Below are 83,245 nucleotides of genomic sequence, written 5' to 3' on the forward strand. Positions count from 1 at the left end.
GCCGTGCTCCGTGTTCACCGCCGACCTCTTCGCCACCGGCAACGACGCCGACAACCGGGCGGCCGTCCGCGCCGTCGCCGGGGACGAGTTGGACGTGGTGGGGCTCGCCGTCCACGGGCCGCGGGGCGCGGTCGACAAGGTGCTGAAGGGAGCGCGGATGCACCCGTGACCTGGGCGCTGCCTGAGCCCTTGGTTAGCGCTTCCTTAAACGCGCCATAAGGATCTCCGCTCCCCGTCCTCAGCAGGGATTTCACGGATTTCAGGGGCTAGCTTTCTGATCACCGGGGCGGTGCCGGACCGTCGGTGCCGCTGGTGATCGGGGGGCGGTGCCGCCCGTTCGCCACCGCCCCGCGCCCCCCTGAACCGCCGTTCGAGGAGAACCCGCATGCCCGCACGCCACAAGCTCGCCGCGATCGCCGCCGTCGGGGCCGCCCCGCTCGCCCTGACCGCCCTGTCGGCGGCTCCCGCGGCCGCGCACGGCTCGATGACGGACCCGGTCAGCCGGGTCTCCGCCTGCTTCCAGGAGGGCCCGGAGTCCCCCAGGTCGGCCGCCTGCAAGGCCGCCGTCGCCGCGAGCGGCACGCAGGCCTTCTACGACTGGAACGGCGTCAACATCGCCAACGCCGCCGGGAAGTCGAAGCGGATCATCCCCGACGGCAAGCTGTGCAGCGCCGGGAACGACAAGTACAAGGGCCTCGACCTGCCGCGCGCCGACTGGCCGTCCAGCAAGCTGTCCTCCGGGAAGCACACCTTCCACTACAAGGGCACGGCCCCGCACCGGGGTTCCTTCGAGCTGTACGTCACGAAGGCCTCGTACGACCCGACGAAGCCCCTGAAGTGGTCGGACCTGGAGAAGAAGCCCTTCGTCAAGGTCACCGACCCGAAGATGGTGAACGGCGACTACGTCTTCGACGGGAAGATCCCCGCCCGGTCGGGCCGTCACCTCATCTACTCGATCTGGCAGCGCTCGGACTCCCCCGAGGCGTTCTACACCTGCTCCGACGTCGTCTTCGGCAAGGACACCGGCGGCTCCGGCGCGGCTCCCGCCCCGGCGGCGTCGGCCCCCTCGGACGAGGAGATCGCGGCGGGCGCCGAGAAGTCCACGGTCGAGCACCACGGCCACGGCGACTCCGACGCGAGGACGGGCGCCAAGGCCACGGAGGCCGCCCCGGCCGCCGGTGCCGGTACCGATGCCGGGCCCGGGGAGGCTTCGGAGGCTACCGCGGCTTCCGCGGGTTCCGGCAACGCGCCCGAGGTGAACGGCGGTGCCGAGAAGCCCGCCACCGCCGCCGACGCCGGCCTCGCCGAGACCGGCGGTGACAGCACCACGCCGTACATCGCGATCGGCGGCGCCGCCGCTCTCGCCGTCGGTGCCGCGGCGATGTTCGCCACGACGCGCCGCCGCGCGGCGGGACGCCACGGCCGCTGAGCCGTCTCGTCAGCCCTCCCCCGCCGTCACGACAGGCAGGAGCTCGGGGTGGCGTGCGCCGGATCGAGGGCGTTCGCCACCTCGTGGTGGGCGACGCGGTCCACGATGCCGACGGCCACGTGCTCGGAGACGTCGGCGCGGCACAGATCCTGGACGGTCACGTTGCGCACGCCGGGGCCGTCGAGGAACTGGCTGCGGTACGGGGTGACCACCTCGTCGTACTTGGTGGCGATGACGGTGTAGCGCACGCCCGGCACGGTGTCGCCGCCCGCGTTGAGCCTGGTCAGGAAGGGCGATCCGGCCACCTGGTCGGCCAGCGCGGGCGTCTTCGTGGTCAGCAGGTCCTCGATGCCCGGGAAGTGCGGCAGCAGCTTGGTGAGGCCGAGCAGCGTCGTGCCGTGGTTGTCGGGCGCGAGGCCGATGAGGGCGTTCACCTCGGCGGCGCCGCCCAGGAACTTGAGGTAGTGACGGGGCATCATGCCGCCCTGCGAGTGGCCGACGAGGTCCGCCTCCTTGGCGCTCGTCGAGGCGAGCACCTTGTCGACGAAGGCGTCGAGCTGCTCGGCCGACTTCTCGATGGGGCCGAGGCCGTGGAAGAACGGCACGTCCTTCAACTGACCGTAGTCCAGGGAGTAGACGCAGTAGCCGCGCGCGACGAGGTAGGGCGCGAGGACGAGCCAGTTGTCGACGGAGTTCCCGAAGGTGCCGTGCACGAGGACGACCGGGCGGGGGTGCGCGGCGGACGGCTTGCAGTCGTAGTCGTTCCAGCCCCTCGACACGGAGGCGGTGGCGGCCGGCGCGGCGGTGTCGGCCGCGGCCGCCGGGGCGAGGGTGGTGGCCGCGCCCGTGACGAGCAGGGCGGCGGCGAACGCGCGCAGGGCGCGTCTCCAGGGCAGCATCGTGGGGTCTCCTTGCGGCTCAAGGGAGGTGCGGGAGTGGCGATGGTGCGGTGGCGGGGGCGCCCTGGGGTCCGGATCACCAGGTCGACGCGGGAACTCGCCCAGTTGTTGCGTGCACGACAAGCTACGCGTGAGTACGCGAAGAGTGAAGCCGCGCGGCGGCAGAACTTCCAGCGTTCACTGGCAGGGTTCAGGGGCCAGTGCGGGTCGGCTCACCGCGGCGGCGCCACCAGGCCCGCCTCGTACGCGATGATGACCAGCTGGACCCGGTCGCGGGCCCCGAGCTTGGTGAACAGCCGCGCCACGTGCGCCTTCACCGTGGCCACGGTGATGTACAGCTGGGCGGCCACCTCGGCGTTGGACAGACCACGCCCCACGAGGGTCAGGACCTCGCGCTCCCGGTCGGTGATGCCCTCCACGCCCCCCGCGCCGCGCGTGGCTCTGACAGCGGGCCGGGCGCACCAGGCCACCGGCGTCAGCCACGTACGCGCCCCTGACCTGGGCATCGGCCCTCGGGCTTACGTCCACGGGCTACCCCGGGAAGCATCGGGCGGCGTTGTCAGTGCCTCCTCCTAGAGTGCAATCACTTCGGCAAGCTGCCTCGGCAAGCCGCCTCGTAGAAGGAGCAGAGCCATGTCCGCACACAGAATCCAGCACAAGGTCAATCACGTCGCGCTGGTCGTGGACTGTTCGGGTTCCATGCGTCCGCACCAGGACCAACTGGTGCGTGTCGTGGACGAGTTCGTGGCCGGCCTCAAGGCCGAGTCGGACAGCCTCGGCCACGAGACCCGGATCAGCCTCTACTCCTTCGACCACCGGGTGGAGAACCTGGTGTGGGACATGGACGTGAAGCATCTGCCGTCCATGCGCGGCCTGTACCGGGTCAACAACGGCGCCACGGCCCTCATCGAGGCCTCCCTGAAGTCCCTCGACGACCTGGGGCACATATGGGAGGAGTACGGCGAGCACAGCTTCCTCCAGATCGTGGTGACGGACGGCGAGGAGAACGCCTCGGGCGGGGACCGGCGCCACGACGGCGACATGACCATCCTCGGCCCGTGGCTCGACAGGATCGCGGCGAAGATGGGCGGGCTTCCCGAGCACTGGACGTCCGCGATCCTCGTGCCGAACTCCCTGGCCAAGCGGACCGCGCAGAACTACGGCTTCCCGGCCGGGAACATCGCCATCTGGGACGCGGATTCCCAGGAGGGCGTCGAGGAGGCCATCGGCACGGTGCGCGCCGCCGCCACCAGCTTCCTGCGGGCCCGCGAGAAGGGTGTGCGCGGCACGAAGAACCTCTTCGCCGTCGGCCAGGACATATCGATCGACGAGGTGCGGGCGAACCTCGAACCGATTCCGGCGAACAAGTACCGGCTCCTGAAGGTGGACAAGGAGGTCGAGATCCGTCCCTTCGTCGACTCGCACCCGGGCGTGACGTACGAACGCGGCGCGTGCTACTACCAGTTGGGTGCCCGCGCGCAGGTCCAGCCGGACAAGGAGGTCATCGTGGTCGAGAAGGACACCGACCGCGCCTACACCGGCGACGCGGCGCGCAGCCTCCTGTTCGGCACGGGCATCCAGGGCACCGTCTCGGTGAAGGCGGGGAACAACCCCAAGCTGGAGGTCTATGTGCAGAGCCGTTCGGTGAACAGGAAGCTCAAGCCGAACACACGGCTGCTCATCATGCTCTGAAGGCGCCGCGAAGGCGTTCCGCGGTCCCGCGCCGCGCGGCGCGGCTCACGCCGCCAGCGTTCCCGGCACGATCGCGCCGGGCCCGAACTTCTCCCGGGCCCGGTCGGCCACCTCCTCGATGCGGCGGGCCTTCTCGTCCGCGGGGTCGAACGTCAGCTGGTGGGCGGTGCGTTCGGCCGGGCCGAGCCCCTCGGCGCGCAGCCCGATGGCGCGCACCCGGGCCCGTTGCAGGCCGAGCGCCTCGTACATGCGGTACGCGGCCGTGGTCAGCGCGGTGGAGTGCGCGGTCGGCTCGGGCAGGGCCCGGGTCCGGACGGTCGTGCTCCGGTCCGCGTACCGCACGGTGAGGGTCAGCGCGCGGCACACCTGGTCCTCGCCGCGCATCCTGATGCCCAGCTCCTCGGCGCCGGAGAGCAGGGCGCGGCGGTGCCGGAAGGGGTCCACCTCATCGCGGGGGAAGGGGCGTTCGGCGGCGATCGAGCGGGCCGCGGAGTTCGGTACGACCCCGGTGCGGTCGATGCCCCGCGCCTTCTCGCGCAGCTCGCGGCCCGCGCGGGCGCCGACCAGCCGCTGCAGGGTGGACAGCGGTGCGGCGGCGACCTTCCCGAGGGAGTCGAGGCCGTACTCGCACAGGGTGCGGGCGGTGGCGCGGCCGATGCCGGGCAGTTCGCCGACCGGCCTGCCGGCGAGGAACTCGCGTACCCCGTCCGGCCCTTCGGGCACGGCGCGGGTCACGCCGGGGGCGGCGCCACGGGCGGCCATCCGCGCCAGCATCGGGCCGGGCCCGGCGCCGATCGCGCACTCGACCCCGTACAGCGCGAGTGCCCGCACCCGGATCAGCGCGGCCATCTCGACGGCGCTCCGGCCGAAGTAGCGCCGGGCGCCGCGGACGTCCAGGAGGGCGGCGTCGGGCGGGAGCGCCTCGACCTGCGGGGTGAACTCGCCGAGCAGGTCGACCAGTTGGGGCAGCAGCGCTTCATACATGGGCTCCAGCAGGAACCGCACGTAGAGGGTGCTCACGGTGCCGCCGGGGGCAGTGGGGTCGGTGCGGTCGGTGTCGAAGGTGTTCATCCCGCGCTCCCCGGACTCTGGTGCCACAGCTTCCTGCTCGTGCCCGCCGACCCTTCGCCCGCCGGGCGCAGGTCCGCCCAGGGGTGCATCTCGTACCCCGTGGCCATGCGGATGCGACGGCCGCCCGCGACCGGGTCCGGGTCGGGGCCCTGCCCGGGGTTCGGCTCGGGCTCGGGCTTCGGCTCGGACGCGGGGTCGAGTCCGGGCTCCGCCAGGCGCAGCGCCACCGCGTCGAGGCCGCCCTCCTCGCGCACCTCCACCAGCTCCGCCAGGTTCCACGCCGCCGAGCCGACGATGCTGAGGCTGCGCGGCCCGCGGCGCTGCACCACGCCGCGCACCAGCAGCAGCCAGGAGTGGAAGACGGTGTGCGCGCACCGCTCGTGCGCGTCGTCGAAGAAGGCCAGGTCGACCAGGCCCGTGCCGTCGTCAAGGGTGGTGAAGATGACCCGCCTGCCGGAGCGGATCGGCGGGGTCTGCGTGGCGGCCTTGGCGCCCGCGACCAGGACGGTCGCGCCGTGCTCGGCCTCGCGCAGCCGCCGGGCGCTGAGGACGCCCAGCTCGGCCAGGAAGGCGCCGTGGTCCGCCATGAGGTGGCGCGAGGAGTCCATGCCGAGGACGCCCAGCTCGGCGCTGAGCCGCTCCGCGTCGTCGAGGTCGGGCAGCCCGGCGGAGGCCGTCCGCCGCCCGCCGGCCAGGGGGAGCTGGGCCCCGGCCGCCGCCCGGCTGCCGCGCCGCAGTTCGGTCAGGTGCAGTTGCAGGTCGCGGCGGTTGGCGCCGAACGCGTCGAGCGCGCCGACCTGGGCGAGCCGTTGCGCGACCGGCTTCGAGGGCCTGGCCCGCTCCCAGAAGTCGACGAGGGAGGCGTACGGCTGCCCGTCCGCGATGCGCGCGGCCTCGGCCTCGCTGATGCCGTGGACATCGGAGAGGGCGAGCCGCAGGCCCCACACGTCCCGAGGCCCCGAGTTATCAGACACCAGTTCGATACGGTGTGCGACCGCCGACCGGTTCACGTCCAGCGGCAGGATCGGCACCCCGCGCCGCCGCGCGTCCGCGAGCAGCAGCCGCTTCGGGTACATGCCGGGGTCGTGCGTGAGCAGCCCGGCGTAGAACGCGGCCGGGTGATGGGCCTTCAGCCACGCCGACTGGTACGTCGGCACCGCGAAGGCCACGGCGTGCGCCTTGCAGAAGCCGTACGACCCGAAGGTCTCGACGATCTCCCAGGCGCGGGCGATGGTCTCGGCGCCGTACCCCTTGGCCGCCGCGTGCTGCGCGAACCAGAACCGGATGCGCCCCTGCGACTCGGGGTCGGAGAGCCCGCGCCGCACCCGGTCCGCCTCGTCGCGCCCGCAGCCGGTCATGATGTCCACGATGTGGATGATCTGCTCGTGGAAGACGACGACGCCGTACGTCTCCTTCAGCGGCTCCGCGAGGTCCGGGTGCGGGTAGCGGACGGGAGCGCGGCCGTGCCGGGCCTCGATGAAGGGCCGCACCATGTCGGCCGCGACCGGGCCCGGCCGGAACAGCGAGATGTCGACCACGAGGTCGTGGAAGGTCGAGGGCTGAAGCCGTCCGACCAGGTCCCGCTGGCCCGGCGACTCGATCTGGAAGCAGCCGAGCGTCTCGGTGGACCGGATGAGCCGGTACGTCGCCGGGTCGCCCGGCTCCACCGCGTCCAGGTCGACCCGCTCCCCCGTGGCCCGCTCGACCTCCGTCACCGCGTGCGCCATCGCCGACTGCATCCGCACGCCGAGCACGTCCAGCTTGAGCAGGCCGAGGTCCTCCACGTCCTCCTTGTCGAACTGCGACATGGGCAGGCCCTCGCCGCTGGTGGGCACGACGGGTGTGCGCGCGAGCAGCGAGGCGTCGGAGAGCAGCACCCCGCACGGGTGCATGGCGACGCCGCGCGGCAGCCCGTCCAGCGCCTCGACCAGCTCCCACAGCCGGTCGCGGTCGCCGAACTCCTTTGCCACCGCCCGCAGTTCGGGCAGTTCCGCCAGGGCGGCGCGGGCGTCGCGGGCGCGGATGTGCGGGAAGGCCTTGGCGACGCGGTCGATGTCGGCCGGGTCCATGGACAGGGCGGCGCCCACGTCGCGCAGGGCATGGCGCACCCGGTAGGTCTCGGGCATGGAGACGGTCGCGACCCGCTCGGTGCCGAAGCGGCCGATGATCGCGCGGTAGACCTCCAGGCGGCGGGCGGACTCCACGTCGATGTCGATGTCCGGCAGGACGTGCCGCCGCTTGGACAGGAAGCGTTCCATGAGCAGCCCGTGTTCGACGGGGTCGGCGTGCGCGATGCCGATGAGGTGGTTGACGAGGGACCCGGCGCCGGAGCCGCGCGCCGCGACCCGGATGCCCATGCCGCGTACGTCGTCGACCACTTGGGCCACGGTGAGGAAGTAGGAGGCGTAGCCGTGGTGGGCGATGATGTCCAGCTCGTGGTGCATGCGCTCCCAGTAGTCGCGCCGGGAGTCGTAGCCCCGCAGCACCATGCCCGCCGCCGCCCGGGAGGCGAGGACGCGCTGGGCGGTGCGCCGCCCGGCGCCGACCAGGCGCGGCTCGGGGAAGTGCACGGTGCCGATGCCGATGTCGTCCTCGGGGTCGACCAGGCACGCGGCGGCCACCGCCTGGGTCTGTTCGATCAGGCGGTGCGCGGTGTCGCGGCGGAAGCCCGCGGCCTCGACGACGCGTTCGGCGACGCGCAGCATGGCGTCGGCGCCCTTCAGCCAGCGTTCGCCGCTGTCCAGTTCCTTGGTCGGGTCGACGGGGACGAGGCGGCGCGCGGCGTCCAGGACGTCGGCGACGGGGCCCTGCCCGGCGTCGGCGTAGCGCACGGCGTTGCTCAGGACGGGCCGCATCCCTTGCTCGGCGGCGAAGCCGACGGTGCGGGCGGCCAGGCGCAGCGAACCGGGTCCGGTGCCCTCGCGGCCGTGCCAGACGGACTCCAGGCGCAGGTCGTCGCCGTACCGCTCACGCCAGGGCGCGAGGAGGCGGGCGGCCCGGTCGGGGCGCCCGGCGGCGAGCGCGCGCCCCACGTCGGAGGCGGGGCCGAGCAGCACGGTCAGGCCCTCGCCGTGGTTCTCCCGCCAGGGCAGGACGGGCTGCCCACCCGTGGTGCCGTCGCCGGTGTCGGCACGGTGCGCGGCGGTGACCAGGCGGCAGAGCGCGGCCCAGCCGGTGGCGCCGTCGCGGGCGAGGAAGGTCACGCGGGGGGTCGACTCGTCGATGAAGGCGCCGCCGCGCACGGGGGCGCGCCGCCGCTCGCCCTTGGCGGGGGCGGGTTCCGCCACCGCCAGCTCGGTGCCGAAGAGCGGCCGTACCCCCGCCTTCGCGCAGGCCTTGGCGAACCGGACCGTGCCCGCGAGGGTGTCCCGGTCGGTGAGCGCGAGGGCGTCCATGCCCCGGTCGGCGGCGCGCTCGGCGAGCCGCTCCGGGTGCGAGGCGCCGTACCGCAGGGAGAACCCGGAGACGGTGTGCAGATGCGTGAAGCCGGGCACACGCACCTCCTGTAACCCTGAACCGATCCGATCTCGTATCCCCCGCCTCCACCATAGACCAAGTTTCGAACGCGTGTACGACACGTGTGCGAGGCCCCTCCCCGGCCACCCCGGGCGTCGCCCGTTCGGCCCATCCCACCTGCGGGAACGACCGGCGCCCCGGAGCGTGGGGGCATGAAGTTCGTCGATGAGTTCAAGAGCGCCGTCACCCCGCGAGCAGCCCTGCTCGTCATCGGCGTACTCGCCCTCCAGCTGCTGTTCATCGCCTCCTACGTGGGGGCGCTGCACGACCCGAGACCAAAGGACGTGGCCTTCGGAGTGGTCGCCCCGGGCCCCGCGGCGAAGGAGACCGCCGACCGGCTGAAGAAGCTCCCCGGCGACCCCCTGGACCCCCGCGTCCTCAAGGACGAGGCCACGGCCCGGCGCCAGATCATGCACCGCGACATCGACGGCGCCCTGGTCGTCGACCCACGCGGCACCACCGACACCCTCCTGGTCGCCTCCGGCGGCGGCACCGCGCTCTCCCGGACCCTGACCACGCTCCTCACCGAGGCGGACGCGGCCGAGAAACGCACGGTGAAGACCGTGGACGTGGCCGCCGCGTCGGACAAGGACTTCAACGGGCTCTCGTCCTTCTACCTGGTCGTCGGCTGGTGCGTCGGCGGTTATCTGTGCGCGTCGATCCTGGCGATCAGCGCGGGCTCCCGGGCCGCGAACCTGCCGCGCGCGATCATCCGGCTCGGCACCATGGCGCTCTACTCGATCGTCGGCGGACTCGGCGGCGCGGTCATCATCGGGCCGATCCTCGGCGCCCTGCCCGGCAGCGTCATGGGCCTGTGGGGCCTCGGCGCGCTCGTCGTCTTCGGGGTCGGCGCGATCACGCTCGCCCTCCAGGCGCTCACCGGCATCGTGGGCATCGGCCTGGCCGTCCTGATCATCGTCATCGGGGGCAACCCGAGCGCGGGCGGCGCCTTCCCGCTGCCCATGCTGCCGGCGTTCTGGAAGGCGATCGGGCCCTGGCTGCCGCCCGGCGCGGGCACCTGGTCGGCGCGCTCCATCGCGTACTTCGAGGGGAACGCGCTCACCGGGCCGCTGCTGGTCCTGGCCGCCTGGGCGCTGGTCGGCGTGGTCGTCACCCTCGCGCTGTCCGCCCGGCGCGGCCGGCCGGCCAACGGTTCGATCGACCTCAGCGGCACGCAGTACGGCAGGCCCCTCGCCCCCTGAGCGGCGGGGAACCGTGTGCGCCCCGCCCCCGCGGGTCGCGGGGGCGGGGCGCACACGGTTCCGGCAGACCCGGCCTCAGTCTCTGCCTCAGCCGATTTGCGCGCCGTACGCGGTCAGCGCCTCCGTCACCGGCTGGAAGAAGGTCTCGCCCCCGGAGGAGCAGTCGCCGCTGCCGCCCGAGGTGAGGCCCAGCGCGGTGTCACCGGCGAAGAGCGCGCCGCCGCTGTCGCCGGGCTCGGCGCAGACCGTGGTCTGGATCAGCCCGTCGACCTGGCCCTCCTGGTAGTTCACCGTGGCGTTCAGCGCGGTGACCTCGCCGTCGTGGAGCTGCGTGGTGCTGCCGCTGCGCTGCACCTTCTGCCCGACCGTGGCCTCCCCCGCCTTGGTGATCGGCTGGCTGCTGCCGTTGTAGAGGTTCACCTCGCTGGGGTGCGGGGTGTCGGCCGTGTACTTCGCGAGGGCGTGGTCGTCGCCCGGGAAGCTCGACTCCACCGTGGTGCCGATCTCCTGGCCGCCCTGCGCGTCGGACCAGCTCTTGACCGCGTTGCCGCAGTGGCCCGCCGTCAGGAAGTGGGGCTGGCCGTCCTTGACGACGTTGAAACCGAGGGAGCAGCGCGAGCCGCCGCCGAAGATCGCGTCGCCACCGGCGAGGAAGGCCTTGAACTCGCCCTTGCTGTGCTTGAGTTCGGCCTTGCCGCCGAGGCTCTTCACGATCGAGCCGACCTTGTCGAGCGCGGCGCCCTTGACGGTGCGGTCCGCCGTGACGACGACCTTGTTGGTGGCCGGGTCCATCGCCCACGAGGTGCCGGGCACGGCCGCCTTCTCGTCGAGCGTGGTACGGGCGCGCTTCAGCTCGGCCAGGGAGTTCTCGACGATTCTGGCCTTGCCGCCCGCCGACTCCACGGCTTCCGCCGCGCTCTCGTTCAGCACGTTGACGACGAGGGCCTTGGCCTTGGCGTCGTAGTACGTGCCCGCGGCGTCCGCGCCGAGGTCCTGGGTCAGGGTCGATGCGAGCTTTCCGGCCTTCGCCACGGAGAGGACATCCGGGGTCGGGTCCGGCGCGCTCTCGCTCGCGTTCGCACTCTGGAAGGTGACTCCCGCGGCGACCAGCGCGGCGATGCCCGCGCCTGCCACGGCGGCACGCCGCTTGGATATGCGTCGGTGCTTCAAAACTCACGACCTCCTGTGGGGGGAACGACCCGCCCGGCGTGGGGGCCTGACGGGTCGTAGGCGGTACGCGGCACGAGATGGCCACGCCGGACGGCGGCGTTCGCCGCGCCGACGTGGCCGCGTCCATGCCAAGTTGCTCGCCCACTATCCCGACGCCTCGCGGTCGCACACAAGGTCCACTTCTGGACGCGCACGCGAAAACGGGCCGTGCGCCCTTCAGCTCTCGTACGACCCCATCGCGCCACGTCGTTCCCGTTGCAAACACCCTGTGCGAGGGAAGGGTCATCAGTGTGTGAGGACTAGTCCTGTCCGGTTCTCGCCGGTGGTCTCACGGAGCCGGTCCACGGCAGAGCCCCCGCCCGGGGACCGGACGGGGGCTCGTCGTGCTGCCGTTGGTCAGTACACGCTGACGTTGTACGCGCGCAGCGCCTCGGTGACCGGCTGGAAGAACGTCGTGCCGCCGGACGAGCAGTTGCCGCTGCCGCCGGAGGTCAGGCCGAGCGCGGTGGTACCCGCGTACAGCGGGCCGCCGCTGTCGCCGGGCTCGGCGCAGACCGTGGTCTTGATCATGCCGTAGACGACGTCGCCGCCGCCGTAGTTGACGGTCTGGTTGAGCGCGGTGACCCGGCCGCTGTGCGTGCCGGTGGTGGAGCCGCGGCGCGTCACGTTCTGTCCGACCGTCGGGTCGGCGGCGCTCGTGATGTCCTGGTTGCCCACCGTGCCCGACTTGGTGATCGAGGTGTTCGTGTAGCGCACGATCCCGTAGTCGTTCGTCGGGAAGCTGGAGCCGTGCGTGGTGCCGAGCACGGTCGTCTTCGCCGAGTTGGCCCACCAGGTGCCCGCGCCGTCGGTGCAGTGCCCCGCGGTCAGGAAGTAGTAGGTGCTGCCGTTGCGGACGTTGAAGCCGAGGGAACAGCGCCAGCTGTCCGCGTAGATGGCGTCGCCGCCCGAGATGTACTTCTGGAACTTGCCCGGGGTGCGCTCGATCTTCAGGGCGCCCGCGTTGGACCCGGCGGCCGCCTTGAGTTCGGCGATCTCCGCCTTGGAGACCGTGCTGTCGGCGGTGACGACGACCTGCTTGGTCTTCGGGTCGATGCCCCAGGCGGTGCCCGCGACATCGGCCTTGAGGACGGCGTCGCTGGCCTGCTTCAGCTGCGGGGCGCTGAAGGTGTCCCTGCCGTCCTGCGCGTTCGCCGCGGGGACGGCGAGCGCTCCGGCGGCGACGAGCCCGGTGGCTATCGCGAGCAGACGGGTGCGTCTGGCCATGCCGGTGTGGGGGATGGTGCGCTTGATCCTCACGTTGTTCCCTCCCGAGGGAAGTCAGTGGGTCCTTGTGGGTTGAGGACCCGTGAGGCGCAGCCAAGAGCAAGCCCGGATTCCGGATATGCCGTGCTCCTGACAAGCGCTGCTCGGGAGTATTGGGGGGCGAGGACCGGCCGCACAAGGGCGCCTTTCGGCCGTGCGCCGGTCCCTGTCCCGCCCGTTGTCGATCCCGCTCAGCGGTCGAGGAGATCCCGCTCCCCCGCCGCGATCTCCGTGGTCAGCGTGTTGCCCGGCGGCGGGAAGGGGCAGATGAAGTGATCGGCGAAGGCGCACGGCGGCAGCAGCGCCCGGTTGAAGTCGACCGCCGTACGCCCCTCGGCGTCGGGCGCGGCGGGCCGCAGGAAACGGAAGCGGTAGCTGGACACCCCGCTGGTGGCGTCAGCGAAGACCGCCCACAGGGAACCGTCGGCCTCGACGCTGACCTGGAGGGTGTGTTCGGTGCCGCCGAGCCGGAAGGACAGCTCACCGCCGAGCCCGAGGCCACGCTCCTTGCCGTCCGCGTTGCCGACCGTGACGGTGCGGTCCTCGTCGTACGGGGTGAAGTGCCCGGGCACGGCCCAGCGGGCGTCGTACGGGGTGGCGTCGATGCCCTTGAAGGCGCGGCGCGTGGCGGCGTCCGGGTCGAAGTCGCGTACCGCCCACAGCCCTTCGCGCCGGATGACGACGAGCCGGCGCTGTCCGTGCGCGACGCGGGCCTCGGCGACTGGGCCGCTGTCGGCGGTCAGCCGGACCTCGCCGTCCAGGGGCCGCCCGTCGACGGTCAGGCCGTCTTCCGCGCGGGCGGTCAGGACGACCGCGTCGGGCGTCCCGGTCCACCGCCCGGGGATGTCCAGAATTGAACCGTCCGGATGGTCGGTGAGCCAGTGGGTGCCGGTGAGGGAGAGCGGCCCGTAGGGGGCCGCGACCGTCTCGGCGCGCTCGGCGTGCCAGCGCTCCCAGTCCCGTACGGGTTCCGCGTCCGAAGCGGGCCCGGTGTGTCCGGCGTGCTCGGTGCGCTCGGTGCCTTTGGCGCCCTCGGTACCGTCGGCGCGCTCGGCGTCTTCGGTGTGCTCGGCGCGCTCAGTGCCGTCACCGCGCTCGGCGCGCTCGGCGCCCTCGGTACCGTCGGCGCGCTCGGCGTCTTCGGTGTGCTCGGCGCCTTTGGCGTGTTCGGTGCTCATGGTGATCAACCCTTCCATACGGGCTCGCGCAGCCCGAGGTGCGAGCGCAGCGTCGCGCCCGCGTATTCCGTGCGGTACGCGCCGCGCTCCTGGAGCAGGGGCACCACCTTCTCGACGAAGTCGTCGAGGCCGCCGGGGGTGAGGTGCGGGATGAGGATGAAGCCGTCGGCCGCGTCGGTGCGGACGGCCTCCACCAGTTCCTCGGCGACCGATCGCGGGGTGCCGATGAAGGTCTGGCGGGCGGTGGTCTCGATGACGGTCTGGCGGATGGAGAGCCCCTTGGCCTCGGACAGCGCCCGCCACTTCGCCGCGACGGCGAGCGGGTCGCCGATCCTCACGCGGCCCTGGGCCAGCTCCGACCCGGGGTCCGGGTCGATGTCGGGCAGCGGCCCGTCCGGGTCGTACGAGGAGAGGTCCACGCCCCAGACCTGCTCCAGGGCGAGGATCGCGTTCTGCGGGGAGACCTGGAGACGGCGGATCTCGGCGGCCTTCTCCTGGGCCTCGGCGGCGGTGTCGCCGAGGACGTAGGTGACGCCGGGCATGATCTTCAGGTCGTCGGGGGCCCGCCCGTACGTCGCCAGGCGGCCCTTCACATCGGCGTAGAAGGCGCGGCCGGCCTCCGGTGTGCCGTGCCGGGTGAAGATCACGTCGGCGGCCGAGGCGGCGAACTCCCGCCCCTCGGGCGAGTCGCCCGCCTGGATCACCACGGGGTGCCCCTGCGGGGAGCGCGGCACGGTGAACTCGCCCTCGATCGCGAAGTGTTCCCCGTGGTGCGCGAAGGGCCGCGGCCGGCCGTCCGGCGTCCAGGAGTCCCACAGCTGCCGCGCCGTCGCCAGGAACTCGGCGGCCCGCGTGTACCGGTCGGCCCGGTCGAGGTAGCCGCCGCGGCGGAAGTTCTCCCCGGTGAAGGCGTCCGAGGTGGTGACGACGTTCCAGGCGGCGCGGCCCGCGCTGAGGTGGTCGAGGGTGGCGAACCTGCGGGCCAGCTCGAAGGGTTCGTTGAAGGTCGCGCTGACGGTGGCCGCGAGGCCGAGCCGCTCGGTGACGGCGGCGAGCGCGGCCAGGACGGTGAGCGACTCGGGTCTGCCGACGACGTCCAGGTCGTGGATGCGCCCCTTGTGCTCGCGCAGCCGCAGCCCCTCGGCGAGGAAGAAGAAGTCGAACAGGCCGCGCTCGGCGGTGCGGGCCAGGTACTCGAAGGACGAGAAGTCGATGTGGGAGCGGGACCTCGGGTCGGACCAGACGGTGGTGCTGTTGACGCCCGGGAAGTGGGCGGCCAGATGGATCTGCTTGCCGGTGGCCTGCCCTGCGTGCCCGGTGGTCTTCTCGCTCATGACGGCTCCCCTGCGAGCGCGGTGTGACGGTTGGCGGGCCGGGCGAGCCCCAGGTGCTCCCGGAGCGTGCTGCCCGGATAGAAGGTGCGGAACTGTCCGCGGTGCTGGAGCAGCGCGACGGTTCCGTTGACGAGCCGCTCCAGGTCGCGGTGCGGCTCGACGGGCGTCAGGTGGAAGCCGTCGACGGCGCCCGCGCGGTGCCAGTCGGCCATCAGCTCGGCCAGGTCGACGGGGCCGCCCCGGTAGGCGGGGCCCTCGGCGGTGGGCAGCGGCCCTCCCCCGTGGCCCGGCTCGGCGGCGCACTCACCGCCGCCGAGGTCCACGTCCAGGGCGGCGAACACCCGCAGCGTGTCCGGGTCGCGGCCGGACCCCGCGGCGAGGCCCCGCAGTTCGGCCCGCGCGGCATCCGCCTGGCGGACGGAGGCGACGCGCACCAGGGCGACGTCCGCGTGCCGGGCGGCGGCCTCGCGGGCGGGCGGGGCGGTGGCGTCGACGACCCGTACGGGATGGCCCTGCGGGGGCCGCGGCACGATGGAGGGGCCCCGCACCGAGAAGGTGCGCCCCTCGAAGTCGACGTGGTGCAGCTTGTCCCGGTCGATGAAGCGGCCGCTCGCGACGTCCCGTATCTCCGCGTCGTCCTCCCAGCTGTCCCACAACAGCGCGGCCGCGTCGGCGACGTCACCGGCCTCGCGCCACAGCTCTTCGGGCGGCGCGGCCCCGCGCCGCCCGAAGAGCCGGGCCTCGGCCTCGGTCGCCGACACGTCCAGGGCCCAGCCGGCCCGGCCCCGGCTGACCCAGTCGAGGGTGGCCACGGCGGCCTGCACGTGGAACGGCTCGGTGTGCGTGGTCGTGACGGTCGGCACGAGTCCGACGCGGCCGGTGGCGGGCGCGATCCTGGCGGCCACGGCGAGCGCGTCCGGGCCGGGCCGCGCGAAGGAGTCCCCCAGCGTGACGAAGTCCAGGGCTCCGCGCTCGGCCAGGAGCGCCAGCTCCGCGTAGGGGCCGGACTCGTACGTTCCGAGGAGGTCGATGGCGGCGGCGATGTGCAGGGGGCCACGGCCGCTTCCATGATCGGTCATCGGCTGAACCTTTCTCGGCGGGTCCGGCTGCGTCCGCAGGACCCGCGTCTAGAGGACTTTGGAGAGGAACGCCTTGGTGCGGGCGTGCCGCGGGGCGTTCAGTACGTCGTCCGGGGCGCCCTGTTCGACGACGCGCCCGTCGTCCATGAAGACGACGGTGTCGGCGACCTCGCGGGCGAAGCCGATCTCGTGCGTGACGACGATCATCGTGGTGCCCTGCCGCGCCAGGTCCTTGATGACGTCGAGGACCTCGCCCACCAGTTCCGGGTCGAGCGCGGAGGTCGGCTCGTCGAAGAGCAGGAGCCTCGGCTCCAGGGCGAGCGCCCGGGCGATGGCGACCCTCTGCTGCTGCCCGCCGGAGAGCTGCCGGGGGTAGGCGCCCGCCTTGTCGGCGAGTCCGACCCGGGCGAGCAGGGCCTTCGCGCTCGCGGTGGCCGCCGCTCGGGGCCGTTTCAGGGCCCAGACGGGGGCCTCGACGACGTTCTCCAGGACGGTCAGGTGCGGGAAGAGGTGGAAGTCCTGGAAGACGAAGCCGATCCGGGTGCGCTGCCTGAGCACCTCGCGTTCGGGCAGCTCGTACAGCTTGTCGCCGGAGCGCCGGTAGCCGATCGGCGTGCCGCCGACGCTCACCCACCCCGCGTCGGCCCTCTCCAGGTGGTTGATGGTGCGCAGGAGCGTCGACTTGCCGGACCCGGAGGGGCCGAGGATCACGGTCACCTCCCCGGCCGCCACCGTCAGGTCGACACCCTTGAGGACCTCCAGGGGGCCGAAGGACTTGCGTACGGAACGGAGTTCGACCATGGCGGTCGTGGCGGTCATCGTGCGGCTCCCAGGATGTCGAGCAGGGCGCGTGCGGTGGCGTCGTTCTGCCGGAAGGACGGGCTGTTGGTGCGCGGCCGGGTGAAGGCGCCCGCGCCCCGCGCGTTGGTGTGCGGGCCGAGTGCGAAGCGCCGCGGGTGGGGCACGCCCGCGCGGTCGAGGACGCGTCCGTCGGCGGGGTCGACGGCGAGCAGGCCGGCTTCGGTCGCCGCCGCGCCCTCGGCGTGCAGCGCGCGCAGCAGCGGGTCACGGGTACGGGCCACGGTGGGCTGCGGCAGCCGTGCCTCGACGAGCGCGCGGGCCTCGGTGACATGGCCCGGCAGGGTGGCGCTGCGGGCCCTGAACACCCCGCCCTCGGCGGCGACTTCGACGTCGGCGCCGAGGAACCGCACGACACCGGCGCGCGACAGGGCGAGCAGCTGCCGCAGCCGCGGCCCCGGCGGCCCGGACGCGAGGAGGCTGAAGAAGCCGTGCCACCACGTCCCGACGTCCGGGAGGCGCGTCAGCTGCCCGTAGACGGAGAGGAGCCCGAGGAAGACGGCGAGGTCGGGGCTGTGCGCCGGGTCGTGGCGGCGCGCGAGGTCCCGGGCGATGTGGCCGCGCAGACCCTCCTGGAGCGCTTGGTACGAGGTGTGGCGCACTCCGGAGAGCGGCCGGTCGAGCGCGGCGAGGTCGAGCCGGTCGGCGGGGTCGGGCACGGCGGAGGCGATGAGGGCGTCCCGTTCGGGGCTGCCGGGGGCGCAGGCCTCGTACTTCTCGTCGAAGTCCCGCCAGGCCATGCGGGTGCGCTCGGGGTGGGCGGTGAAGAGGCGGTGGTAGTGGGCGAAGCCGAGTTCCCGCTCGATGAGCGGCCACACGTCGCGCCGGAAGTCGTGGCCGCCGGGCCGGGCGAGCAGCGTGTCGATCTGGGCGGGCCCCAAGTGGCGTGGCAGCGGCGGCGGTTCACCCGTCCAGTCGTAGCCGATCTTGGAGTGGTAGGGGACGCCTCGCCGTGAGCCGACGTACAGGACGGGCTCGCGTCCGGACGGGATGTACGTGTCCTGGGCCCTCCCCTCGTACCGGCCGCCGCGCCCCTCGGTGAGCAGCACCATCAGGTCGACGAAGGCGAGCCCGAAGCCGCGTACGAGCACGGGTTCGCCGGGCGCGAGACTTGTGAGGTCGGCGTCGGCGGTGAAGTCGGGCGGCAGGTGCACGAGTCCGTGCCGCTCGGCGTACGAGGTCAACTCACGCTGCGTGTCGTCCGGTTCGGCGTCCAGGTGGCCCTGGGCGAGGAGGACGGCGTCGGCTGCGAGCGGCGCCGTGACACCCTCCAGCCACACCGCCTGGCGGCCCCCGCGCGGCCCGGTCACGCGTACCGCCCTGCGCCGGTGGTGGTGGACGACGGTGCCGGGCGGCAGGGCGGCCACGGCCTTCTCGTACACCCAGCGCAGATACCGGCTCTGCTCGCGGCGGCCGGCGAAGGCGCGGCCGTCGAGCCCGGCCCAGGCGTCGAGGGAGGGACCCGGCAGGACGGGCCCCGCGACCTCCACCGTCGCGTCGGTGAACATCGTCACGTCCTTGGCCTGCGAGTTCATCCAGAGCAGGGGGGACTGGTCGTGCCGCCAGACGCGGCCGCCGCCTGGCGGGTAGGGGTCCACGAGGTGGATGTCGAGGCCCGGACCGGCGTATAGCTCGGGGGCGTTGGCCGCGAGGCGCTCCATGACCCCGGTGCCGCGCGGACCGGCACCCACGATCACCAGCGAGTGCCTCACCGGGCACGCTCCGAACCGCGTGCGTAGTACCGCTCGACGTAGTACTGCCCGACGCCGAGCACCGAGGTGACCACGACGTACCAGAGGGTGGCGACCAGGAGCAGCGGGATGACCTGGTAGGTGCGGTGGTAGACGAGCTGCACGGAGTAGAGCAGGTCCTGCACCGCGATGACGCTGACGATGGAAGTGCCCTTGAGGGTGCCGATCAGCATGTTCCCGGCCGGCGGCACGATGGAGCGCATCGCCTGCGGCAGCACGACGCGCCACCCGCGGCGCCACCTGCCGAGGCCGAGCGACCGCGCGGCCTCGGTCTGCCCCCGGTCGACGGAGAGGATGCCGCCGCGCACCACCTCGGCGGCGTACGCGGCCTCGTGCAGGGTGAGCCCGATGACGGCGATGGTCACGGGCCCGAGGAGGTCGACCGTCTTGACGCCGAACACCCGCGGGTACAGCGCCCCGATGTTGAACCAGAACAGCAGCTGCACCAGGATCGGCATCGACCTGAAGAACCAGACGTACCCCCAACTGACCGCGCGCAGCACGGGGTTGGCGGAGAGTCTGCCGACGGCGAGCAGCGTGCCGAGCGCGAAGCCGAGCACCATGACGGCCGCGGTCAGCCAGAGCGTGAGCCCGAGGCCGCGCAGCACGGCCGCCGTGGTGAAGTACTCGCCGACGACGTCCCACTGGAACGCCTCGTTGCGGGCGACGGAGTGGGCGGCGAGCGCGAGCAGCGCGAGGACGAGGGCGGCGGCCGTCCACTGGCCCGCGCGGGGCCGGGGCACGATGCGGGGCGTGGCGGAGGCCGCTTCAGGACCATCGGGGCCTACGGATTCTTCGGAATCTGCGGGATTCGCGGGATCTTCGGGAGGAGGGGTGGTCGCGGCTTTGGCGAAGGTGCCGGAAGGCATGCGGAAGGCTCCGTGGATACGGGAGTGCGAGCACGGGTGACGCCTTCACGGGACCGAGCCCCTCAGCACGATCCGCCTTGAGAGTACGGGCCGTTTCGCGCCCGCTGTCAAGGCCGTCCAGCATATGAGCCGTACGTCTCACGGCAGTTGACACCTCGCCGAATGCCTGTTCCACTTGGCCCATGCATCCACAGCAGTGGCTGGTCACGCGCTCCCACATCGACTTCGGTCGCGTGTGGTCGGCGTCCTGTTGATGCCCTCCTGAGCCGACCCCCTGCGCCGCACGCGGCACCCGAGCCCGCTCGCATCCGCTGAGCCCGCTCCGCCGCGCCCGGGCGGGTCCCCGCGCTCACCCTCTCCCTCTCCTCGTCCCGACGGCCGCGCGCCCGCGCGCCGTCGTCCTCGCCTTCACACGCGCACGTCACCGCTCCGCCCGCCGCGAGCGGTGACACCCCTCCCCTCGCACGGCCGTTCCGCCCCGCCCCGCTTCGTCCAGCCCAGCCGGAGAACCACGCCATGAGAGCACAGCCATGAGCACAGCCCTGCCCGCACCCGAGCGTTCCCGCCGCATCCCGGTGGCCTTCGCCCTGATCACCGCCGCCACCCTCGCGCTCACGGCCTGCGGCTCCGGGGGCGCCGCCGACACCACGGGCGCCGCTCCCGCGGGACGGAGCGGCACGATCCCCACCGCGGACGTCGTCTCCCCGGTCGAGAAGGACGCGGCGGCGGCCCGGCTGCTGCCGCCGGAGGTACGCGCCCGGGGCACCCTCCGCGTCGCCGCCTCCGTCGGCGGCACCCCGCCCGGGGCCTTCTACCGGGAGGACGGCAGGACGGTCGTCGGACAGGACATCGACTTGGCGGACGCCGTCGCCAAGGTCCTCGGGCTGCGGCTGAAGCGCGAGGCCGCGAGCTTCGAGGCGATCCTCCCCGCCCTCGGCAGCGGCAAGTACGACCTCGGCACGGGCAACTTCGGCGTGACCGACGAGCGCCGCAGGACCATCGACTTCGTCACGTACATCAACGACGGCCAGGGCTTCGCCGTCCGTGAGGACAGCGGACTGAAGAAGATCACCCACCTCGAACAGCTCTGCGGTCTGAACGTGGCGACCGGCGCCGGCACCACCTTCGAGGTGACGCTGGAGGACAACAAGCATGTGTGCGAGGAGGCCGGCAAGGAGCCGTACGGCGTCAAGACGTACGCCGAGCCGGGCGCCGTCTGGCCGGCCCTGCGGCAGGGCCGCGCCGACGTGGTGATGTCCACCATCAACGGCCTGCGCTACGCGGTCCACCAGCAGGAGGGCCTGCGGTTCCTCGGCGAGTACCGCCGCCTCGACGTCGGCTTCGCCTTCAAGAAGGGCACGAAGCTGGCCCCGGCGTTCCGGGCGGCGGTGAACCGGCTGATCGAGGACGGCACGTACGACCGCATTCTGAAGAAGTGGGGCACCCGGGGCTCGGCGATCGAGGCCTCCCGGATCTCCCCGCCGGAGATCACGGACTGACGTCCCGTCACCCCACGGCGGCTTAGAGCCCGCAGTCGCAGCAGGAGCAGCACTCGCAGATGCCGCAGCAGCCGCAGTCGCAGTCGCAGTTGTTGCAGCAGCCCTCGCGCTTCTTGCGGGACCACGGCCCTTCGTACTCGTCGGCGCAGCACATCTTGCACGTGCAGCACAGGCCGATGGCGACCGCGCATCCCGCCCAGAAGCCGCGCTTGCCCGGCTTCGGCGGCTGCGGCTCGAAGGCGGGACCGCCACCGAAGCCACCGGGCCCGCCCGGACCACCCGGCCCGCCGCCCCCGTACGGGTTGCCGCCCCCGCCATAGGGATGCTGCGAGCCGTACGGGCCCCCAGCGGAATCCCCGTAGGGACCGCCCTGCTGCGGCCCGTGTGGCGACCCCGGCTGGGGCCCCTGCTGCGGACCCTGCTGTGGAGGCCCGAACGAGCCCGCCTGATGCCCTGTCACCTGGTGGCCGTGGCCGTGACCGCACGCGTCCGTCCCGAAGGCCCGGTCGACCGAGCGGCGCAGTTCGTGCGCCAGCAGCATGTGCGCGAGCTTGCCGTCGGTGAACTCCACGTCGCGCAGCGCGAGGCGTATGCCGTGCAGCGCGTCGTCGGCGAGGCGGCGGGCCTCGGCGAGGGAGGTGCCGGTCGCGGTGAGGGGGTTCCACGCACCCGACGCGGCGTCAGCTTCCTTGTCCTCCACCGCGTCGAGCAGGTGCGCGAGGCGACCGAAGAGGCGGCCCGCCTCGGCGAGCGGCGTCGCGTTGCCCGGCCGTCCGGCGAGGACCGCGGTGTGCGCGAAGGCCGCCGCGGTCGCGGTCTCGGTCGGCTCGGTGACCGTGAGCAGCGAGGTGCCGCGCCCCGCCAGGGCCTCGATCCCGGCCTGCCGTTCGACGGCGTCCACCAGGACGGCCGTGTCGAACCCCACGGCGGAGCCGGTCCGGGCGCCCGCCCTGTCCCAGCTCCTGGCCACGCGCCGCGCGGCGGCGGCCACCGGGCGTCGCGCCAGGAGCCCATCGCCGTCGACGACATGGTCCCGGACCTTCGCCGAGGCGAGCACCAGCGAGACGGCGGCGGCGAGCCGCGCCCCCTCGCCTTGCGCGACCGAGGCCGTGCGCATCCCACGCAGCGGACAGGGCCCCGCGGTGCGCCGCCAGCCGGTGGACCGCTCGGCCTGAGCCTCCGTCAGGACGGAGATGATGAGCCCGTCGTAGTTGGTGACGACGCGGGCGAACTGCCCGTGGTCCCCGCGCAGCGCGAGGCAGAGCCCGCACAGGTGCGCTGTCCACTGCGTCTTGAGCCCCTCACCGAGGCGGTGGCTACAAGGCCTGACGATTCCGAACACGACGACGACTCCCCCGAGCGGCCCGTAGCTGATCAGCTCCCGCATCGTAGCGAGAACCGTTCACCCGTCCGCACCCACCGTCACCCATACGCCGTCGACCATCATATTTCACTCTCAGTCAGCAACCGCGCACAGTACGGCCCTTGAAGTACGGCGTGCGTCGGCGTGTTGACTGTGCACCAGTACCGTCACGAAAACCCCGCGCGGCGACTATCCACTTGGCGCACCATCCGCATCATGGACGAGCATAGGAATGCGGAACGCAGGGAAACCGCAGTGAGAGGAGGCGTCCATGGGATCGGTGCGCAAGGCAAGTGCTTGGCTTGGCCTCGTCGACGACAACAACGACGAGCGCTACTACGACGACGGCTACGAAGACGACCGGGACGAGGGGCCCGGCCGGCCGGAGGCCTGGGTCACCGACCCGCGGGGGCGGGTGGCCGACGAGAAGGCCGTGGACGACGGGCGCCGGATCGGGACCGTGACCCCGGACAGCTTCCGGGACGCGCGCGCCATCGGCGAGCTGTTCCGGGACGGCGTCCCGGTCATCATGAACCTCACGGCGATGGAGCCCACGGACGCCAAGCGCGTGGTCGACTTCGCCGCCGGTCTCACCTTCGGCCTGCGCGGTTCGATCGAGCGCGTGGCGACGCGGGTCTTCCTGCTGACCCCCGCCGACACGCACATCGTCAACGGCGAGGCCACGAGCCGCCCCTCGGACGGCTTTTTCAACCAGAGCTAGGGGCAAGGCCGCTCACCGGGAGCCGACCGGGGTCACCGGAAGGCGTCGAGGCCGGTGAGCGCCTTGCCCAGCACCAGCTGATGCATCTCGACGGTGCCCTCGTAGGTGAGCACCGATTCGAGGTTCGTCGCGTGCCGCATGACGGGGTACTCCAGTGAGATCCCGTTGGCGCCCAGGATGGTCCTGGCCGTGCGGCAGATCTCGATCGCTTCGCGCACGTTGTTGAGCTTGCCGAAGCTGACCTGTTCGGGACGGAGCCGGCCGGCGTCCAGGCGCCGTCCGAGATGATGGGCGAGCAGGACGCCCTTGTGCAGCTCGACCGCCATGTCGGCGAGCTTGGCCTGGGTGAGCTGGAAGCCGCCGATGGGCCGGCCGAACTGCTCGCGGGTCTTCGCGTACTCCACCGCCGCGTCGAAGGACGACCGGGCGGCGCCCATCGCACCCCAGACGATGCCGTAGCGCGCGTGGGACAGACAGCTGAGCGGGCCCTTCAGGCCGACGACCCCGGGCAGGACCGCGTCGGCGGGCAGCCGCACCTCGTCCAGCACCAGTTCACTGGTGACGCTCGCGCGCAGCGACCACTTGTGCTTGATCTCCGGTGCCGAGAAGCCGGGACTGTCGGTCGGTACGACGAAGCCCCTGATCCCCTCCTCGGTCTGCGCCCAGACGACGGCGACCCCCGCCACTGACCCGTTCGTGATCCACATCTTGCGTCCGCTGAGCACCCAGTCGCCGCCGGCCGCGCCGTCCTTCTTCGCGTACGTCCGCATGGACGCCGGGTCCGAGCCGTGGTCGGGTTCGGTCAGGCCGAAGCAGCCGATGATCTCGCCGGCGGCCATGCCGGGCAGCCACCGCTGCTTCTGCTCCTCGGAGCCGAAGCGGTGGACGGCGTACATGGCGAGGGAGCCCTGCACGGAGACCAGGGAGCGGATGCCGGAGTCGGCGGCCTCCAGCTCCAGGCAGGCCAGCCCGTACTGGACGGCGCTCGCGCCCGCGCAGCCGTGGCCTTCCAGTGACATGCCGAGCGCCCCGAGGGAGCCGAGTTCGCGGGCCAGCTCACGGATGCCGGGCAGTTCGCCCTTCTCGTACCACTCGGCGATGTGCGGCAGGACCCGGTCGGCGGCCCAGGCCCGCACGGTGTCGCGGATCGCGAGGTCCTCGGGGGCGAGGAGGTCGTCGATGCCGAGGGGATCGGCGGGATCGAAGGGCGGCAGAGGGGTGCGGGCACTTGCGGACATGCGGGCCTCCGGCGACACAAAACTAGCAGTGGTAGTTCACTACGGCTCGCGCTGACGTTACGACGCGGGGTGCCGCGCGTCCAGGGTGACCCGGTGCGGGGCCCCATCCCGGGCAACGCCGTGCGGCATCCCCCGCCCAGCGCTCCCCTGCCCGGTTCAGCGCAAGGAGTCCGCGCCCACGCCCGCCGGATCCCGGGGCGCCGGAATGCCCTGCTCGGCCCGGGGCGCGGGCGGTGCCCCGCACTCCATGGCACGCGGCAGCCGCAGCGCCGCGAGCGCGCCGAGCAGCAGGAGACCGGCGCTGACCAGCAGCGTCACGTGCAGGCCGTGCACGAAGGAGTCGCGGGCCGCGGCGCGCAGGGCCTCGCCCGCACCGCCGCCGAGCCGTGCGGCCACTTCGTACGCCTCGCCGAGCGAGTGGGCGGCCGCCGCGCTGTCGGCCGGCGGGACGCCCGGCACCGAGGAGAGGCCCGGCGCGTACGCGGCGTTCATGACGGTGCCGAGCAGTGCGATGCCGATGCCCGCGCCCAGCTGGTAGGAGGTCTCGCCGATCGCGGCGGCGCCGCCCGCCTGCGCGGGCGGGGCCTCGCTGAGCATCGATTCGTAGGCGCCGAAGAGCGTGGTCTCCAGGCCGAAGCCGAGCAGGACGAAGCCGGTGAGCAGCAGGGTGTCGTTGGCGTGGCCGCCCATGCCGGTCAGCACCACCACGGCGGCCGCGGTGAGGCAGAACCCCGTGCAGACCATGGTGCGCGGACCGAAGCGGTGCAGCAGCTTCGACCCGGCGAGGCCCGCGGCCATCGCGGCGATGGTGAGCGGCAGCAGCCGCAGGCCGGTCTCCAGCGGGGAGAGGCCGAGGACCAGCTGGAGGTACTGGGCGGCGATCAGTTCCAGGCCCACGAGCGCGAGCATGGCGAGCACGATGCAGCCGACCGACGTGCTGAACGCGGGCCGCCGGAACATCGACAGGTCGACCAGCGGGTGCTTGCGCCGCCGCTGCCTGCGGACGAACCCGGTGAGCAGGGCGGCGCCCACGGCCAGGGAGAGCAGCGTCGTCGCGCCGAGCGGCGACTCGCCGCCGCCGAGCCGCTTCACGCCGAGCACGACGCCGAAGAGACCGCCCGCGGCCATCAGCGCGCCGGCCACGTCCCACGGCCCGTCGCGCTCCCCGGTCGACTCGGGCAGCAGCCAGCGTCCGACGGGCAGGCTGACCAGCATCAGCGGGATGTTGATGAAGAAGACGGAGCCCCACCAGAAGTGCTCCAGGAGGAACCCGCCGAGCAGCGGCCCGACGGCCGCGCCCACGGCGGCCACCGCGCTCCAGATGCCGATGGCGACGGCCCGCTCGCGCCGGTCGGGGAAGACCTGGCGCAGGATCGACAGCGTCGCGGGCATGATCATCGCGCCGCCGACGCCGAGCAGCGCCCGCGCGGCGATCAGCACCTGCGCGTTGTCGGCGACGGCCGCGACCGCCGAGGCGACGCCGAAGAGGGCGTACCCGAGCAGCAGCACACGTCTGCGGCCGACGCGGTCGCCGAGTGTGCCGAAGAGGATGAGGAGCGAGGCGCAGACCAGTGGGTAAATGTCCACGATCCACAGCAGTTCGATCGCTCCGGGCTTCAGGTCCTCGGTGACGGCGGGCACGGCGACGTGCAGGACGGTGGCGTCGACCGCGACCAGCAGCAGGCTGACGCAGAGGACGACGAGCACGAGCCAGCGGTTGGCACCGGCACCGGCCCCGGAACCCCGACGGCCCTGCGGTGCTGCGGCCGTGGTCGTCCCGGACATGTGCGTACCTCCCAGTGATCCCTCGCTTCGGCGGCCTGCGGGATGGGGACTGGCTGCTCCGGCGGCGCAGACAAAGGCGAGTGAGCGGCCAGAGTACGCGAGTTCATCCCTGAGGCGCGTGGTGGACCTCTCATGGTTGTACGGAGGTGATGTGGCGTGCGCCACGCCCTCCACGCCCAGGCCACGCCCCGGACGAGCACCCGGTTCCCGCGACGGCCGATAATCGAGCCCGTGACCGATCTTGATCAACGCCTCTCGCCGTCCCCGCCGCTCTCGGCGGTGCGCGCGGCGCTGCGCCGCGCGGCGCCCGCCCTCCTGGTGTACGCCGGGGTGCGCGCGCTGGGCCTCGCGGTGCTCGCGGTGTGGGGCGCGGCGGCGGGCAAGAGCCCGCACACGCTGCTGGCCGCCCGCTGGGACTCGCTCTGGTACACCCGCGTCGCCGAGCACGGCTACGGCTGGGAGGTGACGCTCCCCGACGGCAGCGTCCACTCCAACCTGGCGTTCTTCCCCCTCCTGCCCTGGCTGGAGCGGTTCGGCGCGGCGGTCAGCCCCTTGTCGTACGCCGACGCGGGGCTGGCGGTGAGCTGGCTCGCGTCGCTCTTCGCCGCCGCGGGGATCTTCGCGGTCGCCGACCATCTGTACGGGCGCCGGGCCGGGGTCTGCGCCGCCGCGCTGTGGGCGGTGCTCCCGGTCGGCATCGTGCAGTCGATGGCGTACAGCGAGTCACTGTTCACGGCGCTGGCCGCCTGGTCGCTGTACGCCCTGTTGCGGGAGCGCTGGGTCCTGGCCGGCGTGCTCGCCTCCCTGGCGGGGCTGACCCGGCCGGTGGGTGCCGCGGTGGTCGCCGCGATCTGGGTGACGGCCGCCGTGCGGATGTACCGGGAGCGGCGGGCGGACCGGCGCATGCTCCTCGGGGTGCTCCTGGCGCCGCTCGGCGCCGCGGGGTACGTGCTGTGGGTCGGCCACCGCACGGGCGACGGCCTCTTCGGCTATCTCGGCGTCCAGGCGGGCTGGGGCAACGGCTTCGACTTCGGTTACGCCTTCGCGCGCTTCATCGGCGCCAAGTTCACCTCCGTCCCCGGTGCCCTCGCGGGTCTCGGTCTCCTCCTCGGGGTGGCGCTGGTGGTCTGGCTGTACGTCGTCGGGGTGCGGCAGCGCCAGCCGCTGCCGCTGCTCGTCCACACCGGAATCGTCGTCGCGCTCGCGCTGTGCGCGGCGGGCTACTTCGGCTCGAAGCCACGCCTCCTGCTGCCCGCCTTCCCCTTGCTGCTGCCCCTCGCGGTGGCGCTGGCCCGGCTGCGTACGTCCAGGTCGGTGCTGATCCTCGGGGGTGTGGCCGTGCTCGGCGCGGTGTACGGGGCGTTCTGGCTGCACGGCTCGGGACCACCGTGATCCCGTCATGATCATTTCCGGCCCCGCGGTGACCGCCAAGGAAAATCCGCACCGGCTCCCGGTGAACGAATTCATAAGGCCCATAAAACGGCATCGAAAACGATCAACGAATTCAGGCAATGCGATGGCGGTCGAATAGGGAATCCGCAGAATAAACACGGACCTGAGATGAATCCCACATCACATCGTCATCACAAAGCCACTGATTCGGCCTAGTGCCAGACTCACCCGCTGTAACGTCGATTGGGTGCGTACCGAACGAAACCTCACCCGTCTTGACCGGGTCTTCGCCCGGCTCGACCGTGAGCCGGAACGACCGACCCACCTCGATGTACCGAGGATGAGCCGGCACCGGATCGTGCTCTTCAGCGCGACCCTGGCCTTCTACCTCGCCATCGTCGTCGCCGTGCTCACCACCTCGTGGCTGGTGCGGTTCGACTGGCAGGTCATGTTCTTCCGGCCCTACCAGCAGTGGCCGGAGATCCACGCCTTCCTCGACTACTGGGTCGTCCTCGGCCAGCGCGGCCCCACGGCCGTCATGGTCGCGGCCTGGCTCGGCTGGCGCTCCTGGCGTCAGCACACCCTGCGCCCGCTGCTGATGTTCGGCGCCTCGCTGCTCCTGCTCAACGTGACGGTCGGCGCCGCCAAGCTCGGCATGGGCCGCCTCGGTCCGCACTACGCGACCACGATCGGCTCCAACGAGATGTGGCTGGGCGGCGATATATTCCCCAGCGGCCACACCGCCAACGCCGTCGTAACCTGGGGAATCCTGGCCTACCTCGCCTCGACCCCGCGCACCCGCCGCTATCTGTCGGCCGTGTCGGCCGTGGTCTCGCTGAGCGTCGGCCTCACCACCGTCTACCTCGGTACGCACTGGCTGAGCGACGTCTTCCTCGGCTGGGCCGCGGGCCTGCTCATCCTGCTCGCGCTGCCCTGGTTCGAGCCGCTGATCACCCGGATCGAGAACGCGATCTTCGGTGTCCGCGAGTCCTGGCGGGCCCGCCGCGCGGGCATCGCGCCCCTGCCCGAGCCCGCGGCGCTCCCCGGAGCCCCGGCCGGCGCCCCCGCGATGGTGCCGCAGCGGCCCCGCGCACAGGAGCAGGCGCCCGCCCGTGAGCCGGTCGGCGCGGCCCGCTCGACACGGGCCCCGGCCTACCTCGCGCCCGGCCCGCACACGGCCCGCTCGGAGCGCACGCCGGTCACGCCGGCCGGCAGCCGCAGGCCGCCGCACTCCGACCGCACGACGCGCGGCACCCCGTCGGCCCGCCCGGTGGCGGGCGGCTGACCCGACAGGCGGCGGGGGCCGGTACGCACAGCCATCCCCCCGCATCGCGAAGGCCCCGGTTCCTCCACGGAACCGGGGCCTTCGGCGTACGGGCGGGGCAGCGGCCGTCAGCCCTTCCAGGAGCGCGTCACGACGCCCTCCGTGACTTCGAGGTTGAGCCGCCCCGCGAGGTACTCCATGGTGATCATCGCGCCTGGCGGCAGCGACCTGACGGTGGACCAGCCGTGCTCGCGCGCCTGACGCTCGGCGGCTTCGGCGGCGAGGCCCACGTAGCGTTCCGGGCTGTCCTGGGGCTCTGCGGGAGGGGTCGGGATAGGTGCCATGGACGCCACGGTAGGCGGCGCGGCACCGCCGGGGAAGGCCGGGGGGGGCGTTCACCATGCGTCACTGATACCTCTCCGGTCACGCTTTTGTCACAGGATCACGACGCGCGTTTCGGTCGAACTCCGTCACACGTATGGGCGGTTCCGTCCATCTGACGGAGTAATTCACGGAAGTCTTCGATACGCCGGGAAGCCACCGTCACGCCTCCGCCGAGAGGGCGTCCCGAATAACCCGGAACCCCCCTTTACGAACCCTCCGCATTTCGGAATCCGCGTCCGCGGACCGGCCTTGGCGGCGCACAAGGAATTCATGGTCCCGGGCCGAGCGCCCCCCCTGGGGCCGGCCTACGCCCGCTCGCACGGCGCGCCCGGCTCGGACCGCTCCCCCCGCTCCAGGGCCCGGCTCAGGAGGTCCCGGGAGGCCCTGATCCGGTCGGTGAGCTCCGCGGGCTCCACGACCTCGAACTCGAAGCCCATGAACATCACGTGGAAGACCATCACGTCCAGGCTCGCCGCCCCGGTGCGCAGCAGGCAGCTCCGCTCGGTCTCGGCCTCCAGGGTGCCGTCGGCCGGGGAGATCCGCTCGGCGGCCTCTTCCAGCGGCACCAGGAGGCGGACCACGGCCTGGGCGGCGTACGCGCGGGTGGAGACGCCCTTGGCGACGTACGCGGCCAGGTCGTCGGCGGGCGGGGTGCGCGGCGCGAAGCGCGGTCCGTGCGGCGGCCTCGGCGTGAGCCGGTCCACGCGGAACGTACGCCAGTCCTCGCGCTCCAGGTCCCACGCCACGAGGTACCAGCGGCGCTCGGTGCACACCAGCCGGTGCGGCTCGACGGCGCGGCGGGTCGAACTGCCTCCGTGGTCGCGGTAGTCGAAGCGCAGCCGCTCCGAGTCCCGGCAGACGCCCGCGAGTTCGGTCAGCAGGGCGGGGTCCAGGCCCTGCTGCCGCGGGGCGCGCAGCAGCGGCACGGTGAAGGCGTTCAGGGCGCTCACCCTGCGGCGCAGCCGTCCCGGCAGCACCTGTTCCAGCTTGGTGAGCGCCCGTACCGAGGTCTCGCCGATGCCCTCGATGCCCTGCCCGGCGGCGGTGCGCAGACCGACGGCGACCGCGACCGCCTCGTCGTCGTCCAGGAGCAGCGGCGGCAGCTCGGCCCCCGCGCCGAGCTGGTAGCCGCCGCCGGTGCCGGGGCTGGCGTTGACGGGGTAGCCGAGTTCGCGCAGCCGGTCCACGTCACGGCGGACGGTGCGCGGGGTGACGCCGAGGCGGTCGGCGAGGTCGGCGCCGGACCAGTCGCGGTGGGCCTGCAACAGGGAGAGCAGGCGGAGCAGTCGTGCCGAGGTCTCCAACATGGACGCGATTGTGCCCGGCCTTCAGGACAGCGACGGCCCTCATCGGCAGGGGGGGGTGCGGACAGCCCCCGTACGCCCCTTCGGGGCCTTACCCCCCGGGGGCTATTCGCTCCGGGCCTCACGCACACGGACGGACAGGTCGTTGTCGAGGGTGTAGTACGGGCCCGCCTCCAGCACCCCGTGCTCCGTCTCGCAGCGCACCACCGGGTACGTGAAGATCGCCTTCTTGTCCGGTACGTCGTCCAGCAGCCGGGCCAGCCGCACGCGCGGTCCGCTCTCCCCGGCCGGAAGCAGCCACAGGTCCCACGGGCCCGGCCCGCTGTCCGCGAGCAGCGTGTGGCGCATCGCGAACGTGAACTCCGGTCCCTCGGAGGTGACGTCGGCGCGGTGGACGTGGCCGGGCTCGGCCCGCCGGACGGCCTCGGCGTACGCGGCGCCGGTCAGCGGCGTGCCGTAGACGCGGCCGTGGACGGTCATGGCGCCGTCCGCCAGCTCGATCTCGCCGGCCTCGGCGTGCGGCGCCCGCAGCCAGCTGCGCACGGAGAGGTTGCCCTGCTTCGTCGCGTAGGGGATGCGCACCGCGATGTGGCCGCGGCTGCCGCTGGGAGCGCGGTCGACCAGCGAGCGCAGGTCGTTCACGCCCGGCATCAGGCGGCGCGGCTCACCGCCCGCGATCTGCGCGTACGCGTTCCAGCGGCCCTCGGCCAGCTCGACGGTGCTGGGCAGCGCGGCACGCAGGCGCCCGTCGGCCGAGGGGGAGAGCGGCAGCCGGACGCAGTCCTCGGCGGAGTCGGCGTCCCGGCGGCGCAGCAGGAGGTGGGCGGCGCCCTGCGGGCCGGTCTCCCCGGGGTCCGTCACGTCGAAGGTGAGACCCCCGGCGGAGTCGGCGACGCAGTCGGCGCGCGGCGCCGTGGACGCCTGGTGGTCGTCCCCGGTGTGCGACGCCTCGTGCGAGGCGGCCAAGGCCGTCATGCGGTCGATCCCTTCGTCTGGACACGCCCGAGATCCCGCACCGCGTACGCGCCCCCGAGCAGTGCGCCGCGCGTGCGGTGCAGGGTGCCGCGCATCCGGCCCCCGAGCGAGCTGCCCCGGGTGAGCATGCCGGAGAACATGGCGTCGTAGCGCTCGGCTATGCGGGCCGGGTCGAAGCGCTCGGAGTCCTGGAGCGCGGCGCCCGCCATCCGGTGCCGGAGCGAGTCATCGTTGATCAGTTCGAGCAGACCGCCGGCGATGGCGTCGGGGTTGCCGACCTCGACGAGGCGCCCGTCGACACCGTTGTCGATGATCTCTCCGGGGCCGTGCGGGCAGTCGGTGGCGACGACGGGGAGGCCGCAGCGCATCGCCTCGACGATCGTCATGCCGAAGGACTCCAGGCTGGAGGTGACGGCGGCGATGGAGCCCTTGGCCCACTCGGGCTCGATGGGGTGGGCGGGGCCCATGAGGAAGACGTGGTTGTAGAGGCCGAGTTCGTCGATCAGGGCGCGCAGCTTCTCCTTCTGCTTGCCGCTGCCGTAGATCCGCAGCCGCCAGTCGGGGCGCTCGCGCCGCACCTTGTCGAAGGCCCTGATCAGCAGGTCGTACCGCTTGACGGGGGCGAGCCGCCCGGCGGCGACGACCCACTTGTGGGTGCCGTCGGCGGGCTCTATGCCGGGCGCGGGCACGGGGTTGGGCAGCGCCTGCACATGGACGCCGGGCAGCCGCATCTTGCGCCTGTAGGCGCGCGCGTCGGCCTCGGTCGTCGTGGTGAGGACGTCGAGGCGGGGGTAGACGCTGCGCAGCTGGCGGCGCAGTTCCTTGGAGTGGCTGTCGAGCGTGAGGTGTTCCTGGCCGACGCGCAGGGGGCCGCGTGCGGTCTGGCGGGCGATGTGCACATTGAGTCCGGGCCGGGTGCCGACGACGACGTCCGCGTCCAGGGCCGCGAGGTGCGCGGCGATGCGCCGGTCGGTGAGCGCGTTGTACTGGTCGTAGCGGCCCTCGGCGCTGGGGAACGTACGGGCGGGCCGCAGGTACTCGGGGTGCTCCCCCTCGTAGCCCGGGCTGTCCTTGCGCGTGTCCACGAGGTGGCTCAGGCGTACGCGCGGGTCAGGCGCGAAGACCGGCTCGTCGCGGTGCCGGAAGACGGAGACGATCTCGACGTCGTGCTGCTGGGCCAGCGTGTTCGCCAAGTTGTACGTCGTCCGGATCGTCCCTCCGATCCCGTACGCGTTGTGTATCAGGAAAGAGATGTGCATACGTCCCCGTATCCCGCGTTTCCATGCGGACAGTCCCCCTCGCCCGCCTACCGCAGGGTTAGACGCTAATTCTTGGCCAAGGGTTGGGTGTCAGTACCACCCTTTTTTGGACAGATGGGTGATCGAGAGCCGAGAACGGGAACTCGCCCGTGCTCCGCCGCATCAAGGCCGGTAGGCGAGCTGGGGAACGTCGAAGCAGTTCCCGGTCATCTCTCCTCCTTGGGTCACCCAGCCTTTCCCGTCCCGCCAGCGGGCCACCGACACGCACGTCCTGCGGCGTTCCGGTGGCTCGGACCGCCGCTCGAAGGTCACGGGCAGGAGCAGTCCGCGCGCCGTATACGGCTCGTTCCGGTTCATGTACCTGTCCACGCACGCACGCGTGACCTCTCCCTCTCCCCTCAGGCAGGCCTTCGCCGCGTCGGTGAACCACATGGCCGCGGCCCAGCCCTCCACCTGCCACTGGGAGAGCGCCTTCCCCTTCATCGCCGTTCGGAACTCCCGTACGGCCGGATGTTCGATGTCCGCGTAGTTCCGGCTCGATCCGGTGGCCCACAGGGCGTTGCGGCAGCGCGGCGCGTCCTTGTACTCCTCGCCGACGGTCGAGGTCCAGTTCTGCACGTTGGTGACCTTGGCGGTGACCTCCGCCCCGACCTCGTCCATCGCCGCGCAGAGCCGGGCGTTGCCGTGGGTGTCCATCGCGTCGAAGACCAGGTCGGCGCCCTGCTCCTTGAGATCGGCGGCGGCCGCGCGGAAGTTGGGCAGCGCGAAGTCGACCTGCTCGGTGACCACCTTGTAGCCCTCGGCCTTCAGCCCTCGGGTGACGAGACGGGCGTACGCGGCGGAGGCGGCCTGGTTGTAGGAGACGACGGCGGCGGTCCGCGCGCCCTGCTCCCGCTTGAAGTAGCGGTAGACCTCGGTGCCGCCGTACAGCTCGCCGTCCCAGCCCGGCTTCCCCTTCCTGGGGGCGAGACTGCCGTAGATCCCGTACAGGTGCGGATACGTCTCGTACGCCGAGCCGATCGGCTGTCCGCCGATGTCGGGCACCCGCGCGCGGGAGACCCGGGAGGCGCCCGCGTAGTCCAGGGAGGCGGTGGCCACGAGCGCGACGACCTCGTGCTCCTCGACGAGTTCGCGCACGCAGTCGTTGTTGCCGACGCCGCTGCCGCCGTCGTCGCAGGTGCGCACCTCCACCGGGCGGCCCTGGATGCCGCCGCGCGCGTTCAGCCGGTCGAAGTACGCCCGCGCCCCGTCGCGCGGCCCGGTGAAGGCGGCGCCCCCCACCGGGCTGGTCGCGCTGGCGATGATGCCGACCCTGACCGGAGCCTTCCGCTCGGGCGCCGGGGCCGTGCCGCGCCGCTCGAAGTCGCTCTCGGGCAGCCGGGACCCGCAGGCCGCGCCGCCCACGAGGAGAGCCGCGACGAGCAGCGCCTCAACAGCCCGGACCGGGCGACGCATTGCCGCTCATCTTCACCAGCGCGCAGAGCGTCTTGACGGACACCTTCCAGGTGTCGTCCTGATGGACGGCCGTACCCGAGGCGTCGGGCAGCGCGGTGGCTCCCTTCAGCGTCAGCGCGTACGTGACGTCGGCCTCCTTCGCCGAGGTGAACTCGACCTCGCCGACCTTTGCCGCGACCTGCTTGCCGCGCTCGTCGCCGCTGAAGCCCGCCAGGACGGCGCGCATCTTGGCGCCGTTCTCCAGGACGGCTTCCTTGTCCTTCAGCGACACCTTGGGGTCGAAGAACTTCTCCCAGTTCTCCCGGACCTCCTTCTCTGCCGCCGCCGGGTCGGCGGGCGCGGTGGCGCTGTCCTTCGCCGGTCCGGTCGTCCTCTCCACGGACGGCTCGGGCGGCGTGCCGCCGTCCCCGCCTCCGCTGTCGTCGCCGCAGGCCACGGCGGCCGGGCCGATCAGGAAGGCCGCTGCGGCGGCCAGGGCCGCGCCCCGCCGCGCCCGCTTCCGGCCGTCCTGCGTCCCCCGCCTGGGGCTACTCCCGAGAACCATCTGGCTCACCACCGGGTGTCGGTCCGGGCCGTGGCGGCCCGGTGCTTTCAGGGTCAGCTCGCAGAAGGCATAGTGCAAGCCATCGGCTGACATGGACAGCCCACCGACGTTGCGATGTGACCCACGACGTGTCCCAGGGGGCCTCGATGCGGGCGGCTCAGACAGTTCGGACGGCCGGTGCGTCCGGCCCGACCCGGCCACGCGCCGCGCACCCCGTGCTGTGGGCGGCCTGCGCGGCGCTGGCCGGCGGCGCGGTGCTCTGCGTGCTCGGCTGGTACGGGGTCTCCGGGGAGCGGTTCGCCGAACGGCAGCTGCCCTACCTCGCCTCGTGCACGGTGCCGGGCGCGGCGCTGATCGTGGCGGGCGCGGTGCTCCTCACCCACGGCAGGAGCGCCCTGGCGGCGGCGCGCGTCGAGGAGCTGTACGGGCTGCTGGTGGCGGCCGGGGCCGCGGAAGCCGGGGAGCGGCCGAAGGGGCCCGCAGCCGCCGACGGAACGCTCCTCACGGTCCCCGGCGGCACACTCCGGCACCGCGCGGGCTGCCCCCTGGTCGCGGGCAAGCCGGAGGCGCTCCCCGTGGACGCCACGGCCACGGCCACGGGCGCCCTGGCCCCCTGCCCGATCTGCGATCCGCCGCGCCCCGACGCGGAGACGGAGCCGCCTGAGGACCGCCCGGGGGCCACCGAGCCGCCCGACACCCGACCAGGGGCCGCCGAGCCGCCCCACGCCCGGCCAGAGGCCACCAAGCCGCCCTCCACCCCACGCCCAACCACCGAGCCGCCCAACGCCCGGCCAGCAACCCCGGACCCGCCCAAAAACCCTCCACGCACCACCCGGCAACCCGACGCGCCACCGCGATGCGCTGAGCCGCCCCACGCCCGGCCAGGGGCCACCGAGCCGCCCTCCACCCCACGCCCAACCACCGAACCGCCCGACTCCCCGCCCCCAGTCGCCGGCCCCGCCGGCACCCCACCGGCCGACCCCGACACCACCCCGGAGCCCTGACCCGGTGTCGTCCCTGAGTTACGACCTGACGCTGGCCGGGCTCTCGGTCGGGGGTGCCGCCGCCCTCACCGGCATCGGACTGATCGTCACCTACCGCGCCACGGGGGTCCTCAACTTCGCGCACGGCGCGATCGCCATGGTCTGCGCCTACGTCCTGCGCCAGCTGACGGCGGAGTGGCACTGGCCGCTCCCGCTCGCCGCGGCGCTCACCCTGCTCGTCGTCGCCCCCGGCATCGGCCTGCTCCTGGACCGCGCGGTCTTCCGTCCCCTGGCGGTCCTCGGCGGCGACCCCGCCCAGACGCTGGTCGCCTCCCTCGGCGTCTTCGTCCTCCTCGTCGGCGGAGCCGCCCTGCTGTGGGGGCCGGGCGCCCGCGACGACGCGCCCACGCTGCTCTCCACCGACCCGTGGGTCCCGCTGGGGGCGGCCCTCGCCCTCGCCGCGGCCGTCGGCGCCGTCACCCGCTGGACCCGCTTCGGCGCCTCGCTGCGCGCGGTGGTCGACAACCGCGGGCTCGCCGTGCTGCACGGCGTCGACGCGGACCGGGTGGCCGCCGCGGGCTGGGCCTTCGGGGCCTTCACGGCGGGTCTCACCGGCGTCCTCCTCGCCCCCTTCGTACGCCTGGACCCGTACGGCATGCCGCTGCTGGTGATGGAGGTGGTCGCGGTGGCGGTGGCGGCCGGGATGCGCAGCCTGCCCGTCGCCGTGGCCGTGGCCGTCGGGCTCGGGGTGGCGCAGAGCCAGCTGACACGCCTGCACCCCGGGGGTGCGCCGGAACAGCTTGTGCAGACCGCGGGGGCGAACCTCTTCGTGATCGCGCTGCTGGTCGCGGCCCTGATCCTGCCGGGCGTCGGCTCCGGCAACGCGCTCCCGCGCACGGCGAGCGCCCGGGTGCCGACCCCGCCGGGCGCCCGGATAGTGGCCGCGGTCCTCTTCCTCATCCCCCTCGGCTTCGCGGGCCCGGATCTGACGACGTCGGTCCAGGTCCCCGCGCTGGCGGTGATCCTGCTCTCCCTCGTCATCGTCACGGGCCGCGGCGGCCAGATCTCCCTGGGGCAGGCGGCGTACGCGGGTCTCGGCGCCCTCTCCACCGCCCTCCTCGCGGCGGGCCGCTTTCCCGGCCTGCCCGAACTCCCGCACCTGCCGGCCCTGGCCGTGGCGGTCCTGCTCGTCGCGCCGCTCGGCCTGCTCACCGGCTGGCCCGCGATCAGCCGCCACGGCCTGGCGCTGGCCCTCGCGACGTTCGCGGTCGGCGTGGGCGTCAGCCGCTTCGTCTTCACCCAGCCGTACGCGACCTCGGGGCTGACCGTGGACCGCCCGGCCGGCTTCGCGGGCGACCGCGCGTACTACGTCCTCGAACTCGCCCTCCTGGCCGGGGCGTCGCTCGTCGTCATCGCGCTGCGCCGAGGCCGTACGGGGCGCGCGCTCGCGGCGATGCGGGACCACGAGGCGGGGGCGGCTGCTGCGGGGGTGCCCGTGCGGGCACTCAAGCTCGCGGCGTTCGTCACCGGCGCGGCGCTGGCCGCGCTGGGCGGCGGGATGCTCGCGATGGGCCAGCGGGCGTTCGACTCCGAGGCGTACGACCCGGTGCGCGGGCTGCTCTGGTTCGCGGCGGTGGTGGTCCTCGGCTCGGACAGTGTCCTCGGGGCACTGGTGGCCGCCGCCCTGCTGGTCGGCCTGGACGCGGGAGCCCGGGGTGGCGTCGCGGCAGCGGTGGTCGGCGTCCTCGCGATACTGATCGGCCGCTTCCCCGGCGGGCCCTACGAGGCGCTGCGCACCGCCACCCGCCGCCTCCACCGCCCGGCCCGCCTCACCCCCCTGGGCACGGCGGCCCGCGCCGCACTCTCCCGGCAGTCACCGGGCCCCCCGCCGACCGCCCCCTCGGCCCCTCCCCCACGCCGCCCCCGTACCGTCCCCGCACGCGGCGGCCCCGACGGACCGCTCCCGCTGACGGCCCACCACCTCACCCTCACCTACGGCGGTTTCACCGCGCTGCGCGACGTGACCCTCACCGTCCCCCGAGGCCACGTCACCGCGGTCGTCGGCCCCAACGGCGCGGGCAAGAGCACCCTCTTCCACTGCCTGGCCGGCACCCTGCGTCCCGACACGGGCCGCGTCACACTCGGCGCCCACGACATCACGAGGCTCCCCGCGCACGCCCGTACGCGCCTCGGCATGGCCCGCACCTTCCAGCAACTGGCGGTCTTCCCGTCCCTGACGATCGCGGAGAACGTCCAGGTCGGCGCGGAACAGGCCTCCCGTCCCGCGCCCGGGGCCACTCCCCGCGCGCTGCGCCTGCTGGACCTGACGCAGCTGCACGCCCGGCCCGCGACCGGCCTCCCCACCGGCACCCTGCGCCGCACCGAACTCGCCCGAGCCCTCGCCGGCACCCCGCACACCCTCCTCCTGGACGAGCCGGCCGCGGGTCTGGACGCCGCGGAAACGGCCGCGCTGGCCGTCCTGCTGCGCGCCCTGGCGGCCGACGGCATGGCGCTGCTCGTCGTCGAGCACGACCTCGACCTGGTGGCGGACCTCGCCGACACCGTGTACGTCCTGGCGGCGGGCCGCGTCATCGCGACGGGCCCCCCGCACCAGGTCCTGGCAGAGGCCCGCGCGGCCGAGGGCGAGCACACCGGATGAGGGGCATCGAGCTGCGGGACGCCCATGTCCACCACGGCCCGCTGGAGGCCCTGCACGGCGTCACCCTGGCCGCACCCGCCGGCGCCCTCACCGTCCTCCTGGGCCGCAACGGCTCCGGTCGCACCACGGCCCTGCGCGCCCTGGCCGGCACGCTCCCCCTCTCGTCGGGAGCCGTGCTGCGCGACGGCAGGGACATCACCGGCAGCCCGGCCCACGAACGAGCGGCCCGGGGCCTGTGCTTCGTACCGGACCGCCAGGCGGTGTTCTCCTCCCTCACCGTCGCGCAGAACCTGGAACTCTCCCGCGCCGACGGCGGCTTCGGCCGCGCCCTGGCCGCCTTCCCCGAGCTGCGCCCGCTGCTCCCCCGCCGCGCGGGCACCCTCTCGGGCGGCGAGCAACGCATGCTCGCCCTGTCCCGCGCCCTGCTCGCACGGGCCTCGGTGATCCTCGTCGACGAGCCGACGCAGGGCATGTCACCGCCCGTCGCGGCCCGGACCCACGCCCTGCTGGCCGGTCTGGCGGGACCGGAGACCTGCGTGGTCGTGGCCGACCAGCGCCTGCCGCCCGCCCCGCGCGACGACGCGGGCCGGACGGTGGTCCTGGTGCATGAACTGCGCCGGGGCGCGGTGGTCTTCAGCGGAGAGGCGGCGGAGCTCAGGCCCGCCCCGGGATGACCAGCTCCGTCCCGACGCCGAGCCGGTCGGGGTCGGTCCCGACGACGTCCTGGTTGGCCTTGTAGAGGGCCTGCCAGCCGCCCGCGACTCCGTACTGCCGGGCGACCGAACTGAGCGTGTCGCCGGAGCGCACCACATGGACGCGCCGGTCGAACCGCTCGATCCGCACCTTCTTGGAGCAGGTCGGCCAGGCCTTCCACCCCTGGGTGCTCAGCACCTTCTCGGCGACCTTGATCTGCTCCTCCTTGGTGGCCAGGTCGGCGCGCGGCGCGTACGCGAGCCCGCCGTGCTCCTCCCACGTCGGCTGCCAGAACTGGAGCCCTCCGTAGAAGCCGTTGCCAGTGTTCGCGTCCCACCGTCCGCTGCTCTCGCACTCGGCGAGACAGTCCCACCGGCCCTTTTCCGCGGAGCAGTCGTACGCCGCGGACGGGACGCCCCGCGGTGGTGGCGGGGCCGCGGACGCGGTGGCCGGTGGCAGCACCACCGCGGCCAGGGCCAGGCCCACGACCGTCACCAAGGACCTCAGTCCGTGCGCCGGTCCCAGGCGCCCCGGGTGACCGAAATGCGTGTTATGCCTTGAATGCGTCACATGCATCGGGCCACGCTAGGCACCTCCTTCCCGCGCCCCCGGCGTGCCGCGCCGCCCCGTCCGCGACCCCACCCGGACGGACCCCCGGCCCGGACCCCGGCGCCCGATGGCCCGATCGGCGGACGCGCCCGAGCGGCGCCGCCGCATAAGGTGGCGGCACCCCGGAGGCCACTCGCCCCGCTATCGACCAATGCCGCGCCATTTCGGCCGGGTTGCGCGTTACCGCGGGTACCGGCGAAATTCAGCCACCCATTTCATTCGCTGTTATCCCCATTTATCGACCATTACCCTTGGGCTCCACGCTCCGCCTCGCCCGCTCAATTCCCCTGCTCACGCACGCTGTTGGGGCCACGTGACGGATTCCGGCGAACGGCTCACGCCCCGCCGCGGATGGTTCGATTCCGCTCACCGCCATCCGTGACTCGCGCCACTGATCCGCCGTTGTCTCCTTACGAGCCGGGCACCCCCCGGCTCCGCGCACCCGCCCCACGCACCCCACGTGACGATCCCGAGGAGCCACCCGTGCCGCGCATGCTCGACGTCAGCGACGACGTACGCGCCGAGATCGGCGACGAAGAAGCCGACCGGCTGCTCGCCGGAGAGAACACCCCGGGCAGTTACGACTGCACGTCCTGCCGCACCCCGGGCGACTCCGAACAGGAACGCACCAGCACGGTCCTGTTCGTCGGCGACGAGACCGCCGTACTCGCCTTCGCCCACGCCACCTGCCTGCCCTCACAGATCGTCACGGTCTCCGAGGAGCAGCTCCAGGGAGCCGTGCGGTCCATCACCGGCGAGGACGCCGCGGAGCCCGCCGACGGCGCCCCCAACCAGGCCGTGCTCGGTGTGACCAGCGGCCTTGTCCTCATCGAGGGCGAGCTGCGCCCCGCGCTCGTCGTGGAGCCCACCGGGCCCATCGCCCGCCCGGGCACCGTGTCGGACGGCGGCGACGAGTTCCTGCCGCTCCTGATCGAGCAGGGCTTCATGCCGGTGGTCTCCCTCGACGGCCTCCCGCCCGTGCTGCACGGCTGGTCGGTGCTGCTCGCCATGGGCCGCCTGCACGCCGTCCTGCAACCGGGCACCGGCGGCGGCGCCCCCGTCGCCTGGTGGCAGGCCCATCAGCCGCTCCAGGTCACCGAGGCGTGGCGGGCGGCGGCGAACAAGACGCAGAGCGTGCTGCTCTTCGCCGCCCCGGCCGGCTCCATCGGCCGGCAGCCGCGCGAGGACCTCCTGCGGGAGGCCCTGGACAAGACCGCGGCCCGCGGACAGCTCGTCGCGTCGATGATGCCGCTCGCCGGCACCTGACCGGCGGCCCCGGACCCGGCCGCCATCCGCCCGCGCAAGCCGCCCCCGAGCCGCGAACGCGCCGGTCACGCTCCTCCCGGAGCCGGAAAGCCGCGCGGCCCCCGCATCCGTCGGGCGGCGCTTTCGTTGGCACAGACGTGCACACATACGACCCCTCCCGCTCCCGACCGGCGTATCAGAACCCGATCCCGTCCATGCGCACCGCGCAGGACGCCACGGGCGAGCGCTCGGCCACACCGATCTACGACACGCTGTACTCGGAGTACCGCCGGGCCTTCCGGGCCCTGCCGGGCGACCGCAGCGGCGAGGAGAATCTGGGGTTCACCGCCTTCGGCACCGGGCCGTACGGCACGCAGCAGTACGGGCAGTTCCAGCACCTGAGCCGCTACGGCCGGCAGGACCACCACGTCCCGGGCCACCACCACGTCCCCGCGGCCCTGCCACCCGCGCCTCGCCGCGAGCTCTGAGAAACTTCCGGCACAGCGAAATGCCCGGCCCCCGTTGATTGCGGGGACCGGGCATTCACGTGCGTACACCCACTCGGTGGGTTACTTCTTGCGGCCGCGCTTCTCGCGCACCCGCACGGAGATGTGGATCGGCGTGCCCTCGAAGCCGAACTCCTCGCGCAGGCGGCGCTCCAGGAAGCGGCGGTAGCCCGCCTCGATGAAGCCCGAGGCGAAGAAGACGAAGCGCGGCGGCTTCGTGCCCGCCTGGGTGCCGAAGAGGATGCGGGGCTGCTTGCCGCCGCGGACCGGGTGCGGGTGGGAGGCGACGATCTCGCCGAGGAAGGCGTTGAGGCGGCCGGTCGGCACGCGCGTCTCCCAGCCCGCGAGGGCCGTCTCGATCGCCGGGACGAGCTTCTCCATGTGCCGGCCGGTGGCCGCGGAGACGTTGACCCGCGGCGCCCAGGCGACCTGGGCCAGCTCGGTCTCGATCTCCCGCTCCAGGTAGTAGCGGCGCTCCTCGTCGAGGGTGTCCCACTTGTTGTACGCCACCACGATCGCGCGGCCCGCCTCGACGGCCATCGTCACGATGCGCTGGTCCTGGACCGAGATGGTCTCGGAGGCGTCGATGAGGATCACCGCGACCTCCGCCTTCTCCACGGCGGCGGCGGTGCGCAGCGAGGCGTAGTAGTCGGCGCCCTGCTGGAGGTGGACGCGCTTGCGGATGCCCGCCGTGTCGACGAACTTCCAGACGACGCCGCCCAGCTCGATCAGCTCGTCGACCGGGTCACGGGTGGTGCCCGCCATTTCGTTGACGACCACGCGGTCCTCGTTCGCCACCTTGTTGAGCAGCGAGGACTTGCCGACGTTCGGGCGGCCGATGAGCGCGATGCGGCGGGGGCCGCCGATGGCGGTGCCGAAGGTCTGCTCGGGCGCCTCGGGCAGCGCCTCCAGGACGGCGTCCAGCATGTCGCCGGTGCCGCGGCCGTGCAGCGCGGAGACGGGGTGCGGCTCGCCGAGGCCGAGGGCCCACAGGGCGGTGGCGTCGGCCTCGCCGGAGGGGCCGTCGACCTTGTTGGCGCACAGGACGACGGGCTTGCCGGCCTTGCGCAGCAGGCGCACGACGGCCTCGTCGGTGTCGGTGGCGCCGACGGTGGCGTCCACGACGAAGACGACGGCGTCCGCGGCCTCGATGGCGTACTCCGCCTGGGCGGCGACGGAGGCGTCGATGCCGAGCACGTCCTGCTCCCAGCCGCCGGTGTCGACGAGCTTGAAGCGGCGGCCCGACCACTCGGCCTCATAGGTGACGCGGTCGCGGGTCACGCCGGGGCGGTCCTCCACGACGGCCTCGCGGCGGCCGATGATGCGGTTCACCAGTGTCGACTTGCCGACATTGGGGCGGCCGATGACGGCGAGGACGGGCAGCGGGCCGTGGCCCGCCTCCTCGATGGCGCCCTCGACGTCCTCGACGTCGAAGCCCTCCTCGGCGGCGAGCTCCATGAACTGCGCGTACTCGGCGTCGCCGAGCGCCCCGTGGTCGTGGTCGGCGAAGCCGTCGCCCTCGGGCTGGATCTGGTCGCTCATGAAGTCCGTACCTCGTCGTTCATCGTGGTGATCGGTGCAGCGGCCCGTACGTCGGACCGGGGCACTACTTGATAAGTCTCGCTCAGCGCCCGGTCAGGCGCCTGGCGTTTTCCAGGTGGGCGGAGAGCCGCTCCTGGATGCGCACGGTGGCTTCGTCCAGCGCCTTGCGCGTACGCCGTCCGCTGCCGTCGCCCGCTTCGAAGGGGTCGCCGAAGACGACGTCGACCCGGCTGCGCAGCGGGGGCAGCTGCTTTATCAACCGTCCGCGCTTCTCGGTGCTTCCCAGCACCGCGACCGGGACGATCGGGGCGCCGGAGCGGACGGCGAAGTACGCGAGTCCGGCGCGCAGCGAGGCGAAGTCGCCCTCGCCGCGGGTGCCCTCCGGGAAGATCCCGAGGCAGCCGCCCTGCTCCAGGACGCCGAGGGCGCGGGTGATGGCGGTCCGGTCGGCGATCGAGCGGTCCACCTTCACCTGGCCGATGGCGTCCAGGAAGGTGCCGAGCGGGCCGATGAACGCTTCCTTCTTGATCAGGAAGTGCGTCGGCCGGGGCGCGACGCCCATGACCATCGGGCCGTCCACGTTGTGCGCGTGGTTGACGGCCAGGATCACGGGGCCGCGGGCGGGGACCCGCCAGGAGCCCAGCACGCGGGGCTTGAACAGGCCGTACATGAGGCCGACGCCGATACGGCGGCCGACCTCCGCGCCCCGCTCCGAAGCACCTTGGGTCACTTCGCGGCCCGCTTCTCCCCGACGAGGGTGACGACGCACTCGATGACCTGCTGGAGCGTGAGTTCGGTGGTGTCGACCTCGACGGCGTCGTCGGCCTTGGCCAGCGGGGACGTCTTGCGGCTGGAGTCGGCCGCGTCCCGCTTGATCAGGGCTTCCCGGGTGGCCTTGACGTCGGCGCCCTTCAGCTCGCCGGAGCGGCGGGCGGCGCGCGCCTCGGGCGAGGCGGTGAGGAAGATCTTCAGGTCGGCGTCGGGCAGCACGGTCGTACCGATGTCGCGGCCCTCGACGACGATGCCCTCCTCGGCCGAGCGGGCGATGGCGCGCTGCAGCTCCGTGATGCGGGCGCGCACCTCGGGGACGGCGCTGACGGCGCTGACCTTGGAGGTGACCTCGGTGGTGCGGATCGGCCCGGCGACATCCGTGCCGTCGACCGTGATGGTCGGGGCGGCCGGGTCTGTGCCGGAGACGATCTCGGGCTTGCCCGCCACGGCGGCGATCGCACTGGGGTCAGTGAGGTCGATGCCGTTGTGCACCATCCACCAGGTGATCGCGCGGTACTGGGCGCCGGTGTCCAGGTAGCTGAGGCCGAGCTGGGCGGCGACGGCCTTGGAGGTGCTCGACTTGCCCGTGCCGGAGGGCCCGTCGATGGCGACGATCACTGCTGCCGGGGCGGCGGTTGCTGCGGTTTCCACGGGGGGCGGGCACCTTTCGCGGTACGCGGGGTGGGGAGGCGGGGCGCGAACACGCCCCGCACAAGGTTACTGGCTCGCGCACCCGGCCCCGACAGCCCCTTCCCCGGGCCCCCGGCGGGGCCCCTACTGCCGGATCGACCAGCCCCGCTCCCGCAGCGCCGCGCTGAGCACGGGCGCGGCCTTCGGCTCGACCATGAGCTGCACCAGGCCCGCCTGCTGGCCCGTCGCGTGTTCGATGCGGACGTCCTCGATGTTGACGCCCGCGCGGTCCGCGTCGCCGAAGATGCGGGCGAGCTGGCCGGGCTGGTCGTTGATGAGCACCGCGACGATCTCGTACGCCGCCGGGGCCGAGCCGTGCTTGCCGGGCACCCGGGTCTGGCCCGCGTTGCCGCGCCGCAGCATGCTCTCGACGCCCGCGGCGCCCTCGGTCCGCTTCTCCTCGTCGGCGGACTGGAGGGCGCGCAGCGCCGTGACGGTCTCGTCGAGGTCGTCCGCGACCTGGGCCAGCAGGTCGGCGACGGGTCCGGGGTTGGCGGAGAGGATGTCGATCCACATCCGGGGGTCGGAGGCGGCGATGCGGGTGACGTCGCGGATGCCCTGGCCGCACAGCCGCACCGCCGTCTCCTCGGCGTGCTCCAGGCGGGCCGCGACCATGCTGGAGACCAGGTGCGGCATGTGGGAGACGAGGGCGACGGCGCGGTCGTGGGCGTCGGCGTCCATGACGACCGGCACGGCACGGCAGAGCGCGACCAGCTCCAGGGCGAGGTTGAGCACCTCGGTGTCGGTGTCGCGGGTCGGGGTGAGCACCCACGGCCGTCCCTCGAAGAGGTCGGCGGTGGCGGCGAGCGGGCCGCTGCGCTCCCGGCCGGACATGGGGTGCGTGCCGATGTACGGGGTGAGGTCCAGGCCGAGCGCCTCCAGCTCCCGGCGCGGGCCGCCCTTGACGCTCGCGACGTCGAGGTAGGCGCGGGCGGCCCCGCGGCGCATGACGTCGGCGAGGGTGGCGGCGACGTGCGCGGGCGGTACGGCGACGACACAGAGGTCGACGGGGCCCTCCGGGGCCTCGTCGGTGCCGGCGCCGAGCGCGGCGGCGGTGCGGGCCTGCGCCGGGTCGTGGTCGGCGAGATGGACGGTGACGCCGCGGGAGGCGAGGGCCAGGGCGGCGGAGGTGCCGATCAGGCCGGTGCCGACGACGAGGGCGGTTCTCACTGGGCGATGTCCTTGCGGAGTGCGGCGGCGGCGCCGAGGTAGACGTGTGCGATCTCGGAGCGGGTGCGGTCGGTCTCTATGTGGGCGAGGACGCGGACGACGCGGGGCATGGCGCCCTCGATGTCGAGTTCCTGGGCGCAGATCAGCGGTACGTCGGCCAGGCCGATGCCGCGCGCGGCCGCGGCGGGGAAGTCGCTGTGCAGGTCGGGCGTGGCCGTGAACCAGATGCTGATCAGGTCCTCGTCCGTCAGTCCGTTGCGCTCCAGGATGGCGGTGAGCAGCGCCCTGACCTGCTCTCCCATGTGCCCGGCCTCGTCCCGCTCCAGTTGGACGGCGCCCCGGACCGCTCGTACCGCCACAGTGCTGCTCCTCGCTCGCGTACGTCTGACTGCTGTACGGCAAGCGTAGCCAGCGCCCGGGACGGGAGCGCGCGGCGCCCGTCTGCCGAGACAGCGGGCTCAGGCGTCCCAGAGCGTCCCGAACCCGAGCAGTTCGTCCCGGTGCTCGACCCGCTCGACCCACGCTGCGGGCCACGCGTCGGCGCCGAGGTGGGCGCCGGCGAAGGCCCCCGCCAGGCAGGCGATGGAGTCCGAGTCGCCGGACGTGCAGGCCGCCCTGCGCAGCGCGGTGACCGGCTCGTCGACGAACATCAGGAAGCAGAGCAACCCGGTGGCGAGCGCCTCTTCGGCGATCCAGCCCTCCCCCGTGGCCAGGCAGGGGTCGGTCTCGGGGTTGGCGTGCCGCAGCGCGCCCGCCAGCCGCTCCAGGGCGGCCAGGCACTCGTCCCAGCCGTGGGCGATGAACCGCTCCGGCGAGGAGGCCCGGGCGCGGGTCCACAGGTCGCCGAGCCATGCCTCCCGGTAGCGGGTGCGGTTCTCCAGCGCGTACGAACGCAGGAGGCCGACCAGCCCCATGGGTTCCGCGCCCCGGGCCAGCAGCCGCACCGCGTACGCCGTGAGGTCGCTCGCGGCGAGCGCGGTGGGGTGGCCGTGGGTGAGCGCGGACTGCAGCTGGGCGGCGCCTGCCCGCACGTCGTCGTCGATGCCCGGCAGCAGTCCGAGCGGCGCGACCCGCATGTTGGCGCCGCACCCCTTGGAGTGCACCTGACCGGCCTCCTCCCACGGCTTGCCCGTCTTGAGGAGGTAGCACGCCTTCATGCAGGTGTTGCCGGGCGCGCGGTTGTTCTCCGGCGACTGGTACCAGTCCACGAACTCCTCGCGCAGGGGCCGCTCCAGCCGCTTCGGCCCGAGCGCTCCGCGGCCCGTGGCGGTGCGCAGGGCCCGGCTCAGCGCCAGCGTCATCTGCGTGTCGTCCGTGATGTACGCGGGGCTCGGCAGCTCCATCTCCCGCCAGGGACCGCACGTGGCGAGGATCGACGGCACGTCGTCGAACTCGGTGGGGTAACCCAGCGCGTCCCCCAGGGCGAGGCCCAGCAGGGAACCGGTGGCGGCGCGTTTCATGCGGACCGTCCTTCCGAGGCAGGCCGCAGCAGCGGCGGGTGGAGGGCGGTGGCGGTGCCCGCGCGGAAGAGCGCCGCGGGCTTTCCCCGGCCGCCGGTGAGCCGGGCGGCACCGGGGATGGCCTCGACGAGCCCCGGGGTGCCGACGACCTTGCGCCGGAAGTTGGCGGGGTCCAGCTCGGCGCCCCACACCGCCTCGTAGACCCGCCGCAGCTCGCCGAGGGTGAACTCGGGGGCGCAGAAGGCCGTGGCGAGGCTGGTGTACTCCAGCTTGGCGCCGATCCGGTGGTGGGCGTCGGCGAGGATGCGGTCGTGGTCGAAGGCGAGCGGGCGGTGGGCCCCCGGGCCGTACGGCAGCCAGGCGGCGCGGGCCGCGTCGCCTCCTCCGTGCGCCTCCGGCGGATCGGCGACGAGCGCGGCGAACGCGACGGAGACGACCCGCATGCGCGGATCGCGGTCCGGCTCGCTGTAGGTGCGCACCTGTTCCAGGTGGAGCCCGGTGACGTCCGCGAGGCCGGTCTCCTCGGCCAGCTCGCGCTGCGCCGCGCTCTCGGCGGACTCGTCGGGCAGTACGAACCCGCCGGGCAGCGCCCAGCGGCCCGCGTACGGCTCCTGGCCGCGCTCGACGAGCAGCACGTGAAGCGTGCCGTCGCGGATGGTGAACACCGCGAGGTCGACGGTGACGGCGAACGGTTCGTAGGCGTGCTTGTCGTAGGCGTGCTTGTCAGAACCCCGCATGCACGACCACCCCCCTCTCTTTATGGTCGCGATGACTATAAAGAGAGGGGGGTGGTACTGACAACCCGGGTGTCTACAGGTCGACTTCCTTCATCAGCATGCCGACCTCCGTGTTCGACAGACGCCGCAGCCAGCCGGACTTCTGGTCGCCCAGGGTGATCGGCCCGAAGGCCACCCGCACCAGCTTGTCGACGGGGAAGCCCGCCTCGGCGAGCATGCGCCGCACGATGTGCTTGCGGCCCTCGTGGAGGGTGACCTCGACGAGGTAGTTCTTGCCGGTCTGCTCGACGACGCGGAAGTGGTCCGCGCGGGCGTAGCCGTCCTCCAGCTGGATGCCGTCCTTGAGCTGCTTGCCCAGGTCACGCGGGATCGGGCCCACGATGTGCGCGAGGTAGACCTTCTTCACGCCGTACTTGGGGTGGGTCAGGCGGTGCGCCAGCTCGCCGTGGTTGGTGAGCAGGATGACGCCCTCGGTCTCGGTGTCGAGCCGCCCCACGTGGAAGAGCCGCGTCTCGCGGTTGGTCACGTAGTCGCCGAGGCACTGGCGGCCCTCGGTGTCCTCCATGGTGGAGACGACACCGGCGGGCTTGTTGAGCGAGAAGAACTGGTACGACTGCGTGGCCACCGTCAGGCCGTCGACCTTGATCTCGTCCTTCTCGGGGTCGACGCGCATGCCCTGCTCGACGACGATCTCGCCGTTCACCTCGACGCGGGCCTCGTCGACCAGCTCCTCACAGGCGCGGCGCGAGCCGTAGCCCGCGCGGGCCAGCACCTTCTGGAGCCGCTCACCCTCCTGCTCGGCGCCGGGGAAGGTCTTGGGGAGGCTCACCTTGGGCTTGCCCGCGTACCGCTCGCGGTTGCGCTCCTCCTGCCGGGCGTCGAACTCGCGGGACGTCGCGGGGGCGCCGCGACGGCTGCCGCGGGCCCCGGTGCCCTGGGAGGTGCGGGGGCCGCCCTTGGCGCCGCCGCGCGCGGCCGCGCCACGGCCCCTGCGGGGGCCGCCGGGGCCGCTGTCGGCGGGGTTCACGTCGTAGCGACGCTCCTCGGGGCGCGGCTTGCTCGGCCGGCTCGGCCGGTCGTCGCGCCGGTCGGCGGACTTGCCGCCCTGGTTCGAGCCCTGCTTGGGGCCCTGCCGGTCGTCACGGCTGTTACCGGCACCCCGGTAATTGCCGCGGCCACCGCTGCTGCCACGGCCGCCGCTGTTGCCACCACGGCTCCCGCCGTTGTTTCCGCTGCTGTTCCTGCCGTTGCTGCTTCGCATCAAAGTTCCGTCTAGTCGGCTGTGTCCTGGGTGTACTCGTACCCCGGCGCATCGGGTGCGTCCGGGTCGAACGACGGAACGCCTTCCTGCGTCTCGGCCTCGATCGCGTCCGCCTCGGGGAGGAAGGGCGCAAGCTCCGGAAGTTCGTCCAGGCCGCGCAGGCCCATCCGCTCCAGAAAGTAGTTCGTCGTCCTGTACAGGATCGCACCTGTTTCGGGTTCCGCGCCCGCCTCCTCCACCAGACCCCTCTGGAGGAGGGTGCGCATCACGCCGTCGCAGTTCACGCCGCGCACCGCGGAGACCCGTGAACGGCTCACCGGCTGGCGGTACGCGACCACCGCGAGGGTCTCCAGGGCCGCCTGGGTGAGCCGGGCCTGCTGGCCGTCGAGCACGAAGCCCTCCACGGCCGCGGCGTACTCGGGGCGGGTGTAGAACCGCCAGCCGCCCGCGACCAGGCGCAGCTCGAAGCCGCGCTTCTGCACGGTGTACTCGTCGGCCAGCTCGCGCAGCGCGTCGGCGACCGCGCGCCGCGGCCGCTGGAGGACCTTCGCCAGGTGCTCCTCGGTGGCCGGCTCGTCGACGACCATCAGGACGGCCTCCAGCGCGGGCCGCAGCTCCAGCCCCGCGACGGCACCGGCCGGCTCCCCCACCGGGTTCTGGGTGTTCACGCCTTCTCCTCCACCGGCTCGGGGGCCCGGTCGAACTCGTCGGTCACGGTCGGCTCCTCGGCGCCGTCGCCACCGGTCCAGCGCACCATCAGCTCGCCCAGGGGATCGTCCTGCTCCAGGGCGACGGCCTTCTCGCGGTACAGCTCCAGCAGGGCCAGGAAGCGCGCGACGACGGTCAGGGTGTCCCCGGCGTCCGCCACGAGCACCCGGAAGCTGGCCTCCCCCTGCTCCCGCAGCCGGGCGATGACCAGCCCCGCCTGCTCCCGCACGGACACCAGCGGGGCATGGATGTGGTCGACGTACACCTGCGGCTTCGCGCGCGGCCGCATCGCCTTCACGGCGAGCTTGGCGAACCCTTCCGCGCCGATGCTGATGACGACTTCCGGCAGCAGCTCGGCATGGTGCGGTTCGAGCCCGACGGTACGCGGGTAGCGCCGCGCCTCCGCCTCCAGCCGCCCGCTGAAGATGTCCGCGATCTGCTTGTACGCGCGGTATTGGAGCAGCCGCGCGAAGAGCAGGTCCCGTGCTTCGAGCAGCGCGAGGTCGGCCTCGTCCTCGACCTCGGCGGCGGGCAGCAGCCGCGCCGCCTTCAGGTCGAGCAGCGTGGCGGCGACGACGAGGAACTCGGTCGTCTGATCGAGGTCCCAGTCGGGCCCCATGGCCCGGATGTGCGCCATGAACTCATCGGTCACCTTGGACAGCGCGACCTCGGTGACGTCCAGCTTGTGCTTGGCGATGAGCTGAAGCAGCAGGTCGAAGGGCCCCTCGAAGTTCGCGAGCCGGACCGTGAACCGCCCGTCGCCGGGTTCGGCCGTGGGCTGGGGCTCGGCGGCGGACTCGGGTTCGGGTTCGGGTTCGGCCGCAGGCTCGGGCTCAGCGGCGGGCTCGGGCTCGGCGGCAGGCTCCGCGGGTCCCGCCCCCGGCCCCCGCCCCAGGGTGCGCCTGCGGGCGGGCGGTGCGGGATCGTCGTTCAGGGGCATCGACGGGAACGCTACCCCTACCGCCCGCGCAGCCGGCGTACGAGGATGCTCGCGTCCCCCCGCGACTCCAGATCCGCGAGGACGACCGCGACGGCCTCCCGCACGATGCGCCCGCGGTCGACCGCGAGGCCGTGCTCGCCGCGCAGCACGAGGCGCGCGTGTTCGAGGTCCATCAGCTCCTCGGCGGAGACGTACACGGTGATCTTCTCGTCGTGCCGCTCGCGTCCGCTGGGCCGCCGGTTGGCCGCCCGCGCCCGGCGCCGCGCCTGCGCGGTCGACGGGCCGCCGGACTTGCCGCCGCCCTGGGCGGCAGAACCTTCCTGCGCCGCCGTAGACGAAGCTCCGCGCCCCGCGCCCTTGTCCGCGTCACCGGTGGACCGGCTGCGGGACTCGCCGGAGCCCGACTCGGCGTCCGTCGCGGCGTGTTCGGCGGGCTCGCCGCCGTCGCCCTGTGCGCTGTCCTCGGCCGCCGTCTCGTCGCTCTCGCCCGCCGGGGCGGGCACCCGCGCCTCGCCGTTCGCCGGGCGCCGCGGGGACGACGACTGGAGAGCCATCCCCCCGGTCGTGCGGAACAGTTCGTCGGCCCCGGGCAGACTCACTCGGCGTGACACCGGGCGAGCACCTCCCTGGCGAGCTGACGGTAGGCGGCCGCGCCGACCGAGTTGGAGGCGTACGTCGTGATCGGCTCACCGGCGACCGTGGTCTCCGGGAAGCGGACCGTGCGCCCGATGACCGTGTGGTAGACGTGGTCGTCGAAGGCCTCGACCACGCGCGCGAGCACCTCACGGCTGTGCACCGTGCGGGAGTCGTACATCGTCGCGAGGATGCCGTCGAGCTCCAGCTCGGGGTTGAGCCGCTCCTGGACCTTCTCGATGGTCTCCGTCAGCAGGGCCACACCGCGCAGCGCGAAGAACTCGCACTCCAGCGGCACGATCACCTTGTGCGCCGCCGTGAGGGCGTTCACCGTGAGCAGGCCGAGCGAGGGCTGACAGTCGATCACGATGTAGTCGTAGTCCTGCATCAGCGGCTTCAGCGCCCGCTGGAGCGTGGACTCGCGCGCGACCTCGCTCACCAGCTGCACTTCGGCGGCCGACAGGTCGATGTTGCTGGGCAGCAGGTCCATGTTGGGGACCGCCGTCTTCAGGAGCACCTCGTCGGCGGACATGCCGCGTTCCATGAGGAGGTTGTAGACCGTCAGGTCCAGCTCCATCGGGTTCACCCCGAGGCCCACCGAGAGGGCGCCTTGCGGGTCGAAGTCGACGAGCAGGACCCGGCGCCCGTACTCCGCGAGGGCCGCGCCCAGGTTGATGGTCGACGTCGTCTTGCCGACGCCGCCCTTCTGGTTGCACATCGCGATGATCTTCGCCGGACCGTGGTCGGTGAGCGGGCCCGGGATCGGGAAGTACGGCAGCGGGCGACCCGTGGGGCCGATGCGCTCGCGGCGCTGACGGGCCGCGTCGGGCGCGAGCGTGGCCGCGTACTCCGGATCGGGCTCGTACTCGGCGTCGGGGTCGTAGAAGTGCCCCTGGGGCAGTTCCTCGTAGTCGGCGAGGTGGGTGTGGGTGTTATCGCCACTCCGGTCGCCGGCCATGGCGTTCACGTGATGGCCATCCATGCTCTGGGGTGCTGACTGTGTCGGCTGGGGGCTCTGCCGGGCTTCGAAGGTGCGGACAGCGACGGAGCCGACAGCCTCGAGCCCGACGGGTCCTTGGTCCCGCACAGACATTCCTGGTTGACCACCCCCGGGAGCAAATGTCGACTCATTCACAAGTCGTCTTACCTCCTTGGTGACCAGGAAATTTCTCGATAGGTCAGCGTGGCACCATGCCGACGGTTGGCGACTCTATGGCGTGTCACCACTCCGCAGCAACACAATCCGCCGGACCGGCCCCGATGTGTCGGCAAAGGAACACCCCGATGTCAAGGGCATGCGGCATGTCTACGACGCGTTTTCGGGGTGGGCGAAACGGTTAAAGGGCTACGTTCAAGGCGAGTTGAGCGCGTCCCCACCGATACGCATACGGCCGGACCCCTCTCAAGGTCCGGCCGTGGGCGTGAGATTGACGACTTTCGTTGACGGATGGTGCCGAAAGTCGTCCGGGACCGACCGAAGTCGGTCACCAGGATTGACCGAAGTCAGTCGCCTGAGGTCAGCCGAGGAGCGACTCCAGCTCGACGTGGTCGAGACCGTGGGCCTCGGCGACCTCCTTGTAAACGACCTTGCCGTCATGGGTGTTGAGACCCAGGGCCAGCGCCGGGTCGCGGCGCAGGGCCTCGACCCAGCCGCGGTTGGCCAGCTCGACGATGTACGGCATCGTCGCGTTGGTCAGCGCGTAGGTGGAGGTGTTGGGCACCGCGCCGGGCATGTTGGCGACGCAGTAGAAGACCGAGTTGTGGACCGGGAAGGTCGGCTCGGCGTGCGTGGTCGGGTGCGAGTCCTCGAAGCAGCCGCCCTGGTCGATCGCGATATCGACAAGAACACTTCCGGGCTTCATGCGCGAGACCAGCTCGTTGGTGACCAGCTTCGGGGCCTTGGCGCCCGGGATGAGGACGGCGCCGATGACGAGGTCGGCCTCCAGGCAGGCCTTCTCCAGCTCGAAGGCGTTGGAGACGACCGTCTGGATCTTCGTGCCGAAGATCTTGTCGGCTTCCTTGAGCTTGTTGATGTCCTTGTCGAGCAGGGTCACGTGGAAGCCCATGCCGATGGCGATCTGCGCGGCGTTCCAACCCGAGACGCCACCGCCGATGACGACGGCCTTGCCCGCGGCCACGCCCGGGACACCGCCCGGCAGGACGCCGCGGCCGCCGTTGGCGGCCATCAGCTGGTAGGCGCCGACCTGCGGGGCGAGGCGGCCCGCGACCTCGGACATCGGGGCGAGCAGCGGGAGCGCGCGGTTGGCGGTCTCGACCGTCTCGTACGCGATGGCGGTGGTGCCCGACTCCAGGAGCGCGTCCGTGCACTCCTTGGACGCGGCCAGGTGCAGGTAGGTGAAGAGCGTCTGGTCCTTGCGGAGGCGGTGGTACTCCTCCGCGATGGGCTCCTTGACCTTCAGGAGCAGGTCCGCGGCGGCCCAGACCTCATCGGCGGTGTCCAGGATCTGGGCACCGGCCGAGACGTACTCGTCGTCCGTGATCGAGGAGCCGACGCCGGCGTTCCGCTCGATGACGACCTGGTGGCCGTGGCGCACCAGCTCGTGCACACCGGCGGGGGTGATGGCCACCCGGAACTCGTTGTTCTTGACCTCGCGGGGGATGCCGACCTTCATCGTCGATCACGGTCCTTGGCTCAGGGGATTTTTCGGGCAATGCAACACAGACCGGTGCACACGACAGCGCAACGGGAGGCACCACGGATGTACGCGGCGGAGCCAGTCTAATGAAGGATTTCCCGCTGTCTAGCCTTCCAATACTTCAATCTTCTGCGGATGCACTGCGGATTTCGTAGGTGGAAGGTGGTGCTCCACCGTTTGTTTCAAGCCTCATGGCCTCCTGGTGCTCTGTTCCCAGCATGCGCTCGGCGGCCCCCCGGTGCAGCCGGGCCGCCGTCGGGTCGCCGAGCCGTTCCAGGGTGTCCGCGAGGCGCAGCTGGAGCGCGGCCTGGAGGCGTACGTCCTTGGCGTGCCGCGCCCACTCGACGGCTTCCTGGCAGGTGCGCAGCGACTCCTCGGGCCGGCCCGCGTACTCCTGCACCCGCGCCATCTCGCTCAACGCCCTTGCCTGGGCGGCCACATCGCCGGCCTTGCGGTGGCCGGCGACCGCCGAGCTCCAGTTGCGCAGCGCCTCGCCGTAGCGGCCCGCGTAGGTGTGCACGACGCCGATGCGGCCGTACAGGCGGGCGGCGTCGGCGCGCTCTCCGCGGGCGAGGCGTTGGGCCAGGGCCCTGCCGTACCAGTCGGAGGCCCGGGACCAGTCCCCCAGCTCCTGATAGGCGCCGCCTACGGATTCCATCGCGCGCCCGGTGGCGTACGGATCGTCCGCCGCCCGTCCCGCGTCCAGCGCGGCCCGGTAGCGGGCCAGCGCCTCATGGGTGCGTCCCGTGCGCGCGTCCAGATCGGCGAGGTTCAGCAGCGCGGCGGCCTTCTCGCGGGGCAGGTCCCGGCGCTCGGCCACGTCCAGGACCAGCCGGTGGATGCCGTACAGCTCGGGGGCCGCGCCCTCGGGGCCGCGGTGCGCGACCAGGGCCCGGGTCAGGGCGGCCATCAGGCGCCGCGCGAGGGTGTCGAGGTCGCCGTCGGCCACCGCGAGCCGGGCGGCGGCGAGCAGCGCGGGCTGCCGGACGCGCAGCCACTCGGCGGCGTCGGCGCGGCTGGGGAAGCGCAGGGCGCGCGGCAGTCCCTCGTGCTTGTCGCGGTCACCGAGGGGGCCGGTGCCGTCGGTCTCGGTGACCGCCCGGCAGGACTGGAGCAGCCGCACGGTCCGCTCCAGCATCCGGGCGCGGGCCAGCTGGATCTCGGCGGGGCGGTCCAGGGTCTCGGTGAGGTTCCTCAGCAGCGGCACCAGGCAGCCCGGCACCTCGTACTGCTGGATCGGGGAGTCCACGGGCCGGACGAGCCCGAGGGCGGCGAAGTCCCCGAGCGCGGCCTTGGCCCCGGAGACCGAGCAGCCCGCGAGCGCGGAGGCGGTGTGCGGGTCCACATGTCCGGCCGGGGCGAGGGAGAGCAGGCGCAGTATCCGCGCGGAGGGTCCGGAGAGCGTGGCGTAGGCCTGGCGGAAGACACGGGCGAGGGAGGAGGTCTCCTCGGCCATGTCGTGCACCTGCTTGGCCAGGTCGGCGACGGCGGCCTTGGGGCGGGCGGAGAGCCAGCCCCCGGCGAGCATGAGGGAGGCCGGGTGCGCCTCGCACGCCTCGACCAGGGATTCCGCGGCACGCGGGTCCACCTTGATGCGTACGGGCCCGGCGGCGCGGGTGAGCAGCTCCACCGCGGCCGCCTTGTCCAGGCCGCCGAGCGTGCACGGCCGCACGTCGGGGATGCCGGTGAGCGGGCCCCCGGAGACGGCGACGACCAGGCAGTCGGGGGTGTCCGGCAGGAGCGGGTCGACCTGCTCGGCGTCGACCGCGTCGTCCAGGAGCAGCAGGGCCCGGCGCTCCTTCAGGGCGTCCCTGAGCAGTTCGGACAGGACGTCCTCACCGGCGCCGGGCGGGGCGGGGACGGCCAGGGCGTCGAGGAGTTCGCGGGCGGTGCGTTCCGTGGGGACACGCGCGCCGTCCGGCTCCGTGAGGCGGGCCCGCAGCAGGCCGTCGGGGTACTCCCCGGCGAGCTGCCGCGCGAGTTCCTCGGCGAGCGCGGTGCGGCCCGAGCCGGGGCGGCCCGCGATGAGCAGGACGCGGGCGCGGGGCGCCTTGCGGCCGGACAGGGTGTCGAGCCCCGCCCGGTCGATGTCGGCGCGCAGTTCCTTCAACTCGCGTTGCCGACCGACGAATTGAGAGCTCGTCGACTCCGCGGCGGCGCCGGTGGGGGACGGCACCACGCCACCCGCCGCCGTACCGTCCGTGTCGACCGCCTGATCCGTCACGGGTCACTCCCGTCCGCGTGCGCACGAACCCGCCGGGACTTCGGGCGGGACGCTTTCAGAGCCTAGTTCAGGCCCTGCGGCGCTCCCGGTCGCGCGACGCCCGCAAGTCCCCCGATCGGATCAGCAGATCGTCATATCGGCGGGACCGTTGGTGGGCCATCGGTGGGGGCCGCCGGTGGGCCCGCTCCGCGGTCAGGACTCGAAGGGACGCGCCGGCCAGGGCGCCTCGGCCGGGCGCAGCGCGTCCACGCCGTCGCCGTTCAGCGCGGCGTACAGCGAGAGGATGCCCACGACCAGGCAGTTGTTGTGCAGCTCACCGGCGAGCACGCCGCGTACGAGTTCGTCGAGCGGGACGCGGGTCAGCTCCATGTCGGCCTCCTCCTCGAAGACCTCGAAGCGCTCGCCCTCGGCCTCGGCGAGGTCGCGGGCGAGGAAGATCCGCACGGCTTCGTCACAACCGCCGGGAGTGGTGTAGACGTCGGTGAGGACGCGCCAGTCCTCGGCCTTGACGTGCGCCTCTTCGTACAGCTCGCGCTGCGCGGCGTGCAGGGGGTTCTCGCCGGGGACGTCGAGCAGACCGGCGGGGATCTCCCAGAGCTTCTGGCGGACGGGGTGGCGGTACTGGCGGATGACCAGGACGCGGCCCTCCCCGTCCAGCGCGAGGACGGCCACCGAGCCGGGGTGGACCTGGTAGTCGCGGTGGACGACGGACCCGTCGGGCATGACCACGTCGTCGGTGCGCACCGAGGTCTTGTTGCCGACGAAAGGCGTCTGGCTCGCCGTGACCTGCCACTCCTCGGCGGTGTCCTTGATCGTCATGTCGCGCTGTCCTCCCACACGTGCAAACGAAAAAACCGGGGCACGCGCCCCAAAAGACGCGTACCCCGGCAACCGTATCGCCTGGTGTTACTTGGCCGGCTTGGTGGCCGCCTTGCGGGCGGCCTCCTGCCGCTCGACGGCCGCCTTCACCAGGCCCGCGAAGAGCGGGTGGGGGCGGGTCGGGCGGGAGCGCAGCTCCGGGTGCGCCTGGGTGGCGACGAGGTAGGGGTGCACCTCGCGCGGGTACTCGACGTACTCGACGAGCTTGCCGTCCGGGGAGGTGCCGGAGAACAGGATTCCGGCCTTCTTCTCCAGGTCGGCGCGGTAGGAGTTGTTCACCTCGTAGCGGTGGCGGTGGCGCTCCTCGACGTACTCCTTGCCGTCGTACACCTCGCGGGCGATGGAGCCCTCGGCGAGCTTGGCCGGGTACATGCCCAGGCGCATCGTGCCGCCCATGTCGCCCTCACCGGCGACGATGTCGAGCTGCTCGGCCATGGTGGAGATCACCGGGTGGGAGGTGGCGGCGTCGAACTCGGTGGAGTTGGCGTCCGGGATGTCCGCGAGGTTGCGGGCGGCCTCGATGACGATGCACTGCAGGCCGAGGCAGATGCCGAGCAGCGGCACCTTGTTCTCGCGGGCGTACTGGATGGCGCTGACCTTGCCGTCCACGCCGCGCTCGCCGAAGCCGCCGGGGATCAGGATCGCGTCGACGTCGCCGAGCTGCTTCTTGGCGCCCGCCGGGGTCTTGCAGTCGTCGGAGGTGACCCACTTGACCTTCACGCGGGCCTTGTTCGCGAAGCCGCCGGCGCGCATGGCCTCGGTCACCGAGAGGTAGGCGTCGGGCAGGTCGATGTACTTGCCGACCAGCGCGACGGTGACCTCGTGCTTCGGGTTGTGCACGCGGTCCAGCAGGTCGTCCCACTGGGTCCAGTCGACGTCGCGGAAGGGCAGGTCGAGCTTGCGCACGACGTAGGCGTCGAGGCCCTCGGTGTGCAGGACCTTCGGGATGTCGTAGATCGACTTGGCGTCGATGGCGGCGACCACGGCGGCCTCGTCGACGTCGCACATCAGCGAGATCTTGCGCTTGATGGCGGTGGGCACGTCGCGGTCGGCGCGCAGCACGATCGCGTCGGGCTGGATGCCGATGTTGCGCAGGGCGGCGACCGAGTGCTGGGTCGGCTTGGTCTTCAGCTCGCCGGAGGGGCCGATGTAGGGCAGCAGCGAGATGTGCACCACGAAGACGTTGTCACGGCCGACCTCGTGGCGGACCTGACGGACGGTCTCCAGGAACGGCAGCGACTCGATGTCGCCGACCGTGCCACCGACCTCGGTGATGACGACGTCGACGTCGTCGGTGGCCATGCGGCGGATGCGGTGCTTGATCTCGTTGGTGATGTGCGGGATGACCTGGACGGTGTCACCGAGGTACTCGCCGCGCCGCTCCTTGGCGATCACCTGGGAGTAGACCTGGCCGGTGGTGACGTTCGCCGAGCCGTCGAGGTCGACGTCGAGGAAGCGCTCGTAGTGGCCGATGTCCAGGTCGGTCTCGGCGCCGTCGTTGGTGACGAACACCTCACCGTGCTGGAAGGGGTTCATCGTGCCCGGGTCGACGTTCAGGTACGGGTCGAGCTTCTGCATCGTGACGCGCAGGCCACGCGCCTTGAGGAGCGCACCCAGGCTGGAGGCAGTCAATCCCTTGCCGAGGGAAGAGGCGACACCCCCGGTGACGAAGATGTGCTTGGTCGTCGTGGATTTCGGCTGCATGGCCAAGAGGGGGCTCCCGTGGTCGCGGTCTGGAGGTGCGTACCGGCGGCCTCGCCAGGGATTTCGGGGGAGGTGCCGTCGCTGCGGTTCGGGGGTTCTATGACCACCGGCTCACGGGCTACCAGGGTATCAGCGACGGGCGGAGCGTGCTTCCGGCCACGCTCCGCTGTCAGGCGCGTACGCCGATGCCGTAGGAAACTCGGGTGTACGGGGAGCAGGACTCCCGGGCATACACACCGCCCTCACAGGGAACACACGACACCGGCGTACTCTCACGCCCCTCCGAACCGCTCCGACCCACCAAGAGATCATGCGACACCCGCTCTCACCTGCCGCTCACCCGTTCGGCCGCGCCTCGTTGCCGGGAGGGGCGCGCGGATCACCGACGTGCGTCGTATCCTGCTCGGACACTCGCTGCCGAGCCCCATCCGGCACACGGCACCACCCCGCCTTGCACCCGGAACAAGCGCTCGGCAACGATCACTTGACCGCTGACAGTAAGTAAGCGCCCCGCGGGGCGAACGTGGCCGTTCGACTGGAGATGCACGTGGCCGGGCGCATCGAGGACTACGCACTCATCGGAGACATGCAGACCGCAGCCCTGGTCTGCCGGGACGGCACAGTCGACTGGCTGTGCCTTCCCCGCTTCGACTCCCACGCCGTTTTCGCCGGCCTGTTGGGCACCGAGGAGCACGGCTTCTGGCGCCTCGGGCCCGCGTACGCACCGGAGGAGGAGCCGCCCACGGCGGCTCGCCGCACCTATCGCGGCGACTCCCTGGTGCTGGAATCGGAGTGGGACACCCAGCGCGGCACCGTCCGCGTGATCGATTTCATGCCGCCGCGCGACACGGACGCACCCCAGCTGATCCGGATCGTGGAGGGCGTCAGCGGCCGGGTGCCGATGCGCTCGGCGCTGCGCATGCGGTTCAGCTACGGACGTGTGGTGCCCTGGGTCCACAAGGTCGACCACCGGACGGTGGCCGTCGCCGGACCCGACTCCGTGTGGCTGGACACCGACGCCGAGACGTACGGCAAGGACCTGACGACCTACTCCGACTTCACCATCGCGCCGGGTGAGCGGATCGCGTTCACCATCTCGTGGCAGCCCTCGCACAAGGGCCAGCCGCCCTTGCCCGAGCCCGAGGCGTCGCTCACCGCCACGGAGGACTTCTGGCGCGACTGGGTCGACCACTGCACGTACCACGGCCCCTACCGCGAGGCCGTGATCCGTTCGCTGATCACCTTGAAGGCGCTCACCTACGCGCCGACCGGCGGCATCGTCGCGGCGCCCACGACCTCGCTGCCCGAGGACATCGGGGGCTCGCGGAACTGGGACTACCGCTTCACCTGGCTGCGGGACGCCGCGATCACCCTGTCGTCGCTGCTGCGCACCGGCTACCGCGAGGAGGCCCGCGCCTGGCGCGAGTGGCTGCTGCGCGCGGTGGCGGGCGACCCGGAGAACCTCCAGATCATGTACGGCATCGCGGGCGAGCGCGAGCTGGGCGAGACGGAGCTGGACTGGCTGCCCGGATACGAGGGCTCCCAGCCGGTCCGCGCGGGCAACGGCGCCGCCCACCAGCTCCAGCTCGACGTGTACGGCGAGGTCACCGAGGCGCTGCACCTGGCGCACATGACGGGCCTGGCCCGCAACGACTACGCCTCGCTGCTCCAGCTCAAGCTGATCCGCTACCTGGAGGACCACTGGGACGAGCCGGACGAGGGCATCTGGGAGGTGCGCGGCCCGCGCCGCCACTTCGTGCACTCCAAGGTGATGGCCTGGGTCGCCGTCGACCGCACCATCAAGCTCCTGGAGTCCGGGGACGCCGACGGGCCGCTGGAGAAGTGGCGCGAGCTGCGTGACGACATCCACCGGGACGTGTGTGAGAAGGGTTACGACCCGGAGCGCAACACCTTCACGCAGTCGTACGGCTCCAAGGAGCTGGACGCCTCGCTGCTGCTGATCCCGCAGATGGGCTTCCTGCCGCCCGACGACAAGCGCGTCATCGGCACCATCGAGGCGATCCAGCGGGAGCTGTCGACCCCGGACGGCTTCATCCTGCGCTACCCGACCTCCGGCGACGAGGAGAACCTGGACGGCCTGGAGGGCGACGAGGGCGCGTTCCTCGCCTGCTCGTTCTGGATGGCCGACGACCTGGCGATGATCGGCCGGGTCGACGAGGCCCGCAAGCTCTTCGAGAAGCTGCTCGCGCTCCGCAACGACCTCGGTCTGCTCGCCGAGGAGTGGGACTCCGCGGCGCAGCGCCAGGTCGGCAACTTCCCGCAGGCCTTCAGCCACGTGCCGCTGATCGACACGGCACTGCGGCTGACAGCTTCGGGGGCGTACGGCGGCTAACGCCGCCCGCACCCGGGTCAGGTTCAAGATGCGTCGGTGCGTTCGGCCGTGTCGTCCTGGACGACACGGCCGATGATCTCGTAGCGCCGCGGGTACCTGGCCCGCAGATACAGGCCGAGGCCGAGGCCGCCGAAGAAGACGAGGCCGACGATCCACGGGATGGCCTTGAACAGCAGCGAGCCGGCCGCCGAGCCCGCCGCGGTGTCCATGTTGAGCACCAGCAGGACGACGACGGCGATCATGCCGAGGCCGCCGAGCAGCGGCGCGAGCAGCGTCTTGAACCAGTGCCGGTCCTCGGGGTGGTTGCGCCGGAAGTAGCCGATCACGGCGAAGGAGCACAGCGTCTGCACGATGAGGATCGCCATCGTGCCGAGGATCGCGAGCAGCGTGTACAGGTGGATGTACGGGTCCTGTCCGGTCAGCCAGAAGGCGGCCACCAGGGCGACGGCGATGACGGACTGGACGTACGAGGCGATGTACGGCGAGCCGTGGGCCGGGTGGGTACGGCCGAGGGCGGGGTGCGGGAACCCTTCGCGGCCGATCGCGTACAGATAGCGCGCGGCGCACTGGTGGAAGGCCATCCCACAGGCGAACGAGCCGGTGATCAGCAGCCACTGGAAGGTGTCGACGGCCCAGGCGCCGATGAAGCTGTGCGCCGGATCGAAGAACAGGTCAAGGGGGCCGGCCGACCGGGAGACCTGCACCGAGCCGCTCAGGCCGTTCCCGGCGATCGTCATCCAGGAGACGTAGATGTAGAAGAGACCGACGCCGACGACCGAGACGAGCGTCGCGCGCGGGATGACGCGCTTGGGGTCGCGGGACTCCTCGCCGTACATCGCGGTCGACTCGAAGCCGACCCACGACCAGAAGGCGAAGAACAGGCCGAGCCCGGCGGAGGTGCCGGTGAAGGCGTTCTTCGGGTTGAGGGGCTCGACGGGTATGCCGTCGGGGCCGCCGCCGTGCAGCAGGACGGCGGTGGCGACCGCGAAGAGGACGGCGATCTCCGCGACGAGCATCACACCGAGGGCCTTCGCCGTGAGGTTGATGTCGAAGTGCGCGAGGACGGCCGTGACGGTGAGCATCGCGGCCGCGTAGACGATCCACGGCAGGTCGACGCCGAGCTGGTCCGCGACGGTCGTCTGCGCGAAGTACGAGAAGACGCCGACGATCGACGCCTCGAAGACGATGTACGCGAGGACGGCGAGCATCCCCGAGGCCATGCCCGCGGTGCGGCCGAGGCCGTGCGAGATGTAGCCGTAGAAGGCGCCGGCGGCGGTGATCCGCTTGGCCATGGCGACGTACCCGACGGAGAAGACCGTCAGGACGAGCGTGGCGAAGAGGTAGCCGGCGGGGGCGCCGGTGCCGTTGCCCGCGCCGACGGCGATCGGGAGGTTGCCGGTCATGGCGGTGATGGGCGCGGCGGTGGCGACCGCCATGAAGACGACGCCGACGACGCCGACGGAGTTCGCCTTCAGGCGGTGGACCTCGGGTGTGCTCGGTTGCTCTGGCATGGCGGGCACCCTGCCGTGGCGTGACGTACGCCACAAGCGACAAGGGGTCGCGCAATGTCCGGGCGGAAGCGACGAGTTGTCGCCCCGCGGGGGCCCGGGGGCGGCCGCTGTGACCGGTCGGAGATGTTCCGGTGACGTGCGCCCCGGTAGCGTCGCGCCATGGACAGTCAGGGCACTCAGGGCGGCATCACCGTGCAGCGCGCGCTGGAACTTCCGGGGCTGCGCGGCGGGCTCCCCGAGGTCGTCGCGGGCGCGGACCGGCTCCAGCGGACGGTGCGGTGGGTGCACGCGGGCGAGGTGCCGAACATCGCCTCGCTGCTCAAGGGCGGCGAGCTGCTGCTCACCACGGGGCTCGGGCTCGGGGCGCGCCCGGCCGAGCAGCGGGCCTTCGTGCGCAAGCTCGCCGAGCGGGGCATCGCGGCGCTCGTCGTCGAGCTGGGGCCGCGCTTCGCCCGGCTGCCCGCGGCGATCGTGGAGACGGCGCGGACGGCCGGTCTGCCGCTGGTGCAGCTGCACCGCGAGGTGCCGTTCGTGACGGTGACCGAAGAGGTCCACACGGAGATCGTCAACGGCCATTACGCGCTGCTCCAGCGGGCCGAGGAGGTGCACGGGCGGTGTACGCAGGCGCTGCTCGGCGGGGGCGGTGTGCCTCAAGTCCTGGCCGTCCTGGCGGAGTTCAGCGGCAACCCGGTGTTCCTGGAGACGGCGGACGGGCAGCTGCTGTACGCCGCCGGGGCAGGCACGGAGTGCGCGGACCCGCTCCAGGTGTGGGAGGGGCTGCGGGGGCGTTCCGTCGACCGGGACGGGCCGCCGGCGAGCGCCGTCATCGTCGATGTGCCGGGCGGCGGGCCGGGGCCCGGCTCGGTGCGGGCCCGGCTCGTACTGCTCGCCGTGGAGTCGGCGGCGCTGCCGGTGCACCGCATCGCGGCGGAGCGGGCGGCGAGCAGCCTCGCGGTGGTGCTGATGCAGGCCCGCCAGGAGGAGGAGCTGGCGGCGCGCGGCCGGGGCGACTTCCTGACCGACCTCGCGGAGGGGCGCATCACGGCCGACGACGCCCCGGCGCAGGCCCGCGTCCTCGGCTTCAGGCCCGGCCCGGCCGGGAGCCCGCTGCTGCCGGTGGTGATGCGACTGGCGGACGGGCTGCCGACCGGGGGCGGCTGGGCGGTGCTGGCGCGGGCGGTGGCGGAGGAGCTGGCGTCGGTGGGGGTGCCGGTGCTGCTGGGCGTACGTCCCGTCGAGGGCCGCGTGCCGCTGCTGCTGGGCCTGCGGTCGGAGTCGGAGCGGACGGCGGTGGCCGACCGGGTCGCCGCCGCGCTGCGGGCCGGGGTCGAGCGGGCCGGGATGCAGCGGCCCGGGGCGCAGCCGCCGGTCGTGGTGGTCGGTGTGGCGGGCGGCTGGGCGGCGGCGTCGGCGGGCCTGCGGCACGCGGCGGAGACGGCGGCGGCCGCACAGGGCCTGAGCGACCGCCCCTGGTACGACGCGCGGCGCCTGGACATCGATCTGCTGCTGTGGCGGCTGCACCGCCATGACGAGGACGGGGTCCTCGCGGCGTTCGTGGACCGGGCGATCGGGCCGCTGCGCGCGCACGACGAGCGTTCGAAGCCGCCGCTGCTGCCGACCCTCCAGACGTACTTGGCGCACGCGGGCCGCAAGGCGGAGACGGCGCGCGAGCTGCATCTGAACCGGCAGACTTTGTACAACCGCCTCGCCCGCATCAGCGAGCTGCTCGGCACGGACCTCGACGACCCGCAGACGGTCCTCGCGCTGAGCCTGGCGCTGCGGGCGCGCAGGCATGTGACGTAGGGCTCTGGCAGCTGTACGTCTCTGTCAGCTGAGGGTTTCTGGCAGCCAAAGGTCTCTGTCAGCCAAGGGCTTCTGTCAGCTGTAGGGAACCGGCTGGGTCAACTCGTCGTACACGCTGAGGACTTGGGTGACCGTGTCGTCCTCGGAGGGCCAGGTGGCGGCCTGGGCCGTGCCTCTGTCCCTCAGCTCCGCCCTGCGGGCCGGGTCGGCGAGCAGGCGTACGACGGCGGTGGCGAGGGCCTGGGCGTCGCCGTGCGGGACGAGTTCGGCGGCGTCGCCGACCAGGTCGGGCACGCCGCCGACCGCGGCGGCGACGAGCGGCACGCGCGCGTGCAGGGCCTCCTGGGCGAGGAGCGGGCGGGGCTCGGCGCTGCTGGGCAGCACCACCAGGTCGGCGGCGGCGAGGAGTTCGGGGACGTCGTCGCGGCGGCCGACCAGCCGGACGGGGAGCCGCTCGGTGTCGACGCGGTGCTGGAGGGCGGCCCGCTGCGGGCCCTCCCCCGCGACGACCAGGAGCGGCAGCGGGTCCAGGTGCCGCCACGCGCGCGTGGCGTCCATGAGGACGTCGTGGCCACGGCCCTGTTCGAGGGCGCCGACGGCGAGGACCAAGGGGCGGTCCACCGCGCCCAGTTCGGCACGGGCCTTGTGGCGGAGCCGGTCAGGTTCCTCCTCGGCGGCTTCGGCGAGGCGGCCGCGGCGGGGCGCGGGCAGCGCGACCGCCGCGAGGCGGGCGTCCCTCGCGCCCCTGCGGCGGGCCCGGTCGACGAGGTCGGACGAGGCGCCGAGGACCACGGCGGCGGCCTTGGCCACGCGCCGCTCCAGCAGCCGCAGGAGGTGGGCGCGGGCACCTGTCGCGTGCGCGCGGTCGTGCCAGGTGACGACGAGCGGCGTGGGGCGGCCGGCCAGGGCGAGGACGGCGCGGAGGGCGGCGTGCAGCCCGTGCGCGTGCACGAGGTCGGCGTCGGCGCAGGCCACGCGGAGGGCGGCGACGGAGGCGGGGTCGCCGCCGCGGGGCACGTGGACGTGGCGGGCGCCCGTGCCGGTGAAGTCGTAGGCGCGGGCTGCCTCGTCGGGGGCGCACACGGTGACCCGCACGCCCCGGGCGGTGAGCCCCGCGGCCAGCGACCTGACGTGGGCGCAGCTGCCCGCGCCGGTGCCGCCGAGTACCTGAACGGTGTGCAGCGGCGTCTGTCCGTGCGGTGGCTGTCCGTGCGGCGAGTGGCTGCTCACGTGGCTCACGCGGCCGGGGCTCCTGAGTCTGCGGCGGGCGGTTCCGCCAAGGATGCCAGCCGGGGTGCCGTTCCGGCACCGCGGAAAGGTCACTTCCGCGTGGGGTCGGGCAACTCTCCGGGCGCGATCACCCACACGGGTGAGGTGTAGCGCCTCGTAGGGGGCGCGGGGCTGTGTCGATTTGCGGCTCCGCCGCGGGGGCGCGCTCAGCTCACGAAAAGCCGCGGACGCGTCTGCCGGGTTACTGAGCAGACGCGTCTGCGGGTTTGCTGTGGTTGCTCGCGCAGTTCCTCGCGCCCCTAAACGGGGCGCCGGCCGAGGGTGCTCCAACCGTCCGACCTAGCGGTGGCGAGGAGTTCCTCGGCGTGGGCCCGCGCCGTCTCCGAGTCCTCCTGGCCCGCCAGCATCCGGGACAGCTCCCGTACCCGGTCCTCGCCCTCCAGGACCTGCACCCCGGAGCGCGTCACCATGCCGTCGTTCGTCTTCTCGACCAGCAGCTGCCGGTCGGCGAACGCCGCGACCTGCGGCAGGTGCGTGACGACCACGACCTGCGCCGACTTCGCCAGCCGCGCGAGCCGCCTGCCGATCTCGACCGCCGCCTTGCCGCCGACGCCCGCGTCGACCTCGTCGAAGAGGTACGTCGGCACCGGGTCCGTGCCCGCGAAGACCACCTCCACGGCGAGCATCACGCGCGACAGCTCACCACCGGAGGCACCCTTGGCGATGGGCCGGGGCGGTGCGCCCGGGTGCGGGGCGAGGAGGAGTTCCACCTCGTCGACGCCCGCGGGGCCGTACGCGACCGTGCGGCCGTCGACCACCACCCCGTCGGCCCCCTCCGGAACCTCCGTGCTGCTGATGGCGATCGACACGCGCGCGTGGGGCATCGCCAGCGACGCCAGCTCCTCGGTGACGGCCGCCGCGAACCTCGAGGCGGCCTCCTGCCGCGCGTCGGTCAACGCCTGCGCCAGCACCGCGAGTTCGGCCCGCAGCGCGTCCCGCTCGGCGACCAGCTCGTCCAGCCGGTCGTCGTCGCCCTCCAGCTCGGTCAGGCGTGCGGCGCCCTCTTCGGCCCAGGCGAGCACCGCGTCGATGTCGGCGCCGTACTTCCGGGTGAGCTGGTTCAGCGCGGCCCGGCGCTCCTCCACCGCGGCGAGCCGCAGCGGGTCGGCGTCGAGGTCATCGGCGTACCCGGCGAGTTCCCCGGCCACGTCGGCCAGCAGGATGCCGATCTCACCGAGGCGGTCGGCCAGGGCGGACAGGGCGGGGTCGTGCGCGCGCACGCTCTCCAGGGCCCTGGAGGCGCCCGCCACGAGCGTCGAGGCGTCGATGACCTCCGGGTCCTCCGGGTTGCCCGCGAGCGCGGCGTGCGCGGACGTGGCGGCGGAGGCGAGGGCCTCCGCGTGGCCGAGCCGCTCCGCCTCGGCGGCGAGTTCGACGTCCTCGCCCGCGCGCGGTTCGACGGCCCCGATCTCGTCCAGGCCAAAACGCAGCAGGTCGGCTTCCTGGGCCCGCTCCCGCGCGCGTGTGGTGATCTCCTCGACCTCGGCGGTGACGGCCCGGAGCCTGCGGTAGGCGGCCGTGTACTTGGCGAGCGGCACGGCGACCGCGTCGCCCGCGTACCGGTCGAGGGCGGCGCGCTGCCTGGCGGGCTTCAGCAGACCCTGCTGGTCGGTCTGGCCGTGCACGGCGACCAGGTCGTCGGCGAGTTCGGAGAGCAGACCCACCGGGACCGACCGCCCCCCGAGGTGCGCCCGGGACCGCCCCTCCGCCGAGACGGTACGGCTGACGAGCAGCGCCCCGTCGTCCAGCTCGGCCCCTGCCTCCTCCGCGCGCACGGCCGCCGAGGAGCCGGCGGGCACAGTGATCCGGCCCTCCACCACCGCCGACTTCGCGCCGATCCGCACCAGGGCGGGGTCCGCGCGCCCGCCGAGCAGCAGGCCAAGGCTCGTGACCACCATCGTCTTGCCCGCTCCGGTCTCACCCGTCACGGCGGTGAACCCTGGCGACAGCTCGACGACCGCGTCGTCGATGACTCCGAGCGACCGTATCCGCATCTCCTCCAACACGGACACGACCTTACGAGGTCGCGGGCCCGCCGTGCGACGGGCCCTGCGCCCGTTCGGTGAAGACGCAGGTGACGGCAGCGGGTCTCTGCCCACTGTCACTCGCGGGAGTGGGCCCCGCGAAGCCGCGCCGCGGCGCGTCGCGAGGGGGGTGGGGTTATCCCCCGCATGATCCACCGGCTCACCGCATGGCCCCCGTCCCACCCCCGGCACGACCATGATCCACATGGCAACAGGACTGGCAAGGGCGGCGCTGAGCGCGCACCGCCCGGCATTCGTGGGCACCGCGGTGGCCGCGCTCTTCGCGGCGACCGTGGTGAGCGCGTCGACGATGATGCTCAGCACAACCAGCACCGAGCGCACCGGCGGCACGGCCGGACTCTCCGCGCGAGCACGGCGGCAGATCACGGAGAACGGCGTCGGCGACATGGCGCTCGTCCTGTTGATCGGTTCTGTCTACATGTCGATTTTCGTGGTCGTCTCGACCATGGGCACCGCCGTCGCGCAGCAGCACCGCGAGCTGGCGATGGTGCGTTCGATCGGCGCCAGGCCCCGCCAGGTGCGCCGCGCGGTGGCCGTCCAGGCCCTCGCGGCCTCCGTCCCCGCCTCCCTCGCCGGCTTCCTGCTCGGCGGCCTGGGCGCCCGCTGGTGGCACGCGGGCATGGTCTCCCACGGGCTGCTGCCCGCCGAGGCCACGTTCCGCTTCAGCTGGCTCGCGCTGCCCGTGTGCGTCGGCGTGGCCGTGGTGACGACGACGCTCGCGGCCCTGCTCTCGGCGCTGCGCTTCTCCCTGCTGCGTCCGGCCCGCGCGCTCTCCGAGGCGGCGACCGGGCGGCGCGGTCTCGGCCTGCTGCGGGCGCCGCTCGGGGTGCTCGCGGTCGCGGGGGCCTGCGCCGTCTCCGTACTCCTGTCACGGCAGCCCGCGGCCGAGGCCAGCGAGGGAGCCTTCCTCGTCCTCATCCTCTTCTGCGTGGGCGCTGGTCTGCTCGGCCCGCGCATCGTCGGCCCGGCGGCCTGGCTGGTCTCGGCGCCGGCCGGCCGGTTCGGGCCGAGCGCGCGCCTGGCGATGCTCAACGTCCGCTCGCAGCCCCGCCGCTTCTCCGCCGCCGTCGTCCCTCTCGTCCTCGTCGTCGGCTTCGGCCTCACCAAGATCGGCATGCATACGACGGCCCAGCACCACACCGGCTCGGCTGGCAGCCCCGGCGAGGTCTGGCTCGACTACGTCGGCACCGGCCTCTACGCGGGCTTCGCCGCCATCGCCGCGGCGAACACCCTCGCCATGATCTCCTTCGAGCGCCGCCGTGACGTGGCGCTGCTGCGGGTGGTGGGCAGCCGGCGCGCCCAGGTGCGGGCCATGGCGGCCTGGGAGGCCGTGGTCGTCGCCGGGACCGCGCTGCTGCTCGGCGGCGCGATCGCGCTGGCCACGCTGGCGCCGATCCTCAGCACGGCGTTCGGCTCGGCCCTGCCGCACCTGCCGTGGCCGGTGCCCGCCGGGGTGGCGACGGGCACGCTGCTGCTGACCCTGCTGGCGACCGGGCTCCCGGTGCGGGCCGTGCTGCGCAAGCGGGCGATCGCGGTGGTCGGCGCGACGTGATCCCACCACCCGCGCCGCCCGATGACAGCGCACCGCCCGGCGACAGCGCCGCCCGGTACTAGTGCGGCGCCCCCCGCCAACCCGACACCGGCAGCGCGAACTTGGCGACGAGCCGGTCGGTGAACGACGCGTGGTGCAGCCGCGCGAGCCGCACCGGCACCGCGCCCCGGCGCACCTCCACCCGCGCCCCGGCGGGCAGTTCGACGGTGCGCCGCCCGTCGCACCACAGCACCCCGTGCGGCGTGTGCGGCTGGACCTCGACGGCGAGCACCGAGTCGGGCGAGGTCACCAGCGGCTTGGCGAACAGGGCGTGCGCGCTGATCGGCACCATGAGCAGCGCCTCCACCTCCGGCCACACCACGGGCCCGCCCGCCGAGAACGCGTACGCCGTCGAACCGGTCGGCGTCGCGCAGACGATGCCGTCGCAGCCGAAGCCGGTGACCGGCCGCCCGTCGATCTCCAGGACGACTTCGAGCATCCGCTCGGGCGACACCTTCTGGACGGCGGCCTCGTTCAGCGCCCAGTCGCGGTGCACGATGTCGCCGTTGCGGTGCACGATGACGTCGATCGTCATGCGCTCCTCGACCTCGTACGTCTTGGTGACCACGCGGTCGACGACCCGGTCGAGGTCGTCCCGCTCGGCCTCCGCGAGGAAGCCCACGCGCCCGAGGTTGACGCCGAGCATCGGCACCCCGGAGGCCCGCGCGAAGTCGGCGCCGCGCAGCAGCGTCCCGTCACCGCCGAGCACGACGATAAGCTCGCAGTCGTCGATGCAGTCGGCCGTGGCCTCCTGGACGGACTCGACCTCGGAGGGCAGCGGCAGGTCCGCCGCCTCCGCCTTGAGGACCCGTACGCCGATGCCGTGGCGCAGCAGTCCCTGGACGACCAGCTCGGCGCTGCGGATGGCCGCGGGCCGTCCGGTGTGCGCGAGCAGGAAAACGGTACGCGCTCTGGTCTGGGTCACTCGGGTCTGAGTCAACGGGGCCCCTCCGCCACGGCACGGTCAACGTCCGCCGGGTCGAGTTCGTCGGCCCCGGCGCGCAGCCACAGAAAGTACTCGACGTTCCCGGAGGGCCCGGGCAGCGGGCTGGCGGTCACCCCGCGTACCCCGAGACCGAGCCCCCACGCCTGACGTGCCACACCGCGCACGGCGTCGGCCCGCAGCTCGGCGCTGCGCACCACGCCGCCGCTGCCGAGCCGTTCCTTGCCGACCTCGAACTGCGGCTTGACCATGAGCACCAGGTCCGCGTCGGGGGCCGCGCACCGCACGAGGGCGGGCAGCACCAGGCCGAGCGGGATGAAGGAGAGGTCGCCGACGACGACGTCGACGGGCACGCCGTCGATCGCCTCCAGCGTCAACTCCCTGACGTTCGTGCGGTCCTTCACGGTGACCCGGTCGTCGCTCTGCAGCGACCAGGCGAGCTGGCCGTACCCGACGTCGACGGCGACGACGTGCGCGGCACCGGCCCGCAGCAGCACGTCCGTGAAGCCGCCGGTGGAGGCGCCCGCGTCGAGCGCGCGCCTCCCCTCGACGACCAGCCCCTGCGGCACGAACGCGGCGAGGGCGCCCGCCAGCTTGTGGCCTCCCCGCGAGACGTAGTCGGGATCGCTGTCGTCCTGCGAGACCACGATCGGGGCGGCCGTCTCCACCTGGGTCGCGGCCTTGGTCGCGACGGTCTTGCCGACCGAGACGCGGCCGGCGGCGATCAGCTGGCTCGCGTGCTCGCGCGAGCGCGCGAGCTTCCGGCGGACGAGCTCGGCGTCGAGGCGGCGTCGTGCCACTCCTGCCACGTTCGGTTCAGCTCCTGTTGTCAGATGATGCGGGCGCCGTTGCCGGAGCCGGTGGACCGGGGCGCTGGTCGAGCGCGGTCAGCGCGTCGCGCAGTCCCCGGTGTACATCCTCGTACACCTCGCTGTGGCCGTCCGTGGCGAGGTGGTCGGCGTCGCCGAGCCGGGCGAGGCAGGCGTCCACGTCAACGTTCCCCGTGGGGGTGCGCTCGACGCCGAGGGGCGCGGGGGCGGCGGGGTCGTACGAGGGTTCGGCCGCCGGTTCGCCCGGCAGTTCGTACGACGATTCATCCGGAACCTGAGGCTCCGGCTCCACCGTCTCCCCCTCTGCGGGGCCCGCGTGAGAGTCGCTCATGGCACGACGCTACCCCGAAGCGCTGCGGTACCGTCGATCACGATGGCGACCATGGCGGAGTGCCGCGCGGCACTCGACAGACTCTCGGACACCCTCGCGTCCGCCGACGGCGACGTGCGGGGCGCCGCTGCCCTGAACCGCTCGCTGAGCTGCCGTATCACCGACCTCGACACCACCTTCACCGGCCGTCTCGAGAACGGCCGGATCACGGTGCTCGACACCCACCCGGGCCCACCCCGCGAGAAGGCCGAGATCCGCCTCGCGATGACCGGCGACGACCTGGTCGCGCTGGTGGACGGCGAGCTGAACTTCGCGAAGGCGTGGGCCTCCGGCCGGGTCAAGCTGGAGGCGGGCTTCCGGGACCTGCTGAAGCTCAGGTCGCTGCTCTAGCCGGTGTTGGCTTTGGTCAGCGGTCTGCGCCCGGCGCGGGCCACCGGGATCACCAGCGGCGTCCCGCTCTCCGGATCGTCGATGATCTGGCACTGGATGCCGAACGTCTGCTCGACCAGCTCCGCCGTGACGATGTCGGCGGGCGCGCCCTCGGCGATCACCGCGCCGTCGCGCAGGGCGATGAGGTGGGTGGCGTAGCGCGCGGCGTGGTTCAGGTCGTGCAGGACGGCGACGAGGGTGCGGCCCTGCTGCTCGTGCAGCTCGGCACAGAGATCCAGGACGTCGAGCTGGTGCTGGATGTCGAGGAACGTCGTCGGCTCGTCGAGCAGCAGCAGCGGCGTCTGCTGGGCGAGCGCCATCGCGATCCACACGCGCTGGCGCTGGCCGCCGGAGAGTTCGTCGACGTAGCGATCGGCGAGTTCTCGTACGCCTGTCGCGTCCATCGACTCGTCGACGACGCGTTCGTCCTCCTTCGACCACTGCCGCAGGAGCCCCTGGTGGGGGTAGCGGCCGCGCGCGACCAGGTCGCCGACCGTGATGCCGTCGGGTGCGATGGACGACTGCGGCAGCAGGCCGAGCGTCTTGGCGACCTTCTTCGCGGGCATCGACTGGATGACGCTGCCGTCGAGCAGCACGCGTCCCGCGGCGGGCTTGAGCATCCGGGACAGGGCGCGCAGCAGCGTGGACTTGCCGCACGCGTTGGGGCCCACGATCACGGTGAAGGAGTTGTCGGGGATCTCGACGGACAGCTTCTCCGCGATGACGCGCTGGTCATAGCCGAGGGTGACGTCGTCGGCGATGAGCCGGTTCACAGCAGCACGCTCCTGGTCGTGGGGTGGTACGAGGTCATGGTCACGGCGGGTTTCATGGTCACCGCGGGTTTCATGGGTGCCCTCATATGCGCCCCGCCTTGCGCTGCGTGACGAGCAGCCACAGCAGATAGCCGCCGCCGAGTACGCCGGTGACGACGCCGACGGGCAGCTGGTCGGCGCCGAAGGCCCGCTGCGAGGCGAAGTCGGCGACGATCAGCAGGGCGGCGCCCATGAACATCGCCGGCATCAGGTTCGGGCCGGGCGAGCGCGTGAGGCGGCGGGCCAGCTGCGGCGCGGTGAGCGCGACGAAACTGACCGGACCGGCGGCGGCGGTGGCGGCCGCGGTGAGCAGCACGGAGGCGGTGAGCAGGACGAGACGGGTGCGTTCGACCCGTACCCCGAGCGCGTTCGCGACGTCGTCGCCCATCTCCAGCATCCGCAGCGGACGCCCGTACACGAGGACGAGCGGCACGAGGACGGCGCAGAGCGCGAGCAGCGGCCAGACCTGCTCCCAGTCCCGGCCGTTCAGGGAGCCGGTCATCCAGACCACGGCGCGGGCCGCGTCGACGAAGTCCGCCTTGGTGAGCAGATAGCCGTTGATCGCCGTGATGAAGGCGGAGACGCCGATCCCGACGAGGACGAGCCGGTAGCCGTGCACCCCGCGCTTCCAGGCCAGCAGGTAGATGGCGAGGCCGGTGACGAGACCGCCGACGAGCGCGCCGCCCGCGACCGCGGTGGCGCTCCCCTGGAACAGGACGATCATGGTGAGCGCGCCGGCGGTCGCGCCCTGCCCGAGGCCGAGCACGTCGGGGCTGCCCAGCGGGTTGCGGGCGATGGACTGGAAGAGCGCGCCGCCGAGTCCGAGGGCGGCGCCCACCAGGAGTCCGACGAGGACCCGCGGCAGCCGCAGTTCGTTGATGATGAACTCCTGCCCGGCGTTGCCGTCGCCGAGCAGGGTCCGTACGACGTCCGCGGCCGGGATCTCGAAGTCGCCGGTGCCGATCAGGACGACGCTCGCGGCGAGCGCGGCGAGCAGGAGCAGGGTGACGACCACGGTCGTGCGGACGTCGAGCCGGACGGAGAGGCCGCCCCGGGTGCGTAGCGCCTTCACAGCTGGGCCACCTTCCGCCGCCGTACGAGAAAGATGAAGACGGGCGCGCCGATGACGGCGGTCACGATGCCCACTTGCAGCTCGGAGGGCCGCGCCACGACCCGCCCGACGACGTCCGCGCCGAGCAGCAGGACGGGCGACAGGACGGCCGCGTACGGCAGAATCCAGCGCATGTCGGGCCCGGTGAAGGAGCGCACGACGTGCGGCACCATCAGGCCGACGAACACGATCGGCCCGCAGGCGGCGGTCGCCGCCCCGCACAGCAGCGTCGCCGCCGCCATCGACAGCGCGCGCGTGCGCGTGAGGTGGGCGCCGAGCGCGCGGGCGGTGTCGTCGCCCATGGCCATGGCGTTCAGCGGCCGGGCGAGACCGAGCGCGAGCACGGTGCCGATCGCGAGGAAGGGCAGGACCTGCCGGATGGTCTCCATGTTGGCGGAGGCCAGCGAACCGACCGTCCAGAACCGCATCTTGTTGAGCGCGGCACCGTCCATGATCATGACGGCCTGGAGATAGCCGTAGAGCGCGGCGCTGATCGCGGTGCCGGCGAGCGCGAGCCGCACCGGCGTCGCGCCGCGCGCACCGCCCAGGAGGTAGAGCAGGACGCCGACGAGTGATGCCCCCAGGAAGGCGAACCACACGTACCCGCTCAGCGAGGTGACGCCGAAGAAGCTGATGGCGGTGACGACCGCCGACGACGCCCCGAGGTTGATGCCGAGGAGCCCGGGGTCGGCCAGCGGGTTGCGGGTGAGCGCCTGGAGGACGGCGCCGGAGAGCCCGAGGGCGGCCCCGGCGAGCAGCCCGAGCAGACTGCGCGCGAGCCGCTCCCCGACGACCACGTCGCCGTACGTCCCCGAGTCGTGGAACAGCCCGTGCCAGACCTGGCCCAGGGGCATCGACTTGGCGCCGATCGCGATGCTCGCGAGGAAGACGAGCAGAAGGACGGCCGCCGAGACGACCAACCCGATCGTGCGTATCGCGAGGCGTCTGGGAGGCGCGGGAGCGGTCTCCGCGCGGGCTTCTGGAGGACTGTCGACCAACACCGGGTTAGGTTAGCCTACCCTCGCACCCCTCGACGCAGGTGGTGCGCCCGCCGTCCGGGCCGACCACGTCGTCCGCGCCCCTGCCCTGAGCGGCTCGCCGCCGCCGTCGAGAAGTCGAAGAGGCTCACGCGATGACCGACTCCCCGTACCAGTACTTCGATGTCCAGGTCCTGCGCGCCGAGCACCTGACCCCCGCCATGATCCGCGTCGCCTTCGGCGGCCCCTACCTGCGGCGGATGGCGTCCGGCGGCCGGGACCAGCGCATCAAGATCTTCCTGCCGCACCCCGGTCAGGACGCCCCCGTCATGCCGGCCACGGACACCGGCGACGCCTCCGACTGGTACGCCGCATGGTGCGCCCTCGACCCCTCGGTACGCGGCATCATGCGCACCTACACGACCCGCGAGCTGCGCCGCGACCCCGACGAGCTGATCGTCGACTTCGCCGTCCACGGCGCGGCCCCCTCGCCCGCCGACGGCCCCGCGACCAGCTGGGCACGGACCGCCCGGCCCGGCGCCCGCATCGGCGTCCTCGCCCCGGTCGAGGAGGAGAACGCGGCATACGACTTCCGGCCGCCGCAGGACACCGACTGGCTGCTCCTGACCGCCGACGAGTCGGCGCTCCCGGCCGTCGCGGCCATCCTCGAGACCCTGCCGCCCGCCCTGCCGACACGCGTCTGGATCGAGGTCCACGACCTCGCCGACCGCCAGCCCCTGCCCACCAAGGCGGACGCGGAGATCCACTGGCTCACCAGGGAGGGCACCACCCCGCACGCCATCCGCGGCACCACCCTCCCCGAGGGCACGCCCTACGCCTGGGTCGCCGGCGAGTCCTCGACCGTCAAGGCGGTCCGCCGCCACCTGGTCACCGACCGCGGCTTCGACCGCAAGCGGGTGTCGTTCTCGGGCTACTGGCGCAAGAACACGACAACGGACGAACTGATCGACCGCGGGGAGAACCCGTGAGCGGGGGCAGAGCGGAGGCGGCCGCCGGTCCGCGCGAGCCAAGGGCCCGACACGCCAGTCCAGCGTGAGCCAAGGGCCCGCCAAGGCCCCGGAACCACCGCCGCCCGCGACCCGCACCGCGAGCGGCAACCTCCACCCCGCGACGACCGCGCCCGGGCTAATCCCCGGCCCACGACGACTCGCCCCCGGGCTACACCCGAGCCGCGACGCCCCGGGCCCGAGCTGACCCTCGAGCCGCGCCAACCCGCGCCCGGGCTACAGCCGACCCACGACGACCCGTGCCCGGGCTACACCCCGACCCACGACGACTCGCCCTCGGGCTACACCCGAGCCACGACGCCCCACGCCCGAAAGACACCCCGCGCCACAACAACCCGCGCCCGGGTTAACCCCCGGCCACGACACCTCACCCCCGGGCTACACCCCGAGCCACGACAACCCGCGCCCGAAAGACACCCCGCGCCGCGCCAACCCGCGCCCGGGCTACATCCGAACCGCGACAACTCGCCCCCGGGCTACACCCGAACCGCAACAATCCGCGATCGAACTACACCCGACCCACGACAACGCACCCCCGAGCTAACCCCCGAGCCGCGACACCCCTCCCCCGAACTACACCCCGAGCCACGACGCCCCGCCCCAGAACTACACCCCGAGCCGCGCCAACGCCTTGCTCGCATCCAACTCGCACACCCCGTCCCCCGCCTCCGTCCACGCCGCCGCGCACAGCGCCCGCAGCCCGTCCATGGCCTCGCCCTCGCCGTCCAAGGCCAGCTCGCCGCCCCGCACCGCGGCCGTCCAGCCGCCGCAGGCGAAGCCGCCGCCGTCCACCTGCGCGACCTCGGGCTGCCCGGTGAGCATGCCGCGCAGATCCGCGTCCACGTACGTCGGCCGGTGCTCGGGCCGCGCGGCGACCAGCTGCGCGCCGTCCGTGACGCCCGTCAGCACGAGCAGCGAGTCCACCTCACCGCGGAACGCCCCCTCGATGTCCGTGTCCAGCCGGTCCCCCACGACCAGCGGCCGCTCGGCCCCCGTCCGCAGGATCGTCTCCCGGTGCATCGGAGGCAGCGGCTTGCCCGCCACCTGCGGCTCGGCGCCCGTGGCGATCCGTACGACCTCCACGGCCGCGCCATTGCCCGGCGCGATACCCCGCGCACTGGGGATCGTCAGGTCGGTGTTGGACGCGAACCACGGCACACCCCGCGCGACCGCGTAACTGGCCTCGGCGAAGCGCCCCCAGGCCAGGTCCGGCCCGCCGTACCCCTGCACGACCGCCACCGGATCGTCGTCCGCCGACTCGACCGGCTCGAGCCCCCGCTCCCGCAGTGCGACCCGCAGCCCCTCACCACCGATCACCAACACCCGCGCCCCCTCGGGCACTTGCTCACTCACGAGCCGGGCCACGGCCTGCGCCGAGGTGATGACGTCCGAGGCGTCCGTCGCGATCCCCAGCTCCGACAGATGCTCCGCCACCGCGTCCGGCGTACGCAGCGCGTTGTTCGTCACGTACGCGAGGTGCATCCCGCCCTCGCGCGCGGTCCCGAGCGACTCGACGGCGTACGCGATGGCATGACCGCCCGCGTACACCACCCCGTCCAGATCGAGCAGAGCCGTGTCATAGGCCTCGCTCAGCGCCCGGCTGCTGCCCCCGGGCCGCGTCCTGGCGCTCCCGCCCCCACCCTGGCCTGCGGTCTGGCTCATTACACATCGCTCCTCGCTCGATCCCACTCCCCCGATCATCGCTCATGCCACTGACACACATACGATGCCCCAATGAACACAGCGGGTCACACGGACGCAGCCGGCCTCGACCTGATCCCGTTCCGGGGCGTGCGCTACGTCCCCGAACAGGTCGGCAGTCTGGCCGCGGTGACCTCACCCCCGTACGACGTGATCGTGCGCCCCGACGGCCTCCTCCACCTGGAGTCCGCCGACCCGCACAACATCGTCCGGCTGATCCTGCCGCAGGCCACCAGCCCGGCCGCCCGCAACCAGCAGGCGGCGGACACCCTGCGCTCCTGGCTCCGCGAAGGCATCCTCGCCCCGGACGCCGAGCCGAGCCTGTACGTCTACGAACAGCGGGACAGCGAGATCCTCCAGCGCGGCATCATCGGCGCGCTCCGCCTCTCCGAGGCCGCGGAGGGCATCGTCCTGCCGCACGAGGACGTCATGCCGCACGTTGTCGAGGACCGCGCCGCCCTCATGCGGGCCACCTCCGCCAACCTCGAACCGCTCCTGCTGACCTACCGCAGCGACAGCGGAGACGCGAGCGAAGGCGACGGAGGGAGCGACGGCGAGGCCCCCGGCGCCAGGGGCATCATCGAACGCACAGCCGAACGCGCGCCCCTCCTCTCCACGATCACCGAGGACGGCTTCCAGCACCGCCTGTGGTCCGTGACGGACCCGGCGGAGATCGCCCAGATCCAGTCAGGTCTGGCTGCCCACCAGGCCCTGATCGCGGACGGCCACCACCGCTGGGCCACCAACCTGCGGCTGCGCGCCGAGCACCCCTCGCCGAGCGCGTGGGACTACGGCCTGGTCCTCCTGGTCGACACCGCCCGCTACCCCCTGCGCGTCCGCGCCATCCACCGCTACCTCCACCGGCTGCCGGTCTCCGAGGCCCTCGCCGCCCTCGGCGACTCCTTCCGCATACGCACCGTCGAGGGCCCCCTCGGCCACGCGCTCGACGCCCTGGCCGAGGCCGCCGCCAAGAGCAACGCCTTCGTCCTCGCCGGCGACGGCGCCTTCCACCTCGTGGACCGCCCCTCCCCGGACCTCCTCGCCCGTACGATCCCGGGTGACCACCCGGAGGCCTGGCGCACCCTGGACGCGACGGTCCTGCACGCCACCCTGCTCGACCATGTGTGGCGCATCCCGGACACCCCGGACCACATCGCGTACATCCACGACACCGCGGCGACCGTCGAGAAGGCCGAGCGCGACGGCGGCACGGCGATACTGATGCACCCGGTGCGCGAGGAGGTCGTCCGCGACCTGGCCCGCCAGGGCGTGACGATGCCCCGCAAGTCCACGTCGTTCGGCCCGAAACCGGCCACGGGCCTGGTCCTGCGCGCCCTGGCCTTCTGACGTACGAACCACTCGCACGCCCCGGATACGAGAAACGGGCGGGTCCCCTCCAGGGGACCCGCCCGTTTCCGTACCGCTGATCAGTGCTTGTCGTCGTCCGAGCCGACGTCACCCGAGCCGGTGGACGCGTCTTCGGCCTGCTCGACGTCGTCCGCGTCCGTCACCACCTCAAGGTGCGTGACGTGCTCGGCGTCCTCGTCGTCCTCCACCAGAGCGTCGACGAACTCGACACCGTCCATCTCGGCGAGCCGGTCCGACGCGTCGGTGCTGCCGTCCTTGTCGGACTCGACGACCTTCGCGAACCACTCGCGCGCCTCGTCCTCACGCCCGGCCGCGAGGAGCGCGTCGGCGTACGCGTAACGCAGCCGCGCGGTCCAGGGCTGCACCGAGTTCGAGGCGAGCTCGGGGCTCTGCAGCGTGACGATGGCGGCGTCGATCTGGTCCATGTCACGACGGGCGCCGGCGGCGACGAGCCGCATCTCGACCTGTCCCGCCTTGTCGAGCTTGTGCACCTCGGGCGCACCGGCCATCTCCAGCGCCTTCTCGGGCCTGCCGAGCCCACGCTCGCAGTCCGCCATGACGGGCCACAGCTCGACGCTGCCGGTCATCCGCCGCGCGGCCCGGAACTCGGCGAGCGCCTCGCTGTACTTCTGGTTGGCATACGCGGCGAAGCCGGCCGCCTCGCGCACGGCGGCGACCCTGGAGGCCAGTCGCAGGGCGATCCGCGAGTAGGCGTAGGCCTGCTCGGGGTCCTCGTCGATGAGCTTGGCGACCATCACCAGGTTCCTGGCGACGTCCTCAGCGAGCCCCTTGGGAAGGCTCTGCAGCTCCTGCTGTACGTCCTTGTCGATCTCGTGCCCGGTGACGTCGTCCGGGATCGGCAGCCGCTTGATGGGCTCGCGCTCACGGTCCCGGTCGTCACGCCCGCCGCGGTACCCACCGCGGTCCCCGTCACGCCGGTCGTCACGCCCACGGAACCCACCGGGACGCCCGCCCCCACGGCTGTCGTCACGCCGCGGCCCACGGTCATCGCGCCCGCGGTACCCACCGCCACCACGGTTGTCGTCCCTACGGAACCCACCACGGTCGTCACGGCGGTCACCGCCACGGTCATCACGCCGGAAGCCACCGCGGTCACCGCCGCGGTCGTTGTCACGGCGGTCGTCGCGCCGGTCATCACGACCGCGGAAGCCACCACGGTCTCCGCCGCGGTCGTCACGTCGGTCATCGCGTCGGTCGTCACGGCGGAAGGCCGGCCGCTCATCGTCGCGGCGGAAGCCACCACGGTCACGGTCGCCACCGCGCTCGTCGCGACGGGGCCCGCTGGGACGGTCGTCACGGCGGTCGTCACGGCGGGGCCCACTGCTGGGACGGTCGTCGCGACGGAACGGCGGACGCCCACCACCATCACGCTCATCACGCCCGCGGAAGCCACCACCACGGTTGTCATCACGACGGAACCCACCACGGTCCCCGCCACGCTCATCACGACGATCGTCACGTCGGTCATCGCGACGGTCATCACGGCGGAAGGCCGGCCGGTCCCCGTCACGGCGGAAGCCACCACTGTTACGGTCGCCACCGCGCTCATCGCGACGGGGCCCGCTGGGACGGTCGTCACGGCGGTCGTCACGGCGGGGCCCACTGCTGAGACGGTCGTCGCGACGGAACGGCGGACGCCCACCACCATCACGCTCATCACGCCCGCGGAAACCACCACCACGGCTGTCATCACGACGGAACCCACCACGGTCCCCGCCACGCTCATCACGACGATCGTCACGTCGGTCATCACGGCGGAAGGCCGGCCGGTCCCCGTCACGGCGGAAGCCACCACGGTCACGGTCGCCACCGCGCTCATCGCGACGAGGCCCGCTGGGACGGTCGTCACGACGGTCGTCACGGCGGGGCCCACTGCTGGGACGGTCGTCGCGACGGAACGGCGGACGCCCACCACCATCACGCTCATCACGCCCGCGGAAGCCACCACCACGGTTGTCATCACGACGGAACCCACCACGGTCCCCGCCACGGTCGTTGTCACGGCGGTCGTCGCGCCCGCGGAAGCCGCCGCGGTCGCCACCGCGGTCGTTGTCCCGCCGCGGACCCCCGCGGTATCCGCCCCGGTCGCCACCGTCCCGGCCGCGCTGCTCTCGGTCCGGTCGCTCGTCGGGAGAGTTGGTGGACATCGGTGACTCCTAGTCTTCGGTACCGCAGTCATTCTCGCGCAGCCAGGGTGCCGGCGCGCTTCGACAAAAAACAAAAGGACCCTTGGTCCCAGCGTGGACGCTGGGACCAAGGGTCCTCCAAAAATTGTTCGGCGGCGTCCTACTCTCCCACAGGGTCCCCCCTGCAGTACCATCGGCGCTTTGAGGCTTAGCTTCCGGGTTCGGAATGTAACCGGGCGTTTCCCTCACGCTATGACCACCGAAACCCTATGAAATATCCCGCCGTGAAGCCGGGATCTCAAACAGGGCAGCGAACAAGCACACTTTTAAATTAAATAGTGGACGCTGTTCAGCCGACACAACTGTTCGTTGTTTCAGAACCAACACAGTGGACGCGAGCAACTGAGGACAAGCCCTCGGCCTATTAGTACCAGTCACCTCCACCCGTTACCGGGCTTCCAGATCTGGCCTATCAACCCAGTCGTCTACTGGGAGCCTTAACCCCTCAAAGGGGGTGGGAATACTCATCTCGAAGCAGGCTTCCCGCTTAGATGCTTTCAGCGGTTATCCTTTCCGAACGTAGCCAACCAGCCATGCCCTTGGCAGGACAACTGGCACACCAGAGGTTCGTCCGTCCCGGTCCTCTCGTACTAGGGACAGCCCTTCTCAATATTCCTACGCGCACAGAGGATAGGGACCGAACTGTCTCACGACGTTCTAAACCCAGCTCGCGTACCGCTTTAATGGGCGAACAGCCCAACCCTTGGGACCGACTCCAGCCCCAGGATGCGACGAGCCGACATCGAGGTGCCAAACCATCCCGTCGATATGGACTCTTGGGGAAGATCAGCCTGTTATCCCCGGGGTACCTTTTATCCGTTGAGCGACGGCGCTTCCACAAGCCACCGCCGGATCACTAGTCCCGACTTTCGTCCCTGCTCGACCCGTCGGTCTCACAGTCAAGCTCCCTTGTGCACTTACACTCAACACCTGATTACCAACCAGGCTGAGGGAACCTTTGGGCGCCTCCGTTACTCTTTGGGAGGCAACCGCCCCAGTTAAACTACCCATCAGACACTGTCCCTGATCCGGATCACGGACCGAGGTTAGACATCCAGCACGACCAGAGTGGTATTTCAACGGCGACTCCACACACACTGGCGTGCATGCTTCACAGTCTCCCACCTATCCTACACAAGCCGAACCGAACACCAATATCAAACTGTAGTAAAGGTCCCGGGGTCTTTCCGTCCTTCTGCGCGAAACGAGCATCTTTACTCGTAGTGCAATTTCACCGGGCCTATGGTTGAGACAGTCGAGAAGTCGTTACGCCATTCGTGCAGGTCGGAACTTACCCGACAAGGAATTTCGCTACCTTAGGATGGTTATAGTTACCACCGCCGTTTACTGGCGCTTAAGTTCTCAGCTTCGCACACCCGAAAGTGCACTAACCGGTCCCCTTAACGTTCCAGCACCGGGCAGGCGTCAGTCCGTATACATCGCCTTACGGCTTCGCACGGACCTGTGTTTTTAGTAAACAGTCGCTTCTCGCTGGTCTCTGCGGCCACCCCCAGCTCAGAGTGCAAGACTCATCACCGGTGATGGCCCCCCTTCTCCCGAAGTTACGGGGGCATTTTGCCGAGTTCCTTAACCATAGTTCACCCGAACGCCTCGGTATTCTCTACCTGACCACCTGAGTCGGTTTAGGGTACGGGCCGCCATGAAACTCGCTAGAGGCTTTTCTCGACAGCATAGGATCATCCACTTCACCACAATCGGCTCGGCATCAGGTCTCAGCCTTATGTGCGACGGATTTACCTACCGCACGGCCTACACCCTTACCCCGGGACAACCACCGCCCGGGCTGGACTACCTTCCTGCGTCACCCCATCACTCACCTACTACCACCTTGGGTCAGCGGCTCCACCACTTTCCTTTCCCCGAAGGGTCCGGAACGGCTTCACGGCCTTAGCATCAATGGGCTCGATGTTTGACGCTTCACAGCGGGTACCGGAATATCAACCGGTTATCCATCGACTACGCCTGTCGGCCTCGCCTTAGGTCCCGACTTACCCTGGGCAGATCAGCTTGACCCAGGAACCCTTAGTCAATCGGCGCACACGTTTCTCACGTATGTATCGCTACTCATGCCTGCATTCTCACTCGTGAACCGTCCACCACTGCCTTCCGGCGCAGCTTCACCCGGCACACGACGCTCCCCTACCCATCCCAGCCCCCGTTGGGGGTATGTGCTGGAATGACACGACTTCGGCGGTACGCTTGAGCCCCGCTACATTGTCGGCGCGGAATCACTAGACCAGTGAGCTATTACGCACTCTTTCAAGGGTGGCTGCTTCTAAGCCAACCT

General features: G+C 72.4%; 66 protein-coding genes, 2 rRNA genes and 3 pseudogenes (2 of these 71 cut by a window edge). 19 read left to right on the forward strand and 52 right to left on the reverse strand.

Translation table 11 applies throughout. The features are described from left to right. Positions 1–169: the final stretch of a DUF2000 domain-containing protein gene (locus tag J2N69_RS06935; RefSeq protein ID WP_230899947.1), read on the forward strand. 176 nt of this gene lie to the left of the window's left edge; the window shows 169 of its 345 coding nt (coding positions 177–345); its start codon lies beyond the left edge, outside the window; the stop codon is at positions 167–169. A 216-nt stretch (positions 170–385) separates the two neighbouring features. Further along, positions 386–1,429 carry a lytic polysaccharide monooxygenase auxiliary activity family 9 protein gene (locus J2N69_RS06940; RefSeq protein ID WP_230899948.1) on the forward strand — a complete coding sequence of 348 codons (1,044 nt, stop codon included), beginning with the start codon at positions 386–388 and terminating at the stop codon, positions 1,427–1,429. A 26-nt stretch (positions 1,430–1,455) separates the two neighbouring features. Here J2N69_RS06940 and J2N69_RS06945 read toward each other — a convergent pair whose 3' ends face one another. Continuing rightward, positions 1,456–2,328: an esterase/lipase family protein gene (locus J2N69_RS06945; protein WP_230899949.1), complete on the reverse strand. Its 873-nt coding sequence runs from the start codon at positions 2,326–2,328 to the stop codon at positions 1,456–1,458. A gap of 212 nt (positions 2,329–2,540) precedes the next feature. Next, positions 2,541–2,747, reverse strand: a pseudogene (locus J2N69_RS06950) (response regulator transcription factor); the annotation flags it as partial. Positions 2,748–2,961: 214 nt separating this feature from the next. Between J2N69_RS06950 and J2N69_RS06955 the strand changes: the two are divergent. Continuing rightward, on the forward strand, positions 2,962–4,020 hold the full coding sequence (locus tag J2N69_RS06955; RefSeq protein WP_230899950.1) for a vWA domain-containing protein: 1,059 nt from the start codon (positions 2,962–2,964) through the stop codon (positions 4,018–4,020). 45 nt (positions 4,021–4,065) lie between these two features. Here the strand turns inward: J2N69_RS06955 and J2N69_RS06960 are convergent, their stop codons facing one another. After that, positions 4,066–5,040 (reverse strand): DNA polymerase Y family protein, encoded by a 975-nt coding sequence (locus tag J2N69_RS06960; protein WP_230904614.1) that lies wholly within the window; start codon positions 5,038–5,040, stop codon positions 4,066–4,068. A 47-nt stretch (positions 5,041–5,087) separates the two neighbouring features. Next, positions 5,088–8,585: a DNA polymerase III subunit alpha gene (locus tag J2N69_RS06965; protein ID WP_230899951.1), complete on the reverse strand. Its 3,498-nt coding sequence runs from the start codon at positions 8,583–8,585 to the stop codon at positions 5,088–5,090. Between the two features lie 174 nt (positions 8,586–8,759). On the opposite strand from J2N69_RS06965, the gene J2N69_RS06970 reads away from it, so the two are divergent. Next, positions 8,760–9,809, forward strand: a complete 1,050-nt coding sequence (locus J2N69_RS06970; protein WP_230899952.1) for an ABC-2 transporter permease — start codon at positions 8,760–8,762, stop codon at positions 9,807–9,809. Positions 9,810–9,896: 87 nt separating this feature from the next. On the opposite strand, the gene J2N69_RS06975 is transcribed toward J2N69_RS06970, so the two are convergent. From J2N69_RS06975 to J2N69_RS07010, 8 genes are all read right to left on the reverse strand, one after another. Continuing rightward, positions 9,897–10,979 (reverse strand): S1 family peptidase, encoded by a 1,083-nt coding sequence (locus tag J2N69_RS06975; protein ID WP_230899953.1) that lies wholly within the window; start codon positions 10,977–10,979, stop codon positions 9,897–9,899. Between the two features lie 396 nt (positions 10,980–11,375). Continuing rightward, positions 11,376–12,278 (reverse strand): S1 family peptidase, encoded by a 903-nt coding sequence (locus tag J2N69_RS06980; RefSeq protein ID WP_230899954.1) that lies wholly within the window; start codon positions 12,276–12,278, stop codon positions 11,376–11,378. A gap of 197 nt (positions 12,279–12,475) precedes the next feature. Next, a complete protein-coding gene (locus J2N69_RS06985; RefSeq protein WP_230899955.1) occupies positions 12,476–13,462 on the reverse strand; it encodes a DUF1684 domain-containing protein in 987 nt (328 codons plus the stop codon). A 5-nt stretch (positions 13,463–13,467) separates the two neighbouring features. Continuing rightward, positions 13,468–14,796, reverse strand: coding sequence for an NtaA/DmoA family FMN-dependent monooxygenase (locus J2N69_RS06990; protein ID WP_230899956.1), 1,329 nt, complete (start codon positions 14,794–14,796; stop codon positions 13,468–13,470). After that, the gene (locus J2N69_RS06995; RefSeq protein ID WP_230899957.1) at positions 14,793–15,875 is read right to left on the reverse strand and encodes an LLM class flavin-dependent oxidoreductase; all 1,083 of its coding nucleotides are present in this window, start codon (positions 15,873–15,875) and stop codon (positions 14,793–14,795) included. Before J2N69_RS06995 ends, J2N69_RS06990 begins: the two co-directional genes overlap by 4 nt. Positions 15,876–15,923: 48 nt before the next feature. Further along, positions 15,924–16,694, reverse strand: a complete 771-nt coding sequence (locus J2N69_RS07000; protein WP_272595813.1) for an amino acid ABC transporter ATP-binding protein — start codon at positions 16,692–16,694, stop codon at positions 15,924–15,926. After that, positions 16,691–18,445, reverse strand: coding sequence for an FAD/NAD(P)-binding protein (locus J2N69_RS07005; protein ID WP_230899958.1), 1,755 nt, complete (start codon positions 18,443–18,445; stop codon positions 16,691–16,693). Before J2N69_RS07005 ends, J2N69_RS07000 begins: the two co-directional genes overlap by 4 nt. Next, positions 18,442–19,353: an amino acid ABC transporter permease gene (locus J2N69_RS07010; protein WP_230899959.1), complete on the reverse strand. Its 912-nt coding sequence runs from the start codon at positions 19,351–19,353 to the stop codon at positions 18,442–18,444. The genes J2N69_RS07005 and J2N69_RS07010 overlap by 4 nt, the downstream gene beginning before the upstream one ends. Before the next feature lie 530 nt (positions 19,354–19,883). Between J2N69_RS07010 and J2N69_RS07015 the strand changes: the two genes are divergently transcribed. Next, positions 19,884–20,852, forward strand: a complete 969-nt coding sequence (locus tag J2N69_RS07015; RefSeq protein ID WP_230899960.1) for an ABC transporter substrate-binding protein — start codon at positions 19,884–19,886, stop codon at positions 20,850–20,852. 22 nt (positions 20,853–20,874) lie between these two features. Here the strand turns inward: J2N69_RS07015 and J2N69_RS07020 are convergent, their stop codons facing one another. Then, on the reverse strand, positions 20,875–22,194 hold the full coding sequence (locus J2N69_RS07020) for a DUF5685 family protein (RefSeq protein WP_230904616.1): 1,320 nt from the start codon (positions 22,192–22,194) through the stop codon (positions 20,875–20,877). A 292-nt stretch (positions 22,195–22,486) separates the two neighbouring features. Between J2N69_RS07020 and J2N69_RS07025 the strand changes: the two genes are divergently transcribed. Further along, positions 22,487–22,936: a cell division protein SepF gene (locus J2N69_RS07025; protein ID WP_127912473.1), complete on the forward strand. Its 450-nt coding sequence runs from the start codon at positions 22,487–22,489 to the stop codon at positions 22,934–22,936. Positions 22,937–22,968: 32 nt separating this feature from the next. Here J2N69_RS07025 and J2N69_RS07030 read toward each other — a convergent pair whose 3' ends face one another. Both J2N69_RS07030 and J2N69_RS07035 read right to left on the reverse strand, forming a co-directional pair. Further along, positions 22,969–24,174 carry an acyl-CoA dehydrogenase family protein gene (locus J2N69_RS07030; protein WP_230899961.1) on the reverse strand — a complete coding sequence of 402 codons (1,206 nt, stop codon included), beginning with the start codon at positions 24,172–24,174 and terminating at the stop codon, positions 22,969–22,971. Positions 24,175–24,330: 156 nt separating this feature from the next. Further along, positions 24,331–25,959 (reverse strand): MFS transporter, encoded by a 1,629-nt coding sequence (locus tag J2N69_RS07035; RefSeq protein WP_230899962.1) that lies wholly within the window; start codon positions 25,957–25,959, stop codon positions 24,331–24,333. Positions 25,960–26,190: 231 nt separating this feature from the next. Between J2N69_RS07035 and J2N69_RS07040 the strand changes: the two genes are divergently transcribed. Next, positions 26,191–27,351, forward strand: coding sequence for a glycosyltransferase family 39 protein (locus J2N69_RS07040; protein ID WP_230899963.1), 1,161 nt, complete (start codon positions 26,191–26,193; stop codon positions 27,349–27,351). A gap of 247 nt (positions 27,352–27,598) precedes the next feature. Then, positions 27,599–28,636 carry a phosphatase PAP2 family protein gene (locus J2N69_RS07045; protein WP_230899964.1) on the forward strand — a complete coding sequence of 346 codons (1,038 nt, stop codon included), beginning with the start codon at positions 27,599–27,601 and terminating at the stop codon, positions 28,634–28,636. Between the two features lie 107 nt (positions 28,637–28,743). Here J2N69_RS07045 and J2N69_RS07050 read toward each other — a convergent pair whose 3' ends face one another. The 6 genes from J2N69_RS07050 to J2N69_RS07075 form a co-directional block, all read right to left on the reverse strand. After that, complete coding sequence (locus J2N69_RS07050; protein WP_230899965.1) at positions 28,744–28,959, reverse strand: I78 family peptidase inhibitor; 216 nt, start codon at positions 28,957–28,959, stop codon at positions 28,744–28,746. Between the two features lie 345 nt (positions 28,960–29,304). Continuing rightward, positions 29,305–30,306, reverse strand: a complete 1,002-nt coding sequence (locus tag J2N69_RS07055) for a helix-turn-helix transcriptional regulator (protein ID WP_230899966.1) — start codon at positions 30,304–30,306, stop codon at positions 29,305–29,307. Positions 30,307–30,408: 102 nt separating this feature from the next. Then, positions 30,409–31,278: a hypothetical protein gene (locus J2N69_RS07060; protein WP_230899967.1), complete on the reverse strand. Its 870-nt coding sequence runs from the start codon at positions 31,276–31,278 to the stop codon at positions 30,409–30,411. Then, on the reverse strand, positions 31,275–32,537 hold the full coding sequence (locus tag J2N69_RS07065; RefSeq protein WP_230899968.1) for a glycosyltransferase family 4 protein: 1,263 nt from the start codon (positions 32,535–32,537) through the stop codon (positions 31,275–31,277). The genes J2N69_RS07060 and J2N69_RS07065 overlap by 4 nt, the downstream gene beginning before the upstream one ends. Positions 32,538–32,699: 162 nt before the next feature. Beyond that, the gene (locus tag J2N69_RS07070) at positions 32,700–33,992 is read right to left on the reverse strand and encodes an ABC transporter substrate-binding protein (protein WP_230899969.1); all 1,293 of its coding nucleotides are present in this window, start codon (positions 33,990–33,992) and stop codon (positions 32,700–32,702) included. Beyond that, entirely contained in the window at positions 33,967–34,536 is a 570-nt protein-coding gene (locus J2N69_RS07075) for an MTB12 C-terminal domain-containing protein (RefSeq protein WP_230899970.1), read from the reverse strand. Before J2N69_RS07075 ends, J2N69_RS07070 begins: the two co-directional genes overlap by 26 nt. Before the next feature lie 146 nt (positions 34,537–34,682). Here J2N69_RS07075 and J2N69_RS07080 point away from each other — a divergent pair. The 3 genes and pseudogenes from J2N69_RS07080 to J2N69_RS07090 all read left to right on the forward strand — a co-directional run. After that, positions 34,683–35,180: pseudogene (locus J2N69_RS07080) on the forward strand (hypothetical protein); the annotation flags it as partial. A 364-nt stretch (positions 35,181–35,544) separates the two neighbouring features. Beyond that, the gene (locus tag J2N69_RS07085) at positions 35,545–38,178 is read left to right on the forward strand and encodes an ABC transporter permease subunit (RefSeq protein WP_230899971.1); all 2,634 of its coding nucleotides are present in this window, start codon (positions 35,545–35,547) and stop codon (positions 38,176–38,178) included. After that, positions 38,175–38,852 (forward strand): ATP-binding cassette domain-containing protein, encoded by a 678-nt coding sequence (locus tag J2N69_RS07090; RefSeq protein ID WP_230899972.1) that lies wholly within the window; start codon positions 38,175–38,177, stop codon positions 38,850–38,852. The genes J2N69_RS07085 and J2N69_RS07090 overlap by 4 nt, the downstream gene beginning before the upstream one ends. Here J2N69_RS07090 and J2N69_RS07095 read toward each other — a convergent pair. Beyond that, entirely contained in the window at positions 38,833–39,366 is a 534-nt protein-coding gene (locus J2N69_RS07095; protein WP_230904617.1) for a LysM peptidoglycan-binding domain-containing protein, read from the reverse strand. The two genes, J2N69_RS07090 and J2N69_RS07095, sit on opposite strands and share 20 nt — an antisense overlap. Before the next feature lie 597 nt (positions 39,367–39,963). Here J2N69_RS07095 and J2N69_RS07100 point away from each other — a divergent pair. Together J2N69_RS07100 and J2N69_RS07105 are read left to right on the forward strand one after the other, a co-directional pair. Beyond that, positions 39,964–40,746: a hypothetical protein gene (locus J2N69_RS07100; protein WP_230899973.1), complete on the forward strand. Its 783-nt coding sequence runs from the start codon at positions 39,964–39,966 to the stop codon at positions 40,744–40,746. Positions 40,747–40,883: 137 nt separating this feature from the next. Then, positions 40,884–41,213 carry a hypothetical protein gene (locus J2N69_RS07105; protein ID WP_230899974.1) on the forward strand — a complete coding sequence of 110 codons (330 nt, stop codon included), beginning with the start codon at positions 40,884–40,886 and terminating at the stop codon, positions 41,211–41,213. A gap of 81 nt (positions 41,214–41,294) precedes the next feature. Here J2N69_RS07105 and der read toward each other — a convergent pair whose 3' ends face one another. From der to J2N69_RS07185, 16 genes are all read right to left on the reverse strand, one after another. Then, positions 41,295–42,773, reverse strand: a complete 1,479-nt coding sequence (der, locus tag J2N69_RS07110) for a ribosome biogenesis GTPase Der (RefSeq protein ID WP_205039470.1) — start codon at positions 42,771–42,773, stop codon at positions 41,295–41,297. A gap of 82 nt (positions 42,774–42,855) precedes the next feature. Next, entirely contained in the window at positions 42,856–43,542 is a 687-nt protein-coding gene (locus J2N69_RS07115; RefSeq protein ID WP_391941722.1) for a lysophospholipid acyltransferase family protein, read from the reverse strand. After that, complete coding sequence (cmk, locus tag J2N69_RS07120; protein ID WP_230899975.1) at positions 43,500–44,195, reverse strand: (d)CMP kinase; 696 nt, start codon at positions 44,193–44,195, stop codon at positions 43,500–43,502. The genes J2N69_RS07115 and cmk overlap by 43 nt, the downstream gene beginning before the upstream one ends. A gap of 123 nt (positions 44,196–44,318) precedes the next feature. Then, positions 44,319–45,404, reverse strand: coding sequence for a prephenate dehydrogenase (locus tag J2N69_RS07125; protein WP_230899976.1), 1,086 nt, complete (start codon positions 45,402–45,404; stop codon positions 44,319–44,321). Then, positions 45,401–45,763, reverse strand: a complete 363-nt coding sequence (gene aroH / locus J2N69_RS07130; protein WP_230899977.1) for a chorismate mutase — start codon at positions 45,761–45,763, stop codon at positions 45,401–45,403. The genes J2N69_RS07125 and aroH overlap by 4 nt, the downstream gene beginning before the upstream one ends. Before the next feature lie 99 nt (positions 45,764–45,862). Then, positions 45,863–46,864: an ADP-ribosylglycohydrolase family protein gene (locus tag J2N69_RS07135; protein ID WP_230899978.1), complete on the reverse strand. Its 1,002-nt coding sequence runs from the start codon at positions 46,862–46,864 to the stop codon at positions 45,863–45,865. Then, positions 46,861–47,601 (reverse strand): NUDIX hydrolase, encoded by a 741-nt coding sequence (locus tag J2N69_RS07140; RefSeq protein WP_230899979.1) that lies wholly within the window; start codon positions 47,599–47,601, stop codon positions 46,861–46,863. Before J2N69_RS07140 ends, J2N69_RS07135 begins: the two co-directional genes overlap by 4 nt. A 73-nt stretch (positions 47,602–47,674) precedes the next feature. Then, positions 47,675–48,862 carry a pseudouridine synthase gene (locus tag J2N69_RS07145; protein WP_230899980.1) on the reverse strand — a complete coding sequence of 396 codons (1,188 nt, stop codon included), beginning with the start codon at positions 48,860–48,862 and terminating at the stop codon, positions 47,675–47,677. Positions 48,863–48,873: 11 nt separating this feature from the next. Next, entirely contained in the window at positions 48,874–49,449 is a 576-nt protein-coding gene (gene scpB / locus J2N69_RS07150) for an SMC-Scp complex subunit ScpB (RefSeq protein ID WP_408056879.1), read from the reverse strand. A 77-nt stretch (positions 49,450–49,526) separates the two neighbouring features. Continuing rightward, positions 49,527–50,510: a segregation and condensation protein A gene (locus J2N69_RS07155; protein WP_230899982.1), complete on the reverse strand. Its 984-nt coding sequence runs from the start codon at positions 50,508–50,510 to the stop codon at positions 49,527–49,529. A 17-nt stretch (positions 50,511–50,527) separates the two neighbouring features. Then, positions 50,528–51,121 (reverse strand): hypothetical protein, encoded by a 594-nt coding sequence (locus tag J2N69_RS07160; RefSeq protein WP_230899983.1) that lies wholly within the window; start codon positions 51,119–51,121, stop codon positions 50,528–50,530. Further along, on the reverse strand, positions 51,106–52,236 hold the full coding sequence (locus J2N69_RS07165) for a ParA family protein (protein ID WP_127910916.1): 1,131 nt from the start codon (positions 52,234–52,236) through the stop codon (positions 51,106–51,108). The genes J2N69_RS07160 and J2N69_RS07165 overlap by 16 nt, the downstream gene beginning before the upstream one ends. Positions 52,237–52,660: 424 nt before the next feature. Further along, positions 52,661–53,776, reverse strand: coding sequence for an alanine dehydrogenase (ald, locus tag J2N69_RS07170; RefSeq protein WP_230899984.1), 1,116 nt, complete (start codon positions 53,774–53,776; stop codon positions 52,661–52,663). A 145-nt stretch (positions 53,777–53,921) separates the two neighbouring features. Further along, entirely contained in the window at positions 53,922–56,024 is a 2,103-nt protein-coding gene (locus tag J2N69_RS07175) for a tetratricopeptide repeat protein (protein WP_408056685.1), read from the reverse strand. Positions 56,025–56,216: 192 nt separating this feature from the next. Next, the gene (locus J2N69_RS07180; RefSeq protein ID WP_230899985.1) at positions 56,217–56,843 is read right to left on the reverse strand and encodes an NUDIX domain-containing protein; all 627 of its coding nucleotides are present in this window, start codon (positions 56,841–56,843) and stop codon (positions 56,217–56,219) included. 87 nt (positions 56,844–56,930) lie between these two features. Beyond that, on the reverse strand, positions 56,931–58,607 hold the full coding sequence (locus tag J2N69_RS07185; RefSeq protein WP_230899986.1) for a CTP synthase: 1,677 nt from the start codon (positions 58,605–58,607) through the stop codon (positions 56,931–56,933). A gap of 523 nt (positions 58,608–59,130) precedes the next feature. Here J2N69_RS07185 and J2N69_RS07190 point away from each other — a divergent pair. Continuing rightward, positions 59,131–60,960, forward strand: a complete 1,830-nt coding sequence (locus tag J2N69_RS07190; RefSeq protein WP_230899987.1) for a glycoside hydrolase family 15 protein — start codon at positions 59,131–59,133, stop codon at positions 60,958–60,960. Positions 60,961–60,983: 23 nt separating this feature from the next. Here the strand turns inward: J2N69_RS07190 and J2N69_RS07195 are convergent, their stop codons facing one another. Continuing rightward, positions 60,984–62,471, reverse strand: coding sequence for an APC family permease (locus tag J2N69_RS07195; protein ID WP_230899988.1), 1,488 nt, complete (start codon positions 62,469–62,471; stop codon positions 60,984–60,986). Positions 62,472–62,630: 159 nt separating this feature from the next. Between J2N69_RS07195 and J2N69_RS07200 the strand changes: the two genes are divergently transcribed. Continuing rightward, positions 62,631–64,274 (forward strand): PucR family transcriptional regulator, encoded by a 1,644-nt coding sequence (locus J2N69_RS07200; protein ID WP_230899989.1) that lies wholly within the window; start codon positions 62,631–62,633, stop codon positions 64,272–64,274. A 75-nt stretch (positions 64,275–64,349) separates the two neighbouring features. On the opposite strand, the gene J2N69_RS07205 is transcribed toward J2N69_RS07200, so the two are convergent. Next, entirely contained in the window at positions 64,350–65,513 is a 1,164-nt protein-coding gene (locus J2N69_RS07205) for a glycosyltransferase family 4 protein (protein ID WP_230899990.1), read from the reverse strand. Between the two features lie 290 nt (positions 65,514–65,803). After that, positions 65,804–67,558 (reverse strand): DNA repair protein RecN, encoded by a 1,755-nt coding sequence (gene recN / locus J2N69_RS07210; protein ID WP_230904619.1) that lies wholly within the window; start codon positions 67,556–67,558, stop codon positions 65,804–65,806. Positions 67,559–67,793: 235 nt separating this feature from the next. On the opposite strand from recN, the gene J2N69_RS07215 reads away from it, so the two are divergent. Next, on the forward strand, positions 67,794–69,161 hold the full coding sequence (locus J2N69_RS07215) for an FtsX-like permease family protein (protein WP_230899991.1): 1,368 nt from the start codon (positions 67,794–67,796) through the stop codon (positions 69,159–69,161). A gap of 58 nt (positions 69,162–69,219) precedes the next feature. Here J2N69_RS07215 and J2N69_RS07220 read toward each other — a convergent pair whose 3' ends face one another. The 3 genes from J2N69_RS07220 to J2N69_RS07230 are packed head-to-tail and all read right to left on the reverse strand — an operon-like array spanning position 69,220 to position 71,304. Further along, positions 69,220–70,125 (reverse strand): NAD kinase, encoded by a 906-nt coding sequence (locus J2N69_RS07220; RefSeq protein ID WP_205037376.1) that lies wholly within the window; start codon positions 70,123–70,125, stop codon positions 69,220–69,222. Positions 70,126–70,136: 11 nt separating this feature from the next. After that, on the reverse strand, positions 70,137–70,952 hold the full coding sequence (locus J2N69_RS07225; RefSeq protein WP_230899992.1) for a TlyA family RNA methyltransferase: 816 nt from the start codon (positions 70,950–70,952) through the stop codon (positions 70,137–70,139). A 7-nt stretch (positions 70,953–70,959) separates the two neighbouring features. Further along, the gene (locus J2N69_RS07230) at positions 70,960–71,304 is read right to left on the reverse strand and encodes a hypothetical protein (RefSeq protein ID WP_230899993.1); all 345 of its coding nucleotides are present in this window, start codon (positions 71,302–71,304) and stop codon (positions 70,960–70,962) included. A 42-nt stretch (positions 71,305–71,346) separates the two neighbouring features. Between J2N69_RS07230 and J2N69_RS07235 the strand changes: the two genes are divergently transcribed. Then, positions 71,347–71,694: an alkyl sulfatase C-terminal domain-containing protein gene (locus tag J2N69_RS07235; protein ID WP_230899994.1), complete on the forward strand. Its 348-nt coding sequence runs from the start codon at positions 71,347–71,349 to the stop codon at positions 71,692–71,694. On the opposite strand, the gene J2N69_RS07240 is transcribed toward J2N69_RS07235, so the two are convergent. The 3 genes from J2N69_RS07240 to J2N69_RS07250 all read right to left on the reverse strand — a co-directional run bounded on the left by J2N69_RS07240 (position 71,691) and on the right by J2N69_RS07250 (position 74,657). Next, entirely contained in the window at positions 71,691–72,506 is an 816-nt protein-coding gene (locus J2N69_RS07240; RefSeq protein WP_230899995.1) for an ABC transporter ATP-binding protein, read from the reverse strand. The two genes, J2N69_RS07235 and J2N69_RS07240, sit on opposite strands and share 4 nt — an antisense overlap. Positions 72,507–72,588: 82 nt before the next feature. After that, on the reverse strand, positions 72,589–73,617 hold the full coding sequence (locus J2N69_RS07245) for a FecCD family ABC transporter permease (protein WP_230899996.1): 1,029 nt from the start codon (positions 73,615–73,617) through the stop codon (positions 72,589–72,591). Beyond that, positions 73,614–74,657 carry a FecCD family ABC transporter permease gene (locus J2N69_RS07250; protein ID WP_230899997.1) on the reverse strand — a complete coding sequence of 348 codons (1,044 nt, stop codon included), beginning with the start codon at positions 74,655–74,657 and terminating at the stop codon, positions 73,614–73,616. The genes J2N69_RS07245 and J2N69_RS07250 overlap by 4 nt, the downstream gene beginning before the upstream one ends. A 131-nt stretch (positions 74,658–74,788) precedes the next feature. Between J2N69_RS07250 and J2N69_RS07255 the strand changes: the two genes are divergently transcribed. Beyond that, positions 74,789–75,622: a siderophore-interacting protein gene (locus tag J2N69_RS07255; protein WP_230899998.1), complete on the forward strand. Its 834-nt coding sequence runs from the start codon at positions 74,789–74,791 to the stop codon at positions 75,620–75,622. A 645-nt stretch (positions 75,623–76,267) separates the two neighbouring features. On the opposite strand, the gene J2N69_RS07260 is transcribed toward J2N69_RS07255, so the two are convergent. Next, complete coding sequence (locus J2N69_RS07260) at positions 76,268–77,323, reverse strand: HAD hydrolase-like protein (protein ID WP_230899999.1); 1,056 nt, start codon at positions 77,321–77,323, stop codon at positions 76,268–76,270. A 72-nt stretch (positions 77,324–77,395) separates the two neighbouring features. Here J2N69_RS07260 and J2N69_RS07265 point away from each other — a divergent pair, with 72 nt between their 5' ends. Continuing rightward, positions 77,396–78,709 (forward strand): DUF1015 domain-containing protein, encoded by a 1,314-nt coding sequence (locus tag J2N69_RS07265; RefSeq protein ID WP_230900000.1) that lies wholly within the window; start codon positions 77,396–77,398, stop codon positions 78,707–78,709. 80 nt (positions 78,710–78,789) lie between these two features. Here J2N69_RS07265 and J2N69_RS07270 read toward each other — a convergent pair whose 3' ends face one another. From J2N69_RS07270 to J2N69_RS07285, 4 genes and pseudogenes are all read right to left on the reverse strand, one after another. Then, positions 78,790–79,593 carry a tetratricopeptide repeat protein gene (locus J2N69_RS07270; protein WP_230904620.1) on the reverse strand — a complete coding sequence of 268 codons (804 nt, stop codon included), beginning with the start codon at positions 79,591–79,593 and terminating at the stop codon, positions 78,790–78,792. A 546-nt stretch (positions 79,594–80,139) separates the two neighbouring features. After that, positions 80,140–80,745, reverse strand: a pseudogene (locus J2N69_RS36815) (tetratricopeptide repeat protein); the annotation flags it as partial. 279 nt (positions 80,746–81,024) lie between these two features. Next, positions 81,025–81,141 (reverse strand): 5S ribosomal RNA (gene rrf, locus J2N69_RS07280). Positions 81,142–81,281: 140 nt separating this feature from the next. After that, positions 81,282–83,245 (reverse strand): 23S ribosomal RNA (locus tag J2N69_RS07285); it runs 1,160 nt beyond the window's last position.

The organism is Streptomyces huasconensis (assembly GCF_021028635.1).
GTDB lineage: Bacteria > Actinomycetota > Actinomycetes > Streptomycetales > Streptomycetaceae > Streptomyces > Streptomyces huasconensis.

Bases quoted from the DNA above. Each gene is read 5' to 3' on its own strand.
- J2N69_RS07255 (WP_230899998.1), top strand. From the start codon at position 74,789: ATGACCGACTCCCCGTACCAGTACTTCGATGTCCAGGTCCTGCGCGCC.
- J2N69_RS07015 (WP_230899960.1), top strand. From the start codon at position 19,884: ATGAGCACAGCCCTGCCCGCACCCGAGCGTTCCCGCCGCATCCCGGTG.
- J2N69_RS07260 (WP_230899999.1), bottom strand. From the start codon at position 77,323: ATGAGCCAGACCGCAGGCCAGGGTGGGGGCGGGAGCGCCAGGACGCGG.
- ald (WP_230899984.1), bottom strand. From the start codon at position 53,776: ATGAAGGTCGGCATCCCCCGCGAGGTCAAGAACAACGAGTTCCGGGTG.
- J2N69_RS06970 (WP_230899952.1), top strand. From the start codon at position 8,760: ATGAAGTTCGTCGATGAGTTCAAGAGCGCCGTCACCCCGCGAGCAGCC.
- scpB (WP_408056879.1), bottom strand. From the start codon at position 49,449: ATGGTCGTCGACGAGCCGGCCACCGAGGAGCACCTGGCGAAGGTCCTC.
- J2N69_RS07075 (WP_230899970.1), bottom strand. From the start codon at position 34,536: ATGGTTCTCGGGAGTAGCCCCAGGCGGGGGACGCAGGACGGCCGGAAG.
- J2N69_RS07235 (WP_230899994.1), top strand. From the start codon at position 71,347: ATGGCGACCATGGCGGAGTGCCGCGCGGCACTCGACAGACTCTCGGAC.
- J2N69_RS07070 (WP_230899969.1), bottom strand. From the start codon at position 33,992: ATGCGTCGCCCGGTCCGGGCTGTTGAGGCGCTGCTCGTCGCGGCTCTC.
- J2N69_RS07215 (WP_230899991.1), top strand. From the start codon at position 67,794: ATGGCAACAGGACTGGCAAGGGCGGCGCTGAGCGCGCACCGCCCGGCA.
- J2N69_RS06940 (WP_230899948.1), top strand. From the start codon at position 386: ATGCCCGCACGCCACAAGCTCGCCGCGATCGCCGCCGTCGGGGCCGCC.
- J2N69_RS07230 (WP_230899993.1), bottom strand. From the start codon at position 71,304: ATGAGCGACTCTCACGCGGGCCCCGCAGAGGGGGAGACGGTGGAGCCG.
- J2N69_RS07135 (WP_230899978.1), bottom strand. From the start codon at position 46,864: ATGAAACGCGCCGCCACCGGTTCCCTGCTGGGCCTCGCCCTGGGGGAC.
- J2N69_RS06995 (WP_230899957.1), bottom strand. From the start codon at position 15,875: ATGACCGATCATGGAAGCGGCCGTGGCCCCCTGCACATCGCCGCCGCC.
- J2N69_RS07165 (WP_127910916.1), bottom strand. From the start codon at position 52,236: ATGTCTGTGCGGGACCAAGGACCCGTCGGGCTCGAGGCTGTCGGCTCC.
- recN (WP_230904619.1), bottom strand. From the start codon at position 67,558: ATGCGGATACGGTCGCTCGGAGTCATCGACGACGCGGTCGTCGAGCTG.
- J2N69_RS07155 (WP_230899982.1), bottom strand. From the start codon at position 50,510: ATGCCCCTGAACGACGATCCCGCACCGCCCGCCCGCAGGCGCACCCTG.
- J2N69_RS07265 (WP_230900000.1), top strand. From the start codon at position 77,396: ATGAACACAGCGGGTCACACGGACGCAGCCGGCCTCGACCTGATCCCG.
- J2N69_RS07065 (WP_230899968.1), bottom strand. From the start codon at position 32,537: ATGCACATCTCTTTCCTGATACACAACGCGTACGGGATCGGAGGGACG.
- J2N69_RS07010 (WP_230899959.1), bottom strand. From the start codon at position 19,353: ATGCCTTCCGGCACCTTCGCCAAAGCCGCGACCACCCCTCCTCCCGAA.
- J2N69_RS07185 (WP_230899986.1), bottom strand. From the start codon at position 58,607: ATGCAGCCGAAATCCACGACGACCAAGCACATCTTCGTCACCGGGGGT.
- J2N69_RS07200 (WP_230899989.1), top strand. From the start codon at position 62,631: ATGGACAGTCAGGGCACTCAGGGCGGCATCACCGTGCAGCGCGCGCTG.
- J2N69_RS07090 (WP_230899972.1), top strand. From the start codon at position 38,175: ATGAGGGGCATCGAGCTGCGGGACGCCCATGTCCACCACGGCCCGCTG.
- J2N69_RS07050 (WP_230899965.1), bottom strand. From the start codon at position 28,959: ATGGCACCTATCCCGACCCCTCCCGCAGAGCCCCAGGACAGCCCGGAA.
- J2N69_RS07000 (WP_272595813.1), bottom strand. From the start codon at position 16,694: ATGACCGCCACGACCGCCATGGTCGAACTCCGTTCCGTACGCAAGTCC.
- J2N69_RS07140 (WP_230899979.1), bottom strand. From the start codon at position 47,601: ATGCGGGGTTCTGACAAGCACGCCTACGACAAGCACGCCTACGAACCG.
- J2N69_RS07145 (WP_230899980.1), bottom strand. From the start codon at position 48,862: ATGCGAAGCAGCAACGGCAGGAACAGCAGCGGAAACAACGGCGGGAGC.
- J2N69_RS07180 (WP_230899985.1), bottom strand. From the start codon at position 56,843: ATGACGATCAAGGACACCGCCGAGGAGTGGCAGGTCACGGCGAGCCAG.
- J2N69_RS07025 (WP_127912473.1), top strand. From the start codon at position 22,487: ATGGGATCGGTGCGCAAGGCAAGTGCTTGGCTTGGCCTCGTCGACGAC.
- J2N69_RS06990 (WP_230899956.1), bottom strand. From the start codon at position 14,796: ATGAGCGAGAAGACCACCGGGCACGCAGGGCAGGCCACCGGCAAGCAG.
- J2N69_RS07060 (WP_230899967.1), bottom strand. From the start codon at position 31,278: ATGACGGCCTTGGCCGCCTCGCACGAGGCGTCGCACACCGGGGACGAC.
- J2N69_RS06945 (WP_230899949.1), bottom strand. From the start codon at position 2,328: ATGCTGCCCTGGAGACGCGCCCTGCGCGCGTTCGCCGCCGCCCTGCTC.
- J2N69_RS07055 (WP_230899966.1), bottom strand. From the start codon at position 30,306: ATGTTGGAGACCTCGGCACGACTGCTCCGCCTGCTCTCCCTGTTGCAG.
- der (WP_205039470.1), bottom strand. From the start codon at position 42,773: ATGAGCGACCAGATCCAGCCCGAGGGCGACGGCTTCGCCGACCACGAC.
- J2N69_RS06955 (WP_230899950.1), top strand. From the start codon at position 2,962: ATGTCCGCACACAGAATCCAGCACAAGGTCAATCACGTCGCGCTGGTC.
- J2N69_RS07195 (WP_230899988.1), bottom strand. From the start codon at position 62,471: ATGCCAGAGCAACCGAGCACACCCGAGGTCCACCGCCTGAAGGCGAAC.
- J2N69_RS06985 (WP_230899955.1), bottom strand. From the start codon at position 13,462: ATGAGCACCGAACACGCCAAAGGCGCCGAGCACACCGAAGACGCCGAG.
- J2N69_RS07030 (WP_230899961.1), bottom strand. From the start codon at position 24,174: ATGTCCGCAAGTGCCCGCACCCCTCTGCCGCCCTTCGATCCCGCCGAT.
- J2N69_RS07035 (WP_230899962.1), bottom strand. From the start codon at position 25,959: ATGTCCGGGACGACCACGGCCGCAGCACCGCAGGGCCGTCGGGGTTCC.